This is a genomic window from Pseudomonas sp. A125 (genome assembly GCF_055409485.1).
The window spans coordinates 1-115,343 of sequence record NZ_JBUZVP010000022.1 but is presented as its reverse complement, the minus strand read 5'-3'; the positions used below and the strand labels follow the sequence as shown (position 1 = coordinate 115,343).

Below are 115,343 nucleotides of genomic sequence, written 5' to 3'. Positions count from 1 at the left end.
GCAGGGCAGCGATCTGAGCAGGCTTGAGTGCGGCCACTTGAGCGGTGGTCAGGTTGGCCACTTGTGCAGTGGTCAGCGCGACGATACCGGCGGTAGTCAAGGACGCGAGATCTGCAGTTTGCAGCGCAGCGACTTGTGCCGTAGTCAGGTTGGCCACTTGAGCGGTGGTCAAGGCAGCCGCCTGAGCAGTGGTCAGGGCGACGACCTGATCGGTGGTCAGCGCAGCCGCATCCACGGTTTGCAAGGCAGCGATCTGGCCCACGGTCAGTGCAGCGACCTGAGCTGTAGTCAGTGCAGCCACTTGAGCCGTGGTCAGCGCGACAATGCCGGCGGTGGTCAGCGAGGCGAGATCGGCCGTTTGCAGTGCAACGACCTGAGCGGTGGTCAGTGCAGCCACTTGAGCCGTGGTCAGGCCAGCGACCTGCGCGGTGGTCAGGGCGACGATCTGCGCCGTGGTCAGCGCAGCCGCTTGAGCGGTGGTCAGCGCGGCCACACTGGAAACCGGCAGGGCTGCAAGATCAGCGGTTTCCAGGGCAACCAACTGGGCCGTGGTCAGCGCGGCGATTTGTGCGGTGGTCAGGGCGGCGACTTGACCGGTGGTCAGGGCGACGATCTGCGCCGTGGTCAGGGCGGCCAGGTCAACGGTCTGCAAGGCCGCGATCTGGGTTGGCTTGAGGGCGGCCACTTGAGTGGTGGTCAGGTTGGCGACCTGGGCGGTGGTCAACGCCACCACTTGAGCAGTCGTCAACGACGCAAGATCCGCCGTCTGCAACGCGGCCACTTGAGCGGTGGTCAGGTTGGCCACTTGAGCGGTGGTCAAGGCCGCCGCCTGGGCAGTGGTCAGCGCGACGACCTGATCGGTGGTCAGTGCAGCGACATCGGCGGTCGGCAGGGCTGCAACCTGAGCCACGGTCAGTGCAGCGACCTGAGCAGTGGTCAACGCAGCGGCCTGAGCGGTGGTCAATGCAGCAACGGCCGTGGTGGTCAGTGCTGCCAGATCAACCGTTTGCAGTGCCGCGACTTGAGCGGTGGTCAGTGCAGCCACCTGGGTGGCTTTCAAGGCGGCGGCCTGAGCGGTGGTCAGCGCCACAACCTGAGCGGTGGTCAACGCAGCCGCCTGGGCGGTGGTCAGTGCAGCAATGCTGGTGGCCGGCAAGGCCGCGATATCGGCCGTTTCCAGAGCCGCGACCTGAGCGGTGGTCAGAGCCGCGATCTGGTTGGTTTTCAGTGCACCCACTTGAGTGGTGGTCAGTGCCACGACCTGAGCGGTGGTCAGGGCTGCAACATCTGCAGTTTCCAGCGCGGCGACCTGAGTCGCGGTGAGGGCGGCGACCTGAGTGGTGGTCAGTGCGGCGACCTGGCCGGTGGTCAGGGCAACAATACCGGCCGTGGTCAGCGAGGCGACATCTGCAGTTTGCAGCGCAGCAACTTGAGCGGTGGTCAGGTTAGTGACTTGAGCAGTCGTCAGGCCTGCAACCTGAGCGGTGGTCAATGCCACAACCTGATCGGTGGTCAGGGCAGCGACATCGGCGGTCGGCAGGGCTGCAACCTGGGCCACGGTCAGGGCGGCGACCTGAGCGGTGGTCAATGCAGCAGTCTGAGCGGTGGTCAATGCAGCGACGGCCGTGGTGGTCAGTGCTGCCAGATCAGCCGTTTGCAGCGCAGCGACTTGAGCGGTCGTCAGTGCAGCGACCTGGGTGGCTTTCAAGGCGGCGGCTTGTGCGGTGGTCAGCGCGACGACCTGAGCAGTCGTCAGTGCGGCGGTTTGTGCAGTGGTCAGCGCGGCAATGCTGGTGACGGGCAAGGCGGCGATGTCGACTGTTTCCAGCGCGGCGACCTGAGCGGTGGTCAGGGCAGCGATCTGGTTGGTTTTCAGTGCACCCACTTGTGCGGTGGTCAGCGCGACCACTTGAGCGGTGGTCAGCGCTGCAACGTCAGCGGTTTCCAGGGCGGCGACTTGCAGCGGCTTGAGTGCAGCGACCTGGGCGGTGGTCAGGTTGGCCACTTGAGCCGTGGTCAGCGCGGCGATGCCGGCGGTGGTCAGTGCACCGATATCGGCGGTTTCAAGGGCTGCGGTTTGCGCCGTGGTCAGGTTGGCCACTTGTGCGGTGGTCAGCGCGACAACCTGAGCGGTGGTCAACGCAGCCGCCTGGGCGGTGGTGAACGCGGCAATGCTGGCAGCCGGCAAGGCGGCAATGTCAACAGTTTCCAGTGCAGCGACCTGAGCGGTAGTCAAGGCGGCGATCTGGTTGGTTTTCAGTGCGGCAACCTGAGCGGTAGTCAGCGCCACGACTTGAGCCGTGGTCAGCGCTGCAACGTCAGCGGTTTCCAGGGCGGCGACTTGCAGCGGCTTGAGGGCGGCGATCTGAGTGGTGGTCAGGTTGGCCACTTGAGCGGTGGTCAGCGCGGCGATGCCGGCGGTGGTCAGTGCAGCGATATCGGCGGTTTCAAGGGCTGCGGTTTGCGCCGTGGTCAGATTGGCCACTTGTGCGGTGGTCAGCGCAGCGACTTGAGCGGTGGTCAGCGCGACGATCTGAGCGGTGGTCAGGGCCGCGGCATCTGCGGTTTGCAGAGCGGCGATCTGAGTAGGCTTGAGTGCTGCGACCTGGGCGGTGGTCAGTGCAGCCACCTGAGCGGTGGTCAGCGCGACAATACCGGCTGTGGTCAAAGCACCGATATCAGCGGTTTCCAGCGCAGCGACCTGCCCGGTGGTCAGGTTGGCCACTTGAGCCGTGGTCAGGCCTGCGACCTGAGCGGTGGTCAATGCGACGATTTGAGCGGTGGTCAGTGCAGCAGTCTGTGCAGTGGTCAATGCCGCGACGCTGGCTACAGGCAGGGCTGCGATGTCAGCGGTTTCAATGGCCACCAACTGAGCGGTGGTCAGCGCACTGATTTGGTTGGTTTTCAGCGCAGCGACCTGGCCGGTGGTCAGAGCAACGATCTGCGCGGTGGTCAGGGCTGCCAGGTCTACGGTCTGCAGGGCTGCGATCTGAGTTGCCTTGAGGGCGGCGACCTGTGCGGTGGTCAGCGCAGCGACCTGAGCGGTGGTCAGTGCGACGATGCTGCCGGTGGTCAGAGCGGCCACATCGGCGGTCTGCAGCGCAGCAACCTGGGTGGTGGTCAGGTTGGCCACTTGTGCAGTGGTCAGGCCAGCCACTTGAGCGGTGGTCAGGGCCACAACCTGGGCGGTGGTCAGCGCCGCGGCTTGCGCGGTAGTCAGTGCAGTGACGCTGGCAACTGTCAGCGCGGCAACATCGGCGGTTTCAAACGCTGCAACCTGAGCGGTGCTCAGCGCTGCAACCTGCGCGGTTTTCAGTGCACCGACTTGAGCGGTGGTCAGCGCCACGACTTGAGCAGTGGTCAGGCCAGGCAGTTGCGCGGCGGTGAATGCTCCCACGTTAGCGGTGGTAATGACCGCAACCTGAGCGGTGGTCAGCGCTGCAATCTGCGCTGTGCTGAAGGCGGCAATGTCGGCAGTAGCCAAACCCGCAATGGTTGTGGTGCTCAAGGCAGCAACTTGCGCGGTCGTCAACGAAGAAATAAAGCTCATATACGCGTCCTGTTTAAGGTCATAACCGCGCTGTCAGCGTTGCCGCCTTAGCTTGATGGAAAGAATGGGTTGCCCATGTGTCACCGTTAGCGACCGAGGCTTGAGAAACATTAAGAACTTTTTATATGGCTTTTTGCCTTTTTTTGTTTTTTGGTTATTAAAAGGCATAGCCTTAGAGGCTAAGGCCAGAATACAGGTAATATCATATGGCTATTACTGTTTTTTGAATGCCATTTCCAGCGGCAGACGATCAGCGGTGCAGAGCCGCGCAAGGCTTGTCACCACCTTGACCCTCTGTGGCTCTTCCCCTAGTGTGCGCTGGAACCTCCGTCTGTCGGCGCACGGCGCGCAGTACGTCATCCCCAGCCTCGCGCTATCCAGCAAGGGTCTTGATCGGATTCGGGTCAAACAGCATTTTTCCGGCTGGCAGGCATGTGCTGCCAATCGAGGCGCCCTGCGATGTGGGCAATAAACCTGAGGTAACAGCAATGATCGTGAATGGCGACAACTTCAACATCACCAACCTGCCCCTGTTCAAGCACAGCCTCGAAGGCCTGCGCCAAAGCGTCGCCACCCCGGACAGCTTCTACAGCTCCGACAACGTCATCTGCTGGAACCGCAACTTCAGCTTCATGACCGATGAAGGCTTCATGGAGATCATGCGTCGCAACGCCACCTCCAACATCGAAATGACGATCATCTGGCGGACCTACATCCTCTGCCACTTCGCCACGCTGGCCCGCAGCCTGCCGGGTGATTTTGTCGAGGTGGGTGCCTACAAGGGCAACACCGCCAATGTCATTGCCGATCGCATCGACATGGCCTCCAGTGGCAAGCAGTACTATTTGTACGATGCGTTCGAGCATCAAGAGACCGACGAACACCATGCCATGCCCGAGCACGGCCCGCAGCTGTACAACCAGGTCAAGGAACGCTTTGCGAACTACCCGTTCGTGCAAGTGATTCAGGGCTATGTGCCGGAGTCGTTCGAAAAGGGCTTTCCCGAGAAAATCGCCTTTGCCCACGTCGACCTCAACCAGGCACCGGCCGAAGTCGAGGCGCTCAAGCGCATCGTCCCGAACATGGTGCCCGGCGCCGTGCTGGTTCTCGATGACTACGGCTGGTGGAGTTACGGTTCGCAGAAAGCGGCCGAAGACCCGCTGCTGGCCTCGTTTGGCCTGACCGTCCTGGAACTGCCAACCGGCCAGGGCCTGGTGATCAAGCCCTACGCGTAATGCCCCGGCCTGCCGGTCATGTAACCGGCAGGCCGACAGGTTTTAGACCAGCTGTCTGTAAACCTCAACGGTGCGCTCGCACATCCGCTGCGCGGTAAACAACGCCTCGAAACGCGCCCGGGCCTGGGTGCCGAAGCGGGCGGCTTCTTCGGGGTTGTCCCACAGGCGGCGCAAGGCCTCGCGCAGTGCCTGCGGGTTCTCCGGTGGCACGGCCAGCCCGGTTTCACCGTCGATATTGACGAACGTGGTGCCGGTGCCGATCTCGCACGAGATCATCGGCTTGCTGTACATCGACGCTTCCAGCAGCGAAATGCCGAATGCCTCGGAGCGCAAGTGCGAGGGGAACACCAGCGCATGGCTCAATTGCAGCAGGCAGGCCTTGTCTTCGTCGTCCAGGCGGCCGAGAAAACGCACGTTGCGCAATTGCAGGCGCTCGGCCTGGGCCTTGAGCTCTTGTTCTTGCGGCCCGCCGCCCAGAATCAGCACCGGGTAATCCACGCCTTCCAGAGCATCGAGCAGGGTGCTCAGGCCCTTGTAATAGCGCAGCACACCGACGAACAGAAAGAACGTGTCCGGCACCTGAGCCTGCCAGTGCGCCTGGCGTTCGCCCGACACCTGCGGATAGGCCGTTTCATCCAGCCCGTATGGCACCACCACGGTCTTGTCGGCAAAGGGCTTGAGGGTTTCGCTGGTGCGCTGGTAATTGGGCGAGGCGACCAGAATACGGTCCATGCTGCCCAGCATGCGGTTCATCAGCGGCGCATACAGCTTGAGCAGGGTGCGCTGCTTGATGATGTCGGAGTGATAACTCAACACCGTTGGACGACCATGGCGGGTAGCGAAATGCACCAGGTCCATCATCGGCCACGGAAAATGAAAGTGCACAAGGTCCGCTTCGGCGGCCATGGCCTTGAAGGTAGAGAACGCCGACAACGAAAAGCCGGTAGAGGCCAGGTTGAAGTTCTCTTTGACCCGCACCACCGAGTGGTCGGCCACCTGAATACGCTCAGGCGAAGGGGTCGGGCTCAAGGTCAGAACCTGACCCTCCACGCCAAACGCGCGGCTGCCCTGGCAAAGCTGAAACATGACCTGTTCGATACCGCCGGTGGTGTCGGGGTAATAGGTCTTGAAGAAGTGCAATACCTTCATGGGGGAACTCGAATGGGGACCGATCACTCAAGACCGGCACAAGACCCGTAGGAGCGAGCGTAGCGCTCGCGAAAAGGCCTGCACACCGGCATTCGCGAGCTTTACGCTCGCGAATGCAGAATCGGTGTTGTGCCACTCAACGGGCAGACAACATCCAGCTCAGGGTTTCGCGCAGTGGCGGGGTCTGCCAGTCGGCAACCAGTGTGCGCAGACGGGTATTGTCACCGCACAGGGTCTTGACCTCGTTGGCCCGCACAAACGCCGGGTTGACCTGTACATCGATGGTCTGGCCGGTGATGTCGCGGCACATGTCCAGCACTTCACGCAGCGAGTGGGTCACGCCGGAGCTGACGTTGATGGTCTGGCCGATCGGCTGGCTTTCCAGCAAGCCGCGGTAGGCGCTGACCACGGCACGGACATCGCTGAAATCGCGCCAGACGTCCAGGTTGCCCAGTTCGATGGTGTCGGCCTTGCGAACAAAGTGCGAAACGATCTTGGGCAACAGGAAGTTATCGGCCTGGCCGACGCCGGTGTAGTTGAACGGGCGGGCAATGATCAGCGGCAGACGGTCGTGCCAGAGGCTCGCCATGTACTCCATCGCCAGTTTGCTCACCGCGTAATCGTTGGCCGGCGCCGGCTGAGTCGACTCGTCGAGCAGGCCGCTGGACGCATTGCCATACACGTTGGCACTGCTGGCCAGCAGCACGGAATCAGGCGTCTTGCCGCAGGCCGCGATGGCCTCCAGCAAGTTACGGGTGCCAATCAGGTTGACCTGATAAAACGCATCCGCCACGCCATGCCCGACAAAGGCCAGCGCCGCCAGGTGCACGACGATGTCCGGCTGAATATCGGCCAGCAGCGTGCGCAGGCCAGCGGCGTCCGTGAGGTCCGCCTGATAGTAACCGGCGCTGTTCGAAGGCTGGCTTCCGGTACCGAGCACCTCACAGCCGCGAGCGGCAAGCTCGGCGGCCATGAACTGCCCGGTGAAGCCATTGATACCTGTAATCAGGGCACGCTTACCGGCGATATTCATCAGAAGGAGAAGCCTTTTTCGTTACGGCGCAGGTCCGCCTCGACCATCATGCGGCACAGCTCTTCAAGGTTGGTCTTGGGCTCCCAGCCCAGGACTTCCTTGGCCTTGGCCGGGTTGCCGATCAGCAGCTCGACTTCGGCAGGGCGGTAGAACTTCGGATTGATGCCGACCAGTACCTTGCCGGTGGCCGCGTCGATGCCTTGCTCGGCTTCGTCCTTGCCTTCCCACTTCAGGGTGATGCCGACTGCCTTGAACGCCATGCTGACGAAATTGCGTACGGTTTCGGTGCGGTTGGTGGCCAGCACGAAGGTGTCCGGCTCATCGGCTTGCAGCATGCGCCACATGCCTTCGACGTATTCCTTGGCAAAGCCCCAGTCGCGCTTGGCGTCCATGTTGCCCAGTTCGAGCTTGTCGAGCAGGCCCAGTTTGATCTTGGCCACCGAGTCGGTGATCTTGCGGGTCACGAACTCACGGCCGCGCAGTGGCGACTCGTGGTTGAACAGGATGCCGCTGGTGGCGAAGATGCCGTACGACTCGCGGTAGTTGATGGTCATCCAGTGCGCGTACAGCTTGGCAACACCATACGGGCTGCGCGGGTAGAACGGCGTGCTCTCGATCTGCGGAATCGCCTGGACCTTGCCGAACATTTCCGAAGTGGACGCCTGGTAGAAGCGAATCTTGGAATTGACGATGCGGATCGCTTCGAGCAGGTTTACTGCACCCAGGCCGGTGATTTCGGCGGTGGTGACCGGCTGGTCGAACGACACACCCACGAAGCTTTGTGCCGCGAGGTTATAAACCTCGGTGGCTTCGGTGGTTTGCAGCAAACGAATACTGGCAGAGAGGTCGGTCAGGTCGTATTCGACCAGGTGCAGATTCGGGTTGTTCTGGATGCCCAGCTCTTCGATACGCCAGAAGTTGACAGAGCTGGTACGGCGATAGGTGCCGTAGACGGTATAGCCCTTCTCGAGGAGCAGTTCGGCCAGGTAGGCGCCGTCTTGACCTGTGATGCCGGTAACGATTGCTTTCATGCTGGGGGTTTTACTCCATTAAAAAGAGTGGGTAGCCAAGGACGACTGGCACAAGCAGCGGCCAGTAAACGAAAGGACGCGATGATACAGGTTAGGCCGCTTATATACGACCCGCCAGGCCATGTGTCTGCGGCTGTAGCGGCTGTATCGAAACAGTACAAACGCTGTAATCGAACAGTGCCCGAGTGCGTTAGTGGCTAACTGACACTCAATCGGGTATTTAATTCCCGGTCCCTGTTCATGGGGTGAACCAATAGCCGGATGCCCCCTCCAACCCCTTCTTCAGGCGGCCACCCGAACGACTAAACGATGACTATTGCGATGAAGGCGATATAGTGCGCCTCCAGAAATTCCTTTTTGGCGTTTCTGCGTTTCGCTGTCCAAGGCTCAAAGGACTTTGCCGCCCGTGGGCAGGCCCCCGAAAGGGATCTTCCGAAACACACTTTCAAGCGTGCGGCCATGCCGCCGCACCCTTATCAGGAGTCATGAATGTTGGAGTTGTTTAGGAGCCTCTGGGGTTACCGGGGTTTCGTGTTTTCGTCCATTCGCAATGAATTTTCCGCCCGCTTTTCCCGTAGTCGCCTGGGCGGTCTATGGATGATCATCAACCCGTTGGCGCAAGTTGCGATTTATGCGCTGGTGCTCTCCAACGTCCTGGCCGCCAAACTGCCTGGCATTGAAAACAAGTATGCCTACGCGCTTTACCTGATGGCCGGGATATTGGCCTGGAGCCTGTTTGCCGAGATCATTGGCCGCTGCCTGACCCTGTTTATCGACCAGGGCAACCTGATGAAGAAAATGCGCTTTCCGCGCATTACCCTGCCGGTGATCGTCGTCGGGTCCTGCCTGCTCAATTACCTGCTGCTGTTTGTCGCCCTGCTGGTGGTGTTCGCCCTGCTGGGGCAGTGGCCACAGTGGCAAATGCTCTGGCTCATCCCCCTGACCGTGGTGGTGACCGCGCTGGCCGTCGGCCTGGGGCTGATCATCGGCGTGCTTAACGTGTTCATTCGAGACGTAGGCCAGGTGATCCCGATTCTGTTGCAGATCTGGTTCTGGTTCACCCCGGTGGTCTACCCGCTCAACATCATTCCTGACGAATACAAGGGCTATATGGCCATGAACCCCATGTTTCCGATCGTCAGTGCCTACCACGATGTGCTGGTCTACGCTCGGGCACCGGACATGCAAAGCATTGCACTGACCGCCGCCATTGCCGTGGTACTGCTGGGCCTGGGCCTGTTCATGTTCCGCCGCGCCGCACCGGAAATGGTGGACGTCCTATGAGCCTGCTGAGCGTCAACAACCTGGGCAAGGCCTACCGCACCTATACCTCTGAACTGCAGCGCGTGGCGCGCTGGTTCGGCATGCCGGTCAAGCCGAGCGAAGAGCACTGGGTGCTCAAGCACCTGAGCTTCAATATCGAGGCCGGTGAGGCCATCGGCATCGTTGGCCAGAACGGTGCGGGCAAATCGACCCTGCTGAAAATGATCACCGGCACCTTGCAGCCCACCGAAGGGCATGTGCAGGTCAATGGCCGCATCGCTGCCATTCTGGAACTGGGCATGGGCTTCACTCCGGACCTGACCGGGCGCCAGAACGTCTATCACGCCGCTGGCCTGATGGGCTTCAATGCCGAGCAGATCGACGCCGTTATCGACGACATCGCCGCGTTTGCCGAAATAGGCACGTACTTCGACGACGCCGTGCGCACCTACTCCAGCGGCATGCAGATGCGCGTGGCGTTCGCCGTGGCCACGGCGTTTCGCCCCGACATCCTGATCGTCGATGAAGCACTGTCGGTCGGCGACAGCTACTTCCAGCACAAAAGCTTCGAGCGCATTCGTGAATTTCAGCGCCAGGGCACTACGCTGCTGATCGTCTCCCACGACCGTGGCTCGATCCAGGCCCTGTGTGACCGCGCAATCCTGCTGGAAAAAGGCACCGTCATCAAAGACGGCAACCCTGAAGAAGTCATGGATTTCTACAACGCCCTGATCGCTGAAAAAGAAAACTCCAAAGTCGAGGTGCGTGAGCTCGAAGATGGCTCCTTGCAAACCCGCTCCGGCAGCGGCGAGGCCAGCATCGGTGCGGTCACTCTGCATAACGCCGCCGGCGAGCGCATCGAATTTGCCTCGGTCGGCGAGCCGGTGTCGCTGCGCGTCCAGACACAGATCAACAGCCCCATCCCTGAACTGGTGGTCGGCTACATGATCAAGGACCGTCTCGGCCAGCCGGTATTCGGCACCAATACCCACCATCTGGGCTGCACGCTGCACGATTTGCAGGCGGGTGAAACACCAGGGTATTCGTTCAATTTCATCGCCAACCTTGGCGTCGGGTCGTATTCGGTGGCGGTGGCATTGCACACCACAGACAGCCACCTGGCGCGCAACTATGAATGGGTGGATCTAACGCTCGTGTTCAACGTCGTCAATATTTCCCAGGGCGAGTTCGTCGGCCTGGCCTGGATTCCACCGACTGTGGAGTGCCATCGATGAGCAGCTCTTTCTATCGTGCGTTCGAAGATCGCTATCGCGGCTCGCGTGAACTGATTCACGAGCGCCAGCAAATCTATGTGCCGTTTCTCGAGCCGCTGAAACACCTGTATCCCGAGCGCAAGGCGCTGGATGTCGGCTGCGGCCGTGGCGAGTGGCTGGAAATCCTGATCAGCAACGGTTTCGACCCGCTGGGCGTTGACCTCGATGCCGGCATGCTGGAGGCCTGCCACGCGCTGGGGCTGCCGGTCGAGCAGGGCGATGCACTGGAAATACTCAAGCGCCTGCCCGATAACAGCCTGACCGTCGTTTCGGGCTTTCACCTGGCCGAGCACATTCCCTTCGATGTCCTCAACGAACTGGTCCGACAGACCCTGCGCGTGCTCAAGCCCGCCGGTTTGTTGATCCTGGAAACACCCAACCCTGAAAACCTGATGGTCGGGACCGAAACCTTCTACCTGGACCCCAGCCACGAGCGGCCCATTCCGCACCTGCTGCTGAGCTTCCTGGCGGAATATTGCGGTTTCCATCGCTCCAAGCTGCTGCGTCTGCAAGAGCCTGCGGGACTGGCCGAAGGTGGCGCCGTCAACCTGATGAGCGTCTTTCATGGCGTCAGTCCCGACTACGCCATCGTTGCGCAGAAACAAGGCCAGGTCGAACACCTGCGTGCTTTCGATGGCGCCTTCAACCGTACTTATGGCCTGTCGCTGGAGTCGCTCGCCAACCGCTACGACAGCCAGGTGACAGGCACGCAGGCGCAGCTCAACGAGCTGGAGCGCCTGACCCATGAACTGCACCATCACCACGCCCAGACCAACGCTCAAGGGCATCAGCTGTGGCAGCGGGCGGCTGACGCTGACATCCGCATGCAGCAGATGCAGGAGCAGGCAAACAGCGAAATCGAGCTGCGTCACAATGAGTTCGAGCGCATTCAGGGCGAGTTTGTCCGGGTCAATGGCGAGTTTGGACGAGTCGATGGCGAGTTTGAACGAGTCAAGGCCGAGCTGAACGCCATCAGAGCACAGAACCTGGCCTACCAGCAGCAGATGATGGCTTTGCTCAACAGCGCTTCCTGGCGGGTTACCCATCCGTTGCGCGTGTCCAAGTCACTGGCCAAATGGACCCTCAAGCAGCCCAAACGTACCGTGCGCTCGGTGCTGTTCCGCTCGGTGCGCTTTGTCTTGAATCGCCCGGGCCTGCGTCTGCGCGTCAGCAATGCCATCAAGAACCACCCGGTGGTGTTCCAGCGTGTACGGCAATTTGCTCTTGCGCATGGCCTCATTCACCTCAGCCCCGAGGAAATGAGTCCGGTCACGGCAGCCACAGAAGCCTCCGAAGACGGTTTCGACAAGGCCAGCCCGCGAGTCGCGCACATCTACTCCGAACTGAAACAGGCTTTTGAGCGTAAGGAAAACCGCTGATGCGTATTGTTATTGACCTGCAAGGCGCACAGTCTGAAAGCCGCTTCCGGGGGATTGGCCGTTACTCGCTGTCGCTTGCCCTGGCCATGGCTCGCAATGCCGGCGACCACGAAATCTGGCTGGCCCTCAACAGCCGCATGCCTGACAGCATCTCGGATATCCGCAAGGCCTTTACCGGACTGATCCCGCCACAGCGTATTCGTATCTTCGATGTGCCGGACGCCTCAAGCCCCGGCCCGTGGAGCGAGCGCGCTGCCGAAGTGCTGCGGGAAAACTTCCTGGGTTCGCTCAACCCCGATGTCGTCGTGGTCAGCAGCCTGTTCGAAGGCTACTGGGCCAACGCCGTGACCTCGATCGGCGCCGTGCCGGTCAGGTACCAGACCGCGACGATCCTGTACGACCTGATTCCGTTGATGAACGAGGCGGTCTACCTGCCCACGGCGGAGCTCAAGGGCTATTACTTCCGCAAGATCGACTGGCTTAAAAGCGCCGATATCCTGCTGGCCATCTCCGACTCCTCGAAGCAGGAAGCGGTGACCCACCTGAACATCGCTGCCGACAAAATTGCCAACATCTCGGCTGCCATCGGCGAGCAGTTCGTGCCCGACGCCGTTGATGCGGCGCGCAACACAGCGCTGCTGGAGCGCCTGGGCATCAACGCAGATTTCATCCTGTATGCGCCGGGCGGCTTCGATCCACGTAAAAACTTTGCCCGTTTGCTAGAGGCGTACAGCACGCTGCCCGATCACCTCAAGGACCAGCATCAACTGGTGATCGCCAGCAAACTGCACCCCCAGCAACGGGCCGAACTGCTGGGCTTCGCGGAAAAATACGGCGTACATCCCCATCAATTGGTGCTCACCGGCTACGTGAACGACCAGGATCTGATCAGCCTCTACTCGCTGACCGAACTGTTCGTGTTCCCGTCCACCCACGAAGGCTTCGGCTTGCCCGTGCTCGAGGCCATGGCCTGTGGCGCCGCAGTGATTGGCTCCAATTGCAGCAGCGTGCCGGAAGTCATTGGTTGCAACGAGGCGCTGTTCGATCCGCTGTCGGTCAAATCGATCGCCGCCAAAATGCTCCAGGGCCTGGAAGATGAAGGCTTGCGTACCCGCCTGATCAGCAACGCCGTCGAGCAGTGCGCAAAGTTTTCCTGGGACGAGTCGGCGAAAAAAGCCATTGCCGCGCTTGAGCAACGCCACCAGCCCATCGAGGCGCAGCCTGCGGGCCTTGCACTGGACACCGTGCTGCAGCAGCTGGTCGCACTGTCCGACCAGACACCGAGCGAGGCCGAGCTGTTCAGGATCGCCAAAAGCATGGCATTCAACTTTTCCGGCGCCGGGCAGCGGCAGCTGCTGCTGGACGTTTCCAGCATCGTCCACAGCGATGCCAAATCCGGCATCCAGCGTGTGGTGCGCAGCCTGTTGCACGAATTCCTGAGCGTGCCGCCCACAGGGCTGACCGTGCGCCCGGTCTACTATGCCGACGGCCGCTACTACTACGCCAACGCCTTCACCTCGCGGATCCACCCGGTGTTTCCCGAGACGGTTGATGCAACGATCGACTTTGCCCAGGACGATATCTATCTGTCCCTGGACCTGAACATGCATCTGGCCAGCCAGCTTTACCCGCTGCATCACCAGATGAGCCTGATGGGCGTGCAGGTCAACTACATCGTCTATGACCTGTTGCTGCACCATCGCCCCGACTGGTGGCTGGCCCCCAACGGCGACCTGTTTGCCGACTGGCTGCACAAGATCAGCCTGGTGGCCAGCAACCTGATCTGCATCTCGGCAGCGGTGGCCAACGAAATGCAGACCTGGCTGAACCAGCACCCGGAAAAATGCGGTGGCAACAAACCCGCCGTGACCAGCTTCCACCTGGGGGCCGACATTGACAACAGCCTGCCGTCGCGCGGCCTGCCCGACGATGCCCCGCAGTTACTCAAATGCCTGGCGCAAAAGCCCAGCTTCCTGATGGTCAGCACCATCGAGCCGCGCAAGGGCCATGCCCAGGCCCTGGCCGCGTTCGAAGCGCTCTGGGCACAAGGTGTCGACATCAATCTGGTCATCATCGGCAAGCGCGGCTGGCTGGTCGACGAGTTGGTCATGCGCCTGGAAAACCATCCGGAAAAAGGCAGCCGCCTGTTCTGGCTCGAGGGCATCAGCGACGAATACCTGGAAAAAGTATATTCGACCGCCACCTGCCTGATTGCCGCCTCAGAAGGCGAGGGCTTCGGCCTGCCGCTGATCGAAGCTGCGCAGCATCACTTGCCGATGATCATTCGCGACCTGCCGGTATTCCGCGAAATTGCCGGTGAGCATGCGTTCTACTTCCAGGGCATGACTGCCGAAGAGCTGGCCAGCGCGATTCAGGCCTGGCTTGAGCTGCATAAAGACGGCAAGCACCCGACCTCGGCCACCATGCCCTGGCTGACGTGGGAGCAGAGTGCCGAGCAGCTCAAGGCCGTGCTGACAGCACGCTAATGACTCACCCTTTAAAGATTGAGAGCAACAGATGAATGCAGGTATGCCCACCGAGGCGCAGGACCAGACTCACTCAGGCGTGCAAAGCACCGTCGAAGCAGACGACCGAAGCAAAATTGCCGTCTTGATCCCTTCTTACAAGGTCATTGCCCACATCCTGGGCGTGATTGCTGACATCGGCCCTGAAGTCGACAGAATCTATGTGGTCGATGACTGCTGCCCGGAAAACTCCGGTGCCTACGTCGAACAGCATTGCACCGACCCACGCGTTGTGGTCTTGCGTAACCCGGAAAACCAGGGTGTCGGCGGTGCGGTCATGACCGGCTACAAGGCCGCCATTGCCGACAACATGGACGTCATCGTCAAGATCGACGGCGATGGCCAGATGGACCCTGGGCTGATCATGAACTTTGTCAGCCCGATCCTGGCCGGCGAAGCCGACTACACCAAGGGCAACCGTTTCTACGACCTGGAAGAAATTGGCGCAATGCCCAAGGTCCGCCTGTTCGGCAACGCTGCGCTGTCGTTCATGACCAAGTTCTCTTCCGGCTACTGGGACCTGTTCGACCCCACCAACGGCTATACCGCCATTCATCGCGATGTGGCCAAACACTTGCCGTTGAACAAGATCAGCCGCCGTTACTTCTTCGAAACCGACATGCTGTTTCGCCTGAACACTCTGCGCGCTGTCGCGGTAGATGTACCGATGGACGCCAAATATGGCGATGAAGTCAGCAACCTGAAAATCTCGCAAGTCGTAGGCGAGTTCTTCGTCAAACACGTGCGCAATTTCGGTAAGCGGATCTTCTACAACTACTACCTGCGGGACATGTCGCTGGCCTCCATCGAGCTGCCAGTGGGCTTGGTGCTGCTGCTGTCAGGCCTCCTGTTCGGCGCCTCGCACTGGATCGGCTCACTGGGCTCGGACGTGCCAACACCTGCCGGCACCGTGATGCTCTCGGCACTGCCGATTATTTTGGGCATCCAGTTCATCCTGGCCTTCCTCGGACAGGACATTGCCTCGGTGCCTAGAAGACCTTTCCACCTCACCAAGACCAAAACCAAGCGCAAGGCAGGTGATCGGTAATGGTGTACCTCATTGCAGTACTGTGCGTGGTGGGCATCGCGGCCGGGCAGATCATGTTCAAGCTGAGTGCCGGCGCCTTGCAGCGCGCCGGGACCTTTTTTGAAATCAAGACCCTGATCATGCTGGGCTCGGCATTCGCCCTGTATGGCCTGACTACCATTGCCTGGGTCTGGGTGTTGCAGAAAATCGACCTGGGCAAGGCCTACCCACTGATGGCCATGGCCTTTGTGCTGGTCCCGATCGGCAGCCACTTCATTCTGGGTGAACGCTTCCAGACGCAGTACTTCGTCGGCGTGCTGTTCATCATGTTTGGCATCGTGCTGGCGGTAAAGTCGTAGCGAATTTCACTGCATGGCCGATCGGTCATGCAGTCATACACAGGAAGCGGTAATGCGTTTTTCAAGCGGAACACGGCTCAGCGCGCCCATGATTCTCATGGGCATCATGGCGCTGGCAATGATTTTACTTATGCTCAGATCTGCCGGTTTGTACCCCGGCGTCCTCGGAGATGAATACACCTACAGCACCATGTCCAGGTCAATGCCCCTGTCGGAAGCCTTCATTCCCGGCTACCTGTACCTGGCCATCTACAACCTGACCAATGTGTGCGGCAGCGGATTTCTTTTCTGCTCGAAATTCTTCAACACCCTGTTTTTTGTCGCCGCAGCCCCTTTTATCTATCTGGTGGCGCGGCGTTTCTGTGGCCTGGCTGTATCGCTGTTGATCGTGGCGATCAGCTTGCTGGGCCCGGTCAACAGCTACACCGCGTACTACATGCCGGAACCGCTGTTCTTTTTGTCGTTCTGGATCAGCATCTGGTATTTCCTGGGCCTTGATGTCAAAGCCCCGGCCAAAAAGTGGCTGCTGTTCGGCTTCATGATGGGCTGCTCTGCACTGGTCAAACCCCACGCACTGCTGATCATTCCGGGCTTTTGCCTGTGCATCCTGTTTTTCTCGTACAAGGGCACTGAAAAGTGGCTGACCGTCGGCCTGAAAAATGCCGCACTGTTCGTCGGTTCCTTGTTAGCGACCAAATTCATCATCAGTTTTCTGGTCGCAGGCAAGGCAGGTCTGACCCTGTTTGGCAGTTTCTATAACTCGACCCTGGAATCCAGCGCCAGCACATTACAACGCTACCTGGACATCCTCATGGTCACACCGACCATCGTCGAAGGCCACCTGCTGGCCAATACCGTCATGTTCGGCACGGCCGTGGCCATTATTCTGTTCGGTTCAATCAAGGCACTGGCCAATCCCAACCTGTCCAGCGACGACCGTATTGCCTTTTGCACCCTGGCCCTGTGGCTGAACCTGATTGCCATGGTCACTCTGTTCTCGGCGTCCGTAGCGGGCACCAATGCCATTGAAACTGACTTCCGCGTGCACATGCGTTACTACAACTTCATGTTGCCGCTGCTGTTCATCGCCGCTGGTTCGCAACTGGACCGCATGCATGGCGAGTCGCTCAAATACTGGCGCCTGGCAGTGGCGCTGTTGGTTCTGGCCATTCTTGGCTATGCCGCACTGACCTACCTGCATCCGTACACGCCCAGTTATGTCGATAGCCCTGAACTGCGTGGCTTTACCCTCAATAGCCGCGTATTCATGCTGCTGGCCGGATTCTGTGCCTTTACCGTATTGCTCTGGTACAAGTCCGCCAGCGCCGGCAGCATCGTCTTCGTCTGCCTGTACCTGCCGGTGTCCATTGCCATCAGCACGGCCTACAACAATGCGGAAGTACGCCAGCGCATGGTCATCGACACCTACGATAAGGCCGGGCTGTTCGCCAAAAGCTATGTACCTGAAAACGAGCTCTCACAACTGGCTGTAATCGGTGAAAACCCGGCGCATACCTTGCGCGCTCTGGTCTATGTCGATAACCGGCATGCGGTGCGTGACCTGTCTTATGTGCCGGGGCAGCCTTACTCCGCCGCCCAGACCGCCTATGACAAAAAATGGATTCTGGCGATAGGGGACGTTCAGTTTGCCGAGGACGAGTTCGACGTCATCAAGCTGAACGGCTTCTCGCTGGCTAAAAAAGCCATAAAGCTTTACCCGTTGCAGCTGGGTTTCAACGGTGCGCAGTGGCCCGCGCTGGTGGCGAAGGTCTCCGGTCTTGAGTCGCCCGAAGCCTGGGGCGCCTGGTCGATCGGCCCGACGGTCAGGATTGAGCTCAAAAAACCGCTGCCTGCTCAATTCGACCTGACCCTGAACGCCAAGGCCTTTGGCCCCAATGCCGGCCAGGCCATCAACGTCGAAGTAGAGGGGCGCCTTTACCCCTTCGACCTGGGGGTAAATATGACGTCGCGTACCCTGCGCATTACCACCTCAGGCAAGACCGAAAGCCTGACCATCAGGATTCCGTCTCCTGTGTCGCCCAAGGCCTTGGGCGTGAGCCAGGATGATCGCCCACTGGGCATCGGCCTGGAGCAACTGGACATTCGCCAGGTCCGTTGAGTGCATGAACGACAGCGCCGCCGATAACCGGCGGCGCTCCTTCTAGAGCGGTGATAAGCTTCGGAATTTTCTTCTTACCAAGTAGGAATGTTCCGAATGCCCTCAGCGCCTCATCGTATCTACCCACTGGATGTACTGCGGGGCATCGCCGCACTGTCCGTGGTCTTCTGGCACTGGCAACATTTCTTCTACGTTGGCGGGCAGCCTGAAAACTTCGATGTGACCCGCCAGCCACTGTTCGACGCCCTGCAACTGTTCTACCGGCATGGCTCGCTGGCCGTTGAGCTGTTTTTCGTGATCTCCGGCTTCGTATTCTTCTGGCTGTTCTCCCAGCGGATTGCCCAACGCAAGTTATCGACCTCGCGCTTTTTCATGGACCGCTTCAGCCGCCTCTACCCGCTGCATATCGCAACGTTTTTGCTGGTGGCCGGACTGCAGTGGGCGTTCATCCAGAGCCACCCGGCCTGGTTCGTCTACCAGACCAACGACAGCTATCACGCCTTGCTCAATGTGCTGCTGATTCCGGCCTGGGGATTTGAATCGGGATGGTCGTTCAACGCGCCGATCTGGTCGGTGTCAGTTGAGTGCCTGTTGTACGCGCTGTTCTTCCTGATTTGCCTGACCGGCCGGTTTCGCTATCTGTTGGCAGCGGGTCTATTGGCCGCCGGTTACGCGCTTTACCCCTACAACTACAAACTGGGCAGCGGCCTGTTGTGCTTCTTTGCCGGAGGCATGGCATTGCTGATCATGCAGGCTCTGGGCAGATTTCTCACAGCCAGAACCCTCTGCGCCATAAGCCTGATCCTGAGCGCTTTGGCCTGGACCTTCGTGGTAGCCACAGAGGTGCGGCCCACCTACTTCATCATGGGCATCGCCTTTCCGGTGAGCGTCATGTTCATCGCTTCACTGTCCTGGCTATGGCCAGACCTGCTCAAGCCATGGGCGGTGATCGGCGACCTGAGCTACTCCTCGTACCTGCTGCACTTTCCCCTGCAGATTGTCTTTGCGCTGAGCGTCGACCGGCTGGGCTATACCCGCGACATCTTCTACAGCCCATGGATGCTGCTGTTGTTCATGGGCGTGCTTATTCCACTGAGCCTGGCCAGCCACCGATGGTTCGAAGCGCCCGTGCAAAGTGCGCTGCGCACGCGGTTCAAGACTCGCTCTGGAAAAGGCCGCTCTGCGATTGGCTGATGACAGGCCAACGCCTGAACCCAAGGGTGACCCTGGCCTGTGAGAGGCTGCAACTGTCTTTGCCTGCAAAGCAGCCTCCCACAGGTCAACCGTTGTCCGGATCAATCACCTCAGGATTCACCACATACAGCCCCGCGAACCCGCCACCCGGCAACCGATACTTCTTGGTGTGCCGCTTGCGATCACTGTCACGCCGGTCAAGACCGCCAACGCCCTCCAGTGCCTTGACGATCCGCGCCAGCCCATACCCGTTCGCCGCCTCGATCAGCGCCGGCTTGTTGAACAGGTAAGCCACTCCCATACAGCAACAGGCAGTCGGCCAAGGCACTGCCCGGTGTCCAGGGCAGCAGTGTGTAGGCGATGGCCATTTCCCCGGCCAGCGCGATTACCGCGAAGCGATCCGCCACCCGCCCAGCCTGCGCGTTGTCCTCTACACAAGCGGCCCGAAAGCCGATTGCAGCGCTTTGCGAAATACACTGTGGCGATTTTCATAAGCCTTCCCTGGCGATCTGCTCGCGGATTTCAGCAGCGGTCTTGTCTCGGGTTTCCACCTTGCTGCCTGACGCAGTTATCCGGGTTATTTCATTGTCCGTAAGGCCCAGATCACGCAAGCCCTCAATCCATTGCCGGTAACGGGCTTGAGCGGTGACTTTGGAATTAGGCCCCTTGGCGCGCAGGCACGCGTCGCACATGTCGTTCGGATGCGGTCGGCTTTGCCAATTACCTGGCCGTCGATACTCGAACAATCCGCACTCGCAGCGGCACAACCACAACGCGCCTTTGCCCATAGTGCTTGCGCGATACCAGGCAATGGCGGTCATTTTTCCGCGCCGCTTGCCGGTGTGGTCGATGGCGTAATCAGGGCGTGGAGACAGCTCTGGCAGGGACTCGATGGCTTTTTTCCGGCAAGCCGAACCCGTTGGCGCCGGTGCGCCGTTTTGATTTTTCATTATTTTTCCGCCGGCCCTATGGCCCTGGAATACAGATCACCCTCGCGGGCACCTCAGCGGTGCCCGCGATCCCGTTTTTTCAGACGATGCGTCGATCAGGTCGAAGCGATGGGGTCCGGGCATGGATCGACAGCGGCCTTTTCAAAGGCACGAGCGCGGTCCATATGGTGGTTGTAGCGGGCAATGCGGCTGGCAAGCGATGAGTCAGCGTGCAGGGCACTAAGGGCCATGCGGCGATGCGCAAGCGCGCTGATTCTGGATGGATTGCGTGTATGCATGATTGAAGCTCCTTCTTGAGAACGAAGCCGACACGATCCTTTCCACGGGATTGGGTGGCAGCTATGTGCAGGGTGGAAATACCGGCCAAGAAGGTTACCGGCCAGGCCGAAGCCTGCCCACACATAGCCGCCATATAGATGCGGACACAAAAAAAGCGCCAGCAATCGCAATGGGGGCGCCTATGCGCCTTCTTGAAAACGGGTTTCCACGCCCGACCATGGGATTGACCATGGATCGGCGAACCATACCGGGCATCACGATGGCGTGCAACCTTAGGAGTGGCTGACGCCGGGCTCACAGAAAATCTGTTCCCACCAAAATCGAGGTGGGAACAAAGTGGGAACACTTAACGCTTTGTAATTATTGATTATTTACGCCGTTCCCACTGTTCCCACCGTTTTGGAATCACAGGCACATTTTTATGAAAGTGCTCCAAAAACTCAGAAAATGCTCTCTGCTTGAGAGCGGACCTGAAATCGGTGGGAACAGTGGGAACAGTGGGAACGGTGGGAACGCCCAGCAACCGCGCGGCTTGCAGCGTTCCCACCGGATAAAAAGAAGTGGGAACAGGTGGGAACACACACTCGTTTTTGAAGATAAGCGTTTGTGTCTACCGGGCCATCTAGCACCCCGCGCCAGCGCCGGGATGCCGTCCACAGCAGAGCGGCCTTCTACGGACTGACGCTGAGCAACTAATCCAGAGCTGGCACATGACCTGTAGGAGGCTGCTCTGCAGGCGAAGAGGCCGGTATAGGCAAAGACAGCTGCTGCCTCCCACAAGACAGGCGTTAACCATTCATCCAGTGCTGGATACATCACCTGTTGGAGCGGGCGCTGCTTTGGGCGCCACCCCGACGATGACTACATGCCAGACATTGAAAATGGGCCAGATGCCCCGTAATTCACACACATTTTCTGTCGTTCACCTGAAGAGTTGATTCGGGTGTGCAAAGTACAAGAAATGCGCAGTGACACTGGCGAATGCCCAGCAAATACGGGGTCTTTCAAGAGGGCAGGCTGCGTAAAAACGGCTTGAAACCGTTTTTCTTTGTACTTTGCACACCCAGGCTGCATGAGCCTCGTAATTCACGCACAAGAACCTGAAATTCACCCATCTGGTTTTGTACTTTACACACCCGTCCACAGGGTTTTACTGAGCGCCAAGCCTTGAATAACGTGGTCTGCAGGTCTTATCCACAATTTTCAGACTGCGAATAAATCCTGTTTGCACAGTAGAAAATCTGCTTGACACGTAAAAGCGCATTTTCCTGCGTAAATCGCCCACCAAAACCGGTACTTTGCACACCCAAATTTGTACATTGCACACCTGTCCACAGGGTTATGCCTACCCTACAGGCCACGTACGACGTGGGCTGTGTGAGTTATACACAATGGCTAAAACTATATTAAAACTAGTTAAAAACTAAAAACATGCGTGTAGCGCGCGATCCACCTCAACACGTTTTTCAGCGTCTGGCAGCGTTTCCCTCCCCAAGCACAATGCTTTTCGATGAAATATCCCCTTGGAAGCCGCGAAAATACTGACTTCCTACATGCGGATGAAGAAATTTCCGAAGCAAACGCCCTCGCATTCCTATAACCGCTGGCGTTGTCGTCTGATTTATCCATTTCAACAAGGCCCGTAACATTGCGCCCCACTCGGATTCATCGCCGATGCTTCTCCCTCACAGGAATTTTCTATGCCTCCCAACAAGCACGTTCGCCGTCTGGATTCGATTCAATCCAGAAAAGCGCAGCCTGACGTGCAGGAAGTGTTGGTCGTTAACCCGGCAGAAGCTCCTTCCAAAAAGCCCCGCAATAAAACCAGCGTCGCAGCCGGTGAAGCACCTGCGGGACGTGCACCAGCCTCTGCCGCTATCGGCAAGCTCAAAGTCGGTCAGGCAAACAAGCGCAGCTTTACGATTTGCAGCGACATGTTTGCCCCCATGCCCTATGACGTGGGTGCACGTGACAATCGCAGCGTGATGGACGTCGCGTTATTTCGTTTGTCCAAGAGAGACATTCGCGCCAATTCGGTTATTCGTTATGACTTGCCGAACGGGTATGTGCAGGTTTCATCCAGCCTATGCGGCATGGCATCCATCTGGGATTACGACATTGTCCTGATGGCCATATCTCATCTGAACGAGGCAATGAACCGGTACCGTGCCGGAAAGGGCGAGAAACCCGGCCAGATATTCTGCTCTCGTATCGACGAGATACTGAGCTTCTGCAAGAAAAATGTCGGTGGTAGCCAGAAAGACAAATTGATCGAGGCTCTGGAAAGGCTAAGCACTACCCACATTCGTATTGAACGCACTCGCAATGTGGGTGGGCTGTTAAAGACCCTGACCGAGGGGGAGAACCTCATCACGTCTTTCTCAGTCGTCAGTCACAGCAAAACCAAAGCCGTCGAGTCGATCAGAATCAGAATTGCTGACTGGATGTTTGACGAGATCACCAAGGGGCATAAACCTGACGTGCTTACCGTTCATAAAGATTACTTCAGCATCAGCCAAGGCGTGGGCCGGTTCATTTACCGACTGGCGTGCAGGACCGCCGGGAAGAGGATGGCTTTATGGGGCTTTCATACGTTATATGAACACAGTGGTAGTGCAGGAACGCTCAAAGAGTTTTCTCGCCTGCTGCGTAAGGTCATTCAGACCCAATGCGTGCCTGAATACAGCGTGGCCGAGGAAGAGGGCAAGGAGGGGCCGATGCTGCGCATCGTTCATCATTCGCAGCGCGAGCAATGGAACGCGCTTTAAGCGGAGCGCCCCTTGCAGCGCGCTCCGCCTTTCAGACCATTCAGTCGAACAGATCAGCATCCTTCAACGCCACGCCCAACTGGTCCTTGCCGGACAACTGCGGCGTGCAATCGAGCGGCCATTCGATCCCGATGTCGGGATCGTTCCAGGCAATGCAGCGCTCGCTCTGCGTCGAATAGAAATCCGTGGTCTTGTACAGGAACTCGGCCGTGTCGCTCAGGGTAATGAACCCATGGGCAAAGCCTGGCGGAATCCACAACTGGTTGTTGTTCTGCGCCGACAGCACGGCACCGACCCATTGGCCAAAGGTCGGTGACGAGCGACGAATATCCACCGCCACGTCGAACACTTCACCTTGCACCACACGTACCAGCTTGCCTTGTGCATCAGGGTTCAACTGGTAGTGCAGACCACGCAGCACGCCTTTTACCGAACGCGAGTGGTTGTCCTGGACAAACTCAGGCTCAAGACCGGTGGCTTCTTTAAAGGCGCGTGCATTGAAGCTTTCGTAGAAAAAGCCACGCTCGTCACCGAATACCTTGGGGGTAAACAGTACGACTTCAGGAATGGCTAATGGAGTGGCTTGCATCAAAACACCTTTTCTTTGAGCAGGTTCTTCAGGTACTGGCCATAGCCGTTCTTGAGCAGCGGCTGAGCGAGGCGCTCCACTTGCTCGGCATCGATCCAGCCGGCACGGAAGCAAATCTCTTCAGGGCAGGCGATCTTCAGGCCCTGGCGACGCTCCATCGTGGCGATGTACTGACCGGCATCGAGCAGGCTGTCGTGGGTACCAGTGTCGAGCCAGGCATAACCGCGACCCATGATCTCGACGTTCAGCTGCTGTTTCTCGAGGTACAGAATGTTCAGGTCGGTGATTTCCAGCTCGCCACGTGGCGATGGCTTCAGATCACGGGCCAGATCAACGACCTGGTTGTCGTAGAAATACAGGCCGGTCACGGCATAGCTGGATTTCGGCGCCTTGGGCTTCTCTTCCAGCGACAGCACGCGGCCGCTGTTGTCGAACTCGGCGACGCCATAACGCTCAGGGTCGTGCACGTGGTAGGCAAATACCGAAGCACCAGACTCACGCTTGTCTGCATTGAGCAGCAGCGACTGGAAGTCATGGCCGTAGAAAATGTTATCGCCCAGCACCAATGCGGACGGATCGTTGCCGATGAAGTCGGCACCGATGGTAAAGGCCTGTGCCAGTCCGTCAGGACTTGGCTGTACTGCGTAGGAAAGGTTAAGCCCCCATTGGCTGCCGTCGCCCAGCAGTTGGGAGAAACGCGGCGTGTCCTGCGGTGTAGAGATGATCAGGATGTCGCGGATACCTGCCAGCAGCAGGGTGCTGAGCGGGTAATAGATCATCGGTTTGTCGTACACGGGCAGCAATTGCTTGGAGACTGCCAGTGTGGCTGGGTGGAGGCGGGTTCCGGAGCCGCCTGCTAGGATGATTCCTTTACGTGCCATGGGAGTCCTTTAGTAGTTAGGTTCATCCAGCGTACAGTATGCTTGCACGGCCAGATATCTTGCCTGTAGCGTTTAGAGTTTACTCAATACTGGAGAAAATGCGCGGTCAGTGATAGAGATAAGCTTTATTGAAGGGTAAAATTTTAAGGAGCTGCAGGTGTACGGAGTGATTGGCATGGTTTAAAGTTATATAGTTAATGAGTGTGGTTCTTGGTATTATACTGGATCACATTTTAATAATTTTCGATAGATAAAAAGTTTTCCTGGGGGGAAAATGAAAATATGTGTAATGGGGAACTGTCAGTCGGCCCCGATTAAAAGTTTGCTTCAACAAAGACTCAACGTTCCTTGCGAAATAATCCAGATAAAACCAGTGCACCTGCTAAAAGAGCATGATATCAAAGGGGTTATCGCTACGCTGTCTTCTTCCGATGTTGTAGTGACGCATTTAATATCAAATAATTACAACAACTTTCCCATCGGTACGGGGCAGTTGGTAGATACAATTAAAGCTGGCGCAAAGATCATTGTTGTTCCCAATGCTCACTATATTGGGTACTTCCCTAGCTTTATCTATATCAAAGACTCCAAAGGCAGAGGTGTGACACCGCGTGTTCCGGAGTATTCACATTTTCCATCCGATTATCATGATGCCTTTTGTATTGCGGCTAAAATTAAAGGCTACAGCCTAGAGAAGTTATTCGAATTTTATGAAAATTACAAAGGTGCTGCTGATTGGCTAGAGGGCTATATAGATGAATCACTTTTGAACTTAAGAGAGCGTGAACAAGATTGTGATATAAAAATTTCTGATTTCATAGAGGATAACTATAAAAATAGACAGTTGTTCTGGACCTTTAATCACCCGACCAATGAGCTATTAATCTATATGGTTGATCAAGTTATTGACAAATTAGGGCTTAGCCCAGTTCAAAATAAAGCAACTGATGAGTACCTTCAAGAAGCCATTCTTCCGATTTTCCCATTTATAAGTAAAAACTTGGGAATTAGTTTCGATGCCGAAAATTTTTCCATGGAAGGTATAGACAGTTATCGAAAATATGTTTCTCTCTGTTGGAGCGGTTATGAAAAATCCCAAGAGGTTTTAGACGTTAATAGAAAGAACAGAAGGGTAGTGGAGTGTATGGATATTTTGAATAAATTTGATAATGCAGTAATGGGCATACAGAAATAGATGGTTTTTATGATAAACAATGGAGCTTTCGACAAGGTTGCAAAACGAACCTAGTTAGGTGGTGGAAAACTTCTTTTTATTAGTTGTATCAATTTTAAAGTCTATATTTCCTATAAACCCCACCTTTACAAGATGGGGTTTGGTCAACATCGTGGTGTTGCTGATAACCGTTTTACAGAAGCAATGCCTTAAAATTTCCATAAACGCCACTGGCGACGGGCATTCCAGCGCATGGCGTAGTTATACATAAGGTACGCGTTTATTCCCCTTTACCGTTTTAACGTAAATCTCGTACCAATCCTAGATTCTAAGCCATGACCTGATCCCCGATGCTGAGTTCCTAAGACTCTTTAGAAGCTAGTCGCTCACGATACGCTACGACGCCAGAGTCGAAAAAATCGTAAGCGCTCCATGAACCCCACAGTCAAAGCGGCCAGATGATCTTGGATGCTGTGCTCCCGATTCCCTCTGGAGCCAGCACCTCATGATGCCACCCGACGCCAAAGTCGAAAAAGTCTATCTCTACCCCAAACCTGTGGACTTCCGAAAAGCTATCGACGGCCTGGCAGCGCTGGTCGAGCTGGATATCAAGGTGGCGGTGTTCGACCCCGTACTGTTCGTTTTCCTCAACAAACCTCGCAATCGAGTAAAGATCTTGTATTGGGAGCGCAACGGCTTTTGTCTTTGGCTCAAACGCCTGGAGTCGGAGCGTTTCAAAACATCGCCCGATGCCACAGACGAAGCGATTGTCCTCAGCGTCCAGGAACTGAACTGGTTGCTCGACGGTTTTGATCTCTGGCGCAACCGCCCTCATCAAGTTTTGACCCCGCGCTACGTGGCGTGACCCGGTATAATCCGGGCCATGATTCCCCTGCCCGATGACCTTCCTGATGATCCTGTCCTGCTCAAGCAACTGCTGCTTGAGGCGCTCAATCGCCAGGAGGAATCGGCTCAGGCTTATCAGACCCACATCGTCGATCTGAAAGAACAGATCAAGCTGTTGCGCGACCGTCTGTTTGGGCGCAAGTCCGAGCAAACCGTGGAGCCCAATACGCCGCAACTGGCCTTGTTCAACGAGCCTGAAAGCGAGCCGATGCCTTCAGTCGGTGAAGCTGATGAAGAAGTCGTTGCACCGACGCCACGCCGTGGCAAACGCAAGCCCCTGTCGGCTGATCTGCCGCGTATCGAAGTCATCCACCAACTGCAAGAACACGAACTGACCTGTGCCTGCGGTTGCCGCAAACACGCCATCGGCGAAGAAACCAGTAAGCAACTGGACATCGTGCCGATGCAGATCCGCGTCATCAAACATATTCGCAAGGTCTACGGTTGCCGGGGCTGCGAAGCAGCCCCGGTCACTGCTGACAAACCTGCGCAACTGATCGAAAAGAGCATGGCCAGCCCGAGCGTATTGGCCATGCTGCTCACCACCAAGTATGTGGACGGTCTGCCGCTGCACCGGTTTGAAAGTGTGCTGAGCCGCCACGGTATCGAGATCCCGCGCCAGACCTTGGCGCGCTGGGTGGTCCAATGCAGAGAATACTTCCAGCCGCTGCTTAATCTGATGCGTGATCGATTACTGGAAAGTCCGGTGATCCACTGCGATGAAACGCGCGTGCAGGTGCTGAAAGAACCGGATCGAGACCCGACCAGTCAATCCTGGATGTGGGTACAAGCCAGCGGCCCGCCGGATCGCAAAGTCGTGTTGTTTGACTACACGTCCAGCCGTGCGCAGGAAGTACCGTTACGACTGCTGGAAAGTTATCGCGGCTATGTCATGACCGATGATTACGCCGGCTATAACGCGTTGGCGTTGCTGCCAGGCGTCGAACGCCTGGCGTGCATGGCCCATGCACGACGCAAGTTCGTGGACGCGCAAAAAGTGCAGCCCAAGGGTAAAACCGGACGGGCCGATATTGCGCTGATGATGATCAACAAGCTGTACGGCATCGAACGCGAGCTCAAGGACGTCAGCGATGAACAGCGGTTTATCGGTCGTCAGGAAAAGAGCCTGCCGATCTTGGCGCAACTGAAAAGCTGGCTGGATAAAGCCCAGCCGCAGGTGACGGCGCAAAGTGCGCTGGGTAAGGCAGTGCATTATCTGGCGAATAACTGGAGCCGGCTGGAGCGCTACGTCGAAGCAGGTTACTTGCCCATCGACAACAATGCGGCCGAAAGAGCGATCAAGCCGTTTGTCATCGGGCGCAAGGCCTGGCTGTTCAGCGATACCGTCAACGGTGCCACCGCCAGCGCGAAGATCTACAGCCTGGTCGAGACCGCAAAGGTCAACGGCCAAGAACCCTATACGTGGCTGCCGCACGCCTCGTCAGTAGCCGACTACGAAGCTCTGCTGCCGTGGAACTGCTTACCAGAGATGCAACGGTAAACCGTTAACCCACTGTTGGGTAGGTGGGGTTTATGGATCGCATACAAAAAATCGACCTCTACCCCACGTTCGTTGACTTCCGAAAATCCACCTACGGCTGATCAGCTTTGGTCGAGTCGTACAGGGTAAAAGAAATCTTTTCACTTTCTGCTTCGCATGCGCCCGCCTGTCCAGGTGGGTATGGATGCGAACGGGTTTTTTGAATGGCAACGGCAAGCGCTGGACTCTCGTCATATGAAATGAGTGGCCAAGTGCGTATGGGATGGAAGCTATTCCGATCACGGCGTAAACGCTCTGAATGCAGAGACGTAGGATCTTTGACGATGGGGCTATACGGTATCGATAAGTGGATAGAAACAGAGAATACAGTTGTCATAAAGCTAGAGTTTAGTAAATTAACCTTGTAATTTTAAAAAAATTAGATTCCAAAAAAGTAGATTGGATGTATAATGTAAAAATTTTTTAGCTCGATAATTGATGAGAAATTGTTGAAAATTAATGTTGTGGGACGTAGTAATTCTTAGGAAAAAAGAAAATGAATAAGCACATTGTGATAACGATACGGTATTCCTTATATGCTCCTGAAATGAGGAAGTCGTGGGTTATCGGAAGGGACTCGGAAGAAGATTATAAGAGAGAATTGTTTTCTTCTGAAAGAATGAGCAAAAGACAGTCATTTTTTGAAAAAATAACTCTAAAATCTTTGATAGAGCTTAACAAGAATAAACCTGAAAATGTAACGTTGAAAGTTTTTCTACTGACTTCAAATTTATTACCTAAGAAAAACAGCGATTTTTTAATAGAAATTACAAAAGAAAATAAATTTCTTGAAGTGCTGGCACTAGACCAATCAAATGCTGATGTGAGGTCGGGGTTAAATGAGTATGTTAATAGTCTTGATGATCAAGACATTTATGCTAGCGTCAGACTTGATGATGATGATGCCCTTTCTCCAAATTTTGCAAAGCAAATGGATCACTATCTTCAACCAGGATTTTCTGGATGCGTAATTTCCTTTGCTCGAGGGTATGGTGCTTTACTGGATGAAAGTGGGAATATAAAGAAACTGGCTGACTACAAATGGCGATTTGGTTCAGCAGGATTGGCATACATATCAAGAAAAGGTAAATCAGTCAGAACTGGAAGGTATTCAATCTACCAGTGTGGAAATCACATCAAGACCGATGACAAAATTCCAACAGTTAGCGATGGACGATCACCTGCATTTATAAGAGCGTTCCATTCAGAAAATGATTCGAAAGATAGCTTTGAAAAATGTGTGGGGAAAATCTTCCAGCCAGAAGAAGCGAATAACTTTCTGAAAGAGTTCGGAATTAACTCTGTTTTGTCTGTGTGACAAAAATAGCTGCTGACATAATGAAATATTATGCAGCAGCCGATTTTTATAATGAATAAATAGGGTTTTAAGAAAAGACAGAATTGTAAGCTGAGTGAAGTTGATTTTTTATGCAACTCTTGTTGAAGTTTTTAATTGCATACATTCGACCCTTTTCTCCAAGGCTCGTAATTTTCCCAGGATTTAAACAAAGCTCTTTGATTTTTCCGGCTACTTGGGAAATATCTTTAAAGGAAATAAGAAATCCAGTCTCTCCATCTTTAATAAGTTCGGAAAAAGCACCTCGATCATAAGCGATTACTGCACGTCGAGCAGCCATACCCTCCAAAATGGTGCGCCCAAAGGTCTCTTGGCAAGTCGACATACTGACAATAATGTTGGCTTGACTTATGGCAAGAAGGGGGTTGCTAACATAGTCAATAAATTCAATTGTATTATTTTTATCAATTATGTTCGTTTTTAATGACTGAACATGCGCAGTACAGGGGCCTATAATTAAAAAGCGAGCATTATCAAGGGATTGTGCTAAGAGATTAGCTACTTCGATAAAGTCAGATACTCCTTTCTTTTCGATGTTGCTGCTAATAATCGCAATGCTTATTGAACTGCTGTTTATTTTATTTTCAATATCAAACTCTTGAAAGTTAACGTTATTGCTTACAACGTGAACAGATTTAAAATGGTGTAGATGGGATGCTGTAAATTGAGAGTTGGCAATCGCCACATCAGCGATCTCAGATACTGTTTGGTAAATGCGAGAAGCGGGCATTTTAATGTGCATGCAAGCTTCGTCGTTATCGTCCAATATTTCATGGACATGGACAATTGACCGAATACCCGCTTGTTTCGCCGCGATTAATGGTTCTCGCTGCATGATTGTATTAGTATGGACTGCTTGTATTGAATATTCGTCAATAATTTCACGAAACTTACTTATTGCATCACTATAAGGAATTGGTGATTGTGTCCATAATGGTGATGAAACTACTAAAACTTTATGTGAGCGCTTACGTAATGCCAATAGGTATTCTGTATTAGTATAGTCAGGAATTGTGACTATGACGTTATATTTTAGCTCGACAAATGCATCAAGTATTTCAATTAAACTTCGTTCCGCACCAAAAATTTGTTTTCCAGCTGCATGACCGCACACTAATACTGTGCGTCTCTTTTTACGTAACACAATGTCCCCACTCAGAGGAGGAGGGAATGTCTGATAGCCTTGGGGTTTTCCAAACTTTAGATAATGCAACAGCGGTGGCAGATCAATATTTTTATCAGATAAATATGTTTGGTAATAAAATTCATTATTGAAATTAGGAGAAGCACTGCGGCCTTCGTAAATCCCATATTTTAAATAATGAGACAGGGGATTAACCATAGCTTCACGAATGTCGGGATATAAGGATTCGTACCAGGTGGAAGAGAAAATTCCGGAGGCAGCAATCAAATTATGATTAAACTCTTCCCGGAGTTCCAGCACATCGGGTAATAAATCAGCTATCTGACGTATATTTGGATAAGCTTTGCACCGTTTGAATTGTACGGTTGGTACAGCGTCTGGATGAAAAGAAAAAATAGAGTCTCCTAAAAAAGCCAGCAATTTAGTATCCAGCCGTTGAGTCGGCGTTAGAATATCAATTCTATAAGTGGCTGCGAGGGAGAGTAGGTAAGGCGAAATAAAATATATTTCAGTATTTCTATAGTCAGGCCAATGATAAACAGCCACAGATACAGATTGATTGACAATTTTGTCAATGATTAATTTTAAATAATTGTAATCCGTGGCTTCAAAACTAAAATCTGAAAACAAGACAACTTCATAGATTTTATCAAGAGGTGGTATAACAAGATTAGTGGCAGGTGCTGGGAATGAACGATGTCTAGGAAAAATTGAAAGATTAGCCGTATGAGCAGAAGACAAAGAATCATGCCAGATTGAATATTGAGCGCGATAAATTTGCCGTAAACCAAAAAACTCTGAAAATGCATGTGTCGTATCGGTAGTGGTCAAAGAACCAGGAACATCTCTTGCAAAAACAAGAGGAACGCCTGGCAAAACTTCTACGATAGATTGATCACCGTAAAGACTCTTTACACGTTCGTACATTTCACTATCAGCAGCTACTTTTACCTCGTCCCAGCCTCCCTGTGTCTTGATAACATCGGATTTAAACATAAGTGTCGAAACACTAGCGTGAACCAGATGCCCATCCGGTCGTGGTTTTTTAAAATGAAGACTGGGCTCAACGCGGACCCAGTGACCAAGAGCTGCCTTAAGTTTATTGTTATGGATTAAAGGCTCACTGAGCAACTGTATTTTTTCGGGGTGAGACCAGTCATCACTATCATGAGTAGTGACAAATTCCCCTGTCGCGTGTTTTAAAGCTGTATTTCGTGCTGCATAAGCACCTTTATTGGTCTTGTGGCTAATAAGAATTACGCGCGAATCTTTAGCGATATAAGCGGCTACTAGTTCTTTTGTTCTATCAGAGCTAGCATCATCAACCACAATGATCTCAAGATTAGTCCAAGTTTGGAAGGTCAAGCTTCTCAGTGCTGTTTCAATATAAGACTCAGCGTTGAACACAGGGATTAAGATACTGACCTTATGAGGGCTCGATACTTGATCACGATAGGCCCCTTGTATATTATCTATGGATAAAATATCCCCCTCGTCTTTTTTAGCCAAGGTGGTAAGATTTGAATCGACAAATATTTTATTTATGAGATCTAATTTTTTCTGTTCACTTTCATATATGTGTTGGCCTTCCGAACTCATGAGTAGATTGGATGCAGAGAGCAGCATGTCGTTGGGACAGCGATCGTAATTAATATGCTGAAAGAGATTCTTGGCTTCCTGATGCCTATTGAGCCTTACGAAAACATCCGTAATTAATAAATGCATACCTTCTTGATAAAGATAGCCAGGCACTGCACTGGAATCTGTGATGAGAATGGCGCACAAGAATTCAACATACGGTTCTGCATGATTCCACTGGCGGCGGCTGCTATACCAACGAGCTAGCGCCAATGCAGAGAACATCTTCTCTTCAGCTTCAGAAGTTAAGTCATTAAAAATATGGACAAGCTCGGTGATTGCATTATCAGAAAAGCCGCTCCAGAGCTTTGTCTCAATAGATTTAGATTTGAGTAGTCTTGGATAACGACCTTCTTTTTTACCATGCGCGGTGTAATGTTCCAGGGCAGTGAACCCTGCGTTCGCTACATCAGGATAATTAGACAAATACCATTCTGGATCGAGCGCTCTCTTATCGTGACCTCTGATTGATTTAGGCATCGTGCAGCCCTGCCTGGAGGGCTAAATTAGCCCGATGCAATGTCTCACTAGACATTTCAAATATGGCGTCATATTTACCCACCGTATCATAGTGTTCTAGCAGTTCACCCTGCGTCATTTTAAGCTGAGCACTCAGCAGCTTATTCTGGTGCTCTAGCTCCTGGATGCGTGATGTAGAAACGCCCATCAACTCAGAAAGATTTAATTCTGCTTTAAGCGTTCTAGCCTTTTCATAAGCTAAGGCATTTTCTAAATTTGAATTTTGGATTTGCGTACTATCTAGCTTTTCAGAAAAGCCTTCATAAATCGTAATTTTCTTTTCTAACTCGGAATTTTTGAATTCAGACTGGCTTAATTTCTGCTCTAGGTTTCTGACTTTTTTAACAGATTCAAGAGTATTAAGCAGCTTGAAAAAATCGTCTTCTTTTAGCGAATCCACATTGCTTCTAAAGAGAGATGTACCACGTGGAGTCCAGCTAACAGACTCAAGAGATTCAAGAATGTCCCAGTAGTGCGGAGCGAACGCGTCAAACAACTCGGGTAAAAAATTTAATGGGTTTGGTAAGCGGGCTTCACTAAGGATAGCATTACTGACGGGAGCGCCATAAATACCCTTTAAATTAGAGCTAGACGTGCTATCAATATTAACAGCTATAACAGAGGTATTGTTTGTCCTGCTCAGTTCAAGGAAAATCTTCTGCAGAGACTGCCAGTTTTTCAGGGCCACGCTAATTTGAATGTCGTCAGTCTGGTTAATGGTTTCCCAAGGAGAACGGTAAAGCCAAACCAAGCGAGTCGCATTATTAGGAAGACTGTTATTTTGTAATAAATCGAAAAAAACGCTAGAGGGGACAATAGACACATGATCTATCGTGTTTTCAGTAGCAGACCACCACCCTTCAAAAATCGATGCTTCAAGACCGGAAAACAAAATTTTCATGAGGTACCATCCAAACTAATGACAATGTGGCATAAGATAATGAGATCAGTCTTTTCCGAAAAGATCACGAGTATACACTTTCTCTGCAGCGTCTCTGATTTCATCTTCCCAGCGATTGGCTACGATCACATCAGATATTTTTTTAAATTCAGCTAAATCTTTTATCACAACTGAATTATAAAAGACTTCATCTTGTAACACTGGTTCGTAGACAACCACGGTTATACCCTTAGCTTTAATTCGCTTCATGATGCCTTGAATTGAAGAGGTTCTGAAATTGTCAGATCCGGCTTTCATGATTAAGCGATAAATGCCAACTGTTTTAGGATTTTTAGAAATAATGGAATCTGCAATAAAATCTTTGCGTGTGGTATTGGCATCCACAATTGCCTTAATCATATTGTTTGGCACATTTCCATAATTGGCAAGCAATTGCTTTGTATCTTTTGGTAGGCAGTATCCACCATACCCAAAGGATGGGTTGTGATAATGGCTACCAATACGAGGATCAAGCCCAACTCCCTCAATTATTTGCCTGGAGTTCAGACCGTGTACTTCAGCATATGTATCCAATTCATTAAAATAGGCGATGCGCATAGCCAGGAAGGTATTTGAGAATAGCTTGATGGCCTCCGCCTCAGTTGACTCTGTAATCAGAGTGTCTACATTATTTTTCAGCGAGTTTTCGGTTAAAATATCAGCAAACAGAGATGCCTCTTTTGTACTACCGCCAACAATAATTCTTGATGGATAAAGATTGTCGTAAAGTGCCCTACCTTCCCGGAGAAACTCAGGGGAAAATAAAATAATGCAGGCATGTTCTTGATTCATTCGCTCAGTAAAACCAACAGGCACGGTCGATTTTATGACAACGATTGCGCGAGGGTTGAATAAACATACGTCTGCAATGACAGACTCAACAGAGCGAGTATTAAAGTAATTCGTCTTTGGATCATAGTCTGTGGGTGTCGCTACGATGACATATTCAGTATCTGAGTAGGCAAGCGCTTTATCCGTAGTTGCGAGCAGGTCGAGCTTTTTATTTTTAAGATATTCGGCTATTTCCGGATCTACGATGGGCGACTGGCGATCATTGATCAGGTCTACCTTGGCTTGGATTACGTCCAATGCAACGACGGTATGACGCTGTGCCAACAATACGGCGTTAGAAAGACCTACGTAACCAGTACCAACAACTGTAATTTTCATATAATCACCAAAAGCTTGATTGTGGATCAATGAGGATAGTTATTAAACAAATAACTGGCTAAAGGCGGGTCTCTTGACGATCGAGTCCCACTCCAGTTCGCTCATATCTCCGTGGCTTACAGCATGAAATATATGATCAAGCTGTTGGGAGTAAAATGCTTTGGATGTAAAATAAATAGCACTTTCTATTTCCTCGTTGCTGCTACCGCACAGAGCCATTCCATTAGATACAAACTGCTCAAATGCAGGAAGTTTGGAAGTGATCATAGGCGTGTTGTAACTAATCGATAGAAATGCCAATCCACTCGTTGCACTTTTCTCGTAAGGAAGCAAACACACATCTGAGGCAATGAATAAGGTTTCTAAATCTGCATCGGATATAGAACCTCTTACATATTTTATATGTTCAAAATCAGAAACAGCTATTTTTATCTGATTGTCGATATTCTCATCATCCGGATAGCCTGCAATTATAAGAGTACAGGTTTCCGAAAGTTTCAATGAGCCGTTAGTGAATATATCAATCGCTCTCTCAATCCCTTTGTAGCCACGAATTCTACCGGCTAGAAGAACGGTGAATCGCTCATTCTCAATGCCTAACTCGCTTTTTATACTTTTTTTCAGACTGGGGGTTTTATACTGTGTTTTTTCATATAAACCATGAGGTGCAATAGAAATTTTGTCTGCTGCATTGCTAAACTTTTTGCTTAAGGCTTCTTGTGCACGTTGATCGTGGACAATGATTACATCACACGCGTCAATCACGGCCTCGCGCACTAGCAAATGGTTTGATTCTGTAGTCGTATCCATCTCATGAGGCATTATATTGTGCGCTGTCCATACGATGGTATAGCCCAGGCGTTTTGCATGTCTTATTATACCGATAAGATTTTCTGCAGACTCTATTGAGGAAGCATCATAAAAAGGATGTAGCCAATGTAAGTGCAAAATACTACTGGTGGCTCTCTTAACGTTGAGATACTCTTTAGTAAGTTGTCTCGGAGAAAAACCTGTCGCATATATCTTATAGGTGTTGCGTAGGCTTTTATATAAAAGTTTCTGATAGGGATTGCTACTTGACCAGTCGGGCCCAAAAAGAATGTTCCCTGATTTTTCATCGGTCGATAAATCACCTGAGATAACATTAAGTCCATTAATGCTATTTTGCAAACTTTCGATTTGCGAGGTATATTCTAGCTTATGTGCAATGTCTAGGACGCTCTGACTTAACGTATTTGTCAGATAAACGCCTACTTCCTCCGAAAACTGCACTCGGTGGGTATCATTAACGATTGACAGTGCATAATTAAAACTAAGTAGTTTTCTCAGGCAAATAATGTTTTTGTATTGATCAGATACAGTATTTTCCTTCAGCCAGTTATCGACTAATCCCCATGCCTCAAATTCAAAGGACGGATAGAGGTTGCTTCTTATGTTCTTTGTTATTGAAGAAGGATTCAAACGTCGATAGTTATAGCCATAGTTTCCGGTGGATACAGATACATTCTGAGCCAGATAATACGATTTTATAATGAAAAGAAGCTCTTCTGAGGCCGAAGTGTGTGCAATCTCGAGTTCATTTTCCAAGAGGAATTCTCGGCGCCAAAGTTTATCCCACAACATGAAACTTTCATGAAATCCTTTCAAGTCTGAGGATGAATCTATATGAGGCTTTTTATAATATCTCTTGCTGGACTTATCATCAAGGTGGTTAATGAATCCACTCAGGAAGCAAATATCAGAATTCTGTATTGAGGCGGCACTGTACAAAGCCTCAAGCATGTTTGAATCAATCCAATCATCACTATCAATGAAGGATATATAAGAAGCTGATGCGAGCGCCATTCCAATATTACGAGCTTTACCTGGCGATCCACTTTGCTGTGCTAAAGTTATTAGAGTAATCCGCTTGTCGGTGTACGTGAATGGCAAAATCTTTTGAACAGTATCATCTGTTGAGGCATCATCAATGATGATTATTTCTATGTTTTCCAGGGACTGGTCGCAAACTGATTTTATACATTGCTCAATATAAAGTGATGTATTAAATGAAGGAATAATTACCGTAACAGACGGATCTGTAGTCTGCGCAGAACGAATCAAACTACCTGTCGTTACTTGCTGCTTGCCTTTCGGCGTGCATTTTGCAATGAATTTTCTCAAGCCTTCGCTTGTGGTAAATTTTCTGGGCTTGAGAAAATGACTGCTCGCATCAATCAGACCAAGCTGTTTATATTTTCTTTCCTTCAGTTGCTGCTTCATGCTTTGCCTCTTTAATAGAAGAATCGGCCAATTAAAATATTTAAAATAAAAAGATGGCTTTATCTGCCAAGCATGGTTAACAGTTTGCTGATACTTTGATGTTGCTCATTAAGATTTTTCTTTTTCAAATGCGCCATGGCTGATTTGAAAGGTGCTTCTTTTAATTGTTCACTCAAGTAGCTTAAAGAGTCCGATGACAATTCAACTTTACTTGAGCTGAGGCAGTAACTTAGGCTCATTAAGCGACGGATCCACTGGATAAGTAGGTAGGCCTTAGGAATATTATCATTTTTCATCCATGCAAATGTTTCAGCATAGGGCTTATCTTCTTCTCTTATGTCACCTTTTGATCGAAAAGCTTGAGTAACAGAACCTTCAGAAAATGCATTATAGTTATAGGATGCTTTGTTATAGCACATTGCTACAGAAGTTGCGTAATAATAACTTTTTGCAACCATTAACGTATCTGCGCCGATTTTTGAATCCGCCAGCTTTATGTTATTTCTTTCCATGAAATCACGTTTGTATAACTTGTCCCATATAACAAAGCTATTAATGAAAAAATATTTTCTTTCATTTTCAGAGATGAAGTCTGGGTTAAATATATAATTGATTTTTGTTTTTTTTGCGTTTCCTGCAGCGTCGTTGAAAAGCTTAGTAAACGATTTAGAAAGTGTGATATCAGCTTTGCTTTTTTTAGCCTCTATCAACAGTTCTTCAAAATATTCTTCATCAATAGTATCGTCTGAATCTACAAAGGCAACGTAAGTACCGCGTGCTGCTTTTAATGCAATGTTACGAGGTGTCCCTGAATTCCCACTGGCGGTGTCACAATTAATCCTAACTAGCCTATCATCGTCAATGTCAGCTACGATCTGCCGGCCGTTATCCGTGGACCCATCATCTACAACGATTACTTCAATATCTTTGATCGTCTGATTAAGGACAGAGTCGAGGCACTTTTTAATTATTTTTTCTCTGTTGTGATAAGGAACTATCACAGATATCTCAGGAACAAGATTACGCAAATGTTCCTGGTGTTTTAGTACAAGCTCATTGCTAACCATCTCTGCTAAATCTTGAGGCAATTTACCGCTTTCAATAGCTGAGTCCAGTAATTCACGGGCGATCAAAAAATTCCCAGCATTAATATTAGCCAAACAAGCAGATACACTTATTGAGGCAAGGCCTGTACGCTGAGATTGCCAGTAAAGTTCAAACGCTTCTTGAGGAAGGAGTTTGGCTATAAAATTTTTTCCATTACCGAGTATGCTCTCACCTGAAGTGGGCAAGGAACGAATATTGTTTTTTATACTAAGCTCAACTTGTTTGACACCGTCGTAATGATAGACGTGCTCAATAAATGGATAACTAGGCACGTCTTCCATTTTTATATATTCGAATCCGAGCTGACTCAAATGGTCTGAAAAGCCAGGTAAAACTTGTGATGATGCTGAGTTTAGTTCTACTACAATGAGCCAGTTGAATTTCTGAAGTATTTCAATTTCCGCTGAAGCAATGAGATTTGCTGAGTAACCAGGCGAATTTATTATTAGTAAGTTATTGCTGTCCTCTAGGTTTAATCCCGATATTAGTGCGGACAAGGATTTTGTAGGTACCTCGATTTCTTCTATTTTTTGTATGTTTTTTAGTTTTTTATCAATAGGTGCCGGCGTGTGTAAGCTGTTAAACGCCATGTTATTGTAGACATGGAGAGTTGCTTCGCCCTTCGTGTCTGCTGATATAGCTAGTGGCAATACTTGCTCATTTGCTGATGATCGAATTTTTTTAGATATTTTATTTATTTGTTTGGGGTGAGCCTCAGTTAGAACTATATGCTTGCAGCAGAGATTACGCAGTTCTGTCAACGATCCACCCGTGCCCCCGCCTATTACTACAGCCGTATGGAGAGGGGATGTTCTTTGTCTAATGGCTTCGCTATAAATTCTGTTCAATTGTTTTGATCCTTAAGCTCATCCATACGGCTTATCGTGCTTTTTAATGCTTCTAATTTTTTGATAAACTCATTTAGATGTGGACTACTGCTAATAATTTTTTTCTTGCGGGTGCTGAGTGGGCCGGATTTTTCTTGCGGCGTTTTGGCTTCAGTCGTATCGGAAAATAATAAACTAACTAACTGTGGATGCTTTTTGGAACGCAAGCCTTCTTCAGCAGGCCCTGGGTTAATGAGGCTTTTCAGCTCGCTCAGTCTTGTCGCTATAGTTTTATCTACAGGCTCTAGGGAGCGTGCGACTTCAAATGATGAAAAGGACTCTGAGTATTTTTTCATTAACCGATAAGCGCCACCCATACCTAGGTGAGGCCAAAACCACTTTAAATCTTCGCTGGCTGCTTTCATATAAAACTTTAAAGCATTTTCATACTGCCCCTCGAGCATGAACGTTTCTGCAATTTTAGAGAGGAAAAGCGCATTATGACCCAATGCTTTTTCAAAAGATTCCCAGGCATGACGCGCATCATAAATTTTGCCTGTTTCTTGGAGCATGGAAGCAAGATCAAAAACCTTTATATAGCTTTCTATTTTTGATGCAGTTAATTTATTTGTTTTTGAATTAATGAATTTTAGAAGATACGCCGAGCCTTCAGAGCGATTGATTAAATCAAACTCTCTTGTCAGCATGTGAGGCCCAAACATTTGTGGGCTGCCTTCAAGCTCTGCCACACTATTAGCGTCTCTGGCTAACAGTTTATGTTCCTTCCCATTGCTGAGTTCATAGGAAATGGGGATTCGAAATGAGTAGTTCCCATCACCTATGCCTGCATCCAAGAGGTCTTTTCTAAACTCATTTGCAATCGATTGCCCAACCAAATTGCCGTCACAGTAAATTTCTACCGTTACCCGTTCTCCTGGGGAGTTTTGGTTAAACGCCCACCCATAAGCATACCCATCATGGATGTGATCAAAAAAACCAATCACGTTTTTAGACAATTTCGAAACGGTTGCGATATTTTTCATTACTAAGTCTACTGATTAGTCCGATCCGTATTTCGAAACCGATTATGATCTTAACAACTGGTCCCGACCTAAATAGGTGATTTCATGTTGGTACGCTGAGCTGAACCCCTAGGTGGTATCGCCAGACCGCCGTAAGGCCCACTTAAATAGTCAAGGCTCAACGCAGGGTGATAATAAGGATCGCTTTGCCCCCCGCTAAACCACCGCTCGATAAAACATTGTTGCTCACGATTCGCTCGAGCGCGTTTTTCCGGGGTCAGGTCTTTTCCTCTGCTAGCTGACTCTGCATGAATCAGCTGTGCGAAGGGAGTCCATAGCAGATTCAGTCCTAATCGTTGAATGCGGAGGCAAAGATCTACATCATTAAAAGAAACAGGGAATGCATGGGCATCCAGTCCTTTGATCGTGTCAAACGTGGTTTTTTGCATTAATAGACACGCAGCGGTTATAGCACTTTGCCGACGGCTAATCTGATTCATGCCAAGATAGCCAGGGTCACGTTGTTCAAGGTTGTTACCAGTATGAGCTGCCAGACCATTAACGCCCACCACAACCCCACCATGCTGGACCATGCGATTATGCCAAAGCAGTTTTGCGCCAACGGCGCCCACATGAGGGCGTAATAACTGACTGACCATTTCTTTCAACCAACCGGCCTCAATGATTTCAATATCATTATTTATAAGGCCAATTAAATCACCTGTAGCATAGCTCACGGCATAATTATTAATTGCTGAATAATTAAAGGGTTGAGGATAGGGCAGTACTTTTACACCACGGCCGGGTAACTGATTGAGGTAGGCGAGTGTCTCCGGATCGCTGGATTGGTTGTCAACGACAATCACTTCCAGATTAGGATAGTCAGTCTCGTGCAGCAGTCCTTCGATACACGCTTTTAGCAAGCTGAACTGGTCACGGGTCGGTATTATCAGACTGACACGTGGGAGGTTGCTTGGTAATGGCCAGTGGGCTCGTAACAACCCTGGGAAATCAGGTACAGGTTTGACCAAAGATCCCGGCGTCAGGCATTGGCATAGCCAAGCTATAGCCTGGTGGCGATCCATCAATGCCACGCTTTGCTCAGGGCTGGCATAGGCTTTATGGTGTCGGTGATAAATAACTTGGGGCAGATGTACAACAGTAGCTCGACTCATTTCGCTGGCGAGCGCTATGCCCGCCAGCAAATAATGCCAGTTCAGGGCATGCAGGCCATCGAGCGGTGTCAGCAATGACAAGGCTTGATTGAGAATCGCCGAGCTGAAGATAGCGCCAGGTGTAAAGATATCAGCGCCAATGAACAGGTCTATATCCCAGACTGGTTTTAACCACGGCAGACTGCGTTCACCTTGAGGTCCGTCGCGGTCGCAATCGGCAAAACCCCAAGCGCAGCCATCATTTAACAGGCCACTTAGGTGTTCAAGCGCATGAGCACCAAGCCGGTCACCGTTAAACAGCGGTACGATGCGATCGCAACCGTCTTTGAGCAGATGAGCCAAGGCAGGCAGTATATCTTCGGCCGAGCCTTTGGCGATCTGGTACTGGATTGTTCGCTGACCACGCAGACTGCCGAGGCTGATGCTTTCAAGCGCTGCATCCCCTTCGCTGATTAGTAACACACCCAGCTTGCCTTGCGGCGGCCGGTTTTTGTTTGGCACACTGTGCTGGAACAATTCAAACCACTGTGGGTAATGACCAAAACCTGCGCTTTTGGGCAAGAACACCGATTGCTCTCTGGCTACTTGGGTCAACAGAGTCATGGTCTGTTCGTCAGGACTTTGGTCATACTGGTGCAGCAAGCCTTCCAGCCCTTCAGGCCAGCAGCATATCTTGATCGGGCTGCCAGATAAGGGCTGGCCCAGATCGTTTTCAATATTGAGGATGTGCGGCTTGCCATCCGCTAATTCCCAAGGTAAATCGAAACTGAAGCCATGGTCGCTGGTTGCACAATGGACCAGTCCCTGGTGATGTATGTCGCAGGTTATGCGTCCCACTACACGGCTATTTTCGCGCACCGTAAGTTGTACATGACGATGCTGGGCTTTCGGGTCCCACGCCCAGCCACTGATGCGCAGCCCTCCGCTGTACCAGACGTGCGATGCAATCGGAGCGCTATCTTCCGCAGGCAAAACGGGCACTTGCAAGGTGCCTTCAAGCCGAAAGGTCTGATTGGCGACTTGAGCACTAATCTTCCGAGCATTCTCAAGCCAATGTGATTTCAACTGAACGCTGAAGCCATGAAACTGATCGCCTCTTTCAGCTTCTGGCTGAAACTGATCAGCGCGAACCAGTGCCACGCTGGCACCGTCTATACAAATATCGATGACTAAGCGTTGGTCCGGTTGCGCGCTATCGAGTGCCCAGCCTTGCAATACGTCACCATACAATCCGGTAATGGCGCCACTAATGCTGGATTTATCGGTCCGAGGTGAGTCGACATCAGACGGGTTGATGACTTGTTCTGGCATCAGGCTTGGCCCAGTTGAATAGGTAGCTGTTTAGGGGAGAGCGCGCTGGCTTCATCAGCAACTGTACCCGGAGGGGCATACAGTGCAAGACCCAATTCGCGCGCCAGAATCGGCGCGTTCCATTCAGCACCCGGATTGCGCTCCAGGCTTAATACGGCTTTGCAATTGGCCAAGCCTGCGCATTGGGCCAGACCGAGACCATTAATTTCAGACAGTGTTTGTACTGCGCCGGTGTTCAACAAGGTCTTAAGCCAAGGACTGTTGGTATGGATCAGCAGCATAACGGGCAGTTGTTCTCGTGTAATACGCCGGGCCAGTTCAAGCCAACGTTCTGCAAGTTCTTCATGCTGCAATGTATCGCCGATCAGCATTATGTGAGGTGTGCTTTTGATTGTAGCTACGGCCTTTAAAGGCTTATCAAAAGCAAGTCGAGCATGAGGAAGCACGGCGACGTAGCGTTTTTGCAGGGCCTTAAAAGGTAACTGCACGCTGGCAGCCAAGCGGGCAAAAGCCTGCCAGTCGTACGTACTGTCTTGCTCCAGTAGCCGATCATCACGGCAGACAATGCGATAAGGCTTGTCCAACTGGTTTGGCAAGTCGAGCAACGCATCCGGGCAGCCGTTCAATTGTTGAAAAATCAGCTCATCCAGCGGTAAAGGCTGCAGGTCTTGCAATAGACGTTCCTGATCGGCAGGCCAGGTGTAATCGAGGCTCAAAGCCAAGGGGTGTAAGTTGGCTTGCAACGTGACCCACGTCTGTTGGTTGGCATGACGCCATGTCAGGCTTAATGGTAAATCGGGCAAGCTGCCTTTGTGCAGATGCAGTTGTTTCAGGCCGGTTTTTGGCCATTGGCTTTTGGTGCTGTTTGCAATCTGCTCGTGCAACTCGGCAAGGCGCGCTCGTTGCAAGGCTTGCCGCGCCGGCTTGATCGGATCGCAAAGGCAAAAAGCTGAATAGCGTGCCGAAGCATCCGGGTAACGGCGCATGAGAATCGCGTTGTTATACGCCACGCGTATGACCTTTTCGTCGCCGAACGATGCACCGCCCTGGTGCGCGACAAACACGTTGGGCGCCCCCATATGCCGCCAGCCGTGCGATCGGGCACGCAGGCACCAGTCGGTTTCTTCGCCGTAGCCGCGCATCAGGTGCACCTCGTCGAGGTAACCGACCTCAACGATGGCGCGGCGCTTGATGTACAGGCAAAAACCACAGCCGGTTTCGATTTCCATCGGCGGGCTGTCGGTCTGGCGGGCCAGATCGTCCAGATGCGCCTGTTCCTGGGCGGTGGGCATGCTGTGGCTGATGCGGCTTTCAGGAAAGCTCATCAGTTCACCGTTATTGGTAAACGGCGTCACCGAAGCAATGCTTTTATCGCTATAGGCGACCGCCCGCAGGCGGTCCAGCCAGTCGCCGTTCACGCGGGTATCGGCATTGAGCCACACCACGTCGCGCTCCGGACTGTAGGCCATGCCACGATTGACGTTGCGGATAAAACCCAGGTTGACCGGGTTGATCACATGCTCGATATCGCCGGCGGCGGCCATGGCCAGCAGTGCTTCGCGCAAAGGCGCATTGGGCGTTGCGTCATCGAGTACGACCAAGCGGTGTGCGGTGCGGTTCAGGCGGCGACTGCGGATGGCACTGTCCAGGCACTCGAGGGTTTCTTCGTAGCCGTCGTAAACCGGAATCAGGACATCGACCGGTTCCTGGCGGCTGCGGGTTTTGCCAACGTGTACCGGCGGCACAAAGGCTGGCTGGTTCAGCAACGGGCTGCCCAGCAAGCGCGTGCCGTCGTTGAATTGCACATGCAGCGTCAGTGCCGGATCGGCCACGCGCTCGTGAATGCCGCCATGGGTGGCAGGAAAGCCTGCCTGTGTCAGCAGCGGATGAGGTTTGTCGGCCGCACATGATGTGCTTTGCCCGGCATTGAGAATGCTCAGGCCAACGACCGCTTGTGGGTTCTTGAGGCTCACGGCCCAGCCCTGAATTTCTCCCGTGTCCACTTGATAACTGACCACGCCAATACTGGCGGGCGGGTTGGGCTGCGCGATCAATAGCGTCAGGACCAGGTTCAGTTCTTTAGGATCGATGATTTCAGGCAGGCGGGCCAGAATCTGCTTGCGCAGTTTCTCGGGCGTTTCAGTTTTGCTACGCACTTGCCAAAGCATGATGCGCAACGCCGGATCGGCGGGCATCTGTTGCCAGGCAGCGGTCAGTTGCCGTGCAGCGAGCTCAGGCTGCTGCTGGGCGAGAATGCTACGACCTACAAGTGCACGAATGTCGGCCCTGTCGGGCAAAGCATTGGCGGCACTGGTGAGGTAGATGAATGCTTGGGTGGGGCGTTGTTCCTGCAGCGCTTGTATGCCTTTCCAGACCAAGGCTTCAGGACGGTATTCGGGGGTTTGCAGCGCACGTTCCAGACAAGCCGCGGCATCGCCATGCTGGCCATTCTGGCGCTGGCGATGGAAATGATCCATGAGCGTGCTTCGCTCATGTACGGCATCGTTAGACATGGGCATGGGTATTTCGCTGATAAATGAAAGAGGGGCGCCCGAAGGTGCCCCTTTTTTTGAAAACCCCCAGCCTTGCGGCTGGAGGCGTTCAGCTTTGTTGCATTGGTACGGGGATTAGACCGCGCCAGGTACCACGATCACATTGGTGATGTGATCTTGAGCTTCAGGCTGACCGATGACCGCGATCACTACGTCTGCCTGAGTTACCGAACCACCGTCCAGAGCCTTGACTGCGAAGTCTTTGGCCAGTTCGTTGGTGTCTGCGCCGAAAGCGTTGGTGAACAGCGAATCAACGAAATCAGTGTTGATTTTGGTGTTCGACTCAGTCGAGGCGTAGATGGTGTCGGCAACTTCAGTACGCGAAGTACCGGAAGCCAGCAGCGATACCCAGTTGTTCAGACCAGCTTCTTCTGCATCACGGCCCAGAGCGGCAGTGTACAGAGCCGAAACGAAGTCTTCGTCGCTCAGGCTAGCAGCTTCGTCAGAAGCAGCGATTGCGCCGATGACTTCACCACGGGTAGCGCCAGCTTCGAACTGAGCCTGCCAGGTAGCAGCACCGGTAGCGTCAACTTCACGACCCAGCAGCGACGAGTAAACGTCGGTCAGGAAGTCAGCACGCAGGTTGCTGAAGTGCTCGTCCGAGGTCAGGAACGACTGGGCGATTTCAGTTACCGAAGTACCGCTTTGTACTTGAGCGGTGAAGTTGGCAGCGCCGCCAGCGTCAACGTCACGACCCAGCAGGGCTTGGTACAGCGACAGAGCTTCAGCTTCTTCTTCAGTACCGACAACAGCCAGAGTCTTGCCGTCAGCGAAGGAAACGAACTCAGCGTCGGTAACAGTAGCGGAAACACCACCAGTACCAGTCAGAACCAGCGAGCCGCCAGCAGCAGTAGCAGTGAAGTTAGCGCTATTGCCTTCGACCTGGATGGTGTCGAAGCCGTCACCAGCGTTGACAGTGTCGATGCCTTTGCCAACAACGATAGTGTCATCGCCTGCGCCAGCAGAAATGGTGTTAACACCTGTGCCAGCGATGATCACGTCATTGCCGCTGCCAGTGGTCAGGATGTCGTTACCGTTGCCGCCGTCCAGCAGAACGTTGGTGCTGCCGTTGACAGTCAGGGTGTCGTTGCCGTTACCGCCAACGATGACTTGAGCGATGCCACCAGCAGCTGCAGTAGCGTCAGCAGCTACAGTTGCGTCGGCTGCGAACAGACGAGCAGAAGCAGCAGCTTCTTCACCGACAGTCAGAGTTACGCCGGCATCGCTTTCGATGACGATAACTTTGGTGTCTTCGGTGCCAGCTGGCAGTTCCAGAGTAGTAGCAGTAGTGCCGTCGATGCTGATAGCCAGAACGTCAGGAACCTGACCAACTGGAGCAACAACTGCACCTTGACCGTCCCAACCAGCAACTACCAGAGATTCAGCAGTGTCCAGGCCCAGTACGCTGTTGATTGCATCCAGAGTAGTAGCGGAGATGCTTGGGTTAGCATCCAGAGCGGCTACGAATGCGGTTTTCGATACTGGAGTGTCGTATTGCAATGCCATGAGTCAATTCCTGCCATATCAGGCCAGTTGGCCTATGTTGCTATCCGTCTGCGTAATCGCAGGTTGTTCCCTTTGACTTTGAGATGTATGGCGGAGGGCGTTGATCTCGTTCCTGGGAGTAATCGTTAAACTCATTGCAACCAGCGGCTCACTGCCACTGGGTCCAAAAATCATTTGATCGGTGACGATTGCCTGCCGGTCACCCCCGGCAAATACCACATGGCCTGCCAACTCATAGTCGGCGCGTTCCGGGCCTGTGAGGCTGAAGCCTACGGCAATGATTGCTGCAGCTTTATTACGGGCGCCCGTAAAACTGCCGGTCATTACTTTTTGACCGGGGCCAGCACCTGCCAATGTGGTGGTGTAGGCAAGATCTACGCCTTGAGGCTTGTTAGCCCAATTGATAGCGAAACCTTCAAGGCGGCTTTGCCCGGCTTCATCACCCAGGCACTGGTTAATGACACTGACGTCACCGATTTGTTCGATATGACCCGTCAATGTCAGTACGGCAGCGCCAGGTGTCATATTTGACAGGGCTGCAGTGTCCGGGGAGGAAATAGTAGGCTTAATATTGCGCATGATGGCGGCAGAGGTGTCGATGCGGTCGATGCGCAAATCCACCGGCTCAACCTCATGGTTGGCCAGGTAGTATTCAGTGATCAGAACCGTAGTGACGCCGCCTTTGACGCGACCGATGATGCAGTCGCCCAGCTTGGTGAGGATGTTCTTGCTCACGCCTTCAGCGGGGAAAAAGTCAATCGCACCCTTACCCAGCGGCGCTTGCTGCAAGGCGATGCAGACGCTTTTTTCAGCAGTGGGCTGTGAGGCGTAGCGGAAAATGTACATCCCGGGTTCCAGCAGGGTGATCCGGGAATTGATTTTCAGGCCATCGTGTTTTTGCGACTGCACTCAATAAGCTTCCTTCTCATCTTGAGCGGCTACATCTATTAGCGACCTAAAGACGCTAACCAACTTCTCTAGATGTAATTGTTCAGGCGACCCATTCCGAGTCACGAAGTCGAGAGGGTAATCCATTTGTGGGAAATGTCAATTGAGTTGAGAGGAAAATTCTCTAAGCCTTGTGGGAAATTTTCCCTGCGCTGACACGGGTCAGGTATCAGTAGCTGAACCATGAGAGTGCGACGAATGGTACTTCTAGCTTCGGGCGAGACCACGCTCCAGTCGTACTCTAGTGGATCTACAAGCCTCACGTAACATCGTGTTACGTGGTGTGCGGGCCAGGCTTTACGGGCATTTTCCTTCTGAGGAGGTCTGCATCGAGACAAGGCGCTTTGATATTTTTTTTCGGTACGGGAACAAAATTTTTGGCCTGAGGTCTGGTGCAGGATTCTTGGTAAAAATTAATAGAGCATCTGTATTTGGTTGTCGGTTCATGCTGTTTTCAAGTTATGCCGTCTCGTTATGTCTTTATACACAGATACTGTTTTCGGTCCGTAAGCAGGTGCATTAGGAGCTAATTTTGATACTTACGCCTGAGCGGCTCGTCTGTCGGAAACAGAAAATAAAATGGAACTTTTCATGGTTTTTAAAAGCTGCTTTGACTGTTTTTCCCTCCACCGGCAAGCACCATTGGGAAAAGATTCACTTGTGTTTACTGGTGCTTTGGTTAACTTGATGGCCCTCTAATGCTGCATCGGCATCACCGCCGGTGCTACACTGCCGCGCCTTTGCCGCCCCTCATCAGTACGGATTCTATGAGTCGTTCACACGAAAATAATTTGCAGGCTGCCCTCAAGGTCTGCAAAAGCAGTTTTCTCTCCGTTGGCTTCTTCAGCCTGTTTGTAAACGCTTTGATGCTGGTGCCCACCTTCTACATGATTCAGGTTACTGGCCGGGTGGTGCCTACAGCCAGTATCCCGACATTGATCATGTTGACACTGATCCTGACCATTTTGATGATGACATTAGGGTCACTGGAATGGGTGCGTTCACGGATTATGGTGCGCATCAGCAACCGTCTGGATACGTTGCTGAGCCGTGATGTATACCGCGCCAGCTTCAAGAAAGCGTTGAACAGCGGCGGTATGGATGCTTCGGCTCAGTCGCTTAATGACTTGACGTCATTAAGGCAGTTTCTGACCGGTAACGGTCTGTTTGCTTTTTTTGACGCGCCTTGGCTGCCGATCTATACGGCGGTCATGTTCCTTTTCCATCCGTGGTTTGGCTGGATGACGGTGGCCTCGGCAATCGTCTTGGTTGTGCTGGCGTATTTTAATCATCGTTTTACTGGTAAGGCTCTCACTGAGGCTAACCAGCAAAGCGTGGCCGCTAACCTACAAACCACCAAAACCTTGCGTAATGCCGAAGTCATCGAGTCAATGGGAATGCTCGATACATTGATGGCACGTTGGTCCAAGCGGCAGCGTCGAGTTCTCGTATTGCAGTCTGAGGCAAGCGATAAGGGCGGCATCCTTAGCTCGATATCTCGTACGTTCAGGCAGTGGGCGCAGTCAATCATGCTTGCCTTAGGTGCCTATCTGGTGATCACGCATGAGGTCAACCCAGGTTTGATGATGGCGGGTTCTCTACTGCTAGGTCGTGCCCTTGCGCCTATTGACCAGATGATCAACAGCTGGAAAGGCTTCGTAGCTGCCCGTGTGCAATATGCTCGCCTGAACGAAACCATGGAGCAACTCAACGCCGAGCCTCAACGTATGGCGTTGCCTGACCCTCAAGGTGACATTCAGGTCGAAAACCTTGTGGTTTCCCCGCCAGGCGCCAAATCTGCCGTCATCCGTAATATCAGCTTCGTAACACCGGCAGGTAGCATTGTTGGTATCGTCGGCCCAAGCGGCGCTGGCAAGTCGACACTGGCGCGTGCACTGCTGGGTATTTGGACACCGAAAAACGGCGTAGTACGTCTGGACGGCGCCGATATCAGCAGCTGGGACAAGGAGCGCCTAGGGCCGCACCTGGGTTACCTGCCGCAGGATATCGAGCTGTTTGAAGGTACCATCAGTGACAACATCGCTCGTTTTGGCAAAGTCGACCCCGATAAGGTCGTATTGGCTGCGCGTATGGCCGGTGTGCATGAGCTGATTCTGCAGCAGCCTGATGGTTACGACACCGTAATCGGCAGTGAGGGCATCAACCTCTCTGGTGGTCAGCGTCAGCGTGTCGGCCTAGCGCGTGCTTTGTACGGCAGCCCGCGGTTGATCGTGCTCGATGAGCCCAATTCCAACCTTGATGATGTCGGCGAGCGTGCTTTGAGCGTTGCCCTAGAAAAGGTCAAGGAAACTGGAGCCACGGTGTTCATAATTTCGCATCGGCCGAGCATTTTGTCGCGTCTTGATCGAGTCATGGTACTTAGTAACGGCACCATCAGCCTATACGGCGCCCGCGAACAAGTGATTGCCGAACTGGCCCAGCAGCAGGCCAAGGCTGCGCAACTGCAAGCTCAACAGAAGGCGGCGTCAGCCGGTACTGCCGTTGCCCCCGCGCAACCTGGCGCGTGAAAGGAATTCGTAGATGAGCAGTAAAGCAGTGAATGTGCTCGATGAGCAGTACGACGAGCACTCTGATGATATGCCGACCTCCGATCGCGGTATTCGCCGCATCGGGATGACGATCGTACTGGTGACCTTTGGCCTGTTTGGCACTTGGGCTGCTGTGGCGCCGCTGGATAATGCGGTGTATGGCTCGGGCGTGGTGATGGTTCAGAGCTACCGCAAGACGGTTCAGCATTTGGAAGGCGGCATCGTTAAAGAGTTGCTGGCACGTGATGGCGATACCGTGCATAAGGGTGATCCGCTGATCGTGCTGGATGAGGCGCAATTGAGCGCAGAGTACGAATCGACGCGTAACCAGTTGGTGTCCGCCAAGGCCAAGGAAGCCCGTTTGCGTGCCGAGCGCGATGGTCTGGACGAGATTCCGGCGTTGGTGATCAAGGATACTGACAGCCAGCGTGCTCAAGAAGCCATCGCTGGCGAGCAACAGGTGTTCAAAGCCCGCAAGCTCTCTATGCTGGGCGAGATTTCAGTGCAGCGTGAGCGTATCGGTCAGTTGAAGCAGCAGATCATCGGCCTCAAGGACATGATTCGTACCAAAGGCAGCTTGCAGCGTTCGTACAGCAGCGAGATCGCCGAACTCAAGCCATTACTGGCTCAGGGCTTTGTCGAGAAACAGCGCTTGCTTGAGCAGGAGCGCCGCCTGGACATGCTCAAATCCGAAGTGGCTGATCATGAGTCTACGATCACCAAGACCCAGTTGCAGATCAGCGAAACCGAGCTGCAGATCGTTCAGTTGAACAAGAAATTCAACTCTGACGTGGTCAATGAACTCAGCGATGTGCAGGCCAATGTATTCGATCTGCAAGAGAAGGCCGCAGCCCTTGAGGATCGTCTGTCTCGAATCGTGATTCGGGCACCTGAAGACGGCATGGTACTGGACATGAAGGTTCACACCGTAGGTGGTGTGGTCAGCCCGGCAACGCCGTTGCTGGACATCGTGCCGGAGTCTTCCGATCTGGTAGTCGAGGCACATATTTCGACCAACGACATTGATCGTGTCGAGCTGGGCAAGCTGACAGATATCCGTTTCACCGCCTTTAACGCCTCTACTACTCCGATAATTGAAGGTACGGTGGTGGGTATTTCTGCCGACCGGCTTACTGAAGAAAAAGACGGCACCCCTTACTACCTCGTACGCGTCAAGCTCACCGAAGACGGCATCAAAAAACTCGCCGATCGCCGCCTGCAACCGGGCATGCCTGCCGAAGTGCTGATCAACGCCGGTAGCCGCACCATGCTTGAATACCTGCTCAAGCCTGCGCGCAATATGTTTGCCAAGTCGATGATCGAGGAATGACCGTGCTGCGTTTATTACCTCTCGTTCTGGCGTTGGGCCTGGTCTCGTACCAGGCCCAGGCCGCACAACCCGATGCCCCTCAGGTCACCCGCGAATCGTTGCAGACCATCGACCTGATGGAGCTGTTTCGCCAGTCTCGTCTTGAAGACCCGCGCATCCTGGCCGCCTATCTGCGTGCCCGGTCGGCGGAGGAGAAAGAGCGTGAGGCGTTCGGTACGTTGCTGCCGCAGGTGTCGGCCAATGGCAGTTTCAACCGGGTGTTGCGCAAGAATGATGCCGAGCGCGACATCTATAACAACTCAAGCTACGGTTTGAGCCTGACCCAGCACTTGTACAACAAGGCGGTCTGGGAGGGGTATCAGAAGTCCAAGAGCGTCACGCTGCAGAAAGGCCAGCAGGCCGATGATGCACAGGCGGAGGCGACGGTCGATCTGGCCAAACGCTATTTCGTGGCGTTGTCGGCCGACGACGAGCTTGAGCTGTTGATGGCCGAGCGGCGCGCCACGCAGAAGAACCTGGATCTGGTGTCGGCGTTGTACGAGCGCCAGTTTGCCAAGAAGACCGATGTGCTGGACCTCAAGGCGCGGGTCGACTTGTTGGCCGCCCAGGAGATCGAGGCGCGCAATCAGGTGCGTATCAGCCGTGCAGCGTTGTCAGAGCTGGTCGGCCGGCCGATCGTCGAGCCTTTGAGCCGTATTCGTAACGACATTGCCTTTGAAGTGCCGGGTAATTCGCTGGAAAGCTGGGTGACCCAGGCGATGGACAGCAACCCGATGCTCAAGTCGCGTGAAAGCAATGTCGAGGTGGCCAATGCCGCCGTGCGTGAAGGCAAGGGCGGGCATTATCCGACCCTGGGTTTCAGCATCAGCGGGCAGCAGAGTGACGTCGGTTACGACAACACGCTGACCAGTCGCAGCGACAGTTACGTGGCGACCATCAACCTGAAAGTGCCGCTCTACAGCGGCGGCTCGACGTCGGCGCGGGTGCGTGGACTGTACGACGAGCAACTGGCGGTCGAGCAGGAACTTGAAGCGGCGCGCCGGCAGGTGGTCAAGGAGACCACCAACTCGTACCTGACGGCGTTTTCCAGTGTCGAGAAGGTGCGGGCCAGCAAGAACGCCCTGGATTCGGCAAAAGAGTCGAGCAATGCGGCGGAGCAAGCGTTCAAGTACGGCGTGGTGAATGCGGTGGATGTGCTTAACAGCGTGCAGACCGAATTCAAAGCCCGCCGAGATCTGCTCAAGGCGCAATACGACTTCATCACCAACCTGTTCATCCTGAACCGCTGGGCCGGGCGTCCACCGCAAGACAGTATCGACAGCGTCAACGTCTGGCTGGGTGGCACTGCCGTGGCGCAAGAACCCGCCAAACCGGCCCCGACCGGGATTCGCTAAGGCGCTGCGCAATCGGTGGCCGGCATCGCCATTGTCTTTGCCCATGCCGGCCTCATCGCCGGCAGATCGAGGCGCCGACCGGCCCCTCCCACAGGTCATCCAGATTACTCCGAGAAACCCCTTCCTTCAGGTGGGGGAGGAAAGGAGCGCGGCGTAGCCGCATAGGCTGTACATAAATACAGCTTGATGGCACTATCCATCGATGAGCAAGCGCGCCTATAAATTCAGGTTTTACCCCACTTCAGAGCAGAAACTGCTACTGGAGAAAACCTTTGGCTGTGTACGCTACGTCTACAATTACATCCTGGATTTTCGCTCCAAAGCTTACGCCGAAGACAAGACGACAATTGGCTTTACTGGCGCTAATGCGGCATTGACCCAATTAAAGAAGGACCCAGAGAAGGCATGGCTCAACGAGGTCTCCTGCGTTCCTCTGCAGCAGGTGCTTCGCCACCAGCAAAAGGCTTTCACCAACTTCTTCGAAAAGCGCTCCGGATACCCTTCATTCAAAAAGAAACACCATCGTCAGTCCGCTGAGTTCACGCGCAGCGCCTTCAAGTATGTCGACGGGAAGCTTTTCATTGCGAAAAGCAAGGTGCCCCTTGATGTTCGCTGGAGCCGAGGCGTTCCGGGTGAGCCTTCCACCGTCACGGTTTCAAAAGACAGGTCTGGTCGTTATTTCGTGTCTTTACTGTGCGACTTTGAGCCTGAAAAACTCACGGTTTCGCCAAACATGATCGGCATTGATCTGGGGATCACGGATCTGTTTACGCGATGCGACGGACAGAAAGAGCCCAATCCAAAGCACACGGCCAAATACGCCGCCCGGCTCGCGCTGCTACAGCGCCGACTGGCCAAAAAGAAGCTCGGCTCAGCCAATCGCCTGAAAGCCAAGCGAAAGGTGGCCAGGCTGCACGCAAAAATTTCAGATGCCCGCCAGGACAACCTTCATCAGGTGTCGCGCAGATTGATCAACGAAAACCAAGTGATCTGCGTCGAGTCTTTGAAAGTCAAAAACATGATCAGGAATCGCACGCTGTCCAAGGCCATTGCCGACGCCGCCTGGGGTGAGTTCGCCCGGCAGCTGGAGTACAAGGGTGACTGGGCGGGCCGGCAGATCGTGAGGATTGATCAGTGGTACCCGAGCAGCAAAACCTGTTCAGGTTGTGGTCACGTACTGGCCAAATTATCACTCTCGACTCGAATGTGGGCATGCCCATCGTGCAACGCCGAGCATGATCGCGACACCAATGCTGCAAAGAATATCAAAGCCGTGGGACTCACGGTGCTAGCCTGTGGAGAGCGTGTAAGACCGATGGCTCAAGTAGCCTGGGGCTGTGCTCTGTGAAGCAGGAATCCCCTTCCTTTTCGCCTGTGGCGATGATCGAAGATCGAGGTGGGGGAGGACGTCAAGACGCATACATTAGTCGCTGCCTTCGATGAGCTGGAAAAAGCTAATGAAGCCAAGGCTCAGTTGCTGAGCTACAACATTCCTGAGAGCCATATCAAGCTTTCCTCGCCCGAGCACGGTGTTGGCGCCGAGGACGATCACGCGCCGTTCGGGCACAAGGTCGGTCAATTCTTCGGTTCGCTGTTCAGCGGCGACGATGAAGATAAACCCCACCGTTACGCGACGGCTTACCCGGAAGCCTACCGCCGTGGCGCCACGCTGCTGACGATCACGCTCGACACCGATGAGCAGTTAGAGCAGGCCGAAGATATTCTGGAGCACAACGGCGCGTTCGATATCGATGAGCGCTCGTCCACCTGGGATATCGAGGCCGCCGGCGTCACGGACGTGGTCGCGCCACTGGCGGAAACCCGTCTGGTGGATGACCGTACCTCGATTCCGATTATTGAAGAAAGCCTGCGGGTCGGTAAACGGGTGATCAATACCGGGCGCGTTCGGGTTGTTTCACGCGTGACCGAACGGCCGATCGAGGAGACCGTCAGCCTGCACGAGGAACACGCTTACATCGAGCGCCATCCGGTTGATCGTCCTGCCACGGCCGATGAGCTGGACAGCTTCAAGGAGGGCTTCATAGAAATCCAGGAAACCGCCGAAGAACTCGTGGTGGAAAAAACCGCCCGTGTGGTCGAGGAAGTCAGCGTGGGCAGGCAGTCATCTGACCATACCGAGACCGTGCGAGACACGGTGCGCCGTACCGATGTCGATGTGCAGACCGAGCCTGGCTCGATGCTGCATCGCGATGAGGTGGTCAAACTGGACGATCCCCTGAAAAACCGTCCATAAACACCTGGCCTCAGCGCCTGTTCGCCAACACCTTCTGGTAAACCTCCAGGGTCTGTTGCGCGCAGGCGCTCCAGGTGAACTGGCGGGCGCGTTCCAGGCCCAGGCGCACTTTGCGCTCGCGTTCTTCAGGTTGCTGCAGTACCGCTTGCATGGCGGCAGCGATGCTCTGTGCGTCGTGCGGGTCGACCGCCCAGGCGGCGTCGCCGGTGACTTCCGGCAGCGAGGTGCTGTTGGAGGCAATCAGCGGGCATTGTGCGGCAAAGGCTTCGATGGCCGGCAGGCCAAAGCCTTCATACAGCGAGGCGAACACCAGGGCGCCGGCGCTTTGCAGCAGGGCCATGACGTCGCTTTGCGGCAAATAGCTCAGCCAGCGGCCCTCGCCACGTTGTTGCAGTGCTTCAAGGCGCGGCAGCAGGGCTTCGTTGTGCCAGCCATCGCGGCCGACCACGATCAGCGGATGCGCCTTGCGTACTTCGGGCGGCAGTAGTTCAAAGGCATCAAGCACACGCAGCAGGTTCTTGCGCGGCTGCAGGGTACCGATCGACAGAAAGAAGCCCGGTTGCAGGCCATGTTTGGCCAGCACCGCCTCGCGCTCTACGCTGTCGACGCGCTGAAAGTAGACAGGGTCGACGCCCAGCGGGGTGACGCTGATGCGCTCGGGTGCTATCCCCAGGTGCGTGACCATGTCCTGCTTGCTGTATTCGGAGATGGTGATGATGTGGTCGGCGCGGTGGATGCTGTTGATGAACAGCCAGCTTTTCAGGCGCTTGAGGTCTTGCTTGATCCACTCCGGGTGCAGCAGCGGGATCACGTCCATGATTGTGGCGATGGTCGGCACGCCGCGAATCAGCGGAATATGGTGGTCGGTGGCATGGAACAGCTGTACCTCACGGGCGATGTCGCCCGAGTTGCTCAAGGGCAGCTTGAGCACACCGCCGAGAACCGTATGAATACGAAAGTCCCTGGCCAGTACCTGCGGGTTGCCGAACGGCATGGCCGGCAGGTTTTTGCCAAAGGCATAGGGCTTGATGCGCAGGTCGTTGTCTTGGCTCAGGGCGTTCAAGCCCTGCCAGAGTGCGCGGGAGTAAATACCGATACCGTCCAGATGTCCGGTCCGTGCGCCGCCAGCCCAGACGGTACAGCTCAAGCCTATGTCCATGTCTTGTTTTTCTCGAATTCGCTCAGTTGCATCAGGTTTTTCAGGTGAATATCGGCGCTGGATGGCGCAAATCCGTACGGATCGCCGCATGTCTGGCCGAACAGGGCGCGCAGACTACCATGCGCAGGCAATGTGGATATGTTCTGACATCACTGCAGCAGGGAAATATCCGTGCTTTTGCGTGTCTACTTGCACCCGGGCTTGTATTGCATCTCAATAACATCCCTCAGATAATGCTGCCCTCATGACGCCCTAGTGGCTAAGGAATGGAGTTTCTATGTTCACCCCCGTAATTCTGGCTGGCGGTAATGGTTCTCGTCTGTGGCCGTTGTCGCGGCAGAGTTTCCCCAAACAGTTTCTGGCCCTGGACGGCCAGGATCAGGGGACGATGTTTCAGCGCACGCTGGCGCGTCTGCAAGGTCTGGAGCATTCGCCTGCGCTGGTGGTGAGCAACGAAAACCATCGCTTTATCGTCGCCGAGCAGTTGCGGGTGGCAAAGATCGGCAGCCGTCGCATCATTCTGGAGCCGCTGGCGCGCAACACCGCCCCGGCCATCGCCCTGGCGGCGCTGGAAGCGACCGCCGATGGTACGGATCCGGTGCTGCTGGTACTGGCCGCTGATCACCATATTCCCAACGAAGAGGCGTTCCGTCAGGCCGTACAAGTGGCCCAGGCGCATGCCGAAGCCGGCCGTCTGGTGACCTTCGGCATCACGCCGACCCACCCTGAAACCGGGTTTGGCTACATTCAGTGCGGCCAGGCGGTCGATCAGGGCGGTTTCGCCATCGCAGCGTTCAAGGAAAAGCCGTCGCCTGAACTGGCGGCCGAGTACCTGTCCAGCGGTGCGTACCTGTGGAACAGCGGCATGTTCATGTTCCGCGCCTCGGTGTTTCTGGCTGAGCTTGAGCGTCATCGCCCGGATATTCTCAGTGCCTGCCGCGTGGCGCTGGCGCATGCGCAAATCGACAGCTATTTCTCGCATATCCCGGCCGAGCAGTTCGCGCTGTGCGCCGACGAGTCGGTGGACTATGCCGTCATGGAGCACACCGAAGCCGGTCTGGTCGTACCGCTGAATGCCGGCTGGAACGACCTGGGCAGCTGGTCGGCGATCTGGGACGTGGGCCCGCACGATGCCCATGCCAACCGCCTTGAAGGTGATGTGCTGGCGATCAACACCAACAATTGCCTGGTGCAGTCGCACCATCGTCTGGTGGCCACCGTTGGCGTCGAGGACCTGATCGTCATCGAGACCAAGGATGCCGTGCTGGTCGCCAACAAGCACGACAGCCAGCAGGTCAAGGATGTGGTCAAGCGCTTGCAGGCCGAAGAGCGTCCAGAATTCGTGACCCATCCGCTGGTCAACCGCCCTTGGGGCCATTACGACACCATCGACATGGGCGACCGTTATCAGGTCAAGCGGATCAGCGTATTGCCAGGCGAGTGCCTGTCGTTGCAGATGCACTACCACCGCGCCGAGCACTGGATCGTGGTGTCCGGTACGGCCAAGGTCATTTGTGGTGAACAGGAACTGATTCTGTCCGAGAACCAGTCGACCTATATCCCGCTTGGCGTCAAACACTCGCTGGCCAACCCCGGCAAAGTACCGCTGGAACTGATTGAAGTGCAGTCCGGTGCCTACTTGGGTGAAGACGATATCGTGCGCTTTGAAGACCGCTACGGGCGTTTGCCGAAGTAACGGTATTGCACGGGCCGGATGATTTTTTTCATTTGGCCTGTGACGCGTCAATAGTGCGCTATCATTGTGGCCATTCAATATCACCCCTCCTCGATATCGAGAATCCCATGAAGAAAGCCCTGGTTGCTGTTGGCGTGTCGCTGTTGTTGATGCAAGCCGTGCCGGCTGTTGCGGCAACGATCAAGATGGGGTTTGGGGAGCAATGGAACCAAAAACCAACATAAGCCCTACCACCTCCGCTCAGAGCCCTCTTCCCAGGCATCTGCCTCGATAAAGCAATTACGCATCTCGGCCTCTTGGCTGATCTCGGTCAGCAGATCATGTACCGTCTTATCCAGTGCCTCATCGTTGCGATAGGGAATGCTCAGCGCGTAGTTGCCCGACTCAAGCAGCTTCATGCCGTAAGGTTCCAGGCAGTAACGCTCGATATTCTCCAGTGCCCGTTTTTTACCACGCACGAACTTGCTGTTGTTCTCGACGGCCAGGCGCAATATGACCGTCGCGATCCGTTCGGCATTGTCCACTGCCGGTGGGACCGTGATGTTGAGATGCTGGGTGATTTTTGCGGGTACGCCGATCGTTATGCCGCGATGCCGGAGGTAGCGGTAAAGCGTGCTTTTGGAAATGTGCAGTTTCTTGCCAATGGCGCTCACACTTAACCGACCCTCTCGGTACAGCGTTTCTGCGGCCATAGCGGTCGCTTCCGCCTGAGCGGGCAGCCCCTTCGGGCGGCCACCGACTCGACCACGTGACCGTGCAGCGGACAAGCCTGCCTGTGTGCGCTCACGAATCAACTCACGTTCGAACTCTGCCAATGAAGCGAACAGGTTGAACACAAAGCGGCCTTGCGCGTGGGTGGTATCGATGGGGTCATTCAGACTTTGCAGGCCAACGTTACGAGCGGCCAATTCACCGACCAGTTCGACCAGGTGCTTGAGCGAGCGCCCTAGACGATCCAGCTTCCAAATCACCACAGCATCACCGGCCCGTACATGAACCAATAATTTGTCCAGTTCCGGACGTGCGCTTTTTGAGCCGCTGGCAACGTCTTGATAGATCCGCTCGCACCCTGCCTTTGTCAGAGCATCGATCTGGAGGTCGGCGTTCTGATCCCGAGTACTCACCCGCGCATAGCCAATTTTCATCAAAAGTACCGTTTACTCAACAGAGAAATTGAAAATAGAACCTTGATTAACGATACCAGTATTTAAAACCATAATATGGGCTAACTCGGAGCTGGGCAGGTCTTCCGTTAAAGTTCTATAAAACGAGGGTTTTATCGAACCGTTGCGGCGCAGTGAGGATCGAGTGTATAAACACATAAACACCTAACATTGGAAAAAGTCATGAATACCACTCGCTGGAACGTCGCCGTCTCCACCGACACCGACCAATCGCTTCGCATGTTTCTGGCCAGCCAAGGCGGTGGCCGTAAGGGCGACCTGTCGCGCTTCATCGAAGAAGCGGTGCGGGCACACATCCTGGAGCTGAGCGCCGAACAGGCCAAGGTTTCCAATGCCCATCTGAGTGAGGCCGAACTGACCGAAGCGGTTGAAGAAGCGCTCGACTGGGCGCGTAAGCGCTGATGCGGGTTGTATTGGATACCAACATTCTGTTCAGTGCGCTGATCTCACCGCATGGGTCTCCTGATGCGATCTATCGGGCCTGGCGTTCAGCTCGCTTCGAGGTGGTGACTTCACGGGCACAGCTCGACGAAATTCGTCGCGCCAGTCGTTACCCCAAGCTTCAGGCCATCCTTCAGCCTGCCAAAGTGGGGGCCATGATCAATAACCTGCAACGCGCCGTGGTATTGGAGCGGTTGACCATTGAGGTTGAAGCCGATGATCCGGATGACTCTTTTCTGCTGGCCATGGCTTTGGCGGGCAATGCGGACTACCTAGTAACCGGTGATCGACGCGCAGGCCTCTTGCAGCGCGGACATATCGAACGCACGCGGATTGTCACCCCCGCCGTGTTCTGCGCCGAGGTACTGTGATCGATGCCGGTTGGTTTTCTGACTCAGGAGCAACGCGACGGCTTTGGTCGCTACATCGATGCGCCCAGCCGTGATGAACTGGAGCGCTACTTCCACCTGAGCGATGAAGACCGTGAAGCCGTCCAGGTACTACGGGGCAACCATAACCGCTTGGGCTATGCCGTTCTGCTGACTACCGTTCGCTTCGTCGGTGTTTTGCCGGACAAACCCACGGCTGTGCCGGTGGAAGTCCTGCTTGTGCTTTGTCGGCAATTGGCAATCGCCGACCCTGACTGTCTTGTACGTTATAGCGATCATCGTCGCTGGATACATGCGGCCGATATTCAAGAGCGCTATGGCTATCGCCACTTTACTGACCCAGGCATCGGCTTTCGTTTGAGCCGATGGCTGTATGCCCTTTGCTGGACTGGTACTGATCGTCCTGGCGTGCTGTTCGAACGAGCTACCTCATGGCTGCTCACACAGAAAGTCCTATTGCCCGGAATTTCCCAGTTAGAGCGCTTCATTGCCCAACTGCGTAGCCGGGTTGAAGAACGCCTCTGGTACACCTTGGGCCGCAGCGTGACCGAGGAGCAAAGACAGCACCTACAAGACTTGCTTCTGGTGGCCGAAGGCAACCGTAGTTCCCGACTGGATCAACTACGCTCCGGCCCGGTGATGGTCAGTGGCCCTGCACTGGTTCGGGCGCTGCGTCGGCTGGATGATGTACGCGGGTTGGGTATCGCCTTACCGGCAGCTGCGCATATCCCTCCCAGCCGCATTGCCGCCCTGGCTCGCTTTGCCAACACCGCGAAGGTCACGGCCATCAATCGACTGCCGGCGTCGCGCCGGTTGGCGACGTTGGTGGCATTCGCGGTTTCCTTGGAAGCCAGTGCGCACGACGATGCTCTGGAAGTTCTGGAAGCGCTACTGCGTGATATCTTCAACAACGCAGAGAAGGCTGACAAGAAGGCTCGGTTGCGTAGTCTAAAAGACCTGGATCGCTCGGCGGCAATGCTCGCCGCTGCGTGCAAGGTCGTGCTGGATAGCTCGATCAGCGATGACAATGTCCGTGCCCGGCTGTTCAACGACCTGCCACGTGTCACGCTGGAGAAAGCCCTGGAAGAGGTCAATGCGTTGATCCGTCCGGCCAACGATGTGTTTTACCTCGCTCTGGAGGAGCGCTACCGCAGCGTGCGCCGTTTCCTTCCTGACTTATTGAAACATATTCGCTTCGGCTTCAGCCCGGCGGGTAAGGGTGTGGCGGCTAGTTTGGACTGGTTGCAACTGAACTTGCCTCGCAGGAAGCCGGAGGATGACGTGCCGCAGGAGATCGTGGCCAAGGCTTGGCAGAACCACATCACTCGCGAAGATGGCTCCCTCGACATGGGCGCCTATGTCTTCTGCACGCTTGATGCACTACGCACGGCCCTACGCCGCCGCGATGTCTTTGTTGCACCCAGTTGGCGCTATGCCGACCCGCGTATCGGTCTGCTCGATGGTGCAGAATGGCTGTCGGCGCGACCGATCATCTGTCGCTCACTGGGCCTGACTGTGGACGCCAAAACCACCTTGGACGCCTTGTCTGCCGAGCTGGATGCGACTTGGTACGCAGTCGCCGCTCGCCTGCCCGACAATCCTGCGATCCAGTTGAGTGAGAATACAGAGGGCAAAACCGAGCTGTCCCTCGGAGCGCTGGAGAAGCTGGAAGAGCCCAACTCGTTGCTGCAACTGCGTGCAGCCGTGGCCGACTTGATGCCGCGTGTCGATTTGCCGGAAATCCTGTTAGAAATCGCCGCTCGTACCGGCTTCACTGAAGCCTTCACCCATGTGTCCGAACGCAATGCGCGGGCCGACAACTTGGTGACGAGTTTGTGCGCAGTGCTCTTGGGAGGAGCCTGTAACACCGGCCTGGAGCCCTTGACTCGCAACGACAACCAAGCGCTGCGCCGTGACCGGCTGTCCTGGGTGAGCCAGAACTATCTCCGTGACGATACCCTGTCGGCAGCCAATGCCATTTTGGTGGCTGCGCAGAGTCAACTGGAGCTGGCTCAGGTCTGGGGCGGCGGCGAGGTGGCCTCCGCCGATGGCATGCGTTTTGTCGTACCTGTGCGTACCGTACATGCCGGCCCTAACCCGAAGTATTTCGGTACCGGCCGGGGCGTCACCTGGTACAACCTGATCTCCGACCAGTTTTCCGGTCTTAACGCCATTACGGTGCCCGGCACCCTGCGCGACAGCCTAGTATTGCTCGCGGTTGTGCTGGAACAACAGACCGAATTGCAGCCCACACAAATCATGACCGATACCGGTGCTTACAGCGATGTGGTGTTCGGGTTATTCCGTCTGCTCGGTTATCACTTCTGCCCGCGCCTGGCTGATGTCGGCGGTACCCGCTTCTGGCGCACCCGCCCGGACGCGGATTACGGCAAGCTCAACGGACTTGCTCGCCAGTCAGTCAAGCTCGACCTGATCGCCGAGCACTGGGATGACCTGTTGCGTTTGGCTGGCTCACTCAAACTTGGCCGAGTGCCGGCGACAGGCATCATGCGCACCCTACAAACGGGAGATCGTCCGACCCGTCTGGCCCAGGCGTTGGCAGAGTTCGGACGGATCGAGAAAACCCTGCATACGTTGACCTACATTGATGATGAGTCCAAGCGCCGCGCCACCCTGACCCAACTGAATCGCGGCGAAGGCCGACACAGCCTGGCTCGCGCCGTGTTCCATGGCAAACGAGGCGAGCTTCGCCAGCGCTACCGAGAAGGCCAGGAGGATCAACTCGGTGCCCTGGGCCTGGTGGTAAATATCATTGTGCTATGGAATACCCTCTACATGACGGCTGCCGTGGAGCGGTTAAAGCAGCACGGCTACCCGGTACAGGACGAAGACCTGGCTCGTTTGTCGCCGCTGATCTTCGAGCACATCAATATGTTGGGACGGTACTCCTTCGCGGTACCAGAAGAGGTCGCCCGAGGTGAGCTACGGCCACTGCGTAATCCAGACGACGATATTTAGGTGCGCAGGTCGAACTCAGTGGGCTATGTTGTCAGATAGCTTAGATGGGATTGACCACAGCATTTCTCAATAAGTAGAAACACTGTGGCTTAGAGAGTTATCTCAGCGCAGCAGCAATACAGGCATGGTGGCTGTTCGAAGCATCGTCGTAGTCGTGCTTCCTACCAAAAACTGCCTGATGCGTGAATGCCCATAGGCACCCATGACCAGCAGATCAATGCCGTGCTCTGTCTGATAATCGTGCAGAGCCGACTCCACCTCACCTTGTCTGATTTCAGCTTGGACTAGGAAGCCAGCCGAGAGAAGCATGCTTTGTGCTTTTCCCAGTGCCTCGTGATTGCTCACCGAATCTGCACCGACCGTAACAAGATGAATGGGCAAGTCTTTGCAAAGCGAACTGGCGGCAAACATTTGGATGGTTTTGTAGGCTGTGGAGCTGCCGTCAAATGCGAGCATCACCTTTTCGGGCTTTTTATAGCTGTTGGCTGTGATCAGGATAGGCCGGTGAATTGTTCGCACTACAGCTTCTATCTGGCTGCCAAGGCTGTGCGCGTTGCGTGAGTTGTCTTCACCCACTCTTCCTATCACCAACAGTCGAATATCCTCCTGAAGGTCGCTCAGACTTTCTACCAAGTGTCCGTGGCGCTGCTTCAGCTCAGGAAACGCAGCGCCGGAAATGACCGTTCGCTCCCTGGCCTTTTCCAGCATGTGTTGGCCCTGTTCCAGAGCGAGTCTGGCGCGTTGGGCATCCAATGTAGCCAGCTCCTCCAGCAGATGCTCTCGACTGCCGAGACCAATATTTCCACTTAGGTCAGCTGCTGCTGGGTATTTCTCTTCATCCAATACGTGAAGCAAGGTAAGAGGCGCGTTGAGTCGCTGCGACGCCCATGCTGCGTAGTCGCAGACCGCCAATGAGGATTGTGAGTTATCAATACATGCCATTACGTGGGTCATTGTCGATCTCCTTAGTGGCTCATGAGCTTGTCGATGGCGCCAGGTTTGTCATGCACGCCAAAGCGGTCAACGATTGTGGCGCTGGCCTCATTTAGACCCAGCACTTCAACCTCGGCGCCCTCGCGACGGAACTTGATTACCACTTTATCCAGCGCGGCGACGGCGGTGATATCCCAGAAATGCGCCTGTGTCAGATCGATGGTGACCTTGTTGAGCGCTTCCTTGAAGTCAAAAACTTCGGTGAACTTGTCTGCCGAGCTGAAGAACACCTGGCCTACCACGCGGTAAGTCCGATGCGACTCCGTCTCTTCAAGACTGCTCTTGATATCGAGGTAATGTCCGACCTTGTTCGCAAAGAACAACGAAGCCAGCAGTACGCCGACCAACACGCCGTAAGCCAGATTATGCGTTGCCACGACCACCACAACGGTCGCGACCATGACGAGGTTGGTCGACAGTGGGTGCTCTTTCAGATTGCGCAAGGAATCCCAGCTAAAGGTGCCGATGGATACCATGATCATCACAGCAACCAATGCAGCCATCGGGATCTTGGAGAGCCATTCGCCGAGGAAAACGACCATCAGCAGCAAGAAAATGCCCGCGCACAATGTGGAGAGACGGGTACGTCCACCGGATTTCACGTTGATGATCGACTGGCCGATCATGGCGCAGCCTGCCATACCGCCGAGCATCCCGGCAGCGATGTTGGCAATGCCTTGACCCTTGCATTCACGGTTTTTGTTGCTGGTGGTATCGGTCAAATCGTCGACGATGGTCGCGGTCATCATGGACTCAAGCAGACCTACTACGGCCAAGGCGGCTGAGTACGGGAAGATGATGCGCAGAGTTTCAACGTTCAGCGGGACTTCAGGCCACAGGAAAATCGGCAGCGTGTCCGGCAGTTCGCCCATGTCACCCACAGTGCGGATATCCAGACCGAGGTAAATAGCAATGGCCGTCAGGGCCAGGATGCACACCAGCGGCGAGGGAATCAGCTTGCCGATCTTCGGTACATACGGAAACAGATAGATTATTCCGAGGCCCACTACGGTCATGGCGTAAACGTGCCAGGTCACGTTGGTCAATTCAGGTAACTGCGCCATGAAAATCAGAATCGCCAATGCATTCACAAAGCCTGTGACTACCGAGCGCGAAACAAAGCGCATCAGAGAGCCCAGTTTCAGGTATCCAGCGAGGATTTGAAGCGCCCCGCAGAGCAAGGTGGCTGCCAGCAAATACTGAAGCCCGTGATCTTTTACCAGGGTGACCATCAGCAGTGCCATCGCACCGGTAGCTGCCGAGATCATGCCGGGTCGACCGCCGACGAAGGCGATGACAGCACAGATACAGAAGGAGGCGTAGAGACCGACCTTGGGGTCGACGCCGGCAATGATAGAGAAAGCAATGGCCTCCGGGATCAGCGCGAGCGCGACCACGATCCCCGCGAGCACGTCTCCACGGACGTTGGAAAACCACGTTTGTTTGAGCGATTGCAGCATCAGAATATCCAAGGCAATGCACCACACGCACACCAGGCAGATGGCGAGCGCGTCGATACGAATTCAAGTTGTGAGGATTATTTGGCTGTGTGCCTTGGGTGTAAAAACCGGGCATACAGCAGTACGCGACCGCGAGCGAAACTAGCGGAAGCGAGATGTTGCGAGGGGGCGTAGCGCTAAGGCGGCGTAGGCTGCCAGTAGATCGTTTGGAGTACAGTCATGCTGGTGTTCCTGTAGCTCAAGAGGTATGGCTGAGCGATAAAGTATACAGTGAAGATATCGTCAAATGCGACCTGCTGCCTCGTTTGGGTCAGTTCTTCCAGCCGTGCTGATCTCCCTAGGGCAAGTCTTTCTAGATTAAACCGCGACGAACTCCGCTGTCAGGCAGTGTACACATGGTGGAGAGATCAATTCAGATCCTCCTGGGGTCGATAGAGAAATCGGAAAAAATCGTACGCTAAGCATTCGGCCTGTCAGGTTGAGGCCATAGAGATTGACGCCTTGGCGTCAGAAAATGCAGAAAGCGGCCCTAGTCTGACGCGGTGCCAGTGAACCGCCTGACGCCGAGTTGAAGCCGTAAACTCAGCAACCTTCGATCAACTCGCCGAACAGTTCCTTAACCTTTGCACGTGCCTCGACCAGCGCAACTTGGCCTTGCTCAGTGATCTCATAGACACGCCGTTCACGTCGCCCGGTGCGTTCGTGGCGTGAGGTCAAATAGCCCTTCTTTTCCAGCCCGTGCAGCATTGGGTATACCGTCCCGGCGCTCAGCTCGTAGCCGTGTCGTTGCAGTTCTTCGATGATTCCCAGTCCGAAGACGGGCTTCTCGGCTGCATGGTGAAGTATGTGCAGGCGGATCAACCCGCCGTACAGGTCTTTATCTGTCGTTTTTCGTGCCTCACAGCGCGATACTCAACAGCCAACCCGCTGCACCGCTGCCGACGACAACTAGCCACGGCGGGAGCTTCCAGAACATCAGTGCGACAAGGGCGACCAGGGCCAAGACAAAGTCTTGCGGCTGAAATATGGCGCTAGTCCATACAGGGTGATAGAACGCGGCCAGCAGCAGGCCAACCACCGCCGCATTGACCCCAGCCAGCGCGGCTTGCATGCCTGTATTGCGACGCAGGCGCTCCCAAAATGGCATGGCTCCCACAACCAGCAGAAAAGAGGGTGCGAAGATAGCCAGTAGGCACACAATACCGCCGACCCAGCCAGAGGGAGCGGTGCTCATCGAAGCACCAAGGAACGCGGCGAATGTGAACAATGGGCCGGGCACCGCTTGAGCCGCCCCGTACCCCGCGAGGAAGGATTCATTACTGACCCAGCCGGAGGACACCACTTCGGCTTGCAGCAGCGGCAACACAACGTGGCCACCACCGAACACTAGTGACCCCACACGATAGAAGGCGTCCACTACCACCATCGTTGGACTTGGCAGCAATTTTGCCAAGATCGGTAGGCCAATCAGCAGGGCAAAAAATAACGATAGCCAAAGTGCGCCGGCCCGGTGACTGACCGTGATAGGTAGTGGGTCGTGCTCAACAGTATGTGCTGGCTTGAACAATAGTCGGCCTATGATGCCTGCGGCAGCAATCACACCAACCTGCCCCCACGCGGACGGTACGAGCAGGACAGCACAGGCGGCAATCGCCATTATTGTGACTCTCAGCCCATCCGTACACAGGTTGCGCGCCATGCCCCATACCGCTTGGGCGACTACGGCAACGGCCACCACTTTTAGGCCATGCAACGCGCCCGGCGAAACGGAATCCCCATAGTTGGAAATGCCCAGCGCGAACAGGATTAAAGCTACGGCCGAAGGCAGCGTAAAGCCTGTCCAAGCAGCCAGCGCCCCGCTATATCCAGCCCGTGATAGCCCCAACGCTATGCCGACCTGGCTGCTTGCTGGGCCTGGAAGAAATTGGCACAGCGCCACTAAATCAGCATAGCTGCGTTCAGACAACCAGCGCCGTCGTGTGACGAACTCGTCACGGAAATAGCCTAAGTGCACGATGGGGCCGCCGAAGGAGGTCAATCCAAGTCGTAGAAAAATAAGAAAAACCGACCATGGGCTGCGGTCATCGGTGGAGGTATTAGTCATGCGTTGGCCTACCTGATTTTCCACAGATTAATCCATAATAATCGAACTTCGATAACGAAATTCGATTTTATAGCTGCCCAAAACGACTGGAGTACCGTGCAATTCGTACTGGGTGTCGCAATGCAAGTAATCGATGTTGTGCTAGCCGCTGGTTTTGTCTGCTAGCACAGTTCATTAGCAAAACACGCTTGGCCTTAGCGTACGATTTTTTCCGTTTTCTCTATTGCCCCCCTCCTGGTCACTCCGAATGCAAATAACTGGTCAAGAATGCAGCCGGCTGGTCAATAACGGCGCCAATGGGTGGTCAAGTTGCGCAATGGTTTTATCGAGTCGGATGCCTGGGAAGAGGGCTCTGAACGGAGCTAGTCGGGCTTACGTTGGTTTTTGGTTCCATTGCTCCCCAAACCCCAAGTGCCTTCTCTGTTGGGACAAGACCAAGCAGAAACCCTAATCCAATCCCTGGCTTTTGAAAACCCGCTTGAGTTTGACGTACTCCCGGAGTGGGAAGACTGAAATCAACCCGATATCAGGAAAGAACGATGTCTCAATTTAGTTTTGAGTTCGCCGGCAGTGAAGTCGTTGCGGGTGTTGATGAGGTAGGCCGGGGGCCTTTATGTGGGGATGTGGTTACGGCTGCAGTCATTTTAGATCCATCACGGCCAATCCAAGGATTGAATGACTCAAAAAAACTCAGTGAGAAGAAACGTGATCTTCTGTACGACGAAATTTGTGAAAAGGCTCTAGCGTGGTCGATCGGCCGGGCAAGCGTTGAAGAAATCGATCAGCTAAACATATTGCAAGCCACCATGCTGGCCATGCAGCGAGCTGTCTACGGCCTGAATGTTACTCCTACTTTGGTGCTGATTGATGGTAATCGATGCCCAATCCTACCGATGCGAGCAGAGGCCATCATCAAAGGGGACGGGCTGATTGCCGAAATCTCAGCTGCATCAGTGCTTGCCAAAGTCGTCCGTGACAGGGAGATGCAATCGGCAGATCTGCTTTACCCAGGGTATGGGCTCGCAGGGCATAAAGGCTATCCATCCCCGGAACACTTGGAGGCCCTTACCCGATTGGGAGTAACCCCGATACACCGGAAGACATTTGCTCCCGTGCGAAAGATTCTAGCAAGCCTGAATTATGTTGGTGGGAGCGCAGTTAGTTGAGGCAGGTGGCTGACCGTGCAGGCTTGTTCTAATTTCTCAGCAGTGTAGTGGCGCTCTTGATGGGCGTGCTATTGCTGCCGGCCTTTGATAAGGCCGATGTGCCCGCTGTCTTATTGCTAGGAATAGTTTGTGGGGCTATTGGGACAATAGTTTGTGCTGCTTCTGAAGAGCCCAAAGGTTTTATATGGATGGGCAAGCAGGAGAGTAGTAGTGCCCACCCTCCGACCGCTGATGCTTATGGATTAAACTCGACGCCTGAACTTCCTGAATGATCGGTACAGCTCAAAGAAAGCAAAGGTGCCAACGACAATTAAGTACGTCACCTTAATCAGTGCCCCCTGGTGTGCCGCGAGTTGATCGATGCTGACGGACTCCACTGAATGAGACCCGCATACCTTAAGATGGTCCGGCATGCGCGCTGGTTCGATTGGCTTGTCATCGCAACTCTCGATGAGCACCTGCCCCGGGATGACCTTGTTGGTTCCTACGAGCCGCTGGGACATCTCCATGGTCGACAACATCATATATGGAATTTCAGCAAAGCCTCGGCCTTGCATCCCTATCAGCGCGACCATGCAAGCCGAAAGAATCGCAGGGTAGACGACTGCGACTTTGAACACAGTACGGATAGATCGTGAGACAAAAACGAGCTTTGACTCGTACTGGTGTTGCAACAGAAAATCTCGAATTTGAGTTAACTGCATAATGACCTCGCCAGCGAATGAGAAGTTATGATCAGTCCTCGCCTATCCATTCACCAGCCAAAATAGGGCTCCGTTTTTTGGTAACCTGATCAGTTGAGTGCTTTGCAATCAGCCTCAGCTTGTGCAAGCTCATCAGCAGCCTGTTGCACCGTTTTTAGATGTCGGTGTAGCGCCCCTTCGCGCACCTCCGGACCCTGCCTGATATCTTTTAGGCCCTGCACCATCAGAGCAGAAATCTCGACTGCACGCTTCCGCACAGCACTCTTAACTAATTGCGTGTCCGCAGGCGTGATGGCGGTTGCAGGGTTAAACCGAAAATTGCGCTCATGAGAGTCTCGCCAATCCAACAGTACCTGGATAATTCGCTCTCCAAATCCTCTTATCTGCATGATCTTGCGCGCATTGATCTCTGCGGCGGTTTCAATGCCGAACGCTTGCAAAGCTGCTCGCTTAGCGGGCCCAACGCCTGGCAGGACGGCCTTCTCGATGTAAAATCGCTCTAGGTACGCTGTGCGTTGGCGTTGCTCAGCTTTACTGCGAAGGCCTGCGAGATCTTTCTGCTCCCTGATAGCCAAGGTGTCAAACTCAAGCTTGAGCCTGTTTAGCAACTCGCGCTTGGCTGCTACCTGATCAACACCGGAGTCTGCCTTCAGTTCCTTCACTGCATCTTCGTGTCGTTTACGAGCAGCTTCCCTCACAAGGGTTCGACGCTGCTTCTCTTCCGTCTTAGCTTTTGTGCCAAATTGCCCCACGAACAGCCAGGTCATAGCAACGATCACTAGGTATATGAGCGGATACCCACCCACGGCCGACCATATCGCGATCGTAATAGCCGTCAGCGATAAGCTCATGATGTGCTTGGCGGTTGTGCTGAATACTCCAAGCGGCAAAGGATCTGGCTGCGGGCTAGGATTTCTCGCTTGTGGGATTAGCACTGGGGCAAGAACTGGTACTTTGGTTATCGCTGCCCATACTTCACCAATCCTGACTGGGGTACCGTTATTTGCCTCCCCTGGTGCGTAGATGGGTGTGACAGTGAAGTAGGAGACACCCTTGCCATCCATCAAACACCAAGGGCAAGTGCTCAGATGTGACGGAAAGGTGTGGAGCTTTGATTTCGCACATGGCCGGAGCGAGGACCGGAGTTCGTCCAGTGCGACCATCCATTGATGGGCAGTTGGTCGACCTGCCTGTTGGCCTGCCACCGTGAATGTATTCTCAAACATCCCGGCAATTGAGCCTGGCACCGTCGATAGAGGTAGTGCGTTGGGGGGCGGAAGTAGAAGGGATTGGCTGGCGCTATACGCAAACCTGAATTCTGAGATGTTGTCTTCAATCGTTTCGCCGACACCTTCCTTCTGAGGCACGCCGGCGAAAGGGTGCCGACCGCCCATCAAGAGGTGCCAGATGAGCAGACCAAGACCGAAGTTATCATGGTTTGGCGTTCGCACTACTCCGCGGAAACTTTTGCCCTGAAGCTCAGGGGGTGTGTAGGTCCCGACGCCGACTTCGCAGAGGTGCTGGTTAACGCCGTCGCTTAACTGGTACGAGTCGCAGTCAATCAACTTGACCACGGCGGACTGTCCTACATAGAGATTTCCATGGTTTACATCGCCGGCTACAAATCCGCGATCGTGCAGGACGGAAAAAGCAGCTGCGGTGTTTCGAGCAGCGTACACGAGGAAGTCCCAGCCCCTTTGCGGAAACTCCTGCTTTCGCTGTGCCGGGCTATAGAGGGACTGGATCGGCTTCATCCCGCCGACCTTTTGCATCGTAAAACCAACCACGGGCCCGCCGCGGGATTCATGGAGCGTCGCTTGAGGCCAAGCTGCGTACTTCAGTAGTTTTTCATCGTGGACACCCACCATGTAACTGAGCTTGGTTTGTTTATCTCGATCGAGGGGGGCGTGGTACACCTTGGCTACAACATCTCGCGTTCCTTGAAGGGTGAATACCGAGCCTTCGCCACCTTTGCCAAGTACCTCAACAAGTTCACACGGGTTACCGTCCGCTGTATAGAGCCTGCGTGCCATCTCAGACCCTCAATACGGCAATGGCAAGGGACTTGTCGTCATCAGTCCTTTCGTTGATCCTGGAGCTTCCGAGGAAGCCTTCCAGCGCAGCACCTATCTGTGGTCGACTTACATCCGTGAGGAATTGCATCTTCCGAAAAATTGGTTCGAAAAAAGGCCCGTGAGGTTCGCGCTTGGCCATGTCCAGAGCAAGATGCTGTAACCCATCAGAGAAGAGCGCCAGGGCTGTTACGCCCGCTGGGTATACACGAACGGCCAACTTCTCGATTGCGTCTTTTTGACAGATAAATAAAGTTTCGTTTGCGTAGTGCCCGTTCATGGGCTCAATCGCTAATTCAAGTCCATGCTGCCCGTCGAGAACGATTCCGCCGTCACCAATCTGGAATACTAGTGTTCCTGCGGAAGAGGTGAGTGCGCCGAGAAAGGTGCAGGAATACGCTCGGATCGGCAGTTGGCTTTGATCAGCAGCTTGCGAGATGGCCTGACGGATTTCATTTACGATCTGAAGAGCTAGGCTTTCATCAAGCGGTAGCTCGGCTAGTTCCATCAGCTGTGCGACGGTCTCGTTTGCTGTACGCACGGCAATATCTGCGCCTTGCTCTCCACACTCGGCACTGCCGGCGCCGTCGGAAACAAATAGAGCGACCCATGGCGAGCCGGCTTGGTCAAAAACCTGAGAGGAACAGCGATCTTCGCATCGGCCGCCACGCTCAGTGTGCGCGGTTCCAATCGACACCGCGCTAGCGCATTCCCACATCACACACTTGCCCACCCGGTTGGCGGAGCGAGTTGAACCTCGGTTCCTGGTGAAGACTGCGAAACCGCCTTCATTGAGGCGGAAAGCCACTGGAACAACTCGCGGAACTTCAGTCCATCAAGTTTCAATGGAGCGCGTACGCTGATCTGGGAGAGCACCTCCATATTGGCTCCTTCGACCCCTACGGTGAAGAGGGCGAAACGCTTGTTCTGCTCGCCATCACGAACCAATGCAGCAGCGTGCTTCCAAGCATCAGTCGGACCCCCGTCAGTGATTACCAGAATCCACGGTCGAAAAAGTGCTACCCCGTTCTCCCGGATGATCGCCTTACGGTCTTCAAGCATCTTGAGGCCGGTGGTGATGGCTTCGCCCAGAGGCGTATCCCCACGAGCTAAGAGGACAGGTGGCATAAATGCGCCAGCTTCAATAAACGGAGTGTGGATCTCAACTGGGCCGAACGTAACGATACCGATTTCAACGCGTTGTAAAGCCAATGCGTCCGCTGCCAGCTCGTCTTTGAATTGTACGAGTCCATCGTTTAGGGCATCGAGTGCCGGGCCGTCCATGCTCCGCGATACGTCCAGGAGGAGTAGGCATGGGCAACGGGGCTCGGGGTTATCGGCGAATGAATCCACCTCTGCGAAGTCGATCTGGTCTGTCATTGGGAATAGTCCGGCGTCATGAAGAGCGTAAGGTTACTGTTGGAATATTCCAAACACATCCCAAAACGATACGTCGTTTTCCGTTCAAGTATCTGCAAGCGCTTATCTACATGTCGTTCTCTGGCGCGTTTCAAAAGGGTATCGGCATCAATGGCCGTCGAGTCCACACAATCCGCAGCAATGAAGTTTTCCGTGTACACCGCGCTTGGCCTGGCCTGTTGGTATGCTGATTAGGAGGGTCCGCGCCAGCTCTCTCAGGATCGGCCTCGATCCCCGTTCAATCCTGACAGCGAGAAACAATAGCCACAGCCTCCCGGCGCGCAGCATGTCTTCGTCCACGCCAAAGTAGCCACCTGAGCCGCTTCGCATCCGTCAGGAAGCATGCCCGAGCGTGGCGTGATGCTGCTGTATCTCACCAACACCACCAGCATCCATGTCAAAGAGTTGGCTTTGCTCGAGGCTGGCGACGTGCTTTAGCCCGGCAGCGCCATCCGCCCAGAGACCTAGACCGAGAGTACCAAGGGCTGCCGGCCTCGCAACATCTACCCGACCAACCCAAAGTGCCTGGCCGCCATCGAGCATTGGATTGGCGTGCGATTCGCTCCAGCAAACGATCTGCCGACTCTACCGGGAGGCCAGCTTCACGATGTCTCGCATAGTGTCCGGCGCAACCTAGTCCCTACTTACTGGCAGCGACCGGTGAGGTGGAGACGGTGCAGACCATCCCGGGTCAAAATCTGGATCGCAGCAACCCCTACTTAATCGTCGATCAGGCCACCATTCGAAAAGCTTATGAGCTTGCCCTTTACTGAGTTAAACGACTTTTAGGCCCCCTGACTTGGGTTGCATTCTCCAGATTTGTGGGAGAATTCCCCAACGAGTTGGAATTCGCAGAGCGGTGGTTATCTTGAATACAAGAAACTGAACTTTTCGTTTATGTTTTCCATAAACGAAGGCACGGTAGCAGCAGCCATCATTGCCATAATCGCGATGCTAACGGCCAGTTCTAAAAGTGAAAAACCTGACTGACGGGTTGGGTACATGACAACCTCAAGCTGTTATAAATGACACTCCGGATCGAATCATTTCACAGCTGTTGAGGGATACAACCCAAAACCAAGGCGCAAAATTCAAGTGGCCGTCTGCCGCGAAAATAGTAAGCAGATCGCCTCATTTCGGTGCAAAAAATGATTTTTTCCGCGAGCTCCCAAGGTAGGCAAGCCGATAAAATGCCGTCGGTTTTTTATGGCCAGCAGGGCGAAAATTTTCATATAGGTCCGACTTGGTTCAGCCACCTTCACGAAGCCAGCAAAAAGCACTCAACCAAAAATCATCTTGCCAAGCTGTTTTCTGATGCCCTATGATTTCCGGGTCTCGAAATGGGCCGCTGGCGTGGCTTGGTACGTGTTACCTCGGGATAAAGAGCTTCATCAGCTGTGCAACGAGTTACTGATACACGTCACACCCTGAAGTCGGTTTTGCGCACACCACAGGTCAGCCAGCAACCATCGTTCATCGCGCATACCTTCACGTCTAGGCATTGGCCAGGCGTAACCTTCAAGGCGATTGTGATGACCCGTATCCCATTTCAGAAAACCGATATCCAAGAATTCAAAGGCATCGCGAAACGTCTGTTCCGCGGGCTTGATCTCATTGATCATAAGAACCCTGACCGCATGCGTGAGCTGGTTGCCAAGGTTTTCGGCTACAACGACTTTCATGAAGTGATTAAAGCTGCTGAAGACGTGATTCCTGCGCCGGCGGCCCCGATCACCCGGTTCGATATTCGGCTTGTCGCAGCGGATGGATTGGTAAAGGTCGCGAACATTCCCTTTGTTGAAGCATGGCTGCGCGCAGGCCGGGCTCGATTGTATGGGCTTAGTATCGACCAGTTCACTGTTGAAGCTTTGCGCTCTGCTAGGCTGAAGGCTCGCGGGGTTGCAGCAAGTTCGCACTTGGCGCAGGACATAGGTGTGTCGACGCCCAAGTGGCATGATGAGCAGCTGCGATTCTTCCGTAACGGGGCCCCGAGCTTTGAGCTGTGCGTTAAGCATAAAGTCGCAGCTTTCCACTGGGGCACGTTCACTGTGCTCTACGACGCCATTCTCTCTTCGCGCTTCAAAGAAGCGATCATCAATCCAAATGGCTTGTTTGATGCTGGCTCCGATGATGCCATCGACACCTACCTTCGCGAGACCCTCATTCCCCAATGCTGGATTCCACTCTCGCAACTCATCCAGGACGGGCTCACGGTCCCAGATCATGAGGCAGTCTGGCTGTATGTAGAATCTGGAGTGTGCATCGGTCGTGGTATCCGCCACAAAGCACACGGTAGCTTCTTGCCTCGGTTGTTTCTGACCGATATTGAAGTCGCAGAAGGTCTTGCCATGACCCTGACTGGTACATATGTACAGGGGGGTCGTCGCAGGGGCATAACTCTTTGAGTGTGCCGAAAGGTAATGACCTTGTGTATCAGCTTAAGCCTGGCGCTCGTTCCCCGGGGGCTGTCACTGACCCGCTGAACCAACCTGCAGCCAATCCGCATGAGCTGGATCTTGTGCCAAATCTGTTCGCCGGTTCTCAAGAGATTCTGCGTGGAGGGGGGCGCGGAAACTTAACAATTTGGGGCTTGGATGGTAAGGCTATTCGCGTTAGCCACGCCGATCGTCAGTCTTTGCAGAACACCTATTACGAAGTTGAGCCATGGCTAGCCGAGTCCGATCTTTCTGACTTGTTCCCCGATTACGTTGCGCCACCGGCTATTGACCATCGTGAAAGGTTTGCATGGTCGAAGGATCTGGAGAACAAGGTTTTCCTGCCTCCCGTATCGATCGAACTCCAAGTTCGCGCTGAAAGCATCATCAACCGGAAGAATGAAAAAGCCGTTGCTCAGTTAACCGAGGCAGCAACATCGGGCGAACTACTCACAAGGGTGGAGGCAGCGACCACGTCTGTGGTACTTGAGCAGCTGGCTGGCGACCTGATCTATGAGCTATTTGATGGCAGTGATCAAACCGAGCGGGTTAAAGACGTGTCGCAAAAGATGGTGAGCTGGTTTCCCGAACTCGCCGGTTTTCACCCTGATGTGCTTTACGCCGTCGTTGCGGTTCACGCTCAAGGCGCCTTTGGTGATCATTTCCCCGCAACCCTTCGCCTCGTGGACATTTTCTGTGCGGTGGTGCTGCTGCAGGCAGGGTTTCAAGGGGGGGGGCGCTTCCGTTTCTTGAGGATGGTACCTTCTCAAATTGCCCTGGGGCAGTGGTACAACGGCGTGATCTTGCTGACTTCTATCCATGAGGTGGCTGTGCAGTATGAGGGTTATGTCGCCGCACTTAAGAATCAGCAGGCGCGTATCAATCGGATCTCCTCGTCCATTGAGCTTGAGAGCAGTCGCCGGAAGGAGGCCTTCGATCACAAGTATCTGTATGTCAGTGACGAAATGCCCCGCGCCAAGCCCGTAAACCTCATGCAGTTGATTAATACGATGGGGGATTGAGTCAAGCCTCGATCGCTAGACTGTCAAGGCGCCCCTAGTCAAAAGGGCTGGCGGCGTTATGTTGCAACAGGTCATCAACCAGCCTCGTTAGATCTTGCTCAAACCAAGTCAGCGAGGCACTGACCTGGGGCTCTTGCATGTACTCTCTCCTGGAACTTGCATTCCTGCTCATCCTCGCACCTTACATTCTGTTCGGTGTGGTACTTGGGGCCGTTGCCGGCCTCATCATCAACTTGTTTCAACCAGCCATCCTGATGGCTTCAGTTTGGTTTGCGGTGGTAGGCGCCTACCTATCAGCGCACCGCCCAGACCCAGGTCAGCGGTTTATACCTCTGCTGGGTATGGTTGCAGATTTTCAAATCCTTGGAGTTCCTTTACCCAGCATCATCCTCGTAATCGCAGGGATTCTCCTGATCGTGGCTCTCTTGTGCCGCCAGCGGACTAAGCCGTGAGTAACTCTGAACCTGTGCGGTTGAGCACTCAAAAGGCCACGACGAATTTGAGAGGGGGCATCTGGCTGGGCCTTGGCGAATCACAAGTTATGATGGCCATTAGACGCCAGAGACCGAGAGTCGACCAAATACCATGATCAACCTAGAGCCTCAGCCCCTTGTGATGGGCACTCTCTTGCAATTCAGCAGTGACCAGCCAAGTGCTGTGATCAATCCGTTTGCCAGTTTCTCCAAGGAGCCATACGAGCTGCTCAGCTTGATCGAGGCCGCTACTGGCTATGAGCTTGATCCGCTTCAGCGTATTCACGCAGCTGAAGCTGGCCTGCTGGTGGCTCAAAGAACGACTCCCAACGCTGCACTGATGATTGAGGAGTGGATTCAGCATGCCGATCTTGCTGACTTTGCTCGTGCAGCTCGCCGGGCCTTGATCCCTGCTTAACCTCATCAATTATGCCCTCGCATATTGCGGGGCCTAGATCTGGCGGAACTCATACGCCAGAACAGCCAAGTACAGGACGCGCCACCATGCCTATAAAGCAGATTGTCATTCACCATATCGACAAAAAACCCGACGGCAATCCCGCGGTCATCCTTTTTGCTGACCACGAACTGCCGGCAGAGTCTCAGACGACTGAAACCCTGATGGCAGATCTGAATGACGCCTACAACGCCAAGCAGGGAAAGGCCTGGGGCTTGTTTCATCCAGAATCAGGCGCTCACCCATTCAGTGGCTGGCTCAGCAAATATTTGAAGCAGGAAACTACTTTCCTCGAATTCTCGAATGTGTCGATCGAACATTTGACCAAGCTGATGTTCTGGCACCTAGAGAACGTTAAATATTTGTGCTATGCCATACAGACATTTAGAAGCTCAGGCGCTTCCAAGGCTGCTTAAGGCCCCTTAGCTCTACCTGAGACCACGATAGGCGCCAATGTTGGGGGCCATCCATGGAACTTGTTTGGGCTACTGAAGATTTGGTGATCGCCGGGCAACCCCATCCAGGGTTTCCTATTCTGCTTTGGAACTCGATGGAGAGCTGCGCCCCCGCTAATCAGTTCTTCCGTCACTACCTGCTTCGTGCAGCCATTGGTTCCAAGCGATCCTGGCCAAGTACCGGACGCGCACTGTACGACTTCTTCAGCTTTCTTGAAGCCCATGACATTGGCTGGGTTGACGTACAGCGTGGCGAGGCAAAAAGCCTTGTGGCGGCCTATCGAGACTATTGCTTAACGACATGCAAGCTGGCACCGAACAGCACTCGCCAACGCTTGACTTACATCTGCAAGTTCTATGAATACGCACTGGAGGAGGGTTGGGTGAAACGCCTACCCTTTGCGTACGAAGAGCGCATCGTACGAAGTCAAGAAACCTTCCTTGAACATGTCGGCTCCAGCGGTGGCAAGACCATGGCAAACGACGTGATGCCGCGTAGCTACAAAGCCCTGCCCAAGTTTTTGAGCATGCATGAAATCAAGTCGCTCTTGGCCGCTGCGGAAAATCCCCATCATCGAATGATGATACGCCTCGCGTTGCACTCGGGCCTACGCCGCGAGGAAATCGCAGCCTTCCCACTGGCCTATGTTTTCGATCCAGACAAGGTGCAAGGAACCGAGCGTAACCTGCGCATTTGTCTCGACCCCTTTGACGGAAGTGGCATGGTGACGAAAGGCAGCAAGCCGCGAACAATTTATCTGAGCCGCACGTTCATGGCCGAACTCTACCGCTACGTGATGAAGGTGCGTGGCGAGCGCGTTTCACCGAGCAAGCCTCCTCAAAAAGCGCTATTTCTCAATCAGTTCGGAGAGCCTTACGCCGAGGACGGCAAGAGCCTTAACCGGATCATCAACGAAACCGGTAGGCGGGTTGGCATTAGGGTCCATACGCATATCCTCAGACACACCTACGCTACGCACACGCTGGTCAGCCTTCAGCGCAACCCCGCGAACGGGCTGGATCCTCTTGTATTCCTACAGCGACAACTTGGTCACAGCTCGATTCAGACGACTATGGTGTACCTGCATCTGATCAACGAAATGGCCGACGAAGCCGTACTGGCCTATGACGAGGAGTTGAACACACTGGCAGGGACAGCCTGATGCGTAAGCGCAAGGTATTTGTGAGGAGCGACCTCAGCATTCCCCAAGTCGAACACCGCCACGACTCGGCCGGCAATGTGGTCATCCTTCCCCAGGCTATCCCTGCGAGTAACACTATCGTCGAGTTTGGAAGGAATACGTCCAAGAGCCGTTCCTTCGACTTTGCTCGCTGGTACGACGTCGGAATTGATTCCATCGCCTACGCATGTCAGCGCCAAATCGAACGCTTCCTAGCCGGCCAAGATGGCACCATCGCCACCACTACCGTGGCGGGCTACTGCGTAAATGGACTGCGCAACTTCCTCGACTGTTGCATGCTCCGGGCAGCCGCTTTTGGCCGTGACTTACTGTTGAGCGACATAAACCGAGACTTGATCGACGGTTACCTAGGTCATCTGGCGGGGCTAGGTGTCGCAACAACGTCTCAAAAGACGCTTTACACGCAAACTAAGCCGGTACTATTTGCCTTGGGGCAACGTGGGCTGATTCCTCTGATCGCCTCCGGCGATATGGCCACCTTCCCGAGCACGCCCTTCCCGAATAGTAACCACAAGTTCAAGAGCGAGACCGCATTAACCAACAGAGAACGACAAGCCTTCACTGCGGCATTGCGGCAAGCCATCAAGCCGATATGGACCGACGGCGTGTCTGTAACCGGCGAGCTGCTGGCATTCGCACTGTTGGTTGTGGCGCTGCACACCGGGCGTAATAACACGCCACTCTTGGAAATGGGCCGTAACTGCCTACGCCCGCACCCGAAAGATGACACCGTATTCCTGGTTCTGTGGAAGCGGCGAGGATACAACACCAGCAAGGTGGCCCTCCGCGCAGAGTCGGACGTCGAACGCCATCTTGAATCCACGCCGAGCGTAAGAACCAGCGTGGAACGTCTGATTCGTCGTGTGATGGTCCTGACCGAACCTTTGGATACGGAGGCTCCGGCCGACCTAAAGGGCCGTGTATGGCTGTATCGTACTCGCGCCTCGAAAAGTGTCGGCAACGTCACAGCGTTGAATTCATCAGCGGTGGCAGTCGCGGTAACTCGACTTGTAGCTAGATATAGCCTGACCGACAGCGATGGAGAGCCGCTGCGCATCAACATCTCACGCCTGCGCAAGACGTTCGCCAGCGGTATCTTCGAGCTGACCGGCGGAGACGCTGCAACCACCGCCGCAGCACTCGGAAACACCGTACAGATCACCGACCAACACTATTTAGCGCCCAGTGAAGAGTCCCGTCGCAACTGGCAGTTCATGGGAGAGATATTGGTGCAGGAGTTATTGACTCGGACCATCGGTACAACCTATCGAGACACTCCCATGGGACGCTGCGCCGACCCGGAGAACGGCCAGTACGCTCCTAAGCGAGAGGGTGCGACTTGTATGAACTTCATCAACTGCCTGCGCTGCAAGCACTACGCAGTAACCGCCGAAGATTTGTACAAACTGTTCAGTTTCTACTTCCGCGTGCTGGCCGAACGCTCGCGCATGGATAAAAGGCTCTGGGCACGGGAATACGCTCACATTCCCCGCTTAATCGATCACTACATCATTGACGAAGGGCTGAGGCGCGGCACTTTCAGAGTCGCAGCGGTGGAGGCCGCGCGTGAGCATGCTCGCACCCAGCCACATCCGTTCTGGTCGATTGATCTGATCGAAAGCCTGGAGGTATTTGCATGAATGACAACCTTCTAGCAGTGCTGTCCTGGGACGCCTTTACAGCCCAACCTAGCGATGTGCGTGGACTCCACGAACGCGACACCTTGATCATTAGCGCGACCCAAGTCGATGGGCTGTGGGTTATCCTCAGCCGGTATGGTGACGACATCTGGCAGCTCGACGGCTTCACCAGCAACGTGCCAGCTTGCCAGAAACGATTGGATTTCAACCTCGTGCCAATGGCGTTTCGAGCGGTTATGAAAGCGATGTTGTACCGCTATCTACGACGTGGGCGACGAGGGGGCACGCGGCCTAAAGGCAGCTCGATGAAGGCTCTCTTCCATGATGCAATGCCATTTTTACGTCATCTGGAGGTGCTTAAGCTCGATCATATGGGCGCGGTGACCCCAATGGTTTGCGCAGCCTTTGTGAATACCTGCAAGGCGCACCGGCAAACCAGCCGATACAGTGGTAAGCCACTGTCGCAAAGGGGACTGGAGACTCGCCTCAAGGCCGTCGAAGCGCTCTATGAACTTAGTCAGTACACCGAAGACCGAATACCAACGCATCCCTGGCCTGAGACTTCCGCAAAGGCATTGGCGGGGCTCACCGGTCTTGGTGCCCAAGAAAGCAAAACGCCCCTGATTCCCGATGATGTGTTCTGCACCCTATTCGAGCGAGCCTACCAGCAGGTTGAGCGCGGTCAACAATTACTTGACCTTCGCGATGCTCTTGATGCCCTCACGGTGCAGCGAAAGGGGAAATCATACACAACAGTCAATGTCGCAAAGAACCGACACCTAGAGGCCCTGGCTTGGAAGGGTGGCCTGAAGACACTCAACAAAGCACTCATTGATCTGCGTACGTCCTGTTATATCGTTATGGCCAGCACCTCTGGTTGCCGCAACCACGAGCTGGCGAACATACAATCGGGTTCGCACTTGCGGACCCAGGACAATCAGGGCACGGTCTATCACTGGATGCGCTCACGCTCGGACAAGACCGATGCGGGCATCCATCAATGGATGATACCTGAGGCAGCCGTACGCGCGCTGCGACTGATGGAGCGCTGGGCCCTGCCATATCAGGCCATGATCACCGCCGAACTCCAGAAGCGACGCCGGTCCAACCCGCATGATCCGCAGATCGTCGAGACAAACAAGCACCGCCATGCGCTCTTCCTCGGTGTAACTCTGGGAGGCGATCAAGTACGCACAGTTTGCAACGCTACTTGGAACTTTTATCTGAAGGAATTCGCCAAGGAGTGTGGGCTGAGCTGGAACCTCACCAGCCACCAGTTCCGCCGCAAGTTCGCCAACTATGCCGCGCATAGCCGCTTCGGTGACTTGCGCTATCTCAAGGAACATTACGCGCATTGGACGCTGGACATGACCTTAGGCTACAGCATGGACGACAGTTGGGGGCAGCATTTGGATCTTGAGCTGTATACCGATACTCAGGCTGAGTTGGATGATATCAAGCTCGGCGTCGTCGATGACTGGTTCGGTGAGGCACCTCTGGCCGGGGGCTACGGTCGCACCCTCAAGCAGTGGCAGCGAGAGCCGCAGAACTTACTGATATTCAAGGACCATGCCTCAATGCTGAAGTCCATTGCCGAGAGCACTGCAATTCGTAGTAATGGACATGCTTGGTGCACGGCGGACAATGACGGTTGCATCGGCAATACCCTTGATCGCACTCGATGCGGCAACTGCAATAATGCCGTGATCGGGAGTAGACACACGGCGATGTACCAGCGGCTCTACGAGGAGTTGAAAGGTCTGCTGCAGTGCCCAGACATTGGCGACGGTGGCCGCCAACGCGTTGAACGCGACCTGACTCGGTGCCACAACGTACTCACTCAGTTAGGGATGCCTCTGGAGACTCCGCTCGCATGAAGCCCACGAAGAAGGCAACCCACTACAAACCGGCTGAGGATCGCGAGAAGGATCTGCGGCTCGCCCTTTATCGTATCCAGAAAGGGCGCTCCCATTCCGGAGAAACCAAGATTACCATCGCCGCCGTCGCCCGCGAGGCTGGCGTATCGACAGCGCTCATCCACAACTACTACCCCAAAATTGCTGAGACTATCCGCGAAGCTCAGGGGCGCTCCAGTCGCACTATGCGTGATGTGAAACATCACGACTTGATTGCTGAGCGCGAGAAATCCGCAGCCCGCCGGCATGAGATAGAGGAACTCCGGGCCAAAATCGCCAGTCTCGCGTCCCTGAATGAAATGCTATTAGAGGAGAACCGTCTGCTCAAAGCCAAGGTGAACGATCGCAAGGTGACGGATCTGATGCGCTTCGATGCCTAGAGTTGTAAACCTATGTTCAGCGGCGCTTTAGCTGATCGACGAGTTGAGTTGGTAAGCCCTTAATAATCAAGGTACCGGCGGCTTCGTCGTATTCGATCTTTTCGCCCAGTAAGTGCGCTTCAAAGCTGATCGACAGCCCTTCGGCGCGCCCGGTGAAGCGGCGGAACTGGTTCAGGGTGCGTTTGTCGGCCGGAATCTCTGGCGATAAACCATAGTCACTGTTTCGGATGTGATCGTAGAACGCCTGTGGGCGGTCCTCGTCAATAAGGCTAGAGAGCTCTTCGAGAGTCACCGGCTCGCCAAGCTTGGTCTGCGTGGTGGCGTAGTCGACAAGGGTCTGGGTCTTCTCCCGCGCAGACTCCTCTGGCAGGTCCTCTTTTTCGACGTAGTCGCTGAAGGCCTTCAGCAGAGTACGGGTCTCGCCCGGGCCGTCGACTCCCTCCTGACAACCGATGAAGTCGCGGAAGTACTCTGAGACCTTCTTGCCGTTCTTGCCCTTGATGAACGAGATGTACTGCTTGGAGTTCTGGTTGTTCTTCCACTCCGACAGGTTGATCCGCGCCGCTAGGTGCAACTGGCCGAGGTCCAGGTGGCGTGACGGGGTCACGTCCAGCTCGGCATTCACCGCCACCCCTTCGCTGTGGTGCAGCAGGGCGATGGCGAGATATTCTGTCATGCCTTGCTGGTAGTGTGCGAACAGCACATGGCCGCCGGTGGAGAGGTTGGACGCCTCCATCAGCGTCTGCAAATGCTTTATGGCCACGCGGCTAAAGCTGGTGAAATCCTGGCTACCGTCGAAATACTCTTTCAACCAGCCGCTGAACGGGTACGCGCCGGACTCGGCATGGAAGAACCCCCAGGCCTTGCCTTGTTTGGCGTTATAGCTGTCGTTGAGGTCAGCCAGCAGGTTCTCGATGGCGGTCGACTCGGCAAGCTCGGAATCGCGGGCGTGGAGAACAGCAGGTGTTCCGTCGGGCTTTTTGTCGATCAGATGAACAATGCAATGACGGATAGGCATCAGAGCGCTTCCTGTATGGGGAGTTATTAAGAAAATCTGCACGGAGCAGACCGACGGAAGCGTTGCTTTTTAGCGCGGTATTCACCGACAGTGCAAGACGCATTACGCCAACTATCATGGGACACGGTCGGTAACTTTACTGTACCAGCGGACATCCTGCTGCCGAGGATGACCCTCATGAGGTGAGGGGCGCTCAGGGCCTGCGGGAAATTAAGCTCCACATCAAAGCTCAGCGCCGGCTTAACGGGTGACTCAGGTGGGGATTAAGCGCGTTTCTTCGCGGCAGCGGACCTGATTGGGTAATTGCACTGACTTGACCAGCTGTTTGCATACGACCTGACCAACTGTTTGCATGGGACTTGACCAGTTGAGCTTCTAACCGTAATCGACCAGCAATGGCCATCAGCTGCATTTCCCCTGTGCGGATTCAGATTCTTTAGCAGCTCAACGTATGTGGTACTCAAGGTAAGCTGCTGCATGTTGGCACTGATTGAAAACTGACCAACAGCCTTTACTGGGTCAGTTTTCGGTCAGCGGCAACATCTCGACGGTTTTAATTCTCTAAATCCACGGGTCCAGGGGTTGGACAAACGAAGCCTGTGAGGTGCCGGTAAACTAAACGAACATGGATCCCGTTGTCAGCGTTTGATTGAAGGACTTAAAAGTATTGTCTCGGTGCAGCGTTCTAACTCGCCAAAGATAGAACGAGCGTACCGTACCTTCCGGCGAAACAGCTCCTTCCCGATAACCCGTGCCCCGTGAAATGAGTGCGGTACCGCAGTTACCACTAAACTGAATGGGTCGCACAGCTCCCCAACCGGCATTCCAATAAGAAAGATCCGCGATTACCTGCTCGTCTACCTTAACCTCCAAACGCCCGTCACAAGGGGCAAGTTCAGCTTGGTAGGTGCCAGGTAGCGTTGGAAGGAAGAGCCGTCCAGGATATAAGTCGTGCTGGAGATAACCTAAACGGTCGAAACCAAGCGGCGCAGCAAGTGGCCACGCCTTACATTGCTCCTCCATTAGCCCGTCTAGCTCGGGCGGCGCGAAAATAGTGGTCGTGCTTAAGGGTTCAGAAGACGCACTGCGAAGCATCCGACCATTGGCCCAGAAATCCTCCAGATGTGCTGCTAAGTCAGTGTCAGCGATTCTGCTCCCCTCCGCTTGCGACCACCGGACCAGTGAAACCTCCACACACCGCACCATCGATACAAATATTGGTGAACTGAACGCGATCAATTCGTCATCGGGCCTGAGTTTTTTTACGTGGGCTACCAAGCCTCGTACAGATGATTCGGTAGCCTCTACATCGCCGTCGAAGTCAGTCGTCGCGGGGAACCAAACTGGGCGCTGAGGCCTAAGCAAGGCCAAGGTTGGATGAACAGGCAAAGCCAAGAGAGCCTTAGCTTCCGCTCGATCCGTTGGCATGCCCCAGAACTCTTCGGCCACCGCTAATGTGCGAAGGTATGCCGAGATACCACGAAGGGCTGTCCGAGAGGAGAGCTGTCCGATGAAACCATCGCCTAGTGGGCGCGAGAAGTGCCAAGGATCTCCTTGGAACGGGGCGTCCGGGTAGGCGGATCGATTCGCCGCCCATTCAAAAGCCATCTGCCGGACGAATGGAAGCCCTGTGCGGCTTTCGAGCTCGCCCATAGAAGTCCGGAACATCCGAGGTAGATCTGAGCCTTGCACACCGTCAAAGTCTTGGGGAATCTCGAAGTCGTCGGGCGCTTCCTCCAATTCTGCGTCGTCTTCGGCAAACATATCAAAGCTTTCCAGCAGCAGATCCGAAAGTACTGATGACATCGAGATGCTTTCAGCCAGCTTGAAGGTGGGTGAGTAGTTGTACGCTTGCGTGGCCGTCCAGAAGATAAACAGTACCTCGACCACTTCGGCCTCAAGCTTGCGCGAACTCAGCAATTGAAGCAGCGCGCACTCGGCTTCATCCCTCATAGCCGCCTCACCTAGCCGAGCTGCTAGCTCCTGCATGCTCCACCACCTTGCAGATGTCGACGGCCAACCAAGCCTGGCAATGAGGATGCGAAGCTCGTCCATCAGTTTTCCGCTCCTTCATGTTGAACTAGCTCGCTAGCCCAGCGTGGTTTTTCCAATGGCAAAGTACGAGTGTCTTCAATGACGCAGTCAACCATCGTCTCGGCAAATTTCACGGCTTCTGCGATGCGCCCCTGTTGTGCATAGAAGTAGACCATCACTTCGTTAGGTGCCACTCGTGGAGGTTCGGGGTCACCGAACATGCTGTAGGTCGTCGCAGTGACGAACTCGTCGCAGCGCTGCGGATAGTGCTTGACGACTAAATCGAGCCTGCTGCGGGTCTTTTCTTCCTTCTCCATAAATCCGATCCAAGCACCGTTATGGATGTGCGCCTGAACGAGATACTTCCATGCCGCCTTTACGCCACTTAGCTTGCGTCTAGTCTGAAATGCCAAATCAGACAGCTCTAAAACGCCCCGGAGCCTGCCCTCTCCCGACAGAAGCAAACCGTCGAGTGCCGCAAGAAGTCGCTTTCCTTGCCCAGCCTTTTCCCAATGTTGATACCAGGTACGAAGAAGCGTCAGTTGTTCCTTGTAGCTGGCTGAGGAGCTGTCGAGCAGCTCACCGAGTTGTTCCGGCGCAAAAGTCGTGAAATCTCCGGTGTATGGTTTGTTTTCGCTCTCGCTGCCAGTACTCTCCGCTCGCTGCAGCAGCCCGATGTCCCAACCGACATGTTCCCGAAGTACTCGAAGTCGCTCCCCAGCGCTTTCGATGCCTTCTTGTGCAATTCTATTCAGAGCGTCATGGATCTCCGGATGCAGCCCGGTTCGCATCAACGCGTCAAGCGGCCAACCATCCCTGACACCTCGCTCCACGTATTCCCGCAAACTGTCTTCTGCCTGCGACCAGTCACCTGCGTGAGTATGCTCCTCGTACTTAGTCACCAAAGCTGACGGCTTCAGCTTCGCAAGTAGTCGGTCGGCGGCCGCCAGAACATGTCTGGTGCCCTTCCCATCGGTGTAGTCCAAAACGTGATGGACCTGAGGCGCGATAATGCTGAGCAAACGACGAGCGTCATTCGGGGCGACATCAACCAAGGAGCCGATGGCGTCGACCGTATTGTTCAGCGTAGGATCTTTGCGATGTGCATAGCCGGTTGTCAGCTCCCACGTCTGCTTGCACAACTCGCGAGCACTGGAGTTCAGGCCATGAGCTAAGGCAATGGCACATAGCTGGAGCGGCATCTGTAGATGAACGCTGGTTTCCTGGCGAATCTCTGCATCAAGCAAGACACGTTGGGACTGAACGAACGCAGCCGCCGCGTCGTCGCTCATCCTCGTCAACAATCCGGAAGCGTATTGAATGCGAAAGGACGCGCAGTCAAACCAAGCCTGCTGCCCTGCCGCTTTAAGGGTTTCGTCGGTTAGGGCCACGTCATCGAAGTGGTCCAACAGGATGCTGCCGAGGCGGATATCACAGGCAATGCGATGCAGCGCGCTCCGGAAGTCCTCGGCTGCAGAACTCGCATCATGGCTTTGCCTGAACCGTCTGAATTCGACCGTTTTGAGCAACTCGAACAGCTCATGGAAGTCCACGAACTCTCCTCGCCACCAGTGATGTGCAACCTGTGCCGCGACCACAGAAAGCGCATTGAGGAAGTCAGTGATGTTCCTCCGATCTTCGTAGACGGGAGCCCGCACGAACTCAAAGGCGGTTTGACCTTCCGCAGCCATGCACAGGCTCAGTTGAACGGTGCTGAAAAACCAGTGGTGCGCAAGTGTCGCCAGATCTTCCTTGCGCTCGTAATAGTCACCCTTTAGCCATTTAGTGGGAATAGGCGCATTCAACGGTTTGGAGGCCCGCGTTCTAGCCACTTCTACGGCAGCGACGAAAGGGGTTCTGCCAAGCTCGTTGAAGTCATCGCGCTCTGCGATGCTGACTCCAATACTCGCAGCCGCGCGGACGCACGCATCGCTGATGATGTTCTTGCTTTCACCTGGGGCGAGCGCCGCAGCGGCCGCCATCAACTCATCCAAATTACCTTCTTCAACAAGCATTTGGACTCGCGACAGCCAAACGACCGGACCGTTTTCAGAAACTAGCCGGGCCAGCGCTGTCGGCGTCGCGCCGATCGCACCAAGCCGCGCAAACGCATCGACCAGAAACTGGAACTCATCAGAGCCGGCGCTCGACGAGTACCTAGTGGAGAAACGGCTAAGACCTCTAAATCGACGAAGTGCCTCTTCACCGCATGCTTCGGCCACAGTCTCATCACCCCGAGCACGCAGGGCCAATCCGAGCGCGGCAAGCCGCAAGATGTCCGCCTCATGCCTGGACGCCAGGGCCTCCCGTACAACGCCCTCCTCTTCAGTCAGGATCAAAGTAAACGAGATCAACCTGGCCATGTCGTCGTTCTGCATCTGGTACTGACTACCACCGACCATTCGCGACTTGAGGTGCTCTAATCGATAGGCTTCAGAGAACTTGTTGGTCTCCAGCGCTGCGACCAGAGCATCGGACAGCAACGTATCAAAGAGCGACTCTGGATATCCCTCCTCCAGTCGGAGCATGATCCAATCGCGGGTGAGGCCAGTGATGAGATTCTTTGGGTCGCCTAACCTTGCTTGAACCGTCCAGAGCCAGTTCACGCGTAGCGAGGTGGGCGCAGTGCTCTCCAACCAGCTTGCCACAGCAGGCATCAGTTCGTTGACGCGGTCAACGTAGTCTGCGGTTCCACGCACGAAAACCGCCAAACTCTCGTGAAAAACCTTCAGGCCAGCCGCTGAAGAGTGAAGCAGATGCTCCACTTTCGCGACGTCCGGCTGCGCCACGCCGACTTTCGAGGCGATCTCTCCGAATGCAGACTTAGGCCAGAAGAATGAGAAGGCACATACGAGCCGCAGCGTGTCCTTGAGACTGGAAGGAAGAGCCCCCCAAAGCGATGCGTAGTAGAATTTTGCATCCCTGCTCAAGTCTCCCTTCAGTTGCTCGACATCCCACTTCGACAAGTTGCAACCCGCATGCTCAAGCTCTGCAGTAGCATAGATGACGTGCAAAGGATGGCCATTGGTCTTCGTGCGAAGCGCGGTCGCAGCCTCCTGCAGTCGCGCTTCCGCACCTTCCTCGCCCTCGAAGCCAGTCGTAAGCCTGCCTTCCTGAAACGCCTTGCGCAAATAGGACAGAACTGCGTTCTCAGACATCGCCGGCAACGTGTGCCACTCGGCCTTGGGCGCGAAGGCAAGCAGGTCCGTCGGCAACTGGGCGTCGTCCACAGGCTGGGTGCCAATGAGTAGCACCATGTTGTCTGGGCATGGGATCACCTGAGAGAACACATCGTCCAGCGGCCGCTTGTCCTCAGCGTTAATGCGCCAGACATGGTCCAATCCGTCCAGGACAAAAACGAATGGCTTGGCTAGTTTCTTGTAGTGAGAAGCACACGCTTCGAGGAGCGAGCGCAGGTCGCCCGCTGGTGCCTGAACATCTGGATGAAACCGTTTGACCTGCGCCTCGATGGACTGTTCGACAACGTAGCTATTCACCCGGTCGCGCCCCCGCTCCGTCGTGGAGAGGAAGTAGTGGTGTCGGACGGTGGGGATTTCACGCTCGGCGAGCGTGTCGCACAGCGCGCTCAGGTATGTGCTCTTTCCACGGCCTGGCGGCCCTGTGAGCACGATCGCGCGCCCTTTAGCCCCGACGGTGTCACGGACGAACTCCCGATGAAATGTTTCGTCGGGAACCTCGTAACCCGGGGGGACAACGAAGTCCTCAGGCAAAGGTGCCGGCGGCGTCGACCTCAGGATGGTGCGGACCTGCTCCAGCGTGATCCAACCGTCCGGAGGTGGGAAATTCTTACGCGTTGCCCAGTTCAACGCAATGTTCTTGAGGGTAGCAATCCCCTCAAGAGTGCCGTGCTTGCGAAGTCTTGCGTCGATCTCTTGCTCCAGCGTGTCGAAACCCTTATCGCTGTGACAAATTTGCAGCTGGCTGAAGAATGTCTCGCAGTCTTGCTCCCCCCCAAGTTGGGCGATGATCTCAGAACGCCTGGGTTCGGGGATCTTGGTGAAGGAGATCTTGCCGCCATCCAGGCAAGCTTCGATATCGGCGTCCGGTCGGCGATTAGTCGTCAACGAAAGCACGGCAATGCGCACTGGGTCTAGCGCCTTGAAGGCATCGAACCACTTGCGCAGCATCGACCTCGATCGCGCCGTCTTGCCGGTTCTCTCGAGCATCCATTTCCAGCAGAGCAGATGCAAATTTGGGTCTGGGGTGAACTTGACCTGCAGGAGGTCAACCAGGCCGTTTGAGCGCTCAACAACGATGTCATCGAGCCCCGTCGGCGCGACAGACTCATCATCGCACTCAAACTTCACCCTAGTGTAGCGAGCTGGTGCATCAAGCCAGTCGCAGAGGATCCTAAGGCCTTGCCAGTTCTGATACATGTAACCTGCGGCAGTGATCGCGGTTTTCTTTATGTCTTCAGACATGGGAGGACTCAACCTCGGAAGCCGTTAAGACACCATCCGCCCGTGCAGCGAATTCGGTGATACGACTGAAGACAACGATACGCGGGTTATCCGTTACTACCGGGAAACGCGAGACCAACATGTGCTGAACGAACTCAATGCCCAATTTAATCCTCAGAAGATGCTCACGATTGCGCTCCTTTATCAAAGCCTTCTCATATGCTCGCACGAGGCGGCGATTGTATCGGGCAAACGCGACGGCATCTGAGTCGACACGTGCAAGGTCGACAAAGTTGTTCTTGCATTGGACATTCCAAACAATACCGTCACGCATCGACACGACGTCGAATTCCTGCCGGTTGATGCGCACAATGTCTTGGACGATGAAGCCCTGCTTCTCCAGCGCGTCCTTGACCACATCCTCAAACATGAAGCCCGCCCGAATCTGAAACCGCTTACTGCGATCGAGTATGCGAGCCCGCCAGGAGTATGCGAATCGGCTCAGTTGCGTGACGGTAGACAAATAGTGATCTCCGATCAAAGCCAGCGGCGCGTAACTCGAAAGACACTCCATGTACGTGTCGGCGCCACAAGTTAATGCCGCCACGAGAGACCGTGCTGCACTTTCCTCCGCAGCAACCCTGGCCAGATCTTTGGTGGAAATACGAATCCAATAGTCGTCCTCAATGAATTCCTTGGAAAGGCGGCGTATCAAGGATGCAGCAACGGCGAATTCGGTCCCTCTAAGGTCGAACTCAGCGTACACGGCTTCACACATGAGGATGTCATTTCTAAGTTCTGCGGCCGAGAATAAGCGATCAGGCGGAACCTGCTCCTTGGCCTTCAGGATCTGGCACGCTTCTGGTGAATTGGGCATCTCGGTGATAGAGGAGCGCTCCGGCTCTAGAAACAACCCGTTTAGCATGGCCGTCTCGGCGCTGGCATCGTCCGCGATACCCAGCAGCTTCTGGGCGTCTTTGACCATCAAGGCATACTGAGCCCCCATCATCGGAGTTGCGTTGAACTCCACAATGGGCAGGAAAACGTTGAGGGCATCCTCCTTTCTTATGAGATTGGTCCCTCGACACGCTGTCGGAATGAAGTGCAGTAATCCCACGAGATGCCGTCGCCTCGACTGCATGTAGCCCATCATCGTCGCGAGAGTCTGAAAGCCACTCGCCGCCTCAGCAGGACCATGGAGTATAAACGCCATACCGATGGCAGCCCCCTGAAGGATCAACATCGTGAGTCTATCGACAAGAGGTTGTTCTAGCCGTGTAGCCAGAGTCTTGCGAATGCTCTTGAGCAGAAGCATGCTCTCGGCACTGTGTATGACAGGGAACCCAAACAGCTGCCTCTCGAAGTCATCGTCATCCCAGTCAATGGTGTGTAAGTTGATCAGCTCCTCGACAGCACGCAACATGTCCAGCAGACAGTGCATTGCCGAGCTCGCTTCAAAAGGAGCTAGTGCGATGCCGACGCGCGCCTGCAGTTCAGCGAGACTGCATTCGATTTCGTCGCGGGAAAATGACTCAGTCATGTGCTGGGGTAGCTCTTGTGGATATTCCTATTTATCTTGGACTCATGCGCAACCGTATGACGGCAGAGGGTTAGGCTTCCGCGTGGATAATAGTGACTGAGCCACGCTCTCCCTGCCTCAATGTGGAGGCCAAGCCATGAACACTATTGCTACATAAATTCATTAGGGTCTCGTGGTGTAGTGACAGAGCGATCAAGAAGAGAGAAATCGCTCACATCTGCGTCGTTGAACCAGAACCCGCGGCCTTCAGGAGTGCTGCCGTTTCTCCGACCTGACCCATAGAGCGACGACGTCAAGACAACCTGAATAAACTCAACCATCTTCTGCAGCTTTGCATCGGACTGGCTCACAAACCCTAAGGGCACGTTGTACCGGTCTGCGCTTGGCACTACCCACTGGTACGTCGCCGCGCCGAATATGCCAGGGATCAATAAAACTTCGAAACACTCCTGCTTGGGTTGATATGGACCTAGAAATACGCGACTGAAACCTGCATCGAGCAGATGACGTGCGCGCTTGACGAGGCGATCCCTATGTTCCTCTTGGCGGCAGGGCGCAATGGCAACGACTTCCAGCGTTGTACCCAAGCTCTCCTTAAGCGCAGCCTGGATGCCGTTGATAAGATCGCGAACCAGGCTAGTGCGCCCCCATAGATCAGAATCCGGGATTGCCCAGAAGATAGCCGCTGGCCGCTCAATGTTTTTAGCCCGCTTGGATTCCGCGAGGGCCTTACTCAGTCCATTCAAAAAACGCGACTGGCATTTGGGCATATATGGGGCGCCAAGAAGCGCTTGGCTATTGCCGGCATCGTACATTTCGCCGTTCGCCTGGCCATGCACATCACGTACATACCGCCCGAAGTCGATCACCTGGTCTTTGCGCAGGCCGATCCGCCCGTCGGGTTTAAGCAATGCGGTCTTCTCCCCATTAGCCTGCGCCGTCAGCAAATATCGCGAGAGCAGTTCATCGTCGAAGAGTTCGATGAAAGTGCGCAGGTGGTTGGTCCGGGTTGAGAGGGCGGCGATCCGGTCGGATGTTAGGGTCCGGACCTGCGAGCGTAGTGACTCAGGCAGAAGCTCGAGCTGCGTGTCGATCTCAAACGCGACGTTGCCCTCAACGTCTACTTCGAAGTGGACGGGAAGAGGGACGCTGAACGGGCGCCCAGCGCGGATCTCGTCCACTTTGTAACAAGCGTAAGCACGCTTGTTTTCATCTTCCTGTTCGAAGCGTTCGATATCTAGGAAATGCTTGTGGAACGCGGCCTCCGCCCTATCAATTGTCTTGCCTGCTGTGGGGTCGTCGGTGTTCCAATTAAGCTCCAAGGCATTGTCCCAGTAGCTACTCGATAGCGCCTTGGGCAGTGGCGTGTAACTCAATAGCTCGAAGACGGGTCGGCTTTGCCGCTCAGCGATTTTTGTGAAGCGCGGCATTCCTTCTGATGAACCCGCGAAGCGCGATTCGGCATAGGAGGTTAGTGAGATGCGTCCGTTGGTCTCGCCAACGAGACCTTCCTCTCGCAAGAGTTCAAGCAGATTCCGAACCTCGCTCGCGGAGAGGCCAAAATACTCCCGCAGCGCGCCAACCTCCAGAGGACCGCTTAGGTGCAGTAAGCGCACCGCGAAATCCGTCATGACGGGAACCTGGCGGTCAATTGAGACATGACAGCGCACGTTGAAAAGCTGCGCCGGAATCGCTACTGCGACGGTGTTGAAACGCTCACGCATTGGACAGGCTCCGCTTCAGTTCTTTGGATGGTACAAACGTGGCCAGTTTTTTCTCCGCGAGGCGTTCGACTTCGTCGAGCACGTTTTTCATCGGCGTTTCCGTCCGGGAACGCCACATTGCCGAGGAGGTCACGATCACAAGCCGATCCTTTGATCGAGACATGGCAACGTTGATGCGCTCTGGATCGCTTAAAAAACCAACGTTCTCGCTGGTGTCGTTGCGCACAACCGAAAGCACGATGATACGGTTCTCCTTGCCTTGGTAGCTGTCAACAGTACCAACTGAGAAGCAGTGACGAAGCCCAGATGCCCATTCAGCTTGCTCGAGCTTCTCCCGGATCATATCGCGCTGATCGGAGTACATGGCGATGACTCCGATGATGGGCTCATGGTCACCTTCCTGCGCTTGGACCGCCTCCAAAAAACCAGCTGAGGTTAGGATTGCTCGAACCACTTCCACGACGGCCAAGGCTTCCTGCTCGTTCACGAGCGCACCTTCGTGGGTACCAGCCGGACGGTGGAAGGCCTCTCGGCCCTGATCTTGGGTATCTACCCACACAACCTGCGAGGCGAGAAATTCGGGCAGCTTCTCGTACTCTGCTCCTGGAGGCGCGCGTCCGACCTCAAGTGCATCCGCGTAGAAGCAGTGCGATACGAGTCGGTTAATGTGCTCCGCCATACGGTATTGCACGCGTAATGTTCTTCCCACCGACTGGCCGTAATTCGATGAGAACGCACGTTGGAAATTGTTCATCCGCCGGAAGTCCTTTCGCTGCATTCCCAGTAGGGCCGACGCTTGGTCCTCAACGGCACGGGGGTACGACGGCGGCAGTTGTAGGTGATCGCCCACCAGTAGCACGCGCTTTCCCGCTTGCATCGCGACAACGAGTTCCATCGGGGATGCCCGTGCGGCCTCGTCGACGATGACCCAGTCGTAGGGAACTTCTGTGATGCCCAGTGCCTGCTTGCCAACGCCTACGCAGGTGCCTGCCACAATGCTGGAGCTGCGCGCGAGGAAAGCGGTGTAGTTGGAGCGTGGGCTACGTAGCACCTGGGAAAACTCCATCGATAGAAGAGCGATCTGCTCTAACCGAGCGCATTTAGCCGGACTCGGTGAGCCGTGCTGTTGAGCCAACGATTCGAGTTTTTGGCCTATTAAGTTACGTAGGCTAGCCGCGTCATTTCCGGTCGATGCATGAATGCCGAACTGACGCTCCGCGACCTCGACGAACACCCGCCTGAGCCGTCGCAAATGCTCCTTAGCCGAGGGGCCCTCACTATCGGTCTCGTCTATCGTGTGTATGAGACGGTCAATGCTTTGGAGCATCGGACCCAGTGTGATGTGAAGCTTCGTTGCGGAGCGCACGTAGCCCTCTGGAAGCCCCATAGCCACGCCCGCCGCTCGCACACGATCCGTGATTTCCGCGTCGAAGCTTTCGCGGTAGCGCTGACGTAGCGAATCCTCTTGGACGTTACGGAGTCCGGGCGATACCATTGATTGAAGGCCGACACGCACCATAGGCACATCCATGCTCGACGCACGCAGCGAACCAGCCACCTTGTCCATGGCATTGTTCACGGCCTCATGTGATTGGCTGACCAGCAAGATGTTATGAGCCAGCCCTCGCGACAGCAGCAGGTGAACAAACGACGCAATGAATTTGGTCTTCCCCGTTCCTGGCGGCCCCTGCAGCAGTGAAATTGGTCCATAGGATAGAGCGGTCCGCAATGCCTCTGCCTGGGAGGGGTTCAGTTCGTATTTACTGAGGTCACCTAGGTCAATCGCGACGTGGCACTTCGGCATTCGCTCTGTATCCGGATCGAAGTAGTCAACAAGCGAAGGAATGAGGCCTCCGCCCGCGAGCACCCGCTTCATTGCTGCGACCCGCCGCTCAGACGCTGCCTTTTCGAAAGTACCGCGGACGTGCAAGGTGTCTCCTGTCTTCGGCGAGAAGCGCATATTTTTGGAGCGCACCCGCATCACGTCGCGTCCAAGGTCGGGTGAGACCCAGCCGACAGTAAACCATCGGTCGCTGCCGTCGATGGCGTCCACGCCGCGTTCCATCAATTCGATGCCTTCGCCCTCCGAGAAATCGAGTACGCCCGCCTCGCAGTCGAAGGGGATGACCCACTCCTCGCTATCCGGCGAGAATTGCTTCGCCCCTTGCCGCACCGTAATCTTCGTGACGTTCATCTCATCGGTATCGGATAGCGCGGTCCAGAGCGCTGTTGCCGATACTCTTTGCGTGGACGAGCCTCCGGACTGGCGGGCGTAGGGGTCGGCACCGAGTGCCGCAACCGCTTCATTGACTTCCAGATCTTCCAGAACATTCGCGCGGTAGAGTTCGTACAGCAAACCGGCGAGTGCAGTGACGTCGGCCTCCTCTGCAAAGGTGACGTGAATCTCCCCGTTTAGAGAGAACGCCTTGCTGCGGTGGGCGCTGACGAAATCGATATGGTCGACATCCTTAACCGCGGAGCCAAGCACAGCGTCCTCTTTTGGGTCGTATTTAATATAGAGCTCTTGTCGCACCCCGACGATGTTGAATCGAACGTGTCCAGTCTCGGCATGCCGGGTCGCGCGTACCGAATATTCGCCATTGTTGGAGACCAGGTCCAAAGACGAAGAACCATTACGACCGCGGCGCTTTAGGGTTGCCTTGAACGTCGAAATTGAACGCTGTTTTGGGTAAAGCTCGTCCTGCAGCGTCTCGGCCAGCAAGTCCAGCGGCGGCAATGTGTCTACCAGCTCAATGGCCCGATTCACGTCGCTTCGCGTGGCCGCGAAATCCTCAGGCAACAGTGTCAATACAAGCGTGCACACTGCAAACGCGTCACGGTGAAGCGAGGATGCGCACTCCAGAGCCGGAGGCACCGTACCAACCGTTACTCCTTCGTCTCCATCGGCACTTAGATCTGGGATGTCTACCAGCACGACCTGCGGCAGCTGTGCCTCCACCGTCTGCGATACGATGATGTTATCCGCTTTCACATCGCCGTGGGACAGCCCCAAGACGTGGAGACGCTGCACGGCATTGAGTACTGCGTGCGCGACGAGGGCGCGATGCCGCCCCTCTGGATTGTTTGACAGCCACTCGGTTAGCGTCTGACCTTCTACCCATCGCGTTACCAGCATCAAACCAAACATGCTCAAGCCAAAATCCAAGACTTCAGGGGCTGCATCGAACCCTGACTGCCGCATAGACCTAGCTTGCTGGAGGAAGGCGAGCACACGTAGGTTGCGCGCTAGATACTTCGGGTCGTACTTGAGTTGTGGCCAGCACTTCACTAGTACCCGCTCACCGTTCTGCTCAGACTCGTAAACCATCTTGGTGGGATGAGTCGAAATATTATGCTTAATGGGGAGGGTTATTAGACTGGCGTCGGTCTCGTAGCCCTCAAAATCCTCAGCACAGACTTCTGGTCCAGCATCAACCGACAAACAGTCGTTCAACGCGTCGAGCGCCTCGGAAGCATTGCGGTAGCGCGTTTTAGGATCCAGATCCATGGCTTTGGCGTACCACGGCGCCAGAGCTGGGACGACAAGTGTGACTGCATCGTCATAGACCGGTACGTTGTTGAGCCGTTCTAACTCGTGGCTCTCCAGCATCTCGTAAACGAGCACCCCGAGCAGGAATACATCGCGAGCGAAGGGATCAATTGAGCGAGCCTGTGCGGCGACGCCTTCATCTTCCGGCAGTTCGATGGACCCGGTTTCTAGCTCGATACGATGAACGCCTACGGTCTGTGCCTGGGGCACTCGCGCGGCAGCAAATGTAGACAGGATCACACGGGACGGTTCGAGCACCCACAGCGTACGTTTAGTGATGTCGCGATGAGCAATCCCCAGTGCATGTAGTTTCGAGAAGCGTGCCAGGATGCTTTTTGCCAGTAAGCGTCGGTCTTGCTCGCTCTTGTTGCTGTTGCGCTCTAAGTGCTCAGAGAGACGTTCAATACCCGTGGGAAGTCGGTACGCTTCGACGAAGTTGGTAGTGATGTCGTCAGCCGTCGCGGAACCGATCGGTTCTAGCAGGTCTTCATGAAGCCCGGGGGCTTGGACACGCAGCGCCTCGTTCAAGCGTAGCTCGCGAAGGCCGATTGTCTGTCGCTCGACGGTGGACGTGCCGCCGGTGGCAAGCTCTTCGAAATTCCACTTTCGCAGCAACGCTTTTGAACTTCGGTTCTCCTGGTGCTCGGCGAGGAACTCCGACCAGATATTGCGTGGATGTACGTAGTCCGCCTGGTCCTCAATCTGCTCAAACCCATGCAGCACGGTGCGACGTTTGAGCACCGACGGGTTGGAATTAGAAAAAATAGAGTTGTACTGCTGACGGTGGGGCAATGGGTTTGAGGAGCGATAGTTCCATTTCGAGGGAACGTCGGGGAAGCGCGTCTCGTAGCGTGTCCTGTCGCAAGCCGTATGCACGAACTCGGGGAGCGTTGTGACGAAGCGCCGCTGCTCGTCCGGGAAGTTAATCAACCGGCACTTTGGATGACACAGCACTACCAGCGACTCAATGAAGGGCACCTTCAGGGAAGGAATCTTCCCCTGAATAAACTGCTTCAATGCACGAGCCTTGTTGTCTGTTGTATCGACAGGCGACGGCATGGGAGCCCCGCGATGAAACCACTGACCGGACGAATACGTAATGTCGCCGGACCAGTTTTTCAACTCTACTACCAGGATCCTATTGTTTGTCAGTAACAGCAAATCGATATCGAGGGGTTGCTTGGAACCTCGCGTTACCAACCGAAATGCTGCATAGGCCCCCCATTCGCGGGGTAGCTTCGCTTCGAGCTCGCGCAAGGCGGCATGCTCGACCTCCAGAACACCTCGAGGGCTGAGATAGTTGATATGCAAACTTGAGACCTCCCTATCCTGATTTATTCGCCAGCCATCGACCCTTGAAGACTCGCTCAACGCATGCATTGTGCCATCACGTTCACGAGCTGTGCCATCACGCATCGAAAGACATTTAGATTTGAATCAAGCACCAGCTGAACCAGCTGAACCAGCTGAACCAGCTGAACGGAACAGGGCTCTAATTGACGGCGGCTCAAGCAGAAGGGATTTCCGTATATAGTTGCCGTCTTTTTCGAGTTAAGGGCAAATAACTTCCTCGCAAGAAACTTCCGATAAATAGTTACGCTTGGTAAGTAACTGATTTATAGAATACAAACCACATATAACAGTTAGGAAGGCTCCGGAACTGATGGAAGAGTCAAATCTCTCCACCGGCGGGCACGTTCTCATTGCTCATTATGTGCAGGGCATGACCGACTACCTCAGCATTGCGCTGTTGCATCACAGCGAAGGCGTCACAGTTACTGACACACTGGATGTCACACCCTCGCGACACCTCGATGTTGGCCAGCTCCACCTGGCCGCACGCATCAACATCTCCGAGTGGCAAAACAACAAGCAGTCGAAGCAGTACATCTCGTTCATCAAGGGCAAGAACGGTAAGAGGATTTCGGAATATTTCCGCGATTTCATCGGCTGCATGGAGGGTGTCGACGGTCCGGGTGAAACACGGACTCTGCTAAAGGCATTCAGCGACTTTGTGGAGAGTGAAGACCTCCCTGAGGAATCGGCCCGCGAGAAGGTCAGTACCCTCGTTGAATACGCTGTCAACCAGACGAAGCAAGGCGCGGCAGTCAGCCTGGAAGAGCTGTCGTCGCTGATCGATGAGGATCGGCCGCAAGCCTTCTACGACCACATCCGTAACAAAGACTACGGTCTGTCGCCGGAGATCCCGGCCGACAAGCGCACCCTCAACCAATTCCGCAAATTCACTGGGCGAGCAGAAGGGCTTTCGATCAGTTTTGAAGCTCATCTTTTGGGTTCGAAGATCGAATATGACGAAACTGCCGGCACCCTGATGATCAAGAGCCTTCCAACCCAACTGACTGATGCCCTCAAGCGCAACCAGAAGGGCTGACATTCAACGACAGTGTGGGCGGTCCGGCTCAAGGCTTCGATCTTGAGTCTGGCAAGAGCCGGGGAGTAGGACGGACATTTGTTGAGGAGCTGTGTCCGTCTACCTCCGCTGGCGCTGCTCTCTTCAATCTGGAAGATTAAAGATGAATGTGTTTTACGTTTTTGCCTTGGGCCTGGCTTTGACTGGATGCTCCAGCTCCCCTGCGAACCCAAATGTTCCTGTGATTGAGAAGTCTCTAACCCAGCAGTGGTACAAGATCGATCACGGGATAGCCAGCAGGTGGGTACCGATCGACACTCCTCACCCGTTATCACGGGAGAGAGTGATCTACATGGACCTGGCCACCATGCAACCCCCGGTGGTGGCCATACCAAAGGCGGCATTTGTACATCCGGAACCTGATCCACATCGTACGCTATCTAGGCCCATCCCAAAGCAACCGCACACCCCCCGGCCGGTACCGGGATCGATACAAAAGCCTACTGAGCACATCGAACCAACTCCAGAAAAGGGTATGGCCAAAGCTGATCTTCGCAAGCCAAGCCTGCAGGAGCAGAAGTTGACCATGAAGTACGCGGAGGGAGACGCTAATGCGGCATTCGACCTGGCCCAGCTGCTCTTCAGCCAAGGTCGCAGCGAACCCGCGTATGTTGCCCTTGAGTACGCCGTGCGGCAGAAAAACCCGAAGGCTATTGCTCTCTTTTCAAGCCTAAGACCTGAAGCGGGCGGCCAGCTGTAGTCATCTCTAAAGCCCTCAAGTTTCTCCTGCGTCGTTACCTCACGCTTGATTCCATCAGTCCGTCCATGGTCCGCTAGGCCAACGTAATGTTGAGCACAAGCCAATGAATCAGCTTTTAGAGACTTCCGCTGCATACCTCAAATGCGCCAACAAGATCGTGGTCTTCACTGGCGCTGGGGCTTCTTCTGAAAGCGGCATTGCCACATTCCGTGATGCACTGACCGGACTGTGGGAGCGATTCGATGCTCAGCGCCTGGCCACAGCACAAGCCTTTAAGGCAGACCCGTCACTTGTTTGGGGTTGGTATGAATGGAGAAGGGCCCAGGCGCAAAGCGTGCTGCCCAATCCGGGTCATGCAGCGGTCGCCCAGCTGGGTCGTCTTGTTTCAAAAATCACCATCGTTACTCAAAACGTTGATTCTCTTCACGAGCGGGCCTCCTCAGAGAACGTGCTTCACCTGCATGGGAGTCTGAGCAGTCCGCGGTGCTTCGAGTGCGCAATCCCTATGGATGTCCCTGATGTTGATGGCTATAACCTTGGTTATGGAAGCCGTATTGAACCGCCGGTTTGCCCTGAGTGTGGAGGGTTGTGCCGGCCGGGGGTCGTTTGGTTTGGTGAATCGCTGCCCCTGGACGTATGGGAGGCAGCAGTTGCGGCTGTTGCTGAGTGCGATGTGCTTTTGTCGATCGGAACATCCGGAGCGGTCTATCCAGCGGCCGCGCTGCCAAAGCAGGCGCTAAGCTCCGGCGCCGTAGTGATTCACATCAACCCAGACCGGGTAGCTGTGTCCAGTGAGAATGAAATCTCGTTGGTAGGGAAGGGCGGGGTGATACTGCCGCAGTTGCTGGCCAGGGCATTCAACTGACCGGCAAACTTCACGATCATGCTGACGCTTCAGGGCTTTTAAGAGGAATGGCGTTGAATGGCACACTCTGGGAAGAGCCGAATCTAGCGTGTGCCGCGAGCTCCACTACCAGAATGTCGTTTGTCGTGATGTCAGCCTTGAATACGCGGCCTTTTTTGACAGGAGGACGATTCTGAAAGTCTCGGAACGTATCATTGCTTAAGATGTACTCAGTCTCACCACTTGCGAGTTCGATGATGCTCTCATCTGCTTTGTGTCCTGGTGCGATCTCGTGGATCTGAACTGAGTGATGGAAATGCTTTTCACCATCTGGCCAAAGTTTCGCCGAGTTCTTCAAAGTCCCCGGATCGAAGCAGATTATGATCTCGACGCCAGGCCACAGTTGCTGAAGGGTCGGAACCAGGTGAGTGAGTGCAACCACACCGATGAATTTGCGATTCGGGTTCCTGCCCCGATAGCAGAGGTTTGTGCCATCGATGACAAGGCGGGTAATGCCCCTGCTTTCACGCTTTTGCAACTCAGCAATTCGTGTCTCAACCTTTGCAAGATTGCGCTGCAGAGACTCCACCTGACCGGTTTTGATACGGACAGCTTTATCCGTGTCTTCGAGCCCAAACAGGTTGAAGCATTGTTGCTGTACGACCCGCCGGCTAATTGCGTCCGGTGCAGCTTTGAACCGAAGGTCAAATTCAGCCGCAGACGCCCGAGCCTCGATAGCCAAGGCCAACTCACCGGTTAGCTTTTTCATTTCACGCAGCGGATCCACCAGGTGCTCGTCAAACCGTCTGACATCCGCATCGAGTTTAGCGACGTCGGGTTCAAGGTCTGCGACTTGGCGGTTATAGGTGGCGATTTCGGCATCTGCCTCTAGCCAGTCCAAGGTTTTATGGAACTGGATCTGGTAGTAGATTTTCTCGACGGCGCCGATCTGAATTTTGAGCTCAGACTCGAGTTTGGCAATCTTAGCCTCACGCTCAGTGTCTACCTTCGGCTTCGACTCACATTTTGGATGGGGTATTGTGCCAAACAGGCGCAGCTTTATGATTTCACTTACAGATAGTGGCGCCCAGGTCGCAAGGTAGGGGCTACCCATACGAGTTGAGTTCAACTCTTTCTGAATTGTCCCCACTCGCGCTCGCGCTAGTTCAAGTGACGCCTTGGCCTCCACTTCGTTAAAACAGTGGAGCCACCCGAGGAGAGTGTGCTGCTCTTCGACATTCTTTTTGGCTACCAGTAGAGCCGCAGATGCGGCCTCAAATCGCTTGCGATAGGGGTTGAGTTCCATGGTTGCCTTAAGTCCTGTCTATTTCGGTTATTCGTGTACCGCCATCGAGGATCAGTCTTGCTCAAAGCACCCGGCGGGACAGGTCATAGAATCCAAGCCGTGCGAGCAAACTCCGTTATCCCAGTCTTCTGCTTGAGTCGCCCGGAGCTCCTCTTGGGTTTGATATCCATAGGTCTCACGCGCATAAGCGAAAGCGGGCTTGTCAGACTCCTGATCGGAAAACTCATCCAGCATCGAATCGCAGAACGTAGAGTGGACGACGGCCTCATAGGTTGTGCCGTGTTTACAGGCGGCGGAATAGAGGTCATCGACGCGTTGCTTGGTCTCTGAAGATGGGTTGATTTCGAGCATAGTCCTGGTGTCCTCGTCAGTGTGTATTACGGGACATTCTAACGTCCTTATCTGGCGCACATAGCCAACCGCTCACTCGGGATTTCAGTAACACGAATGCCCCGTTATTTCGGGTGGCCTAGCTGATTGATCTTGGACGTGCTGGTTTCTGCGCTGTGCTAGTGTAGGAAAAGGTACTACATTTTTCGCAATAGTCAGCCTCATGTCGTCAGAACAGAATTGCCTCCAAGCCGTTCGGAAATGTCTTTCGAGCGTAACCTGGAGTTCAACATGTCTTTTTTTGACTCGCTTTTTGATTTGGTTGGCAGCGCGGTTGGCACTGTAGGTGATCTAGCAGTATCTGCGGTCGACATCGTGGTCGAAAACCCTGGCAAAGCCGCATTGGTATGCCTTGGTACGCTGGCCACTGGTGGTACAGCGCTGGCTTTTGCAGGTCCACTCGCCGCAGCCGCCGGATCTGCAGGGTTGTTGGGCGCAACGGCATCAGGGACAGCGATTAGCTCACTCACAGGCGTTGCGTTGACAAACGCCTCACTGGCGGCTGTTGGAGGAGGGGCTCTCGCCGCAGGCGGTGGTGGAATGGCGGTAGGCGCCACTGTAGTGGCTTCGACCGGAGCAGTATTAGGTGCTGCGGCTGGCGCGGGTGTAGCGGTTGGTGTCTCAGAGGCAGACAAAAAAGGGTAGGGCACATGCCGCGCATGACCAAGGCACATAGGGCAGGTCTGGATTTTCTTGATTTGGTCTTCTTCAACGATTTGGTCGTTCACGTAGGCATGGATGCCGAAGAACGCTCGCAGCTCCGAAGGATTGTTGAGCGGGTCACGCAAATGGTCGAGTGCCGGCATTCGGGCCGAGAGGCTGAAGTCATAAAGCATTTGGTGTTTTTCATCCTTGAGGTGAGCCTGGCCAACACCACCGAGGAGTTGATGCAGGTAAATCCGAATGTACCTCCGCCACCAAATCTTTCCTCTGAGCAGATTGAAGCAGTCGACAACTTCTGGAATGACTACCAGATGGCCTACATGACTGTGGTTACGGAAAAAAGCACTGGGGTTTTGGCCAATCCTGCATTGGAGATAGCTGAGGTATTGATAGGGGAGTTCGCTGGCTACTCGCCTCTAGTCAGGCGAGATCTGCTCACACGATGCTTTGTCAGTGAGTTCAAAGACGCGCCATTAGGTGTTTACTGTTGGCTGATCGTTTCTGGAGTTTTGCCGGTAACCAAGAACAATCCGGATCGAATCACGGATGAATTCAGCGATTCCTTCATTACACGCATAGCCTTGCTCGCCGATTACCAGATGATTGTCCACGCCTTCAACATGATGATTAGCAAGGATGAGGGTAGCGCCGTATACCTCCGTATGCGGAATCTCAGCCTGACAGAAGAAACGGTCGATCGCCTTTTGGATATTCAAAGGCATTTCAATGAAGCACTCAACAAGAAAAGCCTGAGTGGCATCCCTCTGATCTGCTGGCGGGATCTTGAAGATCCATTGCAGGTTCAGGGGTTCTTCGCCGAATGGAGCAAGCGGAAGGTGCGTTTTCGGATGCACACCGGGACCCTGGGCAGCTGGTTGGGCATTTTGGGGGCGGGCATGGTTCATGAACAACTGATGGTCGAGTATGCCCATGCCGCTAGGAATCAATACCCCAACAACCCCGGAACGGTGAGGCTTTCGGATCTCAAGGTCCCTGCGGTCTTCAGTGCCTATGACAATCGGCACACTCTCACTGATTTCGTGCAATGCCGGCTCTCTGATTACGGCCTCAGAATCAATCCAGACACCCTATACCGCAGCCATTCGACAATGAGAAAAACGACGCTGCGGTTACTGGCGATGTACTGCGACATGACGCGCGCTTCGGGCATTGCAATGGCTGCCCCGTACGAGGACGTTAACTACGGCAATGCGTTCATACACTCAGACAAGCTAGGCTGACAGCCTCATTCATCATGACGCTCCACGTCCAACCGGTCAGCGGCCGTGTCACATCGCCCAGGTGGGCAGAACGCCAGGTGCCGTTATGTTAGTGCGGCCGTACCAATAGGAACGTCTCATGTCCACCGAACAGCCGAACAAGCCAATTGCACTGCTAGTTGCCGAGGTCAAAGCACAAGCCCTGAATGCACCTGCAACTGAACAATCAGCAGCGTTGGCCAGGATCAATGTCCTTGTCGCCAACCTAAAAACATATGGACCTTCGTCAGTGCCTGCCAGGCTGGATAACTGAACGTGGAGCATACAAATCATGACCAAGGACGTCACAACATTAACCTTCCACGGCGGGCTGAAAGGGAGAGGTTATCGACGATGCCCCGGCGAAACGTGTGTCCCCCCTTGTAAGCTGGCCCACCAGGAGTGGCTCTGACATCAGCCCACCTGTTTTTCCGCACGATTACAAAGAATAAAGGCTGTCACAACACCTCCTTTGACTGGGCAAACATAGGCTGTCCTGCTGCTTGACGGCAGTTAGCCGTCCGAGCAGAGCGGGGTGCCCTGGTTGTGACAACCTTTATTGTTTCGCCCTGCTGGCTGACCAGCCACTTTTCCGCACGACTAGAAAGAATAAAGGTTGTCACAACACCCCCTCTGACTAGGCCAAACCTACACTTGCCGGGTGGTTGAGGACAGTTAGTTGTCCGAACAGAGCGGGGTGCACACTGTTTGTGACAACCTTTATTGTTTAGTCCTGCCGGATGGCCAGCCACCTTACAAAAATCGAAAGATACAGAAAATGTAAGCAGTCCTGGCTGATGGCCAAGGCCGTTTCAATTCGCCTGGCGGGAGGCTCACAACGGGTCTGAACCGCCAGTGCACCTCCAAACCGAATATCTCCATATAACCAATTTTCTCGGGTTTTATGCCAAAACCGACCTAAAACGAAACATCATAGCAGGGGGAGATCTGCTTCATCTGGCGCACCTCCTAACATCTCCAAAACCCTAATTCCCCCAGATTTGCTGGGCCTGAACCTACCCACCATTCTGATTAACCGCTTTTCCTTTCTTTCCTTTGCCTGGCTGTCGCCAGGCCCTTTTCTTTCTGCTTCTCCCCCAGCTTTTCCTGTGCGGCGTGCACCTGGGCCGGCCGGGTAGGACGCTTTTAAAGGAAGAGCGTTTCACAGGAGATGTAACAGGTAGTTCGAGGGGTGCCATAGGAAAATAGGGCCGCTTTGCTATGATGTTATTTATTTAGTGGTAACGCTTTGGGTGGCACTGTCGCCAGGTGTAGCCACGAAATAAAGTCTGTCGCAGAGCATTTGAATGCTGTCGCTGAAATCCGCCGCTTACCCTATAAATCAGAGCCTTAGGTGCGTTGAATGGCGCGATGCATTGGGTGCCTCAACACCGGTTTCCGACAGACTTTATTTAGTAGGTCACACGGCAAGGCGTGGTTCAGGGGGCCGAGAATGCTATGTACCCTGGGTTAAGGTTTGGGCTGAACTATTCGTCGTCGGGCTCTGTGTAGGCTTCTGCCAGAAGGGCCTGGGCGTGACCTTCCAGGAAGTCGAAAACCTCCTCTTGGATATACCCGTTGTATTGCTTGCGCCGACCCTTTGATACGACCCCGTTCTGGTCTAAGCACTGCATAATCAGCTTACTCAAGAGGTTGCCGCGCACGTCATAGTTGTCATTAACCACCTTGAGCAAGGTGTCGTATCGTTGCAAATACTCAGTTTCTTCCCTAAGTTCGACTTCCAATGCCCGCTTGGCCATTTCCAGCGTGAAGGCCACACACTCAGTCGCATCCCAGTAGCGATATAGGCTTGGGTCGCCGGTGAAGTTAAGCGACATGTTGTCGGCATCGATCCAACGAACGTCCCAGAATTGCCGTGCAGGTTTTGAGAAGCTCTGCAGAGCTTCTAGATAGCGTTGCTCCTCTCGTTTCATGGCCACGGAGACAGGAAGTAACAAGCCGTTCTCCAGCGCACCACTGCAGCACAATGCCTGGTGTATCAAGAAGCGCGACAGTCGCCCATTCCCATCCATGAAGGGGTGCAAGAAGACGAACCCGAATGAGGCAATGCCGGCGGCCACCAGCGGGTCAAGCTCCAAGGGTGCACGGTTTGCGAAGGCCATGAGTTCGAACATCAGCTCCCGGCAAAGATCTGGAGGGGGGGGGATATAGGTGACCCCCGCCGCTCCTCGAAAGGAGTTGGTCAGGTGGTTTTGTTCATGCCGGAAGGCCACCGCCCATTCGAGCGGTTGGGAAATCGCATTGTTTTGCAAAGAAACCAAGTAGTCTTCGGTAAGCGGCTGGCGGTCATGTGCCTGGCGCAGTAATTGAACAAAACGCTCTGACTTCTGCTGGCTTGGTGCTTCCTTTTCAATCGCAAATGAAGAATCTGTTTCGCTCAGGTACGCCCAGTTTATGGCGCGATCCATCATTTCCTTAGGCAAGGAGGCAATGAACTCTTTCGAACGGCCGAGAATGTCGTATTCAAGCAGGGCCTGAACCTCAGGCGTGCGTTCTACCGTCGCGCAATATTGGAGCGTCCCAAGACCATTGAAGTCCACGCGCCAGCGGTTGTTTCGCACCGATGGGCCCGTGATGTACCGCTCTGGATCAAACAGCAGGACGCCAGGGCCCCGAGGCTTGTCCGTGTAGTCCAGTAATAAGTCGGAATAGGCTTCCCAGAGGAAGCAGACTTTGCGCAGATAGCCGCTGCTGGGAGATTGGGTTATGGCCTCGACAAGGATTCGAGCTTCAATGCGAGGCAGAGCCTGCGCCAAAATAGAGAGGTTGACGCCCTCATGTTTGAGCGCAAAGATGATGTGGGCGAGAAAATCCCCAGCCTCCGGCGCAACCGCCTGCGGTACTGCAAGCGCGCCGTTGATCCGCTCAATGCGGGTGACGGGTTGAACGAGTGCTGGGTTCTTTACCCCGATAGCCTTCAGCCTCATCTCATTGATCAAATGGGCGTAACCCACCATATTTCCCATTATTCCCCCTGTCTTTGGCTAGATTTTTTTAACAGAGCCAGAATTTTCTTAAAATATGCCCAGATCACTCAGAAAATATTAACCGAAAATGGGCGCAGAACCACGTTTTTTAGGTCTTTCGCATATCGGCGCGACGGGAATCTGTGTAGTGGTCGTCGTGTGTTTACCTGTCGGCTGTATTACGGCAACGATTTAAGCATGGCAGCCTGACATCAGCGAAAAGAGGGCTGGTAACGTGTTTTGTTTCGCGTCCTGCCAGGCCCAAGTCTCGGTTGCTCGGCTAAGCAACTTTCACAGCGTTGATGTGCAGGACATAAGCGCCGGAGCGCAGTCCCATGATTGGAACCTCCGCAGCCGGAGTTTGCAGTCACACCCGGCGCAGCGTGGCGGCTCAATCCTCACTCAGTCACTGGCGCTGCCCCCGAATTGACTCAGTGGCCGATGCCAAGCTGACACTGCCCGATTCAGTGAGTCGGACATATGCTGACAGGGATAGTCCGGATGGCTCGCTTTGGGAGCGGTCGAGCGTCGAGTGGTTGGTCTGGCCTAAACCCGGACGTTGTGCCCTAGAAATTTCAGGGACTTGGCCATCCTGCTGTTGATTGGAGGCGCCTCGTGAGGCTTGACCATCCCGACAAGCTCCAATGAGCAGAACTTCCCAATTTTGGACAGTCTGTAGTTCTCAGACCACAGCAAGTCACAGATCCTGACGGCAAAGTCGTCCTTCCCATATAGGAGATGTGTAAGGCTTGCTTTCACCCGGGTGACGTCGCCGCCGTTGTCCTTCCAAAAGACCACAGGTAGCTGAGCCAAGCCCCCGCGGGTAAACCGTAGTAACTCCGAGAAGGCATGCACCTGCAGCAGTCCCTCTGTAAGCAGCTCCTGACTGCTTTGACCTATAGCCTCAGGTGATCCAAACACCTGGTGCAGAAGGTTTTGTGAACTTACGTAGCCGGACTCAATACGGGGATCCCTCGTATCTACCCACGCTTGAGAGATCGACGCCAATTTTGTAAGCCGCGCCGCCGGGTCCAGCTCCGGCGCTTCCTTCCAGGTTTCATCATCGAGAATCAGAGTAAGGCGACACCAGTTTAGGAACCTGTTGGTTTCAGCCGAAATATCCAAACTAGCGAGCTCAGGTCGACGATACCCACCACTCTCCAAGAATGAGGCAACCTCACGAAACGCGGGCATGTACTGGCTGTAAATGAGCTTTTGCATGTCAGCCAGGAATAGGCGCTGTGGTGATTTCTTTTCACTACCTACCAAAACGTTGGTAGGCGTGACGGGGGCCAGGCCCTTGTCGAACAGGGCGTCTGCAGAGGGCAACTTCTTTGCCGATTCCCAGATAATTCGAAACTTGCTGAGCTCTGCCGGCGTCAATATGGCTGCATCATCCCAAAGCTCGGCGAAATGCAGTAGCAGCGCAGCTATGCGAGCCTCGTCGTGGGGCTGATCCAGCGTGATCGTTGCTTCGCGGTTTTGGACCAGTCCTCCCTGAGTGAGATTCGCTGATCCAAGCATTGCCTGATTGTCATCTCCAATGAAAACCTTTGAGTGGAAGCCATCTGTGAAGTAATGCACCGTACAGTTGGGTTCGGCGACAACCTTCGCCAGTTCGCCTGGATGAGTTGCCGAGTTGAGGCCAACTAGAAGCTGTACGGTCGCACCGCGGCGCGCGGCCTTGATAATCTCATCAGATCGATTGAAATACGGCGCAGCGAGCCTTAGCACTGAAGCGGATTCAAGTAGGAGACTATAGGCCGAAAGGACGTAGTCCTTGGAAGGCCCATTGGTGTGGACGGGAAAGGTGGGCATGCCGAAAACCTAGCTGCTGTGAACAGCCAGTTTACATGGGCCGCTAGTTACCGCAGAAAAACGAAGTCAGGACCCTCCGTAAGCTGGAGGGGGTGCTATCCAGCAGGGCTAGGACTAAATTCAATAATTGATGGCTCGCATATCTGACTAGATCGAGTGAGAGGCGACATGAGCCTGAAAAGTGAAGACCCATGCGCCAATGGACATTTAGGTGGCCTGTCAGAGGGCCTTCGTTGAGATAGTGCTCTCAACACCCTTGGTGTTGGAGGCTTCGGGGTAACAGTCACGCATGGCCTGATTCATAGCTGCCGACGTGCTCTTAGTTCCCAGTGTCTGGGCCAATGCAGCACACATTGAGGCTTTGCCAGCTGGTGTCAGGTATTGGCTGAGCTGGATGCCCGGGGCAGTAATTTCAGAAAGCTCTTCCTTGGTAGCTGCAACAGCCTTTACTGTGGCTACCTTTGCAACAGGGGCCTCCTGGTGCAGCATCACCGTAGTGAGCGACTCGGCGCTGGAATACAGAGACATGGCCAAGGCAACAGGTTGAGCGAGAGCTCCGATCATCGATACTAACATTGGCATTCCTTTAGGCTGGGCACCAAGCCCGCATATTGATTGAGCCACAGTCCAGCAATGGCTATTTATGACGGTTCGCTTGAGGCCGGCGGTAACGAGTTCCCGCACGGAGAGACAAGCGCTTCAGGCGATGCTGAAGGTCTTAGAGGAGAATAACCGGGCAAATTTAGCCAGCAACCCGAAACACCCCAACCAAATTCGAGATTGAGGTTTGGGTTGCGGACAGCTGGGTTAGCTTGAGAATCTCGGGGAGCCGTAGGCCACAATCCGACAGCACGCGAGGTCCGATGATCATTGCATTCCAGCCATACCTAGAGCGCCGGCGTAATCAGAAATCAACGACACCATTGAGTTCGATTGATTCACAGAGTGCTGAGCCAAAATCCGATGTTGCACTAGTCGACTCGGATCAGTTCAGGACGCCATTTGATGATGCTCCAGAGTCGTATAGAGACGGGTTCAAGTCTCTTTGGGTACGGGTGCACAAAACCATTGGACCTAGGGATTGCTCACCGAACGAAACTGAACGGCGTTTAGGTATGGTTTCAAACCAAGCCCTTTACATGATGGAGGACTGGCCTGAGGGGCTGAAGTCCTTCATATGGAAAAAATACGGCGAAGGCTGCGTCCCATACTGCGACCTGATTGAACTGATCTTGATTATTGATAGCCTTGCTGCGTCGGTTACGCCAAGGCCACGCGATCCATTCTGAGGTGCCGTAGCAAAGCCCGTGCGACGCGGGTTGCAGCCAATTGATCTACACTGTGTGTACGACATTTCCTACGAATAATAGGTATATTGTTTGTAGGAGCCGAACCTTCAGCCTTGACCAATACCTAAGCCACAGCACGGCTGGTAATCACCTCACTGAAGAATTTTTAGTTTTGACGGAATACCACCAAAAACTGTGGATGTGTGGCCATTTGCCGTGCCCAATTCGCGGCGCGCACTGTTATGCCATCACTTTCGGTCGTATTATGTGTGCATTGACGTTCACAGGTGTCCATATGCAGGTGTCCATATGAACGATGGCCAGAAAAATTAGCGACCAGGACGGCCGCATGACGAACGAGCATTCCGATCGAGCTATACCCCAACACGATCGGTCGACAAATGAGCAGGATCGTTTTTTAGATTATTGTCAGCGCAACGAAATTCTAATCAAGGTCTACCTCGACTCAGGTCGAGCGTTGCAGGGGAAGATCGTGGATCACGACCGGAAGTGCATTCTCCTAGGCGCAACGCGCGTAGAGAAAATCCCTAAGATGATCCCGAAGTCCTACATTGCTCTCGTTCGCGCAGAAGAAATATTGCCACTTTTCCTTGAGTACAAAGGGAGAGGGAATCACATCACCCGTAAAAAAGCGCGCAAGAAAAAGAAAGCCGAGATGCTTGCAAGCGCACAGGTGGGCACTGCACCAATTCGCAAACCAAGACCTGCCCTTTGCGGGAAAGCCAGTCCAACACCAACAGTCCCGAAAAAGGCACCGGGCGCAGTGGAGGTGACGGTGAAGAAGACTATGAGGTCGAAGATGGTCGCCCCAAAAGATAAACCGTCGACGCCATCTGAAGTAAAGGGCGACGACGGTAATTGATGCTTCGATCAGTTACTAGATGAGCACTCCAGGTGTGGCCCGGTGTAGGCGATCACTACCTTGCCATCGATGATATCAAAGTGAATTCGCATACCCTCAAGACCAGCGCCATTGCCAGCCTTGAGGTGACGTTCGAAGAAATGGATCTCGCCCTGATATTCAAATTCGCGCTGCGCCCGCAGACGGCGATGCGAGCTAACAGTTTCAGATTCGTTTGCTGAGTACGAGTTGCCGAGAATGGCCCGTGCCGTCGAGTCGGGATTGCCGGCCATAAGCGAATCGTAATACGGAAATACCATCGTGGTGATAACGTCCAGCATGCGCCCGGTCTGCTGGAAAGACGCCGCCTCTTTGGCAGACTTCCAAGCAGAATCCAGCACCACAACGCGCCCTTCAGAAACAGATTCGATGAACATGAGTACGTCCGTGGGCGTAATCGAGTCACGCATAGCTACGCGACGCATCATGTCCATGTTCAAAGCCAACGGTTCAGGCCGGTGAACGGGCAGACCCAGGTTTTCCTTGAAAAGCCGCAGGTTGTAGAGCTCAACACGCATCTCGTTGCTGTCGATGTCCTTCTGCTCAAGCAGGCCCTTAAGAGTCTCAATTTGGGTTTGAAGGTCTTCAACCTCTGGTGAGGTCGCTGTAGGAGCTGCAGGCTGCTTGTGGAGCTTCTCGACGACCGCCAAGGAAGCGGCGTGCTTGTTTGGACCAGGCGAACCTTTACGCAGCAAACGATCCCACTCCTCATAGAACCGCTGCCAGGTGCGTACCAGTGGTGAAAGACTTTCGACCTCGGTTTTGAACCAATTACGGTTGGCCATGATCTCTTCGCTGCCGGCCTGAGCCAGGCTGGCGATCTTGATCATCGCGCTCGCGGTAAGGTTCGCGCCCAACGTTGAGATCTGTGACTCCAACTCGCGGGCCTTGGCTAACTGCTTATCTGCGCGTTTTGTGAAAGCTTCGACATCCATATGCGCATGGTTGAACTGGATAAGCCCCCGAAGCAATTGGACGGCTTCACAGGTGTGACCTTTAGGCTGCTCAATTGCCCGGCCGATGAGGTCCCTCGGGAGAGCCTTGTGATCAAAGGGCACCTCCATCGATCCTGCATGCTTTTGCAATGACTCAGTGAGCGCGTTCCATCGAGGGAGTGCAAAGTCATCACAGAATTGCTTGTATACAATAGTCAGCACGTTTTCGCCGGGACTTAAGGCTAAAGCTGCTGCTTCGGCGGCATTGAGCAAGGCTGGGAGTGGTTGCTTTCGACCTGCGCTCGAACTGTAGTGGAACGTCACAACCTCTTGGACGAGGCTTGCAAACCCGTTCTCAGACATTTGCTCAGCAAGCGGCACAGCAGGGTCCATTGGACCCCGCTTGGCGATCAACCGTTCTTCCTTGGCCGCTTGCTCAGGGAACACTTTAAGAATCGACTCACAGGTTCCTAGGATCACCCCAGAAAACGGCGATGGCAGTGCATTGAGCAAGACAGACAAAGCCATATCAATGCGAAAGCGATCGGTCTGATTAAGCTTCTGAGAGCTATCTGCAAGCCGATCCTTCAGTGCTCCCAGGTATAAAAGCGGCAGTGCAAGCTCACGGTAAAATACGCCTGCCTGGAAAAGGCTGCGCATGATCGGGAAGCATCTTTCAATATGGCTGACAAGATCAGTAGCAGCGGAGGTTTGTGCCATGGTGCGCAGTTGATCGCGGGCCTTATTACCAAGCAGCTGACCGAGGTTGAACTCAAGCTTGGAGCCTAAGTCAATGCGATCGAACTCATCCCCCATAACCTCGGCCACAATGTGCCGGTGCTCGGCAACGCCCAGAAAACTAAGCATTATCGTTGCCGGGGGCACACTCCGCCCTTTGGGCAGGTTGAAAGTGGCTAGGCCCCGAACGTTATTGAGCTTCGGGCTACGTAACCGCATCAAAACATCGGTAACGTCAGCGATGGCCTTTGGAGAGCCATACCAAGTGGTCCAGGCTGCCTGATTTACCATTGGTTGCCGGAATGCTGGTGGCACTATGTAGCTGAGACGGAGCCTTCCGTCACTCTCTTGGGAGTCTCCGCTACCGTTAATCTGATCAGAAATCGAGATATCGGTAACACAAAGCTCGGTATCAGCAGTTGAAACAGTTTCTACGGCAGCGTCCATGATTGGTCCTTGGTTAGGAAGGGGAGAAGCCCAACCTAACGCCAGACTTCTGGATTCCCAGGCGTATGGGCCATTTAGAACTGAGCGTACGAAGAGCCGTAAGCTTGCTTATTCGTCGGCCGGTCGTAGTAAGGGGAGGAGGTGACCGAGTCGCTGTCGGAATCAGCATCCGACATTACAAGTTCGTCATCACCGTCCTCGTCGATGCACATGTCTTCCATAAAGGAGATATCGTCGGATTCGGCGGCGGAATCGACAGACTCAGGGAAGATGAAGGGCAGTTGCCAGTGTTTGGCAAATCCTGTGAGGAACCGAGTGGTGACGTTGAGGGTCTGGGCAGCTGCCTGGATCGGCGCTTTGTCCGCAGCGAGCTTCTCAGCTCGGCAATAGAACTCGTTCTTCACATCCAGCGAAGGGCCGCCAACGAATGTGATTTGCTCATTGTATGCGTAGGTTTTGAGGAAGCGATGGCTGACCTTAAGGATGTCAGCTGCTTCTGCAACGGTGAACAGTTCAGAAAGTTCGACACAACGGGCGAGGAACGCATTTTGACCATTGACCCAGGCGCGGCGGCTTTTGAGCTCCAGACCGGGATTGATGGCTAGGTCACCGGGCTTAACAAATGGGGTAGGGGCTTGGACCTGGCGGGTCTCATAGTGGATCAGATAGTGATCCCAGAGCTTTTTGACTTTACGCTTCTCTGCAGGGGTGCGGCTTTCACGATCGGCAAACGTCACCCCGCGCTGTATTGAGTGCGTCCTCAGAAATCCGGTACTGACACGAAGAAGTCGGGCCGTCTCCTTTATAGAGAAGGTTTCAGATAGCTTGACGACTTTCTCGTGGAAATCGTTCAAGGCTGCCGTTTCGGCTGCCTTAGCCTTATCAGCCAATTTCGGATTCAGGTCCAGAATCTGATTGTGCACTGCTCACCCCCTACATTTATTTGTGAGGGGGCTGTCCATTGACTGGACTCGGCCTTATAGCAGACAAGACAGGGACGGAGGCCGCGCCCAAAAAATGGGTACGACCTTCCCTAGCGAGTAGCGGGGAAATATTTCCCAGCCGTCGGTGCCGTCAACTACAGGCAGAGAGACCAGGTCTCCCCCTCTACACGTGTGTCTGACGGCGGGATAATTCCCAGCACGCCAAACTTTATGAGCCAATTTATTGGCTTCGGGGAGTGATAGTACATTGACACCTTCGTCTGTGAAACCCTTCACAGAGCATTCAGTCCCAATCTGAGGAAATTAATGGGTAAGCGGATTAAATGGTTGATCTTACCTTTGCATGAGAGTGAGACAGACCGGCATCTCATCGGATTATCTGGTTGATGCTTCACCTACTGCTGGTG

The 115,343-nt window shown here is 54.2% G+C and carries 80 protein-coding genes and 3 pseudogenes (1 of these 83 running past the window's edge); 40 read left to right on the top strand and 43 right to left on the bottom strand.

Translation table 11 applies throughout. The annotated features are described in order from the left end of the window. Positions 1–3,550, bottom strand: the 5' portion of a protein-coding gene (locus tag ACZRN6_RS25810) for a hypothetical protein (RefSeq protein ID WP_212551053.1). Its footprint begins 3,032 nt before the window's first position; the window shows 3,550 of its 6,582 coding nt (coding positions 1–3,550); its start codon is at positions 3,548–3,550; the stop codon falls past the left edge of the window. A gap of 488 nt (positions 3,551–4,038) precedes the next feature. On the opposite strand from ACZRN6_RS25810, the gene ACZRN6_RS25805 reads away from it, so the two are divergent. Next, positions 4,039–4,785, top strand: coding sequence for a class I SAM-dependent methyltransferase (locus ACZRN6_RS25805; protein WP_212551054.1), 747 nt, complete (start codon positions 4,039–4,041; stop codon positions 4,783–4,785). A 42-nt stretch (positions 4,786–4,827) separates the two neighbouring features. On the opposite strand, the gene ACZRN6_RS25800 is transcribed toward ACZRN6_RS25805, so the two are convergent. The 3 genes from ACZRN6_RS25800 to gmd form a co-directional block, all read right to left on the bottom strand. Further along, positions 4,828–5,934, bottom strand: a complete 1,107-nt coding sequence (locus tag ACZRN6_RS25800) for a glycosyltransferase family 4 protein (RefSeq protein ID WP_212551055.1) — start codon at positions 5,932–5,934, stop codon at positions 4,828–4,830. A gap of 136 nt (positions 5,935–6,070) precedes the next feature. After that, entirely contained in the window at positions 6,071–6,967 is an 897-nt protein-coding gene (locus ACZRN6_RS25795; protein WP_212551056.1) for a GDP-mannose 4,6-dehydratase, read from the bottom strand. Continuing rightward, positions 6,967–7,998, bottom strand: a complete 1,032-nt coding sequence (gmd, locus tag ACZRN6_RS25790) for a GDP-mannose 4,6-dehydratase (RefSeq protein ID WP_212551057.1) — start codon at positions 7,996–7,998, stop codon at positions 6,967–6,969. The genes ACZRN6_RS25795 and gmd overlap by 1 nt, the downstream gene beginning before the upstream one ends. Positions 7,999–8,487: 489 nt before the next feature. Here gmd and ACZRN6_RS25785 point away from each other — a divergent pair, with 489 nt between their 5' ends. The 8 genes from ACZRN6_RS25785 to ACZRN6_RS25750 all read left to right on the top strand — a co-directional run bounded on the left by ACZRN6_RS25785 (position 8,488) and on the right by ACZRN6_RS25750 (position 19,138). Continuing rightward, a complete protein-coding gene (locus tag ACZRN6_RS25785) occupies positions 8,488–9,282 on the top strand; it encodes an ABC transporter permease (RefSeq protein ID WP_212551058.1) in 795 nt (264 codons plus the stop codon). Further along, the gene (locus ACZRN6_RS25780) at positions 9,279–10,496 is read left to right on the top strand and encodes an ABC transporter ATP-binding protein (protein ID WP_212551059.1); all 1,218 of its coding nucleotides are present in this window, start codon (positions 9,279–9,281) and stop codon (positions 10,494–10,496) included. The genes ACZRN6_RS25785 and ACZRN6_RS25780 overlap by 4 nt, the downstream gene beginning before the upstream one ends. After that, positions 10,493–11,914, top strand: a complete 1,422-nt coding sequence (locus tag ACZRN6_RS25775; RefSeq protein WP_212551060.1) for a class I SAM-dependent methyltransferase — start codon at positions 10,493–10,495, stop codon at positions 11,912–11,914. The genes ACZRN6_RS25780 and ACZRN6_RS25775 overlap by 4 nt, the downstream gene beginning before the upstream one ends. Further along, positions 11,914–14,400: a glycosyltransferase family 4 protein gene (locus ACZRN6_RS25770; protein WP_212551061.1), complete on the top strand. Its 2,487-nt coding sequence runs from the start codon at positions 11,914–11,916 to the stop codon at positions 14,398–14,400. The genes ACZRN6_RS25775 and ACZRN6_RS25770 overlap by 1 nt, the downstream gene beginning before the upstream one ends. 43 nt (positions 14,401–14,443) lie before the next feature. Beyond that, entirely contained in the window at positions 14,444–15,487 is a 1,044-nt protein-coding gene (locus ACZRN6_RS25765; RefSeq protein WP_212551082.1) for a glycosyltransferase family 2 protein, read from the top strand. Next, a complete protein-coding gene (locus ACZRN6_RS25760) occupies positions 15,487–15,825 on the top strand; it encodes a DMT family transporter (protein WP_212551062.1) in 339 nt (112 codons plus the stop codon). The genes ACZRN6_RS25765 and ACZRN6_RS25760 overlap by 1 nt, the downstream gene beginning before the upstream one ends. 130 nt (positions 15,826–15,955) lie before the next feature. Further along, positions 15,956–17,944 (top strand): ArnT family glycosyltransferase, encoded by a 1,989-nt coding sequence (locus ACZRN6_RS25755; RefSeq protein ID WP_282377464.1) that lies wholly within the window; start codon positions 15,956–15,958, stop codon positions 17,942–17,944. A 96-nt stretch (positions 17,945–18,040) separates the two neighbouring features. After that, entirely contained in the window at positions 18,041–19,138 is a 1,098-nt protein-coding gene (locus ACZRN6_RS25750) for an acyltransferase family protein (protein ID WP_249342588.1), read from the top strand. Positions 19,139–19,223: 85 nt separating this feature from the next. Here ACZRN6_RS25750 and ACZRN6_RS25745 read toward each other — a convergent pair. The 3 genes and pseudogenes from ACZRN6_RS25745 to ACZRN6_RS25735 form a co-directional block, all read right to left on the bottom strand. Beyond that, positions 19,224–19,584, bottom strand: a pseudogene (locus ACZRN6_RS25745) (DUF927 domain-containing protein); the annotation flags it as partial. Positions 19,585–19,626: 42 nt separating this feature from the next. Then, positions 19,627–20,088 (bottom strand): hypothetical protein, encoded by a 462-nt coding sequence (locus tag ACZRN6_RS25740; RefSeq protein WP_212551065.1) that lies wholly within the window; start codon positions 20,086–20,088, stop codon positions 19,627–19,629. Between the two features lie 95 nt (positions 20,089–20,183). After that, positions 20,184–20,366, bottom strand: coding sequence for a hypothetical protein (locus tag ACZRN6_RS25735; RefSeq protein ID WP_212551066.1), 183 nt, complete (start codon positions 20,364–20,366; stop codon positions 20,184–20,186). A gap of 1,701 nt (positions 20,367–22,067) precedes the next feature. Here ACZRN6_RS25735 and ACZRN6_RS25730 point away from each other — a divergent pair. Then, positions 22,068–23,135 (top strand): replication initiator protein A, encoded by a 1,068-nt coding sequence (locus tag ACZRN6_RS25730; protein ID WP_212551067.1) that lies wholly within the window; start codon positions 22,068–22,070, stop codon positions 23,133–23,135. A gap of 40 nt (positions 23,136–23,175) precedes the next feature. Here the strand turns inward: ACZRN6_RS25730 and rfbC are convergent, their stop codons facing one another. Further along, on the bottom strand, positions 23,176–23,724 hold the full coding sequence (rfbC, locus tag ACZRN6_RS25725; protein WP_212551068.1) for a dTDP-4-dehydrorhamnose 3,5-epimerase: 549 nt from the start codon (positions 23,722–23,724) through the stop codon (positions 23,176–23,178). Beyond that, positions 23,724–24,605, bottom strand: coding sequence for a glucose-1-phosphate thymidylyltransferase RfbA (rfbA, locus tag ACZRN6_RS25720; RefSeq protein ID WP_212551069.1), 882 nt, complete (start codon positions 24,603–24,605; stop codon positions 23,724–23,726). Before rfbA ends, rfbC begins: the two co-directional genes overlap by 1 nt. A gap of 274 nt (positions 24,606–24,879) precedes the next feature. On the opposite strand from rfbA, the gene ACZRN6_RS25715 reads away from it, so the two are divergent. The 4 genes from ACZRN6_RS25715 (at position 24,880) to ACZRN6_RS25700 (ending at position 29,543) form a co-directional block, all read left to right on the top strand. Then, entirely contained in the window at positions 24,880–25,800 is a 921-nt protein-coding gene (locus ACZRN6_RS25715) for a WcbI family polysaccharide biosynthesis putative acetyltransferase (RefSeq protein ID WP_212551070.1), read from the top strand. Between the two features lie 484 nt (positions 25,801–26,284). Continuing rightward, positions 26,285–26,644 carry an IS66 family insertion sequence element accessory protein TnpB gene (gene tnpB, locus ACZRN6_RS25710; RefSeq protein ID WP_249342589.1) on the top strand — a complete coding sequence of 120 codons (360 nt, stop codon included), beginning with the start codon at positions 26,285–26,287 and terminating at the stop codon, positions 26,642–26,644. Positions 26,645–26,662: 18 nt separating this feature from the next. Next, positions 26,663–28,186: an IS66 family transposase gene (tnpC, locus tag ACZRN6_RS25705; RefSeq protein ID WP_282376567.1), complete on the top strand. Its 1,524-nt coding sequence runs from the start codon at positions 26,663–26,665 to the stop codon at positions 28,184–28,186. Between the two features lie 535 nt (positions 28,187–28,721). After that, positions 28,722–29,543, top strand: coding sequence for a glycosyltransferase (locus tag ACZRN6_RS25700; RefSeq protein WP_212549540.1), 822 nt, complete (start codon positions 28,722–28,724; stop codon positions 29,541–29,543). A 67-nt stretch (positions 29,544–29,610) separates the two neighbouring features. Here ACZRN6_RS25700 and ACZRN6_RS25695 read toward each other — a convergent pair whose 3' ends face one another. The 10 genes from ACZRN6_RS25695 to ACZRN6_RS25650 form a co-directional block, all read right to left on the bottom strand. Then, positions 29,611–32,844: a glycosyltransferase gene (locus ACZRN6_RS25695; protein WP_212549539.1), complete on the bottom strand. Its 3,234-nt coding sequence runs from the start codon at positions 32,842–32,844 to the stop codon at positions 29,611–29,613. After that, entirely contained in the window at positions 32,837–33,784 is a 948-nt protein-coding gene (locus ACZRN6_RS25690; RefSeq protein WP_212549538.1) for a hypothetical protein, read from the bottom strand. The genes ACZRN6_RS25695 and ACZRN6_RS25690 overlap by 8 nt, the downstream gene beginning before the upstream one ends. Before the next feature lie 45 nt (positions 33,785–33,829). After that, complete coding sequence (locus tag ACZRN6_RS25685; RefSeq protein WP_212549537.1) at positions 33,830–34,993, bottom strand: nucleotide sugar dehydrogenase; 1,164 nt, start codon at positions 34,991–34,993, stop codon at positions 33,830–33,832. Between the two features lie 42 nt (positions 34,994–35,035). Further along, positions 35,036–37,255, bottom strand: a complete 2,220-nt coding sequence (locus ACZRN6_RS25680) for a glycosyltransferase (RefSeq protein WP_212549536.1) — start codon at positions 37,253–37,255, stop codon at positions 35,036–35,038. 59 nt (positions 37,256–37,314) lie between these two features. Then, complete coding sequence (locus tag ACZRN6_RS25675; protein WP_212549535.1) at positions 37,315–39,210, bottom strand: glycosyltransferase family 2 protein; 1,896 nt, start codon at positions 39,208–39,210, stop codon at positions 37,315–37,317. Further along, entirely contained in the window at positions 39,207–40,232 is a 1,026-nt protein-coding gene (locus ACZRN6_RS25670) for a tetratricopeptide repeat protein (protein WP_212549534.1), read from the bottom strand. Before ACZRN6_RS25670 ends, ACZRN6_RS25675 begins: the two co-directional genes overlap by 4 nt. Positions 40,233–40,300: 68 nt before the next feature. Further along, positions 40,301–42,697 (bottom strand): glycosyltransferase family 2 protein, encoded by a 2,397-nt coding sequence (locus tag ACZRN6_RS25665; RefSeq protein WP_212549533.1) that lies wholly within the window; start codon positions 42,695–42,697, stop codon positions 40,301–40,303. Then, on the bottom strand, positions 42,697–45,174 hold the full coding sequence (locus ACZRN6_RS25660; RefSeq protein WP_212549532.1) for a glycosyltransferase: 2,478 nt from the start codon (positions 45,172–45,174) through the stop codon (positions 42,697–42,699). Before ACZRN6_RS25660 ends, ACZRN6_RS25665 begins: the two co-directional genes overlap by 1 nt. A gap of 150 nt (positions 45,175–45,324) precedes the next feature. Beyond that, positions 45,325–46,755, bottom strand: coding sequence for a DUF4214 domain-containing protein (locus tag ACZRN6_RS25655; protein WP_212549531.1), 1,431 nt, complete (start codon positions 46,753–46,755; stop codon positions 45,325–45,327). Positions 46,756–46,773: 18 nt separating this feature from the next. After that, positions 46,774–47,601 carry a hypothetical protein gene (locus ACZRN6_RS25650; RefSeq protein WP_212549555.1) on the bottom strand — a complete coding sequence of 276 codons (828 nt, stop codon included), beginning with the start codon at positions 47,599–47,601 and terminating at the stop codon, positions 46,774–46,776. Positions 47,602–48,470: 869 nt separating this feature from the next. On the opposite strand from ACZRN6_RS25650, the gene ACZRN6_RS25645 reads away from it, so the two are divergent. From ACZRN6_RS25645 to ACZRN6_RS25625, 5 genes are all read left to right on the top strand, one after another. Then, positions 48,471–50,231 (top strand): type I secretion system permease/ATPase, encoded by a 1,761-nt coding sequence (locus ACZRN6_RS25645; protein ID WP_212549530.1) that lies wholly within the window; start codon positions 48,471–48,473, stop codon positions 50,229–50,231. Positions 50,232–50,244: 13 nt separating this feature from the next. Then, positions 50,245–51,582, top strand: a complete 1,338-nt coding sequence (locus tag ACZRN6_RS25640; RefSeq protein WP_212549529.1) for an HlyD family type I secretion periplasmic adaptor subunit — start codon at positions 50,245–50,247, stop codon at positions 51,580–51,582. Continuing rightward, the gene (locus tag ACZRN6_RS25635; RefSeq protein ID WP_212549528.1) at positions 51,579–52,976 is read left to right on the top strand and encodes a TolC family outer membrane protein; all 1,398 of its coding nucleotides are present in this window, start codon (positions 51,579–51,581) and stop codon (positions 52,974–52,976) included. Before ACZRN6_RS25640 ends, ACZRN6_RS25635 begins: the two co-directional genes overlap by 4 nt. A 202-nt stretch (positions 52,977–53,178) precedes the next feature. Next, complete coding sequence (locus ACZRN6_RS25630) at positions 53,179–54,324, top strand: RNA-guided endonuclease InsQ/TnpB family protein (protein WP_212549527.1); 1,146 nt, start codon at positions 53,179–53,181, stop codon at positions 54,322–54,324. Between the two features lie 48 nt (positions 54,325–54,372). Continuing rightward, positions 54,373–55,230 carry a YsnF/AvaK domain-containing protein gene (locus ACZRN6_RS25625; protein ID WP_212549526.1) on the top strand — a complete coding sequence of 286 codons (858 nt, stop codon included), beginning with the start codon at positions 54,373–54,375 and terminating at the stop codon, positions 55,228–55,230. Positions 55,231–55,240: 10 nt separating this feature from the next. Here ACZRN6_RS25625 and ACZRN6_RS25620 read toward each other — a convergent pair whose 3' ends face one another. Further along, positions 55,241–56,389 (bottom strand): glycosyltransferase family 4 protein, encoded by a 1,149-nt coding sequence (locus tag ACZRN6_RS25620; protein WP_212549525.1) that lies wholly within the window; start codon positions 56,387–56,389, stop codon positions 55,241–55,243. 277 nt (positions 56,390–56,666) lie between these two features. Here ACZRN6_RS25620 and ACZRN6_RS25615 point away from each other — a divergent pair, with 277 nt between their 5' ends. Next, positions 56,667–58,085 carry a mannose-1-phosphate guanylyltransferase/mannose-6-phosphate isomerase gene (locus ACZRN6_RS25615; RefSeq protein ID WP_212549524.1) on the top strand — a complete coding sequence of 473 codons (1,419 nt, stop codon included), beginning with the start codon at positions 56,667–56,669 and terminating at the stop codon, positions 58,083–58,085. Positions 58,086–58,312: 227 nt separating this feature from the next. On the opposite strand, the gene ACZRN6_RS25610 is transcribed toward ACZRN6_RS25615, so the two are convergent. Beyond that, on the bottom strand, positions 58,313–59,230 hold the full coding sequence (locus ACZRN6_RS25610; protein WP_017335988.1) for a recombinase family protein: 918 nt from the start codon (positions 59,228–59,230) through the stop codon (positions 58,313–58,315). 201 nt (positions 59,231–59,431) lie between these two features. Here ACZRN6_RS25610 and ACZRN6_RS25605 point away from each other — a divergent pair, with 201 nt between their 5' ends. From ACZRN6_RS25605 to ACZRN6_RS25595, 3 genes are read left to right on the top strand one after another with little or no spacing between them, the layout of a single operon-like run. After that, on the top strand, positions 59,432–59,671 hold the full coding sequence (locus ACZRN6_RS25605) for a ribbon-helix-helix domain-containing protein (protein WP_017335987.1): 240 nt from the start codon (positions 59,432–59,434) through the stop codon (positions 59,669–59,671). Then, complete coding sequence (locus ACZRN6_RS25600) at positions 59,671–60,081, top strand: putative toxin-antitoxin system toxin component, PIN family (protein WP_017335986.1); 411 nt, start codon at positions 59,671–59,673, stop codon at positions 60,079–60,081. The genes ACZRN6_RS25605 and ACZRN6_RS25600 overlap by 1 nt, the downstream gene beginning before the upstream one ends. A gap of 3 nt (positions 60,082–60,084) precedes the next feature. Continuing rightward, the gene (locus tag ACZRN6_RS25595; protein ID WP_017335985.1) at positions 60,085–63,078 is read left to right on the top strand and encodes a Tn3 family transposase; all 2,994 of its coding nucleotides are present in this window, start codon (positions 60,085–60,087) and stop codon (positions 63,076–63,078) included. Positions 63,079–63,180: 102 nt separating this feature from the next. Here ACZRN6_RS25595 and ACZRN6_RS25590 read toward each other — a convergent pair whose 3' ends face one another. From ACZRN6_RS25590 to chrA, 4 genes are all read right to left on the bottom strand, one after another. Beyond that, entirely contained in the window at positions 63,181–64,032 is an 852-nt protein-coding gene (locus ACZRN6_RS25590; protein ID WP_017735064.1) for a universal stress protein, read from the bottom strand. A gap of 11 nt (positions 64,033–64,043) precedes the next feature. Then, entirely contained in the window at positions 64,044–65,531 is a 1,488-nt protein-coding gene (locus ACZRN6_RS25585) for a SulP family inorganic anion transporter (RefSeq protein WP_017735063.1), read from the bottom strand. Between the two features lie 582 nt (positions 65,532–66,113). Further along, positions 66,114–66,392, bottom strand: coding sequence for a PadR family transcriptional regulator (locus tag ACZRN6_RS25580; protein WP_024015051.1), 279 nt, complete (start codon positions 66,390–66,392; stop codon positions 66,114–66,116). Positions 66,393–66,429: 37 nt separating this feature from the next. Further along, complete coding sequence (gene chrA, locus ACZRN6_RS25575; RefSeq protein WP_017735062.1) at positions 66,430–67,635, bottom strand: chromate efflux transporter; 1,206 nt, start codon at positions 67,633–67,635, stop codon at positions 66,430–66,432. A gap of 539 nt (positions 67,636–68,174) precedes the next feature. Between chrA and rnhB the strand changes: the two genes are divergently transcribed. Then, complete coding sequence (rnhB, locus tag ACZRN6_RS25570) at positions 68,175–68,801, top strand: ribonuclease HII (RefSeq protein WP_011922979.1); 627 nt, start codon at positions 68,175–68,177, stop codon at positions 68,799–68,801. Positions 68,802–69,043: 242 nt separating this feature from the next. On the opposite strand, the gene ACZRN6_RS25565 is transcribed toward rnhB, so the two are convergent. From ACZRN6_RS25565 to ACZRN6_RS25545, 5 genes are all read right to left on the bottom strand, one after another. After that, entirely contained in the window at positions 69,044–69,505 is a 462-nt protein-coding gene (locus ACZRN6_RS25565) for a hypothetical protein (RefSeq protein ID WP_078466128.1), read from the bottom strand. Positions 69,506–69,594: 89 nt separating this feature from the next. Then, positions 69,595–71,538 (bottom strand): helix-hairpin-helix domain-containing protein, encoded by a 1,944-nt coding sequence (locus tag ACZRN6_RS25560; protein ID WP_169904008.1) that lies wholly within the window; start codon positions 71,536–71,538, stop codon positions 69,595–69,597. 1 nt (position 71,539) lies between these two features. Continuing rightward, positions 71,540–72,274: a PP2C family serine/threonine-protein phosphatase gene (locus ACZRN6_RS25555; protein ID WP_161952153.1), complete on the bottom strand. Its 735-nt coding sequence runs from the start codon at positions 72,272–72,274 to the stop codon at positions 71,540–71,542. Positions 72,275–72,294: 20 nt separating this feature from the next. Continuing rightward, on the bottom strand, positions 72,295–72,957 hold the full coding sequence (locus tag ACZRN6_RS25550; protein WP_078466131.1) for a vWA domain-containing protein: 663 nt from the start codon (positions 72,955–72,957) through the stop codon (positions 72,295–72,297). Between the two features lie 902 nt (positions 72,958–73,859). Then, positions 73,860–74,000 (bottom strand): prepilin-type N-terminal cleavage/methylation domain-containing protein, encoded by a 141-nt coding sequence (locus ACZRN6_RS25545; protein ID WP_284184517.1) that lies wholly within the window; start codon positions 73,998–74,000, stop codon positions 73,860–73,862. 528 nt (positions 74,001–74,528) lie between these two features. Here ACZRN6_RS25545 and ACZRN6_RS25540 point away from each other — a divergent pair. The 9 genes and pseudogenes from ACZRN6_RS25540 to ACZRN6_RS25500 all read left to right on the top strand — a co-directional run bounded on the left by ACZRN6_RS25540 (position 74,529) and on the right by ACZRN6_RS25500 (position 82,976). Then, positions 74,529–75,401: a hypothetical protein gene (locus ACZRN6_RS25540; protein WP_284184516.1), complete on the top strand. Its 873-nt coding sequence runs from the start codon at positions 74,529–74,531 to the stop codon at positions 75,399–75,401. Continuing rightward, entirely contained in the window at positions 75,398–76,453 is a 1,056-nt protein-coding gene (locus ACZRN6_RS25535) for a hypothetical protein (RefSeq protein ID WP_464009163.1), read from the top strand. The genes ACZRN6_RS25540 and ACZRN6_RS25535 overlap by 4 nt, the downstream gene beginning before the upstream one ends. Positions 76,454–76,590: 137 nt before the next feature. Continuing rightward, positions 76,591–76,905, top strand: coding sequence for a hypothetical protein (locus ACZRN6_RS25530; protein ID WP_078468047.1), 315 nt, complete (start codon positions 76,591–76,593; stop codon positions 76,903–76,905). 133 nt (positions 76,906–77,038) lie between these two features. After that, positions 77,039–77,344 (top strand): hypothetical protein, encoded by a 306-nt coding sequence (locus tag ACZRN6_RS25525; RefSeq protein ID WP_078468048.1) that lies wholly within the window; start codon positions 77,039–77,041, stop codon positions 77,342–77,344. A gap of 86 nt (positions 77,345–77,430) precedes the next feature. Beyond that, positions 77,431–77,718 (top strand): annotated as a pseudogene (locus ACZRN6_RS25520) (nucleoid-associated protein); the annotation flags it as partial. A gap of 134 nt (positions 77,719–77,852) precedes the next feature. Then, entirely contained in the window at positions 77,853–79,001 is a 1,149-nt protein-coding gene (locus ACZRN6_RS25515) for a tyrosine-type recombinase/integrase (RefSeq protein ID WP_115284351.1), read from the top strand. Further along, entirely contained in the window at positions 79,001–80,680 is a 1,680-nt protein-coding gene (locus ACZRN6_RS25510) for a hypothetical protein (protein ID WP_115284352.1), read from the top strand. The genes ACZRN6_RS25515 and ACZRN6_RS25510 overlap by 1 nt, the downstream gene beginning before the upstream one ends. Continuing rightward, complete coding sequence (locus ACZRN6_RS25505) at positions 80,677–82,557, top strand: site-specific integrase (protein WP_212549656.1); 1,881 nt, start codon at positions 80,677–80,679, stop codon at positions 82,555–82,557. The genes ACZRN6_RS25510 and ACZRN6_RS25505 overlap by 4 nt, the downstream gene beginning before the upstream one ends. Beyond that, a complete protein-coding gene (locus ACZRN6_RS25500) occupies positions 82,554–82,976 on the top strand; it encodes a coiled-coil domain-containing protein (protein ID WP_115284353.1) in 423 nt (140 codons plus the stop codon). Before ACZRN6_RS25505 ends, ACZRN6_RS25500 begins: the two co-directional genes overlap by 4 nt. Positions 82,977–82,992: 16 nt before the next feature. Here ACZRN6_RS25500 and yejK (ACZRN6_RS25495) read toward each other — a convergent pair whose 3' ends face one another. The 6 genes from yejK (ACZRN6_RS25495) to ACZRN6_RS25470 form a co-directional block, all read right to left on the bottom strand. Beyond that, a complete protein-coding gene (gene yejK, locus ACZRN6_RS25495) occupies positions 82,993–83,994 on the bottom strand; it encodes a nucleoid-associated protein YejK (RefSeq protein ID WP_115284354.1) in 1,002 nt (333 codons plus the stop codon). A gap of 615 nt (positions 83,995–84,609) precedes the next feature. Next, positions 84,610–86,049, bottom strand: coding sequence for a multidrug DMT transporter permease (locus ACZRN6_RS25490; protein WP_115284355.1), 1,440 nt, complete (start codon positions 86,047–86,049; stop codon positions 84,610–84,612). Then, the gene (locus ACZRN6_RS25485) at positions 86,049–90,470 is read right to left on the bottom strand and encodes an NACHT domain-containing protein (RefSeq protein WP_115284356.1); all 4,422 of its coding nucleotides are present in this window, start codon (positions 90,468–90,470) and stop codon (positions 86,049–86,051) included. The genes ACZRN6_RS25490 and ACZRN6_RS25485 overlap by 1 nt, the downstream gene beginning before the upstream one ends. Beyond that, positions 90,463–91,989, bottom strand: a complete 1,527-nt coding sequence (locus ACZRN6_RS25480) for a hypothetical protein (protein ID WP_115284357.1) — start codon at positions 91,987–91,989, stop codon at positions 90,463–90,465. The genes ACZRN6_RS25485 and ACZRN6_RS25480 overlap by 8 nt, the downstream gene beginning before the upstream one ends. A 149-nt stretch (positions 91,990–92,138) precedes the next feature. Continuing rightward, positions 92,139–93,713 carry a hypothetical protein gene (locus tag ACZRN6_RS25475; protein ID WP_115284358.1) on the bottom strand — a complete coding sequence of 525 codons (1,575 nt, stop codon included), beginning with the start codon at positions 93,711–93,713 and terminating at the stop codon, positions 92,139–92,141. Then, on the bottom strand, positions 93,706–98,574 hold the full coding sequence (locus tag ACZRN6_RS25470; RefSeq protein ID WP_115284475.1) for an AAA domain-containing protein: 4,869 nt from the start codon (positions 98,572–98,574) through the stop codon (positions 93,706–93,708). The genes ACZRN6_RS25475 and ACZRN6_RS25470 overlap by 8 nt, the downstream gene beginning before the upstream one ends. A gap of 346 nt (positions 98,575–98,920) precedes the next feature. Between ACZRN6_RS25470 and yejK (ACZRN6_RS25465) the strand changes: the two are divergent. The 3 genes and pseudogenes from yejK (ACZRN6_RS25465) to ACZRN6_RS25455 all read left to right on the top strand — a co-directional run. After that, positions 98,921–99,655, top strand: a pseudogene (yejK, locus tag ACZRN6_RS25465) (nucleoid-associated protein YejK); the annotation flags it as partial. A 514-nt stretch (positions 99,656–100,169) separates the two neighbouring features. Further along, positions 100,170–100,394, top strand: a complete 225-nt coding sequence (locus ACZRN6_RS25460) for a hypothetical protein (RefSeq protein WP_169904219.1) — start codon at positions 100,170–100,172, stop codon at positions 100,392–100,394. 103 nt (positions 100,395–100,497) lie between these two features. Beyond that, positions 100,498–101,259 carry an SIR2 family NAD-dependent protein deacylase gene (locus ACZRN6_RS25455; protein ID WP_078465726.1) on the top strand — a complete coding sequence of 254 codons (762 nt, stop codon included), beginning with the start codon at positions 100,498–100,500 and terminating at the stop codon, positions 101,257–101,259. 16 nt (positions 101,260–101,275) lie between these two features. Here the strand turns inward: ACZRN6_RS25455 and ACZRN6_RS25450 are convergent, their stop codons facing one another. Next, entirely contained in the window at positions 101,276–102,544 is a 1,269-nt protein-coding gene (locus ACZRN6_RS25450) for a hypothetical protein (RefSeq protein WP_078465727.1), read from the bottom strand. Positions 102,545–102,595: 51 nt separating this feature from the next. Continuing rightward, on the bottom strand, positions 102,596–102,895 hold the full coding sequence (locus ACZRN6_RS25445) for a hypothetical protein (protein WP_078465728.1): 300 nt from the start codon (positions 102,893–102,895) through the stop codon (positions 102,596–102,598). Positions 102,896–103,584: 689 nt separating this feature from the next. On the opposite strand from ACZRN6_RS25445, the gene ACZRN6_RS25440 reads away from it, so the two are divergent. Then, entirely contained in the window at positions 103,585–104,838 is a 1,254-nt protein-coding gene (locus ACZRN6_RS25440; RefSeq protein WP_078465730.1) for a hypothetical protein, read from the top strand. Positions 104,839–104,956: 118 nt separating this feature from the next. Next, entirely contained in the window at positions 104,957–105,130 is a 174-nt protein-coding gene (locus tag ACZRN6_RS25435; protein WP_161952138.1) for a hypothetical protein, read from the top strand. Between the two features lie 1,213 nt (positions 105,131–106,343). Here ACZRN6_RS25435 and ACZRN6_RS25430 read toward each other — a convergent pair. The 3 genes from ACZRN6_RS25430 to ACZRN6_RS25420 form a co-directional block, all read right to left on the bottom strand. Next, positions 106,344–107,843 carry a Fic family protein gene (locus tag ACZRN6_RS25430; RefSeq protein ID WP_078465731.1) on the bottom strand — a complete coding sequence of 500 codons (1,500 nt, stop codon included), beginning with the start codon at positions 107,841–107,843 and terminating at the stop codon, positions 106,344–106,346. Positions 107,844–108,389: 546 nt separating this feature from the next. After that, positions 108,390–109,661 (bottom strand): phospholipase D-like domain-containing protein, encoded by a 1,272-nt coding sequence (locus ACZRN6_RS25425; RefSeq protein WP_078465732.1) that lies wholly within the window; start codon positions 109,659–109,661, stop codon positions 108,390–108,392. 219 nt (positions 109,662–109,880) lie between these two features. Then, on the bottom strand, positions 109,881–110,237 hold the full coding sequence (locus ACZRN6_RS25420; RefSeq protein ID WP_078465733.1) for a hypothetical protein: 357 nt from the start codon (positions 110,235–110,237) through the stop codon (positions 109,881–109,883). 287 nt (positions 110,238–110,524) lie between these two features. Between ACZRN6_RS25420 and ACZRN6_RS25415 the strand changes: the two genes are divergently transcribed. Further along, positions 110,525–110,950, top strand: a complete 426-nt coding sequence (locus ACZRN6_RS25415) for a hypothetical protein (RefSeq protein WP_153045938.1) — start codon at positions 110,525–110,527, stop codon at positions 110,948–110,950. A 349-nt stretch (positions 110,951–111,299) separates the two neighbouring features. Further along, positions 111,300–111,833, top strand: a complete 534-nt coding sequence (locus ACZRN6_RS25410) for an RNA chaperone Hfq (RefSeq protein ID WP_161952139.1) — start codon at positions 111,300–111,302, stop codon at positions 111,831–111,833. 8 nt (positions 111,834–111,841) lie between these two features. Here ACZRN6_RS25410 and ACZRN6_RS25405 read toward each other — a convergent pair whose 3' ends face one another. Next, positions 111,842–113,992 carry a hypothetical protein gene (locus tag ACZRN6_RS25405; protein ID WP_078465735.1) on the bottom strand — a complete coding sequence of 717 codons (2,151 nt, stop codon included), beginning with the start codon at positions 113,990–113,992 and terminating at the stop codon, positions 111,842–111,844. Between the two features lie 74 nt (positions 113,993–114,066). Next, positions 114,067–114,915: a hypothetical protein gene (locus ACZRN6_RS25400; protein ID WP_078465736.1), complete on the bottom strand. Its 849-nt coding sequence runs from the start codon at positions 114,913–114,915 to the stop codon at positions 114,067–114,069. Between the last annotated feature and the right edge of the window lie 428 nt (positions 114,916–115,343).

Coding starts and splice junctions, on each gene's coding strand:
- ACZRN6_RS25430 (WP_078465731.1), bottom strand. CDS start 107,843: ATGGGAAATATGGTGGGTTACGCCCATTTGATCAATGAGATGAGGCTG.
- ACZRN6_RS25505 (WP_212549656.1), top strand. CDS start 80,677: ATGAATGACAACCTTCTAGCAGTGCTGTCCTGGGACGCCTTTACAGCC.
- ACZRN6_RS25700 (WP_212549540.1), top strand. CDS start 28,722: ATGAATAAGCACATTGTGATAACGATACGGTATTCCTTATATGCTCCT.
- ACZRN6_RS25740 (WP_212551065.1), bottom strand. CDS start 20,088: ATGAAAAATCAAAACGGCGCACCGGCGCCAACGGGTTCGGCTTGCCGG.
- gmd (WP_212551057.1), bottom strand. CDS start 7,998: ATGAAAGCAATCGTTACCGGCATCACAGGTCAAGACGGCGCCTACCTG.
- tnpC (WP_282376567.1), top strand. CDS start 26,663: ATGATTCCCCTGCCCGATGACCTTCCTGATGATCCTGTCCTGCTCAAG.
- rnhB (WP_011922979.1), top strand. CDS start 68,175: ATGTCTCAATTTAGTTTTGAGTTCGCCGGCAGTGAAGTCGTTGCGGGT.
- ACZRN6_RS25585 (WP_017735063.1), bottom strand. CDS start 65,531: ATGCTGCAATCGCTCAAACAAACGTGGTTTTCCAACGTCCGTGGAGAC.
- ACZRN6_RS25485 (WP_115284356.1), bottom strand. CDS start 90,470: ATGTCTGAAGACATAAAGAAAACCGCGATCACTGCCGCAGGTTACATG.
- ACZRN6_RS25640 (WP_212549529.1), top strand. CDS start 50,245: ATGAGCAGTAAAGCAGTGAATGTGCTCGATGAGCAGTACGACGAGCAC.
- ACZRN6_RS25805 (WP_212551054.1), top strand. CDS start 4,039: ATGATCGTGAATGGCGACAACTTCAACATCACCAACCTGCCCCTGTTC.
- ACZRN6_RS25590 (WP_017735064.1), bottom strand. CDS start 64,032: ATGACCCACGTAATGGCATGTATTGATAACTCACAATCCTCATTGGCG.
- ACZRN6_RS25715 (WP_212551070.1), top strand. CDS start 24,880: ATGAAAATATGTGTAATGGGGAACTGTCAGTCGGCCCCGATTAAAAGT.
- ACZRN6_RS25450 (WP_078465727.1), bottom strand. CDS start 102,544: ATGGAACTCAACCCCTATCGCAAGCGATTTGAGGCCGCATCTGCGGCT.
- ACZRN6_RS25630 (WP_212549527.1), top strand. CDS start 53,179: ATGAGCAAGCGCGCCTATAAATTCAGGTTTTACCCCACTTCAGAGCAG.
- ACZRN6_RS25620 (WP_212549525.1), bottom strand. CDS start 56,389: ATGGACATAGGCTTGAGCTGTACCGTCTGGGCTGGCGGCGCACGGACC.
- ACZRN6_RS25750 (WP_249342588.1), top strand. CDS start 18,041: ATGCCCTCAGCGCCTCATCGTATCTACCCACTGGATGTACTGCGGGGC.
- chrA (WP_017735062.1), bottom strand. CDS start 67,635: ATGACTAATACCTCCACCGATGACCGCAGCCCATGGTCGGTTTTTCTT.
- ACZRN6_RS25650 (WP_212549555.1), bottom strand. CDS start 47,601: ATGTACATTTTCCGCTACGCCTCACAGCCCACTGCTGAAAAAAGCGTC.
- rfbA (WP_212551069.1), bottom strand. CDS start 24,605: ATGGCACGTAAAGGAATCATCCTAGCAGGCGGCTCCGGAACCCGCCTC.
- ACZRN6_RS25610 (WP_017335988.1), bottom strand. CDS start 59,230: ATGAAAATTGGCTATGCGCGGGTGAGTACTCGGGATCAGAACGCCGAC.
- tnpB (WP_249342589.1), top strand. CDS start 26,285: ATGATGCCACCCGACGCCAAAGTCGAAAAAGTCTATCTCTACCCCAAA.
- ACZRN6_RS25665 (WP_212549533.1), bottom strand. CDS start 42,697: ATGCCAGAACAAGTCATCAACCCGTCTGATGTCGACTCACCTCGGACC.
- ACZRN6_RS25515 (WP_115284351.1), top strand. CDS start 77,853: ATGGAACTTGTTTGGGCTACTGAAGATTTGGTGATCGCCGGGCAACCC.
- ACZRN6_RS25405 (WP_078465735.1), bottom strand. CDS start 113,992: ATGGACGCTGCCGTAGAAACTGTTTCAACTGCTGATACCGAGCTTTGT.
- ACZRN6_RS25480 (WP_115284357.1), bottom strand. CDS start 91,989: ATGACTGAGTCATTTTCCCGCGACGAAATCGAATGCAGTCTCGCTGAA.
- ACZRN6_RS25595 (WP_017335985.1), top strand. CDS start 60,085: ATGCCGGTTGGTTTTCTGACTCAGGAGCAACGCGACGGCTTTGGTCGC.
- ACZRN6_RS25685 (WP_212549537.1), bottom strand. CDS start 34,993: ATGAAAATTACAGTTGTTGGTACTGGTTACGTAGGTCTTTCTAACGCC.
- ACZRN6_RS25635 (WP_212549528.1), top strand. CDS start 51,579: ATGACCGTGCTGCGTTTATTACCTCTCGTTCTGGCGTTGGGCCTGGTC.
- ACZRN6_RS25445 (WP_078465728.1), bottom strand. CDS start 102,895: ATGCTCGAAATCAACCCATCTTCAGAGACCAAGCAACGCGTCGATGAC.
- ACZRN6_RS25530 (WP_078468047.1), top strand. CDS start 76,591: ATGTACTCTCTCCTGGAACTTGCATTCCTGCTCATCCTCGCACCTTAC.
- yejK (WP_115284354.1), bottom strand. CDS start 83,994: ATGCCTATCCGTCATTGCATTGTTCATCTGATCGACAAAAAGCCCGAC.
- ACZRN6_RS25550 (WP_078466131.1), bottom strand. CDS start 72,957: ATGACAGACCAGATCGACTTCGCAGAGGTGGATTCATTCGCCGATAAC.
- ACZRN6_RS25785 (WP_212551058.1), top strand. CDS start 8,488: ATGTTGGAGTTGTTTAGGAGCCTCTGGGGTTACCGGGGTTTCGTGTTT.
- ACZRN6_RS25730 (WP_212551067.1), top strand. CDS start 22,068: ATGCCTCCCAACAAGCACGTTCGCCGTCTGGATTCGATTCAATCCAGA.
- ACZRN6_RS25410 (WP_161952139.1), top strand. CDS start 111,300: ATGACGAACGAGCATTCCGATCGAGCTATACCCCAACACGATCGGTCG.
- ACZRN6_RS25440 (WP_078465730.1), top strand. CDS start 103,585: ATGCCGCGCATGACCAAGGCACATAGGGCAGGTCTGGATTTTCTTGAT.
- ACZRN6_RS25545 (WP_284184517.1), bottom strand. CDS start 74,000: ATGTACCCAACCCGTCAGTCAGGTTTTTCACTTTTAGAACTGGCCGTT.
- ACZRN6_RS25755 (WP_282377464.1), top strand. CDS start 15,956: ATGCTCAGATCTGCCGGTTTGTACCCCGGCGTCCTCGGAGATGAATAC.
- ACZRN6_RS25500 (WP_115284353.1), top strand. CDS start 82,554: ATGAAGCCCACGAAGAAGGCAACCCACTACAAACCGGCTGAGGATCGC.
- ACZRN6_RS25600 (WP_017335986.1), top strand. CDS start 59,671: ATGCGGGTTGTATTGGATACCAACATTCTGTTCAGTGCGCTGATCTCA.
- ACZRN6_RS25560 (WP_169904008.1), bottom strand. CDS start 71,538: ATGGCACGCAGGCTCTATACAGCGGACGGTAACCCGTGTGAACTTGTT.
- ACZRN6_RS25565 (WP_078466128.1), bottom strand. CDS start 69,505: ATGCAGTTAACTCAAATTCGAGATTTTCTGTTGCAACACCAGTACGAG.
- ACZRN6_RS25800 (WP_212551055.1), bottom strand. CDS start 5,934: ATGAAGGTATTGCACTTCTTCAAGACCTATTACCCCGACACCACCGGC.
- rfbC (WP_212551068.1), bottom strand. CDS start 23,724: ATGCAAGCCACTCCATTAGCCATTCCTGAAGTCGTACTGTTTACCCCC.
- ACZRN6_RS25760 (WP_212551062.1), top strand. CDS start 15,487: ATGGTGTACCTCATTGCAGTACTGTGCGTGGTGGGCATCGCGGCCGGG.
- ACZRN6_RS25525 (WP_078468048.1), top strand. CDS start 77,039: ATGATCAACCTAGAGCCTCAGCCCCTTGTGATGGGCACTCTCTTGCAA.
- ACZRN6_RS25775 (WP_212551060.1), top strand. CDS start 10,493: ATGAGCAGCTCTTTCTATCGTGCGTTCGAAGATCGCTATCGCGGCTCG.
- ACZRN6_RS25460 (WP_169904219.1), top strand. CDS start 100,170: ATGGCCAAAGCTGATCTTCGCAAGCCAAGCCTGCAGGAGCAGAAGTTG.
- ACZRN6_RS25615 (WP_212549524.1), top strand. CDS start 56,667: ATGTTCACCCCCGTAATTCTGGCTGGCGGTAATGGTTCTCGTCTGTGG.
- ACZRN6_RS25645 (WP_212549530.1), top strand. CDS start 48,471: ATGAGTCGTTCACACGAAAATAATTTGCAGGCTGCCCTCAAGGTCTGC.
- ACZRN6_RS25540 (WP_284184516.1), top strand. CDS start 74,529: ATGACCCGTATCCCATTTCAGAAAACCGATATCCAAGAATTCAAAGGC.
- ACZRN6_RS25455 (WP_078465726.1), top strand. CDS start 100,498: ATGAATCAGCTTTTAGAGACTTCCGCTGCATACCTCAAATGCGCCAAC.
- ACZRN6_RS25435 (WP_161952138.1), top strand. CDS start 104,957: ATGTCCACCGAACAGCCGAACAAGCCAATTGCACTGCTAGTTGCCGAG.
- ACZRN6_RS25765 (WP_212551082.1), top strand. CDS start 14,444: ATGCCCACCGAGGCGCAGGACCAGACTCACTCAGGCGTGCAAAGCACC.
- ACZRN6_RS25780 (WP_212551059.1), top strand. CDS start 9,279: ATGAGCCTGCTGAGCGTCAACAACCTGGGCAAGGCCTACCGCACCTAT.
- ACZRN6_RS25690 (WP_212549538.1), bottom strand. CDS start 33,784: ATGAAAATTTTGTTTTCCGGTCTTGAAGCATCGATTTTTGAAGGGTGG.
- ACZRN6_RS25510 (WP_115284352.1), top strand. CDS start 79,001: ATGCGTAAGCGCAAGGTATTTGTGAGGAGCGACCTCAGCATTCCCCAA.
- ACZRN6_RS25660 (WP_212549532.1), bottom strand. CDS start 45,174: ATGGATCATTTCCATCGCCAGCGCCAGAATGGCCAGCATGGCGATGCC.
- ACZRN6_RS25415 (WP_153045938.1), top strand. CDS start 110,525: ATGATCATTGCATTCCAGCCATACCTAGAGCGCCGGCGTAATCAGAAA.
- ACZRN6_RS25680 (WP_212549536.1), bottom strand. CDS start 37,255: ATGAAGCAGCAACTGAAGGAAAGAAAATATAAACAGCTTGGTCTGATT.
- ACZRN6_RS25695 (WP_212549539.1), bottom strand. CDS start 32,844: ATGCCTAAATCAATCAGAGGTCACGATAAGAGAGCGCTCGATCCAGAA.
- ACZRN6_RS25425 (WP_078465732.1), bottom strand. CDS start 109,661: ATGCCCACCTTTCCCGTCCACACCAATGGGCCTTCCAAGGACTACGTC.
- ACZRN6_RS25735 (WP_212551066.1), bottom strand. CDS start 20,366: ATGCATACACGCAATCCATCCAGAATCAGCGCGCTTGCGCATCGCCGC.
- ACZRN6_RS25670 (WP_212549534.1), bottom strand. CDS start 40,232: ATGAAAAATATCGCAACCGTTTCGAAATTGTCTAAAAACGTGATTGGT.
- ACZRN6_RS25420 (WP_078465733.1), bottom strand. CDS start 110,237: ATGTTAGTATCGATGATCGGAGCTCTCGCTCAACCTGTTGCCTTGGCC.
- ACZRN6_RS25655 (WP_212549531.1), bottom strand. CDS start 46,755: ATGGCATTGCAATACGACACTCCAGTATCGAAAACCGCATTCGTAGCC.
- ACZRN6_RS25770 (WP_212551061.1), top strand. CDS start 11,914: ATGCGTATTGTTATTGACCTGCAAGGCGCACAGTCTGAAAGCCGCTTC.
- ACZRN6_RS25490 (WP_115284355.1), bottom strand. CDS start 86,049: ATGGACGAGCTTCGCATCCTCATTGCCAGGCTTGGTTGGCCGTCGACA.
- ACZRN6_RS25605 (WP_017335987.1), top strand. CDS start 59,432: ATGAATACCACTCGCTGGAACGTCGCCGTCTCCACCGACACCGACCAA.
- ACZRN6_RS25475 (WP_115284358.1), bottom strand. CDS start 93,713: ATGCGTGAGCGTTTCAACACCGTCGCAGTAGCGATTCCGGCGCAGCTT.
- ACZRN6_RS25795 (WP_212551056.1), bottom strand. CDS start 6,967: ATGAATATCGCCGGTAAGCGTGCCCTGATTACAGGTATCAATGGCTTC.